A 106799-nucleotide genomic window follows, 5' to 3' on the forward strand; every position below is an offset into this window, starting at 1 on the left:
GTGCGGCCTGTCCACAGGCTTGAATCAGGAACCTTCACTCGGCCCATCCGCCGGGCGCTGCCGCACGTCTTCGACGGGCGGGGTCGCCTCCAGCGCGCGACGCGGAGCGAGTGCAACGCGAAAGAGGCAATCATGACCATCTATGCGACGCAGAACCAATGGGGCGGCAACAGCGCGCCCTGGCATGACGGCGGCCTGCTCAGCATCGGCAACCGCGCCGATCAGAACCCGATCGCCCTGCAGATCCAATCGGGCGACGGCGGCAAGAGCTTCACCGGCACGATGACCTATGAGGGCGAAGGCCCGATCGGCGTGCGCGCCACGCTGGTCACCACCAATTGCTACCAGGTGGAAAACCAGTGGGGCGGCAGCTCGGCGCCCTGGCACGATGCCGGGCTGTTCCTGCTCGGCGCGCGCAACGGGCAGAACGCGGTCGCCTTCGACCTCAAGTCGAGCGACGGCGGCAAGACGCTGACCGGCAGCATGACCTATGCCGGCGAAGGCCCGATCGGGGTCAAGGGATCGGTCTCCGGCGGCACGGGCTTCGATGCGACCAACCAGTGGGGCGGCAGCTCCGCACCTTGGCACCAGGGCGGCCTCTGGGTGCTCGGCTGCCGGCCCGAGCAGCCGGTCGCCGCGCTCGACATCACCAGCGCCGACAATGGCCGCACGCTCACCGGCTCGATGACCTATTCGGGCGAAGGCCCGATCGGCTTCAAGGCCACCCAGACCATGGCCGACACCTATAGCGTGCTCAACCAATGGGGCGGCGACCAGGCGCCCTGGCACGATGGCGGCATCTGGGTGATCGGCTGCCGCGGCACGCAGGGCGTCGTCGCGGTCAAGGCAACCGGCAGCGGCAACGGGCTCTCGGGCACGATGACCTATGCCGGCGAAGGCCCGATCGGCCTGAACCTGGTCCCCGCGGTCACCGAGGCGCTCGCCCCCGCCTGACCGTGCGGCAGCCCGGCCGGGCCCCGAACCCGGCCGGGCACTCAGGCGCCGTGCGGCGCGCCGACCAGATCCTCGTAATTGTCGCCCACCGCCGGCAGCAGCAGCCGTGCGGCAAACTCGCTCGCGCCGACCAGCAGCACCAGCGTCAGCGCGATCCGCGCGGCGCGGCGCGGCAGCGGGCGGGTGAGCAGCAGGATCGCGGCGAGCCAGGCCGCGAGCATCGACCAGAGATGATAACGCCAGTCGCTCGAGATGCTGACCAGCAGGAAGCTCGTCTCCAGCGCCGCGGCGGAAAGCGCGAGCGGCACCGCCAACGCATGCGCCGCGCTGCTCGCCGGCCGGGCCAGCGCGAGCACCGCCAGCGCCGCCGCCAGCGCGAGGATCGGCGCGCCGAGCGGCCCGTTGGCGAGCCAGCCGGCGAATTTGTCGAACGGCTCCGCTGCCTTGGCGGGCGAGCCGAGCCCGAGGTCGTTCGGCTCCGACCCCGCCTCGGGGATCGAGAGCGGGAAATGCCAGGGCACGAACCAGCGCATCGTCGCGTTCCAGTGCGCGATGCGGTGCGCGGCATAGGCGCCCGGATGCGCGCGGATCGCCCCGGTCCAGCCCGCGAAGATCGCGTGCGGCGATGTGCCGTCGAGCGCGTCCTGCACGAAGCCGCAGCGCTCGCCGCTGGAATAGGGGTCCCACAGGACCGAGGAGGAGCAGTGCAGCGCCTCGGCCTGCGCCCAGACCGCGCGCGGCAGCAGCGGGGCGGCATCGGGCCCGGCGCGGTGGGCGATGCCGGCCATGTCGAAGATCGGCTGGGTCGCCTCCACGCCGCTGGCATCGGCGCGCAGCAGGTGGTGGTTGATCGAAGGCGACACCGCCAGCACCGCCAGCGTCCCCGCCGCGATCAGCCCCAGGCGCACCGGCCAGCGGCGCCAGGTCCAGGGCACGAACAGCCCGGCGGCCAGCGGTGCCGCCGCGAACACCGCATTGGCGCGCACCAAAGTCGCGTAGACGAGCAGCAGCACCGCCGCGACCAGGTCGATCGGCCGCGGCTTCTGGCCGGTCAGCCTGCGCCAGCCGATGATGCCGGTGGCGGCGAGCAAGGCCGCGGCCATCTGCGCGTCCTTGAGCACCGCCGCCTGCCAGCCGAGGAACGGCGGCCACAGCCCCAGCGCCAGCACCGCGATCGCCGCGATACGCTTGCCTTCCCGGGCGAGCGCCGCCGCGATCAGCCCGAGCCCGAGCCAGTAGAGCCCGATCTGCAGCACGAACATCGGCGCCTGGCCGGTCCAGCCGATGCCGTGGAACAGCGACCAGAGCCGCGCCATCGCCGGCGGGTGCCAGTCATAATAGCTGCCCGAGACGACCTGCTGATATTGCGCGACGCTGTCGTACATCGCGACGCCGGGCCAGAAGAACAGCAGCACCAGCGCGCAGAGCAGCGCCGCCGCCAGCGCTACCCGCGCGTGCAGCGATACGCGGGTCATGCGCCCGCACCGGTGCGCAGGCGCTCGGCGGTCTCGGCGAAGGCGAAGCCCGCGCCATTGTCGGTCTCGACGCCGACGATGCGGTGCACGGTACGCGGGATCGGATTGAACAGGCCGGGCTGCGCCCGCTTGAGCGCGATCTCGATGCCCGCCGGCTTGCCCGGCGAGAAGCGGACGTGCTCCACGTCGTGCCACGGCACGAAGCCGCCGAACATGCCGCGCATCCGCAGCCCGTTCGGCCCGGCGGTCACCGCAACGCGTTCGGCGAAGCGCCACACGAACTGCACCGCGAACCAGGCCATCACCAGCCCGATCGCCAGATAGCCCCAGCCGATCCCGTGCCAATCGGCGGAGGCGGCGATGCGGACGAAGATGCCGCCGCGCATCTCCATGTCGCGTTCGGTCACGGCGCCGGGATTGCGCGCCCAATAGAAGAACAGGCAGGCGCCGAGCAGGAACAGCGGCGTCAGGCAGCCGGCCGAGCCGGTCCGCCACTCCAGCCGCACGGGCTCGCCGGGCGAGCCCTCAGCGACAGGTCACCCGATCTTGCGGCCGAACACCGGGCGCGGCGCGTCCTCGGCTTCCGGGATCTCGGCGCTGCCCAGCCCCGCGGCCTTGCGCGCCAGATAGCGATCGAGCGCGGCATCGGCGTCGAAGCCCGGTTCGGTCGGCACCACCTCGCCCTTGCGCACCACCACCCCGCGCGGCGCAAGGATCGTGCGCAGCAGCCGGGCGATCAGCCCGACCGAGAAGAGCATCGCCAGCGCCCCCAGCCCGATCACGGTCGGCCCCAGCCCGGAGGCGAGCGGGCCGTCGCTCCAGCCCTGGAAGCCGGTGAAATGGAACAGCAGCCAGCCGAGATAGGCCAGCGGCAGCAATGCCAGGATCAGCTTGAGCGCACGCACGCCAAATCTCCCACCAGTTCGGGCGAACTTGGCGAGAGATATGGCAAAAAATCATGAACTAAATGTGCAGCGCGCGGCCGTATGCGCCGAGGACCGCCTCGTGCATCGTCTCGCTGATCGTCGGGTGCGGGAACACCGTTTCCATCAGCTCGGCCTCGGTGGTCTCCAGCGTCTTGCCGATCGTGTAGCCCTGGATCATCTCGGTCACTTCCGCGCCGATCATGTGCGCGCCGAGCAGTTCGCCGGTCTTCGCGTCGAACACCGTCTTCACGAAGCCCTCGGCCTCGCCCAGCGCGATCGCCTTGCCGTTGCCGATGAAGGGGAAGTTGCCGACCTTCACCTCGTAACCGGCTTCCTTGGCCTTGGCTTCGGTGAGGCCGACGCTCGCAATCTGCGGGTGGCAATAGGTGCAGCCCGGGATGTTGCGGACGTCCATCGCGTGCGGATGCCCGCCGGCGATCGCCTCGGCGGCGATCACGCCCTCATGGCTCGCCTTGTGCGCGAGGAAGGGCGGCGCGGTGACGTCGCCGATCGCATAGAGGCCGGCGATGTTGGTCTTGCACGCCGCATCGGTGACGATGTGGCCACGCTCGGTCTTCACGCCCAGCGTCTCCAGCCCGATATTCTCGGTGTTCGGCACGATGCCGACCGCGACGATGACATGGCTGTACTCGGCGGTGGTGACCTTGCCGTCCTTGTCCTTGATCGACGCCTTCACGCCCGATGCCGTCACGTCAAGCTTGTCGACGCCGGTCGAGGTCAGGATCGTCATGCCCTGCTTCTTGAACTGCTTCTCCAGATGCGCGGAGACGTCCTTGTCCTCCACCGGCACGATCCGGTCGAGCATCTCGACGATGGTCACCTCGGCGCCCATGTCGTTGTAGAAGCTGGCGAACTCGACGCCGATCGCGCCCGAGCCGATGACCAGCAGCTTGGTCGGCATCTCGGGCGGGGTCATCGCCGTCCGATAGGTCCAGATCCGCTTGCCGTCGGTCTTGGCGAAGGGCAGGTCGCGGGCGCGGGCGCCGGTGGCGACGATGATGTTCTTCGCCTCGAGCTCGGTCTTCTTGCCGTCCTCGCCGGTGACGGTGAGCTTGCCCGGCGCGGTGAGCACGCCGGTGCCCATGTGCACCGTGATCTTGTTCTTCTTCATCAGGTGCGTGACGCCCTGGTTAAGCTGCTTGGCGACGCCGCGCGAGCGCTTCACCACCGCTTCCAGGTCGGCGCTGATCTTGTCGGCGACCAGCCCGTAATCCTTGGCGTGCTGCATATAGTGGAAGATCTCGGCCGAGCGGAGCAGCGCCTTGGTGGGGATGCAGCCCCAGTTGAGGCAGATGCCGCCCAGCAGCTCGCGCTCGACGATCGCCGTCTTGAGGCCCAGCTGCGCGGCGCGGATCGCCGCCACATAGCCGCCGGGGCCCGAACCGAGCACGATCACGTCATAGGAGTCAGCCAAGGGAGGAATCCTTCAATTGGAATGATGCGAATATGGGCGGTCAGCCCGGAATTTCATCGATCGGCCGGGGCCGCTTGTTGGCATCCACCGCGACGAAGACGAACTGCGCCTGGGTGACCAGGCAGCTCTCCTCGCTATGCCGGGCGCGGCGCCAGGACTGGACCTCGATCGTCATCGAGGTGCGACCGACCTTGACGATGTCGGCGAAGACCGAGACTTCGTCGCCCACCAGCACCGGCGCATGGAATTTCATGCCCTCGACCGCGACCGTCACTGCCCGCCCGCGCGAACGGCGCGCGGCGACCAGGCCCGCGGCCAGGTCCATCTGGCCCATCAGCCAGCCGCCGAAGATGTCGCCATAGGCGTTTGCATCGGCCGGCATCGTGCTGACGCGGATCGCCGGCTGCTGCTGGGGCGGCTGACCGCCTTCCTCAACCATCTGCGCGCGGCTCCGTGCCGCTGGCGGGCGTGGTCCCGTCGAGCTTGGCCCTGTCGTCGGCGATCGCCTTGCGCACCGGGCCGACGCCCATCAGCGCCACTGCGATCATGCAGCCGAAGGCGACGATCCAGATATCCTCGGTAGCCCGCGGATAGGACCAGGCCGCCGCCGTGGCGATCAACGCCGCGACGATCAGCCCGATCACGATATGCATCACTTCGATCAGCACGCGCATCGGCGCAGCCCTCCGGTTCAGGCGATCATCCCGAACGGATTCTCGACCAGTTCCTTGAAGATCTTCATCATCTCGGCGCCGTCGGCCCCGTCGATCGCGCGGTGATCGAAGCTGCCGGTCGCCGACATGATCGTCGCCACCTGCAGCGCGTCGTCGATCACATAGGGGCGCTTCTCGCCCGCGCCGATCGCCATGATCATGCCCTGGGGCGGATTGATCACCGCTTCGAACTGCTTGATGCCGTACATGCCCATGTTCGACAGCGACGCGGTGCCGCCCTGATATTCCTCGGGCTTCAGCTTGCCCTCGCGGGCGCGGCCGGCGAGGTCCTTCATCTCCTGCGAGATCGCCGAGACCGCCTTGTTGGCGGCGTCGCGGATGATCGGCGTGATCAGGCCGGTCGGCGTCGAGACCGCGACCGACACGTCCGCGCGGCTGTACTTGATCAGCTGGTCGCCGGTGTAGGTGACGTTGCACTTGGGCGCCTGGGCCAGCGCCACGCCGAGCGCCTTGATCAGCAGGTCGTTGACCGAGAGCTTCACGCCGCGCGCCTCGAGCGCCTTGTTGAGATCGCCGCGCAGCTTGAGCAGCGCGTCGAGGCGGATGTCGAGCGTCAGGTAGATGTGCGGGATCGTCTGCTTCGACTCGGTGAGGCGGCGCGCGATCGTCTTGCGGATGTTCGAGAGCTTCTCCGCCTCGTGCGGGATCGATTCGTCCCACCAGACCGGCTTGTGCTCGGCCGGCGCGGCGGCAGCGGCGGGTGCCGAGGCTGCGGGAGCGGCGGACGCGGCCGGCGCAGCAGCAGCGGCGGCCGGCGCGGCACCGGGCTTGGCGCCGTCGATGTCCGCCTTGACGATGCGGCCGTTCGGGCCCGAGCCGCTCACGCCGGCCAGGTCGACGCCCTTCTCCGCTGCGATGCGCTTGGCGAGCGGGCTCGCCTTGACGCGGCCGCCCGAGGCGGCCTGGGCCTGGGCGGGTGCCGCGGCCGGTGCAGGCGCGGGAGTCGGCGCCGGAGCGGCCTCTTCCTTCTTCTCTTCAGCCTTGGGCGCAGCGGCGGGCGCGGCCGCCGGAGTCGGGGCCGGCGCAGCAGCGGTCGAGGCGTTCTCGCCCTCGCCCGCCAGCACTGCGATCACGGTGCCGACCTTCACATTGTCGGTGCCCTCGGCAACGAGGATCTTGGCGATCACGCCCTCGTCCACCGCTTCGAATTCCATCGTCGCCTTGTCGGTCTCGATCTCGGCCATGAGGTCGCCGGACTTCACCGTATCGCCTTCCTTGACGAGCCACTTGGCGAGGGTGCCCTCTTCCATGGTGGGGGAAAGCGCAGGCATCTTGATTTCGATCGACATGAAGGTTCCCGTCGTTGGAGCCCTGAACAGGTTCGGGCCCTCTTTGCGCCGCCCCCGCCCCGGGTCAAGAGACGCGCTTGCAGGAAATGACGCTACGGGGCACGTAACGCATCAGGAAGAGGATCAATCCATGCGCACCTATCTGGTGGTGATCGACGAAAGCCCCGAGGCCGAGATCGCGCTGCGCTTCGCCGCGCGGCGCGCCGCCAAGACCGGCGGCAATGTCGAAATCCTGGCGCTGATCCCCAAGCCGGACTTCGTGCAATGGGGCGGCGTGATGGCGACGATCGAGGAGGAAGCCCGCGAACGGGCCGAGGCGCTGGTCGCCCGCGCCGCCGGCACGCTCTTCACCGAATCGGGCCTCCAGCCCTCGATCACGGTTCGGGAGGGCGATGGGCCGAAGATCGTCCACGAGATGATCGCCGCCAATCGCGACATCGCCGCTCTGGTGCTCGGGGCCGCGGCGGGCGGCCCGCCGGGCCCGATGGTGTCGCACTTCGCCGGCGCGGATGCCGGCAACCTGCCGGTGCCGCTGATGATCATCCCCGGCGCGCTCGACATGGCGGCGATCGACCGGCTGAGCTGAAATTCCAAAATCCTTCCCGAGCTTGTCTCGGGGAGGGGGACCGCCGCCGAAGGCGGTGGTGGAGGGGCCGGCGCAACGCGCCGGTGCCCGGCGCACCCCTCCACCATTCGCTGCGCGAATGGTCCCCCTCCCCCAGCAAGCTGGGGGAGGAATTAGGCCGATTGACCCATCCCCTCTCCCCCGCCACTCTCCCCCCATGCGCATCCTCCCCCTGCTCCCGCTCGCCCTGCTCCTTCCCGCCGCCGCCCAGGCGCAGGAGAAGCCCGATCCCGCCCGTCTCAAGGCCAGCGTCGAGAAGCTGGTGCGCTTCGGCACCCGCCACACGCTCTCCGATCCCGACAATCCCACCCGCGGCATCGGCGCCGCGCGGCGCTGGTTCGCCGGCGAGCTCGCCAAAATCGGCGACCAGTGCAACTGCATCGAGGTCGCCAACATCGCGCGCAGCTTCACCGGCCCGCGCGCGCCGAACGGCGTGCAGATCGTCGACGTGCTCGGCTTCCAGGCCGGCACCGACCCCAAGCGCGTCGTCATCGTCATGGGCCATATCGACAGCCGCGTGACCGATGTGATGAACGCCACCAGCGACGCGCCCGGCGCGAACGACGATGGCTCGGGCACCGCGCTCGTCCTCGAGGCCGCGCGCATCCTCTCCAGGGAGAAGTTCAAGGCGACGATCGTCTACGCCGCGCTCTCCGGCGAGGAGCAGGGGCTCTATGGCGGGCAGTTGCTGGCCGAGACCGCCAAGGAGCGCGGCTGGACGGTCACCGCGGTGCTCAACAACGATATCGTCGGCAACACGGTCGGCACCGACGGCCGCAAGGTCGCGGACCGGGTGCGCGTCTTCTCCGAGACGTGGAGCGAAAGCGACGACGACAGGGCGCTCAAGGGCCTGCGCAACGATGGCGCCGAGGATGACGGCCCGTCGCGCGCGCTCGCCAAGGCGATCGACCAGGTCGCCGGCAAGATCCCCGGCGGGCTCGACGCCTTCCTCGTCCGCCGGCCGGACCGGTTCGGCCGCGGCGGCGATCATTCGCCATTCCTCAAGCTCGGCTATCCGGCGGTGCGCTTTTCGGTCGGCGTCGAGAATTACGACGCGCAGCACCAGGACCTCGTCCCCGGCAAGGGCGACACGGTCGACAAGATGGACTTCACCTATCTGGCCAAGGTCACTGCGATCAACGTCGCGACGATCCGCCGCCTCGCCTCGGCTCCGGCGGCGCCCGACAAGGTGACGATCGGCGGCGCGCTCTCCGCCGACACCTCGGTGAAATGGGCGGCGGTGCCCGGCGCGGTGAAGTATCGCATCCACTGGCGCCGCGCCGACGCGCAGGACTGGACCGACCATCTCGACGTCACCGGCACCGAGGCGAGCCTGAAGAATGTGGTGGTGGACGACAGCTTTGTCGGCGTGTCGGCGCTGGGCGCGGACGGCGCGGAGAGCCTGGTGACGTTCGGCGGGCGGGGGTGAAGCTTGAGCCCCTTCGCCTCGACGCGGGGGACAAAGCAGGTTGCAATGTAGGATTTCGCCTGCTTGGCTCACCCGGTCCTCGGACCGCTCTTGCCTTGTAGGAAATATAGGATCGCCCCCGATCCGCTCCCGCGCAACCAAGTTGCGAAGGTCCCACCCGGCGCAAGACCATTGGGTGTCAGCGCTTTCGTGACCTTCCGCGGCGGCGCGGCCGATTCGCTACGCGCCGCTGTAGGAAATCAGCGGCAGCCGCAGACGCAGCACTTGGCCGGCGTGCGGTAGCGCCGCACCGGCGCCTTGCGTATCACGCGGCGCGCGGTCGAGCGGACATAGGCCGTGCTCTCGACCACTTCCTCGGTAACCGTCGTGGTGGTCGTGGTCGCCCCGGGAATGACGATCACGGTCGTGCCCGGCGCGCCGTAATAGGTGGCGGCACCGGCCTGGTAGCTGCCCTGAGCGCCATAATAGGCCTGGCCCGAGCCGTAATAACCCTGGACCTGTGCCGCCGGCGGTGCACCGATCGCACCGGCCGGCGGCAGACTCCCCCCGGAGTAACCGTCATAATAGTCGTTCGGATCGACCGGCTGGATCGGCTGGCGATAGCCTGCCCCCACGGTCGCGTTCGAATAGCTGTACGAGTTCGAATAGCTCGCGCCCGAATCGGCATAGGCGTCGGCATCGGCCCAGTTGATGCCGTCCACCGAATCCCACACGTCGCCGCGGTCGTCGACCAGCACGGCGTCGTCATAATAGCGGACCCAGAAATAGCCGTAGGGCGGCGCGGCCAGGCCCCAGTTCAGATAGTCCGGGATGCGGAAGCCGCTGCCCATCCAGTAATTGGGCAGATGGCCGCCACGGCCCATCCGGCGATAATTGTTCCAGCCGCCCGGCGCCTGCGCGCCGGCGTACCAGCGGCCGTTGACCTGGCCGCCCCAACGATTGCCGCCATTGTTGCCGTGACGCTGGCTGTTCTGGACCGGGCCACGCGGCGGCAGCGCCATCCAGCGGCCATTCTGCCAGACGCGGGCGCCGGCGGTGGGCACGCCGGGGCCGGTGTGCACCGGAGTCGGCGCAGGCATGTGCGGCGGATTGGGCGAGACGCGCGGCGGCATCGGCATCGGCACGTTGCGCGGGCCCATCCCGCCGGGTGCCGGGATCGGGTCGCCACGGCCGCCCCAGCCCGGGCCAGGCGAGGTCACCTGCGCCGCGGCGGGCAGTGCCGCCAGCAGCGCCGAGGCCATCACGGCCTGCTTCATCAGGTGACGCATCATAAACTCCTCAACCCATGTCGGAGCCGCCCCGCTCTCATGGTTGCCAAGGAATTAATCCCCGCGCGTGGGGGATGCCAGAATTGCCTATGCTTAACGGAGTCCCGATCCGGGTCAGCCGACCAGTCTGGGACCGAGGATGCGCATCAACGCCTCGCAGCCCGCCGCGTCGCCGGCGTCGAAGCGCGCCGGATTGGGGCTGTCGAGGTCGAGCACGCCAAGCAGCTCGCCCTGGACAACGATCGGCACGACCAGCTCGGACCGGCTGTCGGCGTCGCAGGCGATATGGCCGGGAAAGGCGTGGACGTCCTCGACCAGCTGGGTCTCGCGGCTCGTCGCCGCGGCGCCGCACACGCCCTTGCCGAACGGGATGCGGATGCAGGCGGCCTTGCCCTGGAAGGGGCCCAGGACGAGCTCGTCGTTCACATTGCGGTAGAAGCCGGCCCAGTTGAGATCGGGCAGATATTGCCAGATCAGCGCCGAGACATTCGCCATGTTGGCGATCGCATCGGGCTCGTCGGCAGTGAGCGAATCGAGCGCGGCGGCGAGGTCGCGATAGAGCTCGGTCTTGTCGGTGGTGGTGACGTCGAAGGTGTACATGGGGGTGATGTAGGCGATCGGAGGCCCCAGCGGGAGGGGCGAAAGGGACAGATTGCGGCGGTTAGTCCAGCCGCACCTTGCCCCGCCCGGCCTTGACCTGGCTGCGGCCCTTCTTCTCGTCGACCCGGCGCGCCTTGGCCGCCTTGCTGGGCTTGGTCTTGATCCGCCGGGCGTCACGCTCATGCGCCTTCTCGATCAGCTCGACCACCCGCTCGCGGGCATCGGCGCGATTGGCATCCTGGGTGCGGAACTTGCGCGCGGTGATCACCAGCTCGCCGCCGCTGGTCAGCTTGGTTCCGGCGAGCGTCTTGAGCTTCTGATAGGCGTAAGGAGCGAGGCCGAGCTTGAACACGTCGATGCGCAGCTGGACCGCGGTCGCCACCTTGTTGACATTCTGCCCGCCCGGCCCGGTGGAAGCCAGGAACTTCTCCTCGACGATCGCCTCGTCGGGGATCTCAGCCACGGCCGAACCCGGCATTGTGGAAGCGCACCGGCAGCGGCGCGGTAGCGTGGATGTCGTCCTTGCCCTCGCGCGGCACGGTCAGTTCGATGGCGTGGAGCATCATCGCCGGCCCGCCCCGGCCATAGACCGGATCGCCCAGCACCGGCACGCCCAGCCCCTCGGCGGCGTGGACGCGGATCTGGTGGGTGCGGCCGGTCTCGGGATAGAAGGCAACCAGGCTCTTGCCGTCGCGCTGCTCCATCACCTTGTAGCGGGTGATCGAGGGCTTGCCCTTGGGATCGCCAGTCATCCGCCAGCCTTCCTCGCGGGTCGAGACCTTGGACAGCGCGAGGTCGATCGTGCCGCTCTCCTCGGCAGGCACGCCGTCGAGGATGGCGAGATAGCGCTTGGTCACCGCGCCGGCCTCGAAGGCCTGGGCGAAGCGCTTCATCGCCTTGGGATTGCGGGCGAGCAGCAGGCAGCCGCTGGTGTCGCGGTCGAGCCGGTGGACGGGCAGCGGCAGGCGCTGGAAACCGAAGGTCAGCTGGTCGAGCAGGTTCTCGAGGCTTTCGGAGCGGTCCCGCGGACGATCGACCGGCAGGCCCGCAGGCTTGTCGATCACCAGAGCCTCGCCATCGATGAAGAGCACGCGATCCTTGAACATCGCCTGCCCATGCCACCGCCGGCGCCGGAGCGCCAGCGGTGGTGGGTTTTCAGTCTTAGCGCTGGAAGCGGATCGAGCAGACCGACTGGCGGCCCGGGATCGTGGTGTGCCACTGGCCGGTCCACTCGCCGCGCATGTTGCGGGCGGTGTCACGGCACTTGCGATCGGCGTCGCCCTGGTTCCACAGCGGGCCGACTTCGATGTCGCGGATCACGCCGCCGCTGCCCCAGCCGCCGCCGGGGCCACCCGGACCGCCCGGGCCACCGGGACCGCCATTGCCCGGGCCGCCCCAGTTGCCGCCACCGCCGCCGCCGGGACGACCGCCCGGACGACCCCAGCCGCCTTCACCCCAGCCGCCATTGTCGCCCCAGCCGTTGGTGCGGCGCGGATCGGTATCGGTGATGCGGAACAGGAAGCGCGGCGGGCCATTGCGCGGCACGCCCGAAATGTCGCCGCGGCGCAGGTCGAGGCGAACGCGGACGCCGCGCGACGGATCGTAGAGATTGACGGCGTCGCGGTTGCGGTTGGTCTCGTCGAAACGGTGCGTGAGCATGCCGTCCTCGTTGAACTCGACCCAGCGGCCCGGACGCGTCTCGACAAAGGCGCCGCCGCCGCTGTGGCGGACGCGGCCGACATTGTTGCCGTCCACCCGCTGATATGCAGCGGCCGGAGCCCCGTGCGGGTTGGCAGGTACCGCCGAGGCGGTGCCGGCCAGCAATGCGGCGGACAAGGCAAGACAGGAAATTCGTGCAAGCATGGTATATTCTCCCCTCGCGGCAACCCGGGCTATCTATCTGACCCGGTCGACACATATGCGCAACGATTCAGCAATGCGCAGGGTTGCGTGACCTTTTTTGCTTGAACGGCGTTTGAACGGTTGATGCCCGTCCCGGCAGCGTGTTGGGCCGGCAGCATGTTGGGGTTGCGTATGCGTATCTCCGCCCTCGCCTTGTTGCTGCTCGCGCCGATGGCTGCCCATGCCGCGGAGGACTCGCCGCCGCCCGCCGCGGCTTCCGCGCGCCTGTTCAATCACATCGCCTATGCCGAGGCGGATCCGGCGACGCTGATGCCAGTGCCCAGCCTCACCGGCTGCACGATGGCGCGCGAAACCGTGTTCGACCTGGAGCAGTTGCTCGCCGCCGCCCGCGCCGAGGGGATCGACCTGGGCGCCGTTTCCTGCTTCCGCTCGGTTACCTACCAGCGCCGAGTGTTCTGCGCCGGCGCGCGCGACTGCGATTCGGTCGCGGCGCTGCGGGCGCGCTTCGTGGCACCGCCGGGCTATAGCGAGCATGCGACCGGTTATGCGATCGACTTCGTCCAGCGCGGCGGCGATTGCCGGGCGGTGAAGCAGTGCTTCGCGCTGACCGCGGGCGGCCAATGGCTGATGCGCCGCGCGCCGGAGTTCGGCTTCGAGCTCTCCTTCCCCGCCGGCAACAAGCAAGGCGTGGGCTGGGAGCCCTGGCACTGGCGCTGGGTTGGCCGCCGCGCGGTGCCGTGGACGCAGGCTGCCCGCGCCCGCTTCGCCCCGGCCCAGGCAAGCTACCCCGCGCTCCCCGCCGTCACCCGCGCAGATACCAAAACGGCGGCCGGACCCGAAGGTCGGCCGCCGTCCCTGGAGACCGCGCCAGGAGGGGGAGTTTACGCGGTCTCGACTTCGCGGTGGGGGGCCGCGATCTTGTTGGCCAATTCGGCGACCTTGCGGCCCTGATAGCGGGCGCCGTCCAGCTCGGCCTGGCTCGGCAGGCGGCTGCCGTCCGAGTCCGAGATGGTGGTCGCGCCGTAGGGCGAGCCGCCCTTCACTTCGTCGACGCCGCCCTGGCCCTGATAGCCATAGTCGAGGCCGACGATCGTCAGCCCGAAGTGCAGCAGGTTGGTGATGATCGAGAAGAGCGTCGTCTCCTGGCCGCCATGCTGGGTCGCGGTCGAGGTGAAGGCGCCGCCGATCTTGCCATTCAGCTGGCCCTGGAACCAGACGCCGCCGGCGCGATCCCAGAACGATGCCATCTGGCTCGCCATCCGGCCGAAGCGGGTCGGCGCACCGACGATGATGCCGTCATAATTGGCGAGCTCGTTGACGTCCTCGAGCACCGGGTGGCTGTGATCGGCGACAAAGCCGGCGGCCTGCGCCACTTCGAACGGCGCGGTCTCGGGCACGCGGCGGACATCCACCGTGGCGCCGGCGCTGCGGGCGCCCTCGGCGACGGCGTCGGCCATCTTCGCGAGGTGACCATAGGACGAGTAATAGAGAACGAGGATCTTGGACATGTTTGCTTCCCTTCCTGATTATTCGCTGTCGACCAGGACGATTTCGGCGTCCTCGATCGCGGTGATGGTGTAGGTCTGGCCACTGGTCAGCGCGGCCCCGTCTCGGGCATTCACGCGCTCGCCGTCGATCTCGATCGTGCCGACCGCGGGGACCAGATAGGCGTGACGATTGGCACCCACTTGGTGGGTGACGCTCTCGCCGGCCTTGAGCGTGGCGCCGAGCACCCGGGCATCGGCCCGGATCGGCAGCGCGTCCTCATCCTCGGCAAAGCCGCTGGCGAGCGTCACGAACTTGCCCGAGCGATCGCCCTTTGGAAACGGCTTGGCGCCCCAGCTCGGCTGGCCGCCCCGCTCGCGCGGCATGATCCAGATCTGGAAGAGCGTCGTCTGCTCCGGCTCGAGGTTGTACTCGGCATGGCGCACGCCGGTGCCCGCACTCATCACCTGGACATCGCCGGCGCCGGTGCGGCCCTTGTTGCCCATCGAGTCCTGGTGCGTGATCGCGCCCTTACGGACATAGGTGATGATCTCCATGTCCTCGTGCGGGTGCGGCGGGAAGCCAGCGCCGGCGGCAATCTCATCGTCGTTCCAGACGCGCAGCGCACCCCAGCTCATGCGGCTCGGATCATAATAGTCGGCGAAGCTGAAATGGTGGCGGGCATTGAGCCAGCCATGGTTGGCATGGCCGAGACTCTCGAAAGGTCGTTTGTCGATCATGGGGTTTGAACCTCCTGTGTTGAGCAGGAAGATAAGGCGGCCGATCGCACCGTAAATGGAAACGTTGGAAACCGATCGTTTCCGTGTTACGCCAGCGTCATGAAGCTACCGGACTTCGAGGCCTGGGCCGTTTTCGCCGCGGTGGTCGAGCATCGCTCCTTCTCGGGTGCCGCCGATGCGCTGGCGGTGTCCAAGGCGACCGTCTCCAAGGCGATCACCCGGCTCGAAGCGCGCCTGGGCACGATGCTGTTCCACCGCACCTCGCGCCGGCTGACGCTGACCGACAGCGGCCGCAGCCTGGCCGAGCATGCCCAGCGCATCCTCAACGAAGGCACCGCAGCGGAGGAAGCCGCGTTCGAATCCGCCAGCGCGCCGGCGGGGCTGGTGCGCGTGGCCGCGCCGCTCACCTTCGGCATCCAGGCGGTGGCGCCGGCGCTGGCCGACTTCATGACGCTCTATCCGGGCATCAAGGTCGAGCTGCGCCTGTCCGATGCGTTCGTCGACATCGTCGGCGAGGGGATCGACATCGCGCTGCGCATCGCCGAACTGCCCGACAGCTCGCTGCGCGCGCGGCGGCTGGGGCCGATGGTGATGCACATCGTCGGCGCCCCCGGCTATTTCGACAAGGCCGGGCGCCCGCGTCATCCCGCCGACCTCGCCCATCATGCCTGCTTCGCCTACACGAACACCTCCAATCCGGACATGTGGCGCTTCCGCAAGGCGGGGGGCGAGGAAGCCGCGGTGCGCATCGACGGGCCGATCCGCACCGACAGCGGCGACGCGATGATCCCCGCGCTTCGCGCCGGCCTGGGCATCGCCCGCCTGCCCGACTTCCTGATCGGCGAGGAGCTGGCGACCGGCCGGCTGGAGGCAGTGCTGGAGGATTGGTCGGCGAGCGCGGCGGCGCTGCATCTGCTGACGCCCCCCGGCACGCTGCGCCCGGCGCGGGTGGAAGCGCTGATCGAATTCCTCTCCGATCGCCTGCGCAAGACCTGTGGTGAATTCCACCGAAATGACTCGACTCCGTAACGGTTCTGAGTCCGCCACTAGGTAGATTCCCTACGACTCGTGGAGTCAGGCCGGTTAGGGAGAAATTAACCTTTTGCCTTCAGACACGCTTAGGTTAATGAATCGCTCCGAGGCATGCCTTTCATGGGGCAAGGCAGCCTGCGGGCAGAGGGAACTTTGACGATGCGCGTGCTGCTGATCGAAGACGAGCCGAGCACTGCCAAGGCAATCGAGCTGATGCTCACCACCGAGGGTTTCAACGTCTATACGACGGACCTCGGTGAGGAGGGCTTGGACCTGGCCAAGCTCTATGACTACGACATCATCCTGCTCGACCTGAACCTGCCCGACATGCACGGGTATGACGTTCTGAAGAAGGTCCGGGTCGCCCGCGTGCAGACGCCGGTCCTGATCCTGTCGGGCATCAACGAGATGGACAGCAAGGTGCGCTCGTTCGGCTTCGGTGCCGACGATTACGTGACCAAGCCCTTCCACCGCGAAGAGCTGGTCGCCCGCATCCATGCCGTCGTCCGCCGCTCGAAGGGCCACAGCCAGTCGGTCATCCGCACCGGCAAGCTGGCGGTCAATCTCGACGCCAAGACGGTCGAGGTCGATGGCGCCCGCGTGCATCTGACCGGCAAGGAATATGCGATGTTGGAGCTGCTCTCGCTCCGCAAGGGTACGACGCTCACCAAGGAAATGTTCCTGAACCACCTCTATGGCGGCATGGACGAGCCCGAGCTCAAGATCATCGACGTGTTCATCTGCAAGCTGCGCAAGAAGCTCAGCATGGCATGTGAAGGCGACAACTATATCGAGACCGTCTGGGGCCGCGGCTATGTGCTGCGCGAGCCGGACGGCGCCGAGGAGCAGGAGCCGGTTTCGGCCGTCGCCTGACGCACTACCAAACGGGGTCGGCAAAGGCCGCGGTTCGCAAGGACCGCGGCCTTTCTATTTGCCCTTGCGGCGGGCGATCGCGTGGCGCTCGGCCGCCTCGAGCAGCGCCGCGAGATCCTCGCGGTTGACGTCGAAGCTCTCCTGCGCTTCCGCCAGCGCCGCATCGATGTCCTCGGGCAGGACGCGCGGATCGCCCGGGGCCGGCACCGGGCGGTGCGGATAGCTGTGGCCCGAGAAGCGGTGATAGGCGATGCCGGCCAGCACCAGCAGCACTGCGTTCAGCGCGCCCGGCACCAGCGCAAACCCGTAACCTCGAGCCAGCACCTCGGGGCTGCCGATCACCGCGATCAGTGCCGCACCGCCGCCCGGCGGATGCAGGCAGCGCGTCGCCGACATGAGCAGGATCGCAAGCCCCACCGCCAGCCCCGCCGCCAGGGCGCCATGACCCAATAGCTGCACCGCCAGGATGCCGCAGGCGAGCGAGATCACCGTGCCGCCGATGATCGGCCAGGGCTGGCCGAGCGGGCTCGACGGCACCGCGAACAGCAACACCGCCGAGGCGCCGACCGAGCCGGCCATCAGCAGCGCGACATGATGCCCCGCCAGCCAGGTGGTCAGCGCCCCCGAAAAGGCGATCGCCGCCGCCGCGGCCAGGCACGCCATGCCGCGGTCGCGCCAGGTAGCGCCGGCGAGCTTCAGCCGGGGCAGCGCCATCTTACTTCTTCACATAGACGCGTGCGCCGCCGACCCAGGTCTCGAGCACCTGGGTGGCGCGCAGGTCGGCCGGCGCGGCGAGCATCGGGTCGCGGTCGACGACGATGAAGTCGGCGCGCATGCCGGGCGCCAGGCGGCCGATCAGCTTCTCGGCAAAGCCGGCCCAGGCGGCGCCGGTGGTGAAGCCCGCCCAGCCCTGCTCGCGGGTCACCGCTTCCTCGACCCGCCAGCCGCCGAACGGCTGGCCGTTGGCGTCGGTGCGGGTGAAAGACACGGCCCAGCCCGCCCAGGGATCGGGGCTCTCGACCGGATAGTCCGAGCCGAAGGCGATGTGGGTGCCGTTGGCGAGCATCGTCTTCCAGGCATAGGCGCCGGCGAGCCGGTCCTTGCCCAGCCGCGCCTCGGCCATGTTCATGTCGCTGGTCTGGTGCACCGGCTGCATCGAGGCGATGACGCCGAGCTTGGCGAAGCGCGGCAGATCCTTGGGATCGACGATCTGGGCATGCTCGATCCGCCAGCGGCGATCGTCCTTGTACGTGTCCGACAGCACCTCGACCGCGTCGAGGACCTGCTGGTTGGCACGGTCGCCGATCGCATGGACGGCGATCTGGAAGCCGTCCATCGCGCCGCGCGCCATCATGTTGAGCAGCTGGTCGTCGCTGAGGAAGCCGAGTCCCTTGTTCCCCGGCGCGTCGCTATACTCGGCCTTGAGCCAGGCGCCGCGGCTGCCCAGCGCGCCATCGGCATAGAGCTTGATCCCGCCCATGCGCAGCTTGTCGGCGTAGAGCCAGGGCGTCGGCCCCTGCCCCGCCACCGCCAGTGCGGTCTCGACGCCGCTGGCATAGCTCATGATGCGGACGCGCAGCTGGCCGAGATCGGCCATGCGGCGGAAGGTGAGCCAATCATCGACGCTGCTGCCCATGTCGGTGGTCGCGGTGATGCCGAGCGCGAGCAGCCGGTCCTGCGCCGCCAGGAACGCGGCGTTGCGCTCGCGCGGCGTCGGCTTGGGGATGAACTTCTCGACCAGCGCCCGGGCACCGTCGACGAACACGCCGGAGGGTGCGCCCTTGGCGTCGCGCTCGATGCGGCCGCCGGCGGGATCCTTGGTCGCGGCGGTGATGCTGGCGATCTGGAGCGCGCGGCTGTTGCCCCAGGCGGCATGGCCGTCGACGCGCTCGAGCCAGACCGGGCGATCCGCGACGACCTTGTCGAGCTCCGCCGCGGTCGGGAAGCGGCCGAGCTTCCAGATCTCCTGGTTCCAGCCGCCGCCGAGGATCCACTTGGTCGGGTTGGCATCGGCATAGGCCTTGATCTTCGCCAGTGCCTCATCGAGCGTCTTGGTGGCCGAGAGATCGAGCAGCAGGAGCTGCTGGCCGAGGCCCATGACATGGCCATGCGCGTCGATCATGCCGGGCAGCAGCGTCTTGCCGCCCATGTCGATCCGCCACTCGACCTTTTTCGGCCGCTTGTCCTCGCGCTTCAGGATCTGGGTGATCACGCCGTCATGGTTGAACAGGATGCCGTTGAAGCGGACGACATCGCCCTTCTCGTCCAGCGTCATGCCGTTGATATTGTCGATCAGCCCGTCCGCCATGGCGGTGGCAGGAGCGAGGAGGAGGGCGAGCGCGGCGAACAGCCGCAGGAGGCGCTTCAGCATGGCGCCGGGCATAGGGCCTGTTCCCGCCCCGCGCCAGATGCGCCGCCGTCATGCCCCCAGCACATGGGGCCCAAAGGAGAAGCGTGGTTTCCCCTCGCGGCCAGATGGTCTAGGCGAGGCGGGATATGGCCACCAAGACCCTTTCGGCGCATGCGCCGCTGCCCGTTTCGATCGACGACGTCCGCGCCGCACAGGCGCGCATTGCCGGTCAGATCGTGCGGACGCCGACGCTGGTGAGCAAGACGCTGTCGGAACTGACCGGCGCGACGGTCTATCTCAAGTTCGAGAACCTCCAGTTCACCGCGGCGTACAAGGAGCGCGGGGCGCTCAACACGCTGCTCCAGCTCGACGAGGAAGCGCGCTCCAAGGGCGTGATCGCGGCATCGGCCGGCAACCATGCCCAGGGCCTGGCCTATCACGCCACCCGGCTAGGCATCCCCAGCACGATCGTGATGCCCAAGAACACCCCGATCGTGAAGGTGATGCAGACCGAGGGGCACGGCGCCAACGTGATCCTGGAAGGCGAGACGTTCGACGCCGCCTATGCCCATTCCCGCAAGCTCGAGGCCGAGCACGGCTTCACCTTCGTCCACCCGTTCGACGATCCGCGCGTCATCGCCGGCCAGGGCACGGTGGCGCTCGAGATGCTGGCCGACGTGCCGGGGATCGACACGCTGGTGATCCCGATCGGCGGCGGCGGCCTGATCTCGGGCTGCGCCACGGTGGCGAAGTCCGAGGGGCGCGACATCGAGGTGATCGGCGTGCAGGCCGAGCTCTACCCCTCGATGTACAACCGCATACACCACACCGACATGCCCTGCGCCGGCGACACGCTGGCCGAGGGCATCGCCGTGAAGGAGCCGGGCGGCATCACCTCCAAGCTGGTCGAGGCGCTGGTCGACGACATCGTGCTGGTGAGCGAGCGCCGGCTGGAAGAGTCGGTGAGCCTGCTGCTCCAGATCGAGAAGACCGTGGTCGAGGGTGCCGGCGCCGCCGGGCTGGCCGCGCTGCTCGCCGAGCCGCAGCGCTTCAAGGGCAAGACCGTCGGCATCATCCTGTGCGGCGGCAATATCGATCCGCGGCTGCTCGCCTATGTGCTGCTGCGCGACCTCGCCCGCTCGGGCCGGATGGCGCGGCTGCGCATCCGCCTGCAGGATCGGCCGGGCGCGCTCTACAAGGTGGCGCAGATCTTCGAGCAGCTCTCGGTCAACATCCTCGAGCTTTCACACCAGCGCATCTTCACCAACCTGCCGGCCAAGGGCCTGAGCCTGGACGTGGAGTGCGAGACGCGCGATCGCGACCATCTCGACCGGCTGATGACCGCGCTGCGGCGCGCGCAATATGAAGTGCAACTGGTCGAGCTGGCCTGATTTCCTACAGCGGCGCGCGGCGACTCAGCCGCGCGGCCGTGGAAAGTCACGAAAGCGCTGACACTCAATGGTCTTGCGCCGGGTGGGACCTTCGCAACTTGGTTGCGGGCGCGCGGATCGCGGGCGATCCTATATTTCCTACAAGGCAAAGAGCGGTCCGAGGACCGAGTGAGCCAAGCAGGCGAAATCCTACATTGCAACATGCTTTTCCCCGGCGAAGGCCGAGGCCCAGACTAAGCGTGCGCGGCGAAGACGCGCCAAGCGCGTGACTTTCAAGGCTGGGCCCCGGCCTTCGCCGGGGAAAGAAGAAAACAGCGACCGGATCTGCTTTCCAAAATCCCCCGCGACTCCGCAGGACTCCTTCTGTTCTGCGCCAACCCGACGAAGCGAATCGCACGCGCGACGAACTGAGTCGTCGCTGGATTCACACGATTCGCCGCACGCGATATGATGGCGGCACAGAGCAAATTCCGCTTTTCCGGCAGCGTGTTACGCGGCCCAATGGTTAATGCGCGCCCTCTCCGAGAGCGTGGTGAATCGTTAACCCTCTTTCATGGTAAAGCCGCTTTTCATCCTTCAAAATCCGCAGCATAGTCCGCGCATCAGGCCGAACGTAGCGGCCGGAGCAAAGGGGCATCAGGGGTGACTGCACTTTCCCGTTTTCCGCGGTTCTTCGTCACCAGCCCCTCGCCCTGCCCGTATCTGCCGGGCCGGCAGGAGCGGAAGATCTTCACCGAGCTTTCGGGCCAGCATGCCGGCGAGCTGAACGACGCGCTGGGCCGCATCGGCTTTCGCCGCAGCCAGTCGGTCGCGTACCGGCCGAGCTGCGCGGGCTGCACCGCCTGCGTCTCGGTTCGCGTCGTCGCCGACCAGTTCAAGCCCAATGCCAGCCAGCGCAAGCTGCTCAAGCGCCACTCGGACCTTGAGATCACCGCCTGCAAGCCCTGGGCGACCGACGAGCAGTTCGCGCTGCTCCACCGCTATCTGAGCGCGCGCCACCCCGGCGGCGGCATGGCGGCGATGGACGAGGGCGACTATGCCGACATGGTCGAGCAATCGCCGGTCAGCTCCTATGTGATCGAATATCGCGAGCCTTCGGTCGACGGCCAGCCCGGCCGCCTGGTCGGCGCCTGCATCACCGACCAGCAGGCCGACGGCCTGTCGATGATCTACAGCTTCTTCCTGGCCGATGAAGAGAGCCGCCCGGGCCTGGGCAACTTCATCATCATGGAGCACATCCTGCGCAGCCAGGCCGCCGGCCTGCCCTATGTCTATCTGGGCTATTGGGTGAAGGGCAGCGAGCGGATGGCGTACAAGACGCGCTATCGCCCGATCGAAGTGCTCGGCCCCAATGGCTGGACGGTGCTGGAAGACGAGGACATGCAGGTCTCGATGCCGGTGCCGCAGCCGGTTTCGGCGTTCGCTTAGGTCTTCACCGAACTTGGGCCGTTCCCCGGCTTTCGCGGTAGCTTCGCGTCAGCCTATTCCTCGCGCCCCAGCTGGTCGACGTGCAGGTCGATCGCGAGCTGCTCCTGCCCCTGCCCGATCCGCATGCCGCCGGTGGCCGCGGCGCTGCTCGCATCGAGCCCGATCGCGGCGCGGACATAGCTTTCGTCGGGGCTGAGCCCGGTCGAGGGATCGAAGCCGACCCAGCCCAGCCCGGCGATATGCGCCTCTGCCCAGGCATGCGGCGCCGAGCGCGCGGCATCCTCGGCACGGTAGCCCGAGACATAGCGCGCCGGCACCATCAGCCCGCGCGCGGCGGCGATGAACATCTGCGCAACGTCGCGCGAGCTTGCCTTGCCCGCCTCGAACGCCTGGGCCGCGGTGCAGCCGGCATCGGGCAGGTCGGGCACGCAGGGGAAGCGCTGGTGGAGCGCGGCGTTGAGGCTGTGGAGCTGATCGAGCTGGTCGCCGCTGGTGCCGACCCCGTCCGCGGCGAAGACGAACAGCGCGTCGCTCGCCCGGGTCCGCGGGGTGCTGCGCAGGTAATAGAGCGGCGGCAGCGGCTCGGCGCTGCCGCGGACGACGCCGTTGCTCTCGCTGGTCAGCACCTCGCCGGTCACGGTGATGTCGAGCGCCTCGATGGGGCCCTCGGCATAGAGCATCGTCACGGCGTTGCCGTAGCCATCGGTGCTGTCGCGCAGCCGGGCATCGCAATCGACGCCGACCAGCCAGCTGACCACGGTCTGGTCCTGCGTGTCGCACGGCGTCAGGCGCAGCATCTGGACGATGCGGGCCTGGGGCTCGCTGAACCGGTAGTGCGTCTTGTGGTCGATCGCGATGCGCATGCCGGCTCCTAGATGAACCTGAACTGGCGGGCGATCGCGGCGTCGAGCATGGCATTCTCCGCGACGAACGCCTCGAGATGCTCGTGCAGTCCGGAGACGATCACGTCATGCGTCCTGGTCTTCTGCATCCGGGCCATGCGGGCGCGCGCCATGCGGTCCGCCTCGCCCTGCAGCCCGGTGCGCTTGGCGAGCGCGTTGAGCAGCGCGACGACTTCCTCGACACAGGCCGCCAGGCTGCGCGGCAGCTCGGCGCGGCTGATCAGCAGGTCGATGACGTTCGCGGGCTGGAGACCGTCATTGTAGAGCCAGCGATAGGCGTTCACCGCCGATACGGTCTGCAGGATCGTGTTCCACTGATCGCGATCGACGACGCCGCCGACCTGCTCGTCCTCGGGCAGGAGCAGGTGATATTTGATCTCGACGAGCCGCGCGGTGTTGTCCGCCCGCTCGATCGCGGCGCCGAGCTGGATCAGCAGGGTCGCCTCGTTGCGCATCATCCGGTGGATCGCGCCCTCGAAGCCGCGGGTCTCGCCCTTGACCTGCTCGAGCAGGTTGAGCGTGGGGATGGCGCCGCCGGTCGAGGAGCGCTGCTGCGTCATCAGCCAGGCGCGGTTGATCGCGGTCCAGGCCTCGCGGGTGAGCGCGGTGCGCACGGCGCGGGCATTGTTGCGCGCCATCTCGAGGCAGCGGACGATCGAGCCGGGATGGCTCATGTCGAGCGTGAGGAAGCGGGCGACCTGCGCCTGGGTGAGGGCTTCGCCGGTCGCGGCAAAGGCCTCGTCGGTATAGGTGACGGCGAGCGCGCTCTCCCAGGCCGCCTCGCCCGCCGGGCGGGTGGAGAGCGCATCGAGGCGGATCGTCGCCTCGACCAGCCGGGCGATGAAGTCCGCGCGCTCGAGATAGCGGCCCAGCCAGTAGAGCGCGGCGGCGGTGCGGGAGAGCATCAGCATGCCGTCACGCCCCGTCATCGAGCAGCACGAAGCTGTCCTTGGTGCCGCCGCCCTGGCTGGAGTTCACCACCAGCGAGCCTTCGCGCAAGGCAACGCGGGTGAGCCCGCCGGGGGCGACGCGGACGCCGTCGCTGCCGGTGAGCACGAACGGGCGGAAATCGACGTGGCGCGGGGCGAGGCCCTGCTCGACCAGGGTCGGCACGGTGGAGAGCGCCAGCGTCGGCTGGGCGATGTAGCGGTGCGGCTCGGCGACCAGCGCGGCGCGGAAATCGGCGATCTCCTGGCGGGTCGCGGTGGGGCCGACGAGCATGCCATAGCCGCCCGACCCGTCGACCAGCTTGACCACCAGTTCGGGCAGATGCTCGAGGACGTATTTCAGCGCCTGCGGCTCGCGGCAGCGATAGGTCTCGACATTGGGCAGCTTGGCCTCGCCGCCGGAATAGAAGCGGACGATCTCGGGCATGTAGCTGTAGATCGCCTTGTCGTCGGCGATGCCGTTGCCCGGCGCGTTGAGGATCGCGACATTGCCCGAGCGATAGGCGGCCATGAGGCCGGGCACGCCGAGCATCGAATCGGGGCGGAAGACCAGCGGATCGAGGAAATCGTCGTCGATGCGGCGATAGATGACGTCGACCTTCACGCGCCCCGCAATGGTCTGCATCCAGACGACATCGTCATCGACCACCAGGTCCGCTGCCTCGACCAGCTCGACGCCCATCGAGTCGGCGAGGAACGAATGCTCGTAATAGGCCGAGTTGAAATGGCCGGGGGTGAGCACGACGCAGACCGGCTTGGGATTGTTGCCCGGCGCGACCGACTGCATCGTCTTGAGCAGCATGTCCGGATAGCTGTCGACCGGCGCCACGCGGAAATCGCGGAACAGCTCGGGGCACAGCCGGATCATCGCCTCGCGATTCTCGAGCATGTACGACACGCCCGAGGGGGTGCGGGCATTGTCCTCGAGGACGTAGAACTGGTCCGGCCCGGTGCGCACCAGGTCGATGCCGCAGATATGCGCCCAGACGCCGTGGGGCGGGCGGACGCCGTCCACTTCGGCGCGGAACTGCTCGTTGAGATAGATCAGCTCGGGCGGGATGATGCCTTCCTTGAGGATCCGCCGCTCGCCATAGATGTCCTCGAGAAAGGCGTTGATCGCGTTGACGCGCTGCTCGAGCCCCTCGGAGAGCCGCGCCCATTCGCCGGCAAGGAAAACGCGGGGCACGATGTCGAACGGGATGATCCGCTCGGCCGCGTCGCTGTCGCCATAGACCGCGAAGGTGATGCCGAGCTGGCGGAAGGCGGCCTCGGCGGACTGCTGGCGGCGCTGCAGCTCCGCGGCATCGGTATCGGCCAGCCATTCGGACAGCGCGGCGAATTCGGCGCGCGGGTTTTCAGGCCCGCCATGCCCCCAGATTTCGTCGAACGCCCCGCTTGCCGCCATGCGCCTCCCAAGTGCCGGAAAGACCGACAAGTTCCATGCTGCAACGCTTTGTTGCGCTGCACAAGGGGGGGCATGCTTGCACCGTAACGATCGACCCGACACATTCCGGGCGAGTCGCCGGCCAGGGGGCACGGCGCAAAAGGGGGGAATGCAAGATGTGGTGGCTCTTTCGCCTGCCGGGATTCGTGTACCTGGCGCTCGCGCCGTTCGTGCTCGCCTTCGCGATCTATTTCTTCATCGACGACCAGCACAAGGAAGCCGCCAAGGCAGCGGAGCGCGCCGCCAAGCCGCCGGCGGAAGTGACGATCGAGAAGTTCGACGCCGCGCGCAACACCAACAGCGCGCAGGAAGCGGTGATCACCGGCCAGGTCGATCTCGGCAGCAGCTATGAGCTGAGCATCACCAAGCGCGGCGCCGAGACCAGCCATTATGTGCTCGCGCCGATCTATGCGACCACCGCCAAGGACACCAATGCGCCGGCGATCGGCGTGCTGATGCAGGAAGGCCGGCTCGACGACGAGCAGATCAAGGCGATGGCCGTCGACACCGGCCCGGCGGGCTTGCTGATGCGGATCGACGGCAAGGTGCTGTCGAGCTCCGACGTGAGCGGCCATGACCGCGAATTCCGCGACCATGTCCAGGTCGCGCCGAACGCGGTCTATATCGATCCGTTCGAGAATGGCCGCGGCGAAGGCCTGGCCCCGAGCGACACCGGCCGGTACGCGGCGATCGTCATCGGCGTGATCGCGCTGGCAATGGCGGCGTTCGGCCTGTTCAAGCACCGCCGCACCCGGGCGGAGCGCCTGGAAGCCGCCGAAGCCTATTGAGCGGGCCGGAGCCGGGCCGCAGCTATTGCCGCGCGAGGTCCTCCAGCATCGCCTGGGTCAGGATCTGCGGCAGCACCTGCGGCTCGGCCTGGCCGGGCTTGTACCAGAGATAGAGCGGCACGCCGGCGCGGTTGTGCTTCTCGATGAAGCGACCGAGCACGGGATCGCCGTCGGTCCAGTCGCCGATCAGCACGGTGACCTTGCCGTCGGCCAGCGCCTTTTGCACCGCCCCGGTCTCGATCACCGCCTTCTCGTTGACCTTGCAGGTAAGGCACCAATCGGCGGTGAAATAGGCGAAGACGGGCTTGCCCTGCGCGGTCAGCTCGGCGAGCCGGGCCTCGCTGAACTTCTCGGCGCCGGAAAGGGCCTTGCTCTCCACGGGCGCGAACTGAACGAAGGCCACCGCGCTGATAGCGATTAGCAATAGCGGCGCGGCGGGCAGCCAGGCGAGCGACTTGCCGCGGCGCTGGCGCAGCCCCGCCCACCACAGGCCGAACGTGGCGAGCAGCGCGGCGGCCAGGCCGATCGACATGCCGGAAACGCCCGCCTGCCGCCCCAGCACCCAGGCGAGCGCCAGCGCGGTGAGGAACATCGGCACGGCGAGGATGCGGCGCAGCGTCTCCATCCAGGCGCCGGGCCGCGGCAGCAGCCGGCGGAAGGCAGGGACGAAGCCGAGCAGCAGGAAGGGCAGCGCGATGCCGAGGCCGAGCCCGCCGAACACCGCGAGCGCAGCGGGCCAGGGCAGGACCAGAGCCGCCCCCAGCGCCGCGCCCATGAACGGGCCGGTGCAGGGCGTGGCGACAAAGGCGGCGAGCGCGCCGGTGAGGAAGGCGCCGCCGGTGCCCTTCGATGCCGCGCGATTGACGAAGCCGGGGGCGGAGAGCTCGAACAGCCCGGCGAGGTTGAAGGCGATCCCGGTGACGAGCAGGAGCAGCACCAGGATCACGCGCGGATCCTGGAGCTGGAACGCCCAGCCGAGCGTCGCGCCCCCTGCCCGCAACGCGAGCAGCGCGCCGCCGAGCGCGAGGCAGACCAGCACCACGCCCGCGGTATAGGCCAGCGCCTCGCCGCGCGGATTGCCGCCTTCCGCATTGGACTTGGCGAGGCTCAGCGCCTTGAGGCTGAGGATCGGGAAGACGCAGGGCATGATGTTGAGGATCAGCCCCCCGAGCACCGCGCCGAGAAAGGCAAGCAGCGCGGCGCTGCCGCCCAGGCTGGCGGCGGCCGGCGTGGCGGCGGGCACCGTGCCCGGCACGACGCGGAACCAGAAGCCCTGCTTCCCGAACGCCAGCAGGCCCTCGATGCGGCCCGCCGGCTTGCCGCTGGTCTCGACCACCACCCAGTCGCCGTCGCGCGTCACCTTCTGGGGCGCAGCATAGTCGATCGCGCCTTGGGTGGCGGGGAAGAAATAACCGTCGCCGTCGAGCCGCGCCCCGGCGGGCATCGGAAGCGCCAGCCGCACGGCCGTGCCGCCGACCTGGTACTTTCCCTCGATGCCAAGCGACCGAGGCAGCGCGGCGCGCCAGCCGTCGAACTGCGCGCGGCGCTCGGGCGAGATCGCGCCGTCGCCGATCTGCAGCGTCGTCGAAAGGTCTGCCTTGCCGGGCACGCAGATCGAATCGGAGCAAACGAGATAATTGAGCTTCACCCGCACCGGGAAGGCGCCCTGCGCGCCCGCAGGCACGGCGAGGCGGACCAGCGGCGCGAAGGGCGCTTCATAGACATAGTTCATCAACCCGGAGATCGTCAGCCGCTGCGGCACCGGCCAGGCGATCCCGTCGGTGCTTGCGCCCTTGGGCAGAATCCATTCGGCACGCGCGGGCAGGCCCGCATCCCCCGGATTAAGCCAATAGGCGTGCCAGCCGCGCTCGGGCACCGAGGCGAGCGCGAGCGTGACTTCGCTGCCCGGCGCCGGACGGTCGGTCTCGGCGACCAAATGGATGTCGACATGCTGCTGGCCCGGCGCCTGGGCGAAGGCCACGCCGGCGAACAACCACATCAGAAACGCCATCAATCCGAAACGAACCGCCGTCATGGAGCGTCCTTGCCGTGGAAGTGCTGTTGGCCCAATAGCAGCCCGGCTGGATTTGCACACGCCGGAGGTCGCCCCCGCAGATGAAACTGTTCCGCCCGCTCGCTGCCGCCACGGCGCTGCTCGCCGCTGCACCGCTTTTCGCGCAGGAGGCGACCCCGCCGGCGCAAGTCCTTCCCTCCGAAGCGCCGCGCGCCGCACCTTCGCTGGTGGTGGTGGTCTCGGTCGACCAGTTCTCGGCCGACCTGTTCGCCGAATATCGCGCGCAGTTCAGCGGCGGCTTCGTGCGGCTGATGACCGGCGCGGTGTTCCCCTCGGGCTATCAGAGCCATGCCGCGACCGAGACCTGCCCCGGCCACTCGACGATCCTCACCGGCGACCACCCCGCCAAGACCGGGATCATCGCCAATGACTGGACCGACTTCAACGCGCCGCGCGAGGACAAGACGGTCTATTGCGCCGAGGACGAGAGCGTGCCCGGCAGCAACTCGAACAGCTACACCGTCTCGGACAAGCATCTGAAGGTGCCGACGCTGGGCGAGTGGATGAAGCTCGCCGACCCGCAGAGCCGCGTCGTCGCCGTCTCCGGCAAGGACCGTTCGGCAGTGATGATGGCCGGGCACAAGACCGATGAGATCTGGTGGTGGAACGGCAAGGCGTTCGTCTCCTATGCCGGCCGCGCCGAGCCCGCGATGGTCACCCGGATGAACGCCAATGTCGCCAAGCGGATCGGCGAGGAGCAGGAACCGCTGGCGCTGCCGCCCTTCTGCCAGGCGCGCAGCCGCGCCATTCCGCTGTGGAACGGCCGCACCGTGGGCGACGGGCGCTTCGCCCGCGCCGCCGGCGACACCAGCGCCTTCCGCGCCTCGCCCGAATTCGACGAGGCGATCCTGGCGACCGCCGCGGGCCTGGCGACCGACATGAAGCTTGGCCAGAGTGGCCATACCGACCTGCTGATCGTCGGCGCCTCGGCCACCGACTATGTCGGCCATTCGAAGGGCACCGAGGGCAGCGAGATGTGCCTGCAGCTGCTCTCGCTCGACCAGACGCTGGGCAAGCTGTTCGCCGTGCTCGACAAGACCGGGGTCGACTATGCCGTGGTGCTGACCGCCGATCATGGCGGCCACGACCTGCCCGAGCGCAACGACGATCACGCCGCGCCGATGGCGCAGCGCATCGAGAAGGACGTGACCAGCGGCACGATCGGCAAGGCGATCGCCGCCAAGCTCGGCATCGCCGGGACGGTGCTGACCGGCGGCCCGGGCGGCGACGTCTGGTTCGATCCCAAGCTCACCAAGGTACAGCGCGCGGCCGCGCAGGCCGAGGCGCTGAAGCAATATGCCGCCAACCCGCAGGTGCAGGCGGTGTTCACCCGCGCCCAGATCGAAGCGACGCCGATCGTCCATACCCCGCCCGAGACCTGGAGCCTGATCGAGCGCGCCCGCGCTTCCTATGATCCGCAGCGCTCGGGCGACCTGGTGGTGGCCTTGAAGCCGCGAGTGACGCCGATCCTGGCGGGCGGGCCGGGCAATGTCGCGACGCATGGCAGCTTCTGGGACTATGACCGCCGCGTGCCGATCCTGTTCTGGCGCAAGGGCATGACCGGGTTCGAGCAGCCGCTCTCGGTGGAGACGGTGGACATCGCCCCGACGCTGGCCGCGCTGATCCATGTGCCGGTGCCGGTGGCGATCGACGGACGCTGCCTCGACCTGGATGCAGGTGCGGGGGATAGCTGCAAGTGAGGTAACTAAGCCCCTCCCCTTCAGGGGAGGGGCTAGAAGGGCCTTACCGCCGCCGCTCGAAGATGCGGATGCCGGGGCCGAGATTGTTCTCGCCGAGCGGGCCGACCTGGCCGGTGAAGTCGGCAACGAAGGCCGGGTTGCCGGTGGCGCCGGGCGCCATCGTCGCGGTGTTGCCCTCGATGCGCAGGCCCGTGCTCGGATAGGTGCGGCCTTCCGCCGCGACCACGATCAGGCCCGAGCTGTTCTCCTTGGCACGCCCCTGGACGAAGGTGTTGCCCGAGATCAGCCCGGTGCCGCCCTCGGACAGGTCGATCATGTAGTTCGTCTTGCTGCCGCGGCTGTCGTCGAAGCTGTTGCTGGTGATCGTCACCCGCCGGGCACGCAGCTTGACGTAGTGGCCACCGGTGCCGCGCTCGAAGCGCGAATTGGTGACGACCACGTCGCCGTCCACCGCGAGATAGATCGCATGGCTGCAATTCTCGGTCTCGCACTGGCCGAGGCCGGCGAAGGTGGTGTGATCGATCGTGATCCGGCGCACCGTCTCGTGGCCGCCGCCGAGAATGCCTTCCTGGCTGTCGAGGAACATCGAGTTGGTGACGGTGAGGTCGCCCATCTCGATGCGGATGCCGGCGCCGTTGCCGTCGGAGACCGCAAAGCCGCGAAAGACGATGCCGTCCACCGCCGAGCCGCGACCGCGCAGCACGAAGGCGGCTTTTTCCTCGCACACGGTCTTCTCGAAGATCGCCGTGCCGGGCTGGACTGCCTTGAAGGTGATCTTGCCGCCGGTCTGCACGGTGCAGTCATGATAGGTGCCCGGCGCGATCAGGATCGTCGCGGTCCCGTCGCGCACCGCGTTCACCGCGTCGTCGAGATGGGCGAAGCCCTGGCCGGTCTCGGCGATGGTGAAGGGGGCACGCTGCTGCTGCGCCGTGGCGGGCGCGGCGATCAGGGCGAGGGCGACGAGGACGGGCATGCGCATGATCCCTTCGATACGATCGCAGCGTTAAAATTCCTCCCCGAGCTCGTCTCGGGGAGGGGGACCAGCCGCAGGCTGGTGGAGGGGCTGCCAGCGACATCGGCGGTGTTCCACCGCCGCCCCTCCACCACTCGCTTCGCGAGCGGTCCCCCTCCCCCAGCGAGCTGGGGGAGGAATTGATCTACCTGAGCGTCTTGATGATCCCCGAAAAGTCGAGCCCGGCGCCTTCGCCGTCGACGAACGCCTGGTAGAGTTCCTCCGCGCGCGTCCCCATCGGCACGGTCGCGCCGACGCTTGCCGCGGCTTCCAGGGCGAGCTTCAAGTCCTTGAGCATCAGCGGCGCGGCGAACCCGCCCTGATAGTCGCGGTCGGCAGGGCTTTCGGGGCCGACGCCGGGAACCGGGCAATAGCTCGTCATCGACCAGCTCTGCCCCGAGCTGACCGAGGCGATGTCGTAGAAGCGCTGCGCATCCAGACCGAGCTTCTCGGCGAGCGCGAAGGCCTCGCAGGTGGCGATCATCGTCGCGCCGAGGATCATGTTGTTGCAGATCTTGGCGCCCTGCCCGGCGCCGCTGGCGCCGGCATGGATCACGGCCTTGCCCATCTCCGCCAGGAACGGCTCGGCGCGGGCAAAGGCCTGCTCGGTGCCGCCGACCATGAAGGTGAGGCTGCCGGCATTGGCCGCAGCGATGCCGCCCGAGACCGGGGCATCGACTGCCATCAGGCCGCGTGCCGTCGCCGCTTCCGCCACCCGGCGCGCCGTATCGACGTCGATCGTCGAGCAATCGATCAGGATCGCGCCGGGCGCGGCATTGTCGAGCAGGACATCGGTGTAGGTCGCCTCGACATGCCTGCCCGCCGGCAGCATCGTCACCACCGCCTCGGCACCGGCGACGGCTTCCGCAGCGCTGGCGGCGGGCAGGCAGGCGGCGGCTTTCGCCTTGTCGAGTGCGTCCTGGCTCAAGTCGAAGGCGCGGACGTCATGCCCCGCCTTGGCGAGGTTCGCAGCCATGCCGCCGCCCATATTGCCCAAGCCGATAAATGCTACGCGTGCCACTTGCGGGTATCCTCTCGTTTTCGTTTTACTTGCCGGTCCAGTTGCCCGGGCGCTTCTCGACGAACGCGGTCATGCCTTCCTTCTGGTCGGCGGTGCCGAACAGCGCGTGGAACAGCCGGCGCTCGAAGGCGACGCCCTGAGCCAGGCCGGTCTCGAAGGCGGTGTTGACCATCTCCTTGTTCGCCAGCACCGCGAGCGGCGCCATGCCGGCGATCGCTTGCGCGGTCTTCACCGCTTCCTCGACCAGCTCGGCCGCCGGAAGTATGCGGCTGACCAGCCCGGCGCGCTCGGCCTCGGCGGCGTCCATCATCCGGCCGGTGAGGCACATCTCCATCGCCTTGGCCTTGCCGACCGCGCGGGTGAGCCGCTGCGAGCCGCCCATGCCGGGCGAGACCGCGAGCTTGATCTCGGGCTGGCCGAACCTGGCATTATCGCCCGCCAGGATGAAGTCGCACATCATCGCCAGCTCGCATCCGCCGCCGAGCGCATAGCCGGAGACCGCGGCGATGATCGGCTTGCGCGTGCGGGTGAACACGTCCCAGCCGGCGAAGAAGTCATGGCCGTACATGTCGGCAAAGCCCTGGGCCTGCATCTCCTTGATGTCGGCACCGGCGGCAAAGGCCTTCTCGCTGCCGGTGATCACCGCGCAACCCTGCGACGGGTCGGCGTCGAACGCCTTCATGGCATCGAGCAGCTCGGAGAGGATCTGGCTGTTGAGCGCGTTGAGCGCCTGGGGGCGGTTCAGCGTGACGAGCGTCGCGGCGCCGCGCTGCTCGACGAGGATGGTTTCGTAGCTCATTCAGGCTTCCTGATGCTGGCGCTCGACATTGGCGATAAGCGCGGCGAGCTGTGCGGGAGTTGCATGCTCATGGGCTTCCTCGGTCGAGCTGGGGCTGTTGTCATAGGGGATCGGCTCGTCGAACTGATCGGTCGCCAGGTCCCAATAGCGTCCGTCGATGCAATTGTAGAAATGGGTGCCGCCCTTGGTGGCGGTCTTGAATATGTCGCCACCGAAGAAATGCTGGGTAGCGAGCGCAGTCACCGCGCACTGGTTCAGGCACGGATTGGCCGGATCAAAGGCGTCCGGGATGGTCTCCGCACTCCAGGCATGCTTGACGGCATGATAGAAGTCGGCGGGCGTGGCGTAGCGCATCAGGGCTCCCATTGCTGATCGGCGGGCAAAGGCGCGAAGATCGCATCGATCATCTCGTCGCTGACGCCCTCGAGCGTAGCGGGTTTCCACCCAGGCGCATTGTCCTTGTCGACGATCAGCGCGCGGACGCCCTCGATGAAGTCATGGCTCTGCGCGACGCGGCCGCCGATGGCGAATTCCTGGCGCATCTCGTCGGCGAAGCTGGCCCTGGCGCGGCCTTCCCGGACGAGGCGGAGCGAGACCTTCATCGACTGGGGTGACTTGGTGCGCAGGGTGGCGAGCTGGGCGGCTGCCCATTCGCCCGGATCGGCGGCGAGCGCGGCGACTACGCCTTCCACCGTGTCGGCGGCGAAGAGACGATCGATCTCGGCGCGGTGCGCGGCGATGCGCGGCTCGGGCGCGGGCACCGACAGTTCGGCAAGGATCGCCTCGGCCGCCGCGGGATCCGCGGCGATGCGCGCCTTGGCGCCTGCGAGCGCCTCAGCCGGCAGATAGTGGCTGGCGAGGCCAAGCGCGCGGCACTCCGCACCATCGAGCCGGTGGCCGGTCAGCGCCAGATACTCGCCGACCTTGCCGGGCAGGCGCGACAGATACCAGCCGCCGCCCACGTCCGGGAACAGGCCGATGCCGGTCTCGGGCATGGCGAACTTGGTGTTCTCGGTCGCGATCCGGAACTTGGCCGGCTGCGAGATGCCGACGCCGCCGCCCATCGTGATGCCGTCCATGAACGCCACCACCGGCTTGGCATAGGTGAACAGCGCGTGGTTGAGTTGGTACTCGACGCGGAAGAAATCGCGCGCCTGGCTGCCGTCACCGGCGCCGCTCTCGGCGATCATGCGGATGTCGCCGCCGGCGCAGAAGCCCCTGCCCTCGGCATGATCGATCAGCACGACCCCGACGGCGGGATCGTCACGCCACGCCGTCAGGGCTTCGAGCATCGCGGCGCACATGCCAGTGTTGAGCGCGTGGATCGCCTTTGGGCGGTTGAGGCGGATGCGGCCGGCGCGGCCTTCGGTGAAGAGGAGAACGTCGTCGGTCACTGGCGGGTCAGCTCCCGGCCGACGATCATCCGCATGACCTGGTTGGTGCCCTCGAGGATAGAGTGAACGCGCAGATCGCGCCAGAAACGCTCGATCGGATAGTCCATCAGATAGCCATAGCCGCCATGGAGCTGGAGCGCGCGGTCGACCACGGAGGAGCCCGTGTCGGTAGCGAAGCGCTTGGCCATCGCGGCGAACTTGGTCTTGTCGGGCGCGCCAGCCGTGACCTTGGCGGCAGCGAGATAGAGCAGCGCGCGAGCAGCCTCGAGCTCGGTCGCCATGTCGGCGAGGACGAACTGGGTGTTCTGGAAGTCCGCGATCGGACGCCCGAACTGCTGGCGGTCCTTGGTGTATTTCACGGCCTCGTCGAGGCAGCGCTGGGCGCCGCCGAGCGAGCAGGCGCCGATATTGAGCCGGCCGCCGTCCAGACCCATCATCGCGAAGCGGAAGCCCGCGCCCTCATCGCCGACGCGGTTCGCGACCGGTACGCGGACATCCTCGAAGGTCACCTGGCGCGTCGGCTGCGAATGCCAGCCAAGCTTGCGCTCGTTAGCGCCGAAGCTCACGCCGGGCATGTCCTTCTCGATCACCAGGCACGAGATGCCCTTGGGGCCGTCCTCGCCGGTGCGAACCATGGTGACGTAGATCTCGTTCTCGCCGGCACCCGAGATGAACTGCTTCGAGCCGTTGACGACATAGTGATCGCCGTCCAGCACCGCCCGCGTCTTGAGCGCTGCGGCGTCCGAGCCCGACGACGGCTCGGTAAGGCAATAGCTGGCGATCCGCTCCATCGTGATCAGCGAGGGTAGATACTTGTCCTTGAGCGGCTGGCTGCCGAAGCTGTCGATCATCCAGCTCGCCATGTTGTGGATCGAGATGAACGCGCTGGTCGACGGGCAGCCATAGGCCATCGCCTCCATGATCAGCGCCGCCTCGAGCCGGCCGAGGCCGATGCCGCCGCTCTCCTCCGAGACATAGATCGAGGCGAAGCCGAGCTCGGCGGCGGCGCGGATCGTGTCACGCGGGAAGATGTGCTTCTCGTCCCATTCGGCCGCATGCGGCGTGATCGCATCGGCGGTGAACTTCTGCGCCATCTCCTGGATGGCACGCTGGTCGTCGGTGAGTTCGAACTGGGTCATGGCTTCTTTTCTTCGTGGAGGACGCGCTCGGCGAAGAGCGCGTCGGCGATCTTGACATCGTTGCGCTCGTACCAGCGCGGCTTGGGCAGCTTCTTCTCCCAGGCGATCTGCTCGATCAGCGTGCCCGCGGTCCAGGCGACGTCGGGCTTTTCGAGATGGATGGGATCGGCATAGGCTGCATCGGCGCCGATGATTTCCCAGCCATCCTTGCGCAGCGCATCGATCAGGTCGCCGAGGAACAGCGCCGCCATGTCGGTCTCGTGGAGCAGCAGGACATGCGCGGGCGAGCGGCCGAGCGCGCGTTTCGCCAGGTCGTCGCCGAAATCGGCGGAGACGACATGGGTCTCGACATAGAGGTCGCGCAGCGCGTCCATGTCGATCGGCTTGCCCGCCTTCTTCGCGGCGATCGCCTGGCCTTCCATATTCCAGTCCGACCCGTCGATTGTCGCATAGCCGTTCATCAGCCCGCGCGCGGCGAGCCCGGCGCGGACGGCGGCGACCTTGGCCTTGTCCGGCCCGCCCTCGTCCAGGAACGGGAAGCGCAGCCAGGGGCGGCGCGCCGTGCCCTGCGTCTTCAGATAGGCCTCGGCCTTGTCGATATCGGCGAGGAAATATTCGGCGCTGACCTTGGTCAGCTTCGGGTGGCTGTTGGTATGATCGGCGAGCACCGCGCCGGCGGCGACATAGGCGGCGATCCGCTTCGGCGCGTCGATCCCGCTGCCGAAATGGACGATGCGGTTGGGGTTGAGGAAGAACACCGGCTGCGGCACCTGGCGCGAGCGGAAGATCTCGACCAGGCGGGCGGTGCGCTCGTCGGGCGTGAGGAAGGCGCCGGCGCCGCGCGGCACGTCGTCGAAGCTCAGCGCGATGCGCTTGGTCGCCTGCGACGGCGTGGAGGCATTGACACTGATCGTGCGCTTGCCGGGCACCACCAGCGTCAGCGCGATGCACGCGATCATCGCCTTGAGGATGAAGCGCAGTCCGGTCATTCGGGCCCCCAGGTTTCCGCCGCAATCAATAGACGCTGGCGGGGGGCGGCGCCATAAGGCAGCGCATGGAGCGGCTGTTGCTTATCGATACAGCGATGCGGCTGATGGGGGTCGGCCAGCTGGTGCTGATGGCACTGGTCGTCGGCCGCAGCGGCGCGCCGGCGCGGATCCGCTGGGCGAGCGTACTGCTGCTGACCAGCGTTGCGGCCTATCTCTCGGTCGTGTCGCCGACGCTGCACCTGTGGCGCTCGGCGATCTGGCCGGCGGTCCTGATCCTGTCGCTCAACGCGCCGCTTGCGCTGTGGGTGTTCGCGCACCTGATCTTCGAGCGGCCGATCGACCGCCGCCTGTTCGCGCTGGCCCTCGGCGTGACGCTGGTCGACTGGGGCTTCGCGCTCCACGCCCGCTACGTGACGCACGCGATGCCGCTTGCCGCAAGCGCGGTGCAGCATGCGGTCGCCTTCCTGCTCGCTGCCCACGCCATCGCCATCGCCATCGCCAATCGCGGCGACGACCTGCTTGAGAAGCGCCGCGCGTTCCGGCTGGGCTTCGTGATCGTGGTGGGTGTCGAGACGCTGGGCGTGGTGGTCGCGGAGAGCGTCTATGGGCTGATGCGCAGCGACATCTGGCTGATGCTGCTCCAGTCGGGCACCTCGCTGCTCGCGATCCTGGCGTTCGGCGCGGCGATGCTCTCGGCCAATGCCGAGCTGCTGTTCGACGCCGCCGCGTTCCAGCCCGTGCGCGCGCCGCTGTCGCCGGCCGAGCATGTCCTCAAGCAGAAGCTCGATGCGGCGATGGCGGACCATGTCTACCGCGAGAGCGGGCTCAGCATCGGTGTGCTGGCGCAGAAGCTGGGCGTGCCCGAGCATCGCCTGCGCGCGCTGATCAACCAGCGGCTGGGCTATCGCAACTTCTCGGACTTCCTCAATTCGCACCGCATCACCGACGCCAGGGCCTGGCTGGGCGATCCGGCCAAGGTCGACCTGCCGGTGCTGACGCTGGCGATGGACCTGGGCTATGGCAGCCTCGCGCCATTCAACCGCGCGTTCCGCGATGCGACCGGCACCAGCCCGAGCGACTATCGCCGCAGCGCCATCCTCGAAAAAAGCTGATCGATTCCGAAAATGCGCGGCATTTTCGGGGCGTGGCGGGACCGTGGCCACGGCACCGGCTAGCGACCCGGCATGGCACATTGGATCATACCGCTCGCCGCCCACGGCGCGCATAGCTTCGCAATCGAGCTCGGCCGCTACCTTGTCGCGGCAGGATTGATGACGCTCATCCTCTGGGCCGGCGCCCGATGGACCGCGGCGCGCCGCATCCAGAAGCGCAGCCCCGCAAAGGGCGACCGCACCCGCGAGTTCGGCCATTCGATGCTGTCGGTCTTCATCTTCGCGCTGTGGAGCATCGCGACGCTGGCGATGAACCAGGCGGGGATCATCCATGTCGCCTTCACCGCGCCGCGCTGGTGGCAGGCAGCGCTCGAGTTCGTCGCGATCGTCCTCGCGCACGACGGCTATTTCTACTGGATGCACCGCGGGCTCCACACGCGCGCCATGTTCCGCCGTGCGCATCTGACCCACCACAAGTCGCGAACCCCCACCCCCTGGGCCGCCTACAGCTTCGCGCCGATCGAAGGGGTGTTCGAGGGGCTGTTCCTGCCGCTCTTCCTGCTCTTCGTGCCGATGCACGGGATCGTGATCCTCGCCTTCCTGCTCCACCAGATCGCCCGCAACGTGCTCGGCCATTCGGGGCACGAGCTGATGCCGCCGGGGTTCACGCGCTTCCCCCTCACCGCCTGGCTGACCACGGCGACGCATCATGACCTGCACCATAGCGGCGGCGGACATAATTTCGGGCTCTACTTCACCTGGTGGGATCGCTGGATGGGCACCGAGCACCCGCGCTACCACGAAAGCTTCGAGGCGGCGGCGGTGCCGTGGTTCGGTTCCCGCTCCAGGCTCAGCCCATCGTCGGAATGACGAACGCGCTGTCGCCCGTGCCGCCGCCATCGGGCCAGCGCTGGGTGATCGTCTTGACCTTGGTCCAGAACTTCACGCCCTCCATGCCGTGCTGGTTGGTGTCGCCAAACGCCGAGCGCTTCCAGCCGCCGAAGGTGTGGTAGGCGACCGGCACCGGGATCGGCACATTGATGCCGACCATGCCGACATTGACGCGCGCGGCGAACTCGCGCGCCGCGTGGCCGTTGCGCGTGAAGATGGCGACGCCGTTGCCATACTGGTGGTCGCTCGGCAGCTTGAGCGCAGTCTCGAAATCGGGCGCGCGGACGATCTGGAGGACGGGCCCGAAAATCTCTTCCTTGTACGCCTGCATGTCCGGCGTGACGCGGTCGAACAGCGACGGACCGATGAAGAAGCCCTGCTCATGGCCCTGGAGCTGGAAGCCGCGGCCGTCGACCACCAGCTCTGCGCCTTCGTCCACGCCTGTCTGGATCCAGTTCTCGACGCGCTGCTTGTGCGCGGCGTTGACCACCGGACCGTAATGCGCCTCGGCATCGGTGGAGACACCGACCCGCAGCGCCTCGATCGCCGGGATCAGCTTTTCGCGCAGGGCATCGGCGGTCTTGTCGCCGACGGGGACGACCACCGGCAGCGCCATGCAGCGCTCGCCGGCGCTACCAAAGGCCGCGCCCGAGAGATCGGCGACGACCTGGTCGAGATCGGCATCGGGCATGACGATGCCGTGGTTCTTGGCGCCGCCCATCGCCTGGACGCGCTTCCCGGCCTCGACGCCGCGGCGATAGACATAATGCGCGATGTCCGACGAGCCGACGAAGCTCACCGCCGAGATCGCCGGGTGATCGAGGATCGCGTCGACCATTTCCTTGTCGCCGTGGACGACCTGGAGAATGCCTTCGGGCGCGCCGGCTTCGAGCATCAGCTCGGCGAGGCGGACGGGGACCGAAGGATCACGCTCGGAGGGCTTGAGGATGAAGGCATTGCCGCAGGCGATGGCGACGCCGAACATCCACATCGGGATCATCGCCGGGAAGTTGAACGGGGTGATGCCCGCGCCGATGCCGAGCGGCTGGCGCATCGAATAGACGTCGATGCCGGGGCCGGCACCCTGGGTATATTCGCCCTTCAGCACATGCGGGATGCCGCAGGCGAACTCGATCACCTCGAGGCCGCGCTGGATGTCGCCCTTGGCGTCGGCGATCACCTTGCCATGCTCGGAGCTGAGCAGGTGCGCCAGTTCGTCCATGTTCTTCTCGACCAGCGCCTTGAAGGCGAACATCACGCGGGCGCGGCGCTGCGGGTTGGTCGCGGCCCAGCCGGGCTGGGCGGCCTGGGCGGCGGCGATCGCTTTGTCGAGCTCCGCCTGGCTGCCAAGTTGGACGCGGGCCTGGACCTGGCCGGTATTCGGATCGAACACCTCGCCTTCGCGGGCGCCCGCGCCGCCTGCATGGCCGACGATGACATGGTCGATGATACGCATCTGGCTCTCCTGCCGCGGGCACGTTGACCCGACTCGATTGTGTAATTTAATTACGCAGTGGCATAATAAACGGGCAGTGTCACGCGGTGGGCGACGGGGCGCCTCAGCCGTCCGCGCGGCCGATCGGCACGGGCAGCAGGCGACCGCCCTCGTCGCCGATCACCATCACTTCGATGCCGAACGCTTCACGCAGGTTCTGGTGCGCAAGCGCCGCGCGCGCCGGGCCGAAGGCAAGCATGCGTCCCCGGCCGAGCAGCAGCACATCGTCGGCGGCGCGGGCGGCGAGGACCGGGTCGGCAAGCGTGAGGACCATGCCGGTCCCCTGCCCCGCAGCGGCACGGAACTGGGCAATCCGGTCGAGCTGGGCGGCGGGGTCGAGCGCGGAGAGCGGATCCTCGACAAGCAGCCAGTTCGGGCGGGCGGCGACGGCGGAGGCAAGATCGGGCGCCCTCGCGAACAGGCCCGGGCGCGCCCCGACCAGCAGGATCGCCTTCGCCCGCTCGGCGCGGGCATAGCGGCCGATCAGCTTGCCGCCGAGCCGGACCTGCCCGGCATCGATATCGTGACGCCCGGCGAGCGCGCGGAGCAGCGCTCCCTTGCCTGAACCGGCGGGTCCGAGAATCGCGACGATCCGTCCCGGCTCGAGCATCGCATCGACGCCGGCGAGCAGGCGGCGATCGCCGATGCTGAGCGCCAGATTGTGGATGCCGAGCTTCATGCCCGGGCATAGCCATTGTCACATGACAGGCCGGTGACAGCTGCACCTGCATTTTTCGCGAGGAATTGTCCGCAAACCCGCGAAAAAATGTGGTTTGTCTCGGTACTGTAACGCTCGGCTAAGCGCGCATTTACCAACCGGCCCCTAATCGTCGGGCGATGTCTCTCGCCGACCCCTTGCCCGCCTCAGGCGCCACCTGGCTCACCGAGCGCGAACTCGATCCGCCGCTATTGACGCTGACCGACACGATGTGGCGCGCCGCCGAGCTTTTCGGCAGCGATCCCGAGCTGCGCCTGGTCGCGGTGGTCGATGCGCATAGCCGCCCGCTCGGCGCGATCTTCGAGAAGGACGTGCGGCGGCTGCTGCTCAATCCGTTCGGCCATGCGCTGATGCGCAACCCCTCCTATGGCGCGGCGGTGGCGCGCTATGTCCGTCCCTGCCCGGTCGGCGAGATCGGCGACGATGTCGCGCGGCTGATCGAGACCTATCGCGATGCCGGCGGCTCCGAGGGCATGATCCTGACGCGCAGCGGCGTCGTGCGCGCGACGCTGAACAATCGCCGGCTCGTCCATCTCGCCGCCGAGCGAGAGATCGCCTCGGCGCGCAGTCAGGTCGAGCGCGCCGCCCGGATCGAGGCGGCGAGCAAGCGCTTCGAATCGCAAGTGGCGGCACTGGCGGACGCAATGAGCCAGCTCTCGACCGAGCTCGAGCAGGGCGCGGGGGCGACCGCGGACCGCGCGAGCGGCGTCGGTGAGCGCGCCGTGGCGGTGGCGACCGCCGCCGCGCAGACCAGCGACAACATGGCCGAGATCGCCGCGCGCGGGCGCGAGCTCGCCGAATCGCTCTCCAGCATCGCGCACAATACCGGCGACGCGCGCCAGGCCGCCGCGGCGGTGTCCGACCTGGTCAAGAGCGGCAGCGCGCGCACCCGTGAGCTGCTCCATTCGGCGCAGTCGATCGATTCGGTGATCGGCCTGATCAGCGACATCGCCGGGCAGGTGAACCTGCTCGCGCTCAACGCAACGATCGAGGCGGCCCGCGCTGGCGAGGCGGGGCGCGGCTTCACCGTGGTGGCGAACGAAGTGAAGCAGCTCTCGACCCAGACCGCGATCGCCGCGAACCGGATCACCGCGCATGTTCGCGAGATCCGCGGCGGGATCGACGAGGTCGCCGCCGGGCACGGCCGCGTCGAGCAGGCGATCGGCGCGATGGCGACGCTGGCGGATGCGGTGGAAAGCGCCGTCGCGGCACAGGAATATGCCACGCGCACGATCGCCCGCAATGTCGGCGAGGCAGTGCAGGCGAGCAACTTCATCCAGCGAGATATCGAGACGATCGGTGGCACCTCGCGCGACGCATCGGACCAGGCGCGGGCGATGCGCGAAGTGGCGGGGCGGCTGCACGACGGCGCCGACGCGCTGTCGGGCCAGGTCCATGCCTTCCTCGCGGAGCTGCGCGTCGCCTAGCCTGTCGCGGTGACGATCTCGACACGGGCCGGCATCAGCACCCGGCCGTCCTCGACATGGCTGGCGCAGACTTCGGTCAGGCGCGCAAAGGCTTTGTCCCGAAGCTCGGCGGGAGCGTCGGCCAGCGGCGCGGCCATCGAGGAGGAGGCGAGCAGGAAGGCAGCTGCAGCCGCGGGCGTTTCGCCCGGCACCGGCAAGGCGCAGTGGACGGTGCGGCTGGCGGCATCGGCGAATCCGGCCGCGCCCAGCAGCGCGATCAGCCTGGCCGGATCGGCATAGCGGCACGGCCCCGGCGCATCGGGATCGGCAGGCGCGACTTCCATCACCGAGGCGACCGTCGCGCGGATCTGCGCCATGAAGCCGACTTCCGCGGCCGGTCCCCACACAGCGAAGGCAAGACGGCCCCCGGGCACCAGCCAATGCCGTAGATTGGCGAAGGCGGCGGCGGGATCCTCGAAGAACATCACGCCGAAGCGCGAGGCCAGCCGGTCGAAGGGGCGCTCGGGCCGATAGCTCGAGACATCGGCCACGACGAAACGCGCTACGTCCCCGGCGCGTGCGGTGGCGGCGGCGACTAGGTCGGCCGAGATGTCGAAGCCGGTGATCTCGCTGCCGGCCGGCGCGGCGGCGGCAATGGCGCGGGTGGTGCCGCCGCCGCCACAGGCGATCTCGCCGATGCGACAGGGCGCATCCAGCGCCAGCGCTTCGACGAACGGCGCATCGATCGGCGCGAGCAGCGCCTCCATCCCGTCGAGCTTGTCGCGCCACAGGGCACCGCGGCGGTTCGCCCAGTCACTGCCGGACTCGGAAAAGCTTTTCTGCATGGCGCGTGTCATGCGCCAATGCCCGGCGCGATTCCAGTGCGGCGCGCGATCGGCTATCGCCGCAGCCATGGCCCGCAAGAAACGCATCCTCACCGCCACGCTGCCCGACGGCTATGTGAAGACGATCGGCCCCACCTCCGCGCCCTTCACCCATTACTGGCGGATCGTTGCCGAGCTCGGCGACGGCCGCACCGAGGTGTTCTGGGGCCATGCCAAGTCGCTCAAGGAAGCCACTGGCAAGAACGCCGCGCTCGCCGACGCCGCGAAGCAGCGCGGCTGGGCGGACTATCGCTTCGAGATCGTCGAGCTGACCGAGGGGCCGGGCTGAGGCAGGGCATAAAAAAGCCCGCCAAGTCATTGACCTGGCGGGCTTTCTATATGGTGGGCGCGGCAAGGATTGAACTTGCGACCCCTGCGATGTCAACACAGTGCTCTACCACTGAGCTACGCGCCCGTAGGCCTGTCGGCCGAAACGGGAAGCGGGCCTTTAGCGGGGCTTTTCGCCCCACGCAAGCGCCCAATCTCAATTAAATCCGGCGTTCTCCGCCTCGAACAGCCGATCGACCTCCAGCACCAGGTCGCGCAGGTGGAACGGCTTGGAGAGCACGCGCGCCTGCGGCATCTGCTTGCCCGCCTTGAGCGTGACCGCGGCGAAGCCGGTGATGAACATCACCCGCATGTCCGGCGCCATCTCGCTGGCCTTCTGCGCCAGCTCGATGCCGTCCATCTCGGGCATCACGATATCGGTGAGCAGCAGGTCGAACTGCTCGGTCTCGAGCAGCGGGATCGCCGCGGTGCCGCGATCGACCGCGCTGACCGCATAGCCCGAGCGTTCGAGCGCCCTGGTGAGATATTCCCGCATCACGCGGTCATCCTCGGCCAGCAGAATACGGATCATGTTTCCCCACTCGAATGTCGACAGGGCCTGATCCTATACCGGAAGCCCTTAAGATTTTCCGCCCCATCCTATCCCACGGCATTGCGGCGCCGCAATGGCGGGCATAGGCTCGCGGGCGTGAGCGAGGCCTCCTTCGTCCGTCATGGTCCTGCAGAGCCGCTGAGCCCGGTGGTCCTTTCGGTGCCCCATGCCGGGCGCGACTATCTCCCGGCACTGGTTGCCGCGCTTCGGGTGCCGGTGACGGCGCTGAAGGGGCTGGAAGACCGCCATGCCGACGCGATCGCCATCGCCGCCCGCCGCGAAGAGACGCTGTTCGTCGCCACCCGCCCGCGCGCCTGGATCGACCTCAACCGCGCCGAGCATGAGCGCGACCCGCGGCTCGACGACGGCGCCTGGACGCATGGCGCGCCGCTCTCGGCCAAGATCCGCTCCGGGCTCGGGCTGGTGCCGCGCCGCGTGGCGAATGCCGGGGACATCTGGCAGCGGCGGCTGCGCGCGGACGAGGTGCAGCAGCGCATCCATGCCGATCACCGCCCCTGGCACGCTGCGGTCGGCGCGGCGCTGGCCTCCGCCCGCGCGCGGTTCGGCGTGGCGATCCTGCTCGATATACACTCGATGCCGCCGCTCGGCCCGCCGCTGACCGCAGCGCGACTCGTGCCGGGCGACCGGTTCGGCAAATCGGCGGCGGCACGCTTCCTGGGACGGATCGAGGGCGTGGCGCGGGCGCACGGCGTGCGGACCGCGGCGAACGCGCCTTATGCGGGCGGGTTCATCCTGGAGCGGCACGGCGAGCCCCGCCGAGGGGTTCACGCGGTCCAGCTCGAATTCGATCGGTCGCTCTATCTCGATTCGGCGCTCGACCAGCCCGGGCCGGGACTGGCTGCGGCGGTGCGGCTGCTGCGCGACCTGATCGATGCGGTGGCGGACGAGGCACTGCCGGGGGCGATCGCGGCGGAGTGAGCTACTTCAGGTAGGGCATAGCTATCCAATGTGATCGGTGACGAAGTCGCCAACCTTGGCGATCATATCCTTCACATCCTCGTCATTGAATTTGTCTGCGTATCCATGAGCCGCACTGTTCCTAATATCGGCGAGGGCAGTAATGCGCTTTTGCGTCAACAAGGAATAGGTTTGAGCTTTAGCCAGGTCGGCATTCATCTTGTTGAGATTGCCAGGCGCAATTCCCGCAGTATCGCATAACTGCCGAAGCGTGGTTTCGAGCACAACGCCCGCAATTACGGCAGCTGCTATCTTATACCCTCCCTTGAGCAATTCAGCTGATTGGTCGAGTTCGCTATCAAACAATTCGGCCTGAACAAGGCCGCGGACGGAGCTAAGATAGCCGCCCTCATAGTCCTCTCTAGCCGCGTCAAAAACCGCCTTCAAAGTTAGCGAAGTGGAATAGTTTGAGCTCCAGCCAGTACTATTTTCCCGCTCAACAAAATCCGCATAGTGCGCCGAACCAGTTCCACACGCCGCGGACAGCAGGTGCCTAACTTTAAGCTTCCACCCTGTGAATATATGATCGTCGATGCGATCGCCTGCAAAACTGCCACTTTCATAGTATTTCGTGGCTATGAGCGCCGTGAATTGCTCATCGAGATCTTGAAAGCGCTGGCTGAATTTCGCGACCCGGCTCATTCGCAAGCTCCGTAGATACATCGCAGCAAAGAACCGCGCGATTTCGCATCCTGCAAGCCCGAGTCTTGCGCGGCACATAAAAAACCACCTCGCGGTTTCCCACGAGGTGGCCAAGGTTCAGGGAGGAGACACGCCCGAGGGCGTGCCGTACAGCCTCACGAAAGGGGGGACATGAAGCCGTACAAGACCAAATATAATTGGGGGACCGATTAGTTCAAGGGGCTGCGGGAAGCCGTTCCCGCAGAAAGATCAACCGTTTCGGCGCAGCCCCGGCGCCATGCGCGCGAGCACGTTGTCGCGCAGCAGGAAATGGTGGCGCAGCGCGGCCACGACATGGATCACCACCAGCGCAGCCATCAGATAGCCGAGCAGCTCATGCGCCTCGTGCGCATTGTGCGCGATATCCGGCGTGGCGGGCAGTACCGGGATCCGGAACAGGCCGAACCAGTCGATCGGGCGCGGTTTTTCGGGATTGGAAGACAGCAGCCAGCCGGTGAGCGGCAGGATCAGCAGCAGCGCGTAGAGGAGGAAGTGCACCGCGTTCGCCGCGGTCTTCTCCCAGGCCGACATAACGGCCGGCAGGCGGGGCGGCGTATGCGCCAGGCGCCAGCCGATGCGGCCGAGGGTGAGCAGCAGCACGGCCATGCCCACCGACTTGTGGATCGGCATCACGCCCCACGCCCGCGGCATCGCGTCGTGGAACAGGCCGACGGTCAGGTTGAAGAGAACAAGCGCGGCGATCACCCAGTGGAAGACGATCGCCCCCCGGCTGTAGCGCTCGCCGCGCTCGATCATGGTCAGGCGGTCGGCTGGACCAGCTGCGGCTCGGGCATCTTGCCCTGGCGCACCTGGCGGCCGAAGATGTCGCGCATCAGGCCCAGCGAGAAGAGATGCGCATAGATGAGCGGCAGCATGCCGTTCTGCACGATCTTGCGCAGCTGGTCGCCGCGCATCTCGTTGAGCTTGGCTTCGTCGATCATCATGAAGCCGCGATAGACGAAGGGCTGCGCCGCGCCGTCCGGCTGGATGGTGACTTCACCGTCGATCAGCAGGCCCAGCTCCTTGAGCTCGGCCATGAACTGCGCGGTGCGGGCGCCGGCCTGCTCGAACTGCTCGTTGAACTGCAGGATGCCCTTGGTCACTTCGCTCGGCTCGCCGTTCTCGAACAGCGGCTGGCCGTCCTCGAACGCGCCGATCGTCTCCGACGACGGGTCGAAGCAGAGCGACAGCTCGTCGCTGTCCGGGCGCAGGCGCGCCAGCAGGTACGGATAGCGGCGGATATAGGCCGGAACGTAGAAGTTCTGCTCGTTGAGCGTGCCGTCCTCGTCGAAGAAGGTGTTGATGCCCTCGTTGAGGCCCATCAGCGCGAGCGGCACCGGCTCTTCGCCCTGCGAGAAGACGATCGGCATGAAGCGCTGCACGAGCGGGAATTCCTCGACGGTGACCGGAACGGCATGCGTCTTGGCAAGGAACGGCGCCTTGTCGGCCGCGCGAATCTTGAAGTCCGCGTGCTGCTGGCTCGAGAGCGGAAGAATGTCATTGTAGAACAGAGGCAGCGACTGCTGCGGCGCGGAAGCCATCCTAAATCTCCTGGGAACTAAATAATGCTGATGTCTGGAATCCCGGGGCGTGGGTCTATGGGGTGTGAGGCTCGGGCGCAAGCGCTACCAGTTTGCCCGGATTCAGGATTCCGCGGGGATCCAGTGCCATTTTGATCGCTTTCAGCGCCGCGATGCGCGACGGCGGGCTCAGCCGTTCCAGTTCGGCACGCTTCATCTGGCCGATTCCGTGCTCGGCGGAGATCGACCCGCCCTCGGCCACCACCATGTCATAGACCAGGCTGCTGATCGCCGGGCCGTCGCCGGCATACCAGCTGTCGCGATCGGCGCCCTTGGGCGCGCGGACGTGGAAATGGACATTGCCGTCGCCCAGGTGCCCGAAGGCAGTGGCGGTGGTGCCGGGGAAGCGGCGCTCGGCCTCGGCCGCGGCATCGACCATGAAGCTCGGCATCTTGTCGACCGGCACCGATATGTCGTGCTGCATCGCCGGCCCGAGCGCGCGCTCGGCCTCGGAGATCGAATCGCGGATATGCCAGAACGCCTCGACCTGCGCCTCGCTCGACGAGATCACCGCATCCTCCGCCAGCCCGGCCTCGAACACCGGGCCGAGCAGCCGCTCGAGCAGCGCTGCCGGCGGCTCGGCGCCCGCCTCGGTCGCGACCGATTCGATCAGCACGTGCCAGGCATGCGTGCCGGCGAGCGGCGCGCGGGTGCCGGGGATATGATCGATCACATGCGCCAGGATCTCGCCCGGGATGATCTCGAAGCTCTCGATCGTGGTGGTGCGCGCTTCCATCATGCGCAGGATCTCGAGCGCGCGGTGCGGGCTCTCGACTCCCACCCAGGCGGCGGCGCGCTCGGTGATCGCGGGATAGAGGCGCAGCGTCGCGGCAGTGACGATGCCGATCGTTCCCTCGGCGCCGATCAGCAGCTGAGTGAGGTCATAGCCGCGATTGTCCTTCTTGAGCGGCACGAGCCCGTCATGGATCGAGCCATCGGGCAGCACGGCCTCCACCCCGGCGACGAGGTGGCGCATGTTGCCGAAGCGCAGCACCTGGGTGCCGCCGGCATTGGTGGAAACCAGCCCGCCGATCGTCGCGCTGCCCTTGGCGCCGAGCGTCAGCGGGAAGCGGCGGCCCTGCTCGGCCACGGCATTGTGAAAGGTCGTCAGGATCACCCCGGCCTCGGCCACGGCGAGATTGGCCACCGGGTCGATCGCGCGGATGCGGTTCATCCGCCGCGTGGAAAGCAGCAGCGCCGAGCCGTCCGCCGGCGGCGTCGCCCCGCCGACCATCCCGGTATTGCCGCCCTGGGGGACGATCTTGACGCCGAGCTCACCGGCGAGCCGGATGATTTCCGCCACCTCCGCCGTCGATCCGGGCGAGAGGAGCGCGGGCGCGCTGCCGTGATAGCGGCCGCGCCAATCGGACTCCCAGGGCTCGATCGCGTGGGGATCGGTGGTGACCGCCTTGGCGCCGAAGCGCTCCAAAACGGCGTCGACAAGCTGCTGTTGTGCTGGTGTCATGGCATTTTTGGGCTAGCACGTGCCGGCCCAGTTCATCCACTGTTCAAACCTCGGTCGTACATAACCAACGTGACATGCCGAATCCGTTTGCCGTCTCCTCCAGCCTGTTGCTCCTCGCCGCCGCGCCTGCCGCGGCGCCGGACGGCGTGCCCGACTGGAACGCCGTCACCGCGAGCATCCAGCAACAGGCGCAGCAGCAGGAGCGCGTGACGATCCAGGTGCCGCGCGTCACCATCACCAGCAGCGCCACGATCATCATCCGCCGCGCGCCGCGCATCGTCGAGAAAAAGGCCAAGGACTGCCTGAAGATCCAGGACATCGCAGGCTTTGCCGGGGTGAACACGGAGGACAGCGTCGACCTGGTGCTGCGCGACGGCACGCTGCTGCGCGCGAAGCTGGGCCGCGATTGCGCGGCGCTGGGCGCCTATAACGGCTTCTATATCAAGGCGAACAAGGACCAGAAGATCTGCGCCGGGCGCGACGCGTTTCGCACCCGATCGGGCCGATCCTGCGACGTCGATGGCTTCCGGACGCTCGAACTGGCGCGTTAAGGCGCGCGGACACACCTCCACGCTTGACTTTCCCGAGCAAATCCGCAAGCGCGTGAAGGCTTTGCGGCGAGGACCATCCACGCCCGATTTCCGGAAAATTGCATGAACTTTGCCGATCTCGGCCTTTCTGACGAACTTCTGCGTGCGGTGACCGACGCGGGCTATACCGAGCCCACGCCTATCCAGCAGCAGTCGATCCCCCCGGTCCTCATGGGTAAGGACCTCATCGGCATCGCCCAGACGGGCACGGGCAAGACCGCTGCCTTCGTGCTGCCGATGATCGACATCCTTGGCGAAGGGCGCACCCGCGCGCTGATGCCGCGCTCGCTCATCCTCGAGCCGACGCGCGAGCTCGCCGCCCAGGTCGCGGAGAATTTCGAGAAGTACGGCACCCACCACAAGCTCTCGATGGCGCTGCTGATCGGCGGCGTGCAGATGGGCGACCAGGTCAAGGCGCTCGAAAAGGGCGTCGATGTGCTGATCGCCACGCCGGGCCGGCTGATGGACCTGTTCGGCCGCGGCAAGATCCTGCTCAACGGCTGCAGCCTGCTCGTCATCGACGAGGCGGACCGGATGCTCGACATGGGGTTCATCCCCGATATCGAGGAAATCTGCACCAAGCTGCCCAAGGAGCGGCAGACGCTGCTCTTCTCGGCGACGATGCCGCCGGTGATCAAGAAGCTGGCGGACAAGTTCCTCAACGATCCCAAGCGGGTCGAGGTCGCCCGGCCGGCAACGACCAACACCAACATCACCCAGTTCCTGATCGAGACCAGCGCGACCAGGAAGCGCGACACGCTGCGCGCGCTGCTCGAGGCCGAGAACGTCCAGACCGGCATCATCTTCTGCAACCGCAAGACCACGGTGCGCGAGCTCAACAAGAGCCTGCAGCGCTATGGCTTCCGTTCGGCGGAGATCCATGGCGACATGGACCAGCCGGCGCGCATCGCCGAGCTGGACCGCTTCAAGCGGGGCGACGTGAACATCCTCGTCGCCTCCGACGTCGCCGCGCGCGGGCTCGACATCAAGGGCGTGAGCCACGTCTACAATTTCGACGCTCCCTGGCATCCGGATGATTATGTCCACCGCATCGGCCGCACCGGCCGCGCGGGCGCCAAGGGCACCGCCTATACGCTGGTGACCAAGGAAGACGACGAGAACATTTCCAACATCGAGAAGCTCACCGGGCAGAAGATCAGCCGGGTGAAGCTGCGCGCGGCACCTGCCGCCGAGGAGGACGAGCCGCGCGAGGAAGCGCCGCGCGGGCGAGGCCGCGGCCGTGGCAAGGCCGAAGAGGAAAAGCCCAAGTCGCGCGCGCGCGGCAAGAAGGACGAGCCGGCGGCCGAGGAAGCGGCGCGCGAGACGCCAAAGCGCGAGCCGCGCGCCCGCGAGGAAGCGCCGCGTCGCGAGCGCGAATCGCGCCTGCGCGATGAGCCGCCGCGTCGCGATCGGGGCGGTCGCCGCGGTGACCGCGACGACGGTCCGGATGATGGCTGGAACGGCCCGGTCCCCGATTTCCTGAACTACACGCTCGCCGAATGATCCGCGTCGCCGGGCTGTCGCTCGCGCTGGCGGCGCTGGCGCTGCCCGGTGCCGTGCATGCCCAGGCGGCGGCGCCGCGGCTCAAGGTTCGCAGCCTCGAGCAGCTGCCCTATCCCCTGCCCGCGCCCTATGACGCGCGGCGCAACGGACCGGCCGATGTCGATGCGGCGCTCGCCCGGGCGAAGCAGGCGCACAAGCTGCTGCTCGTCGACTTCGGCGCCAATTGGTGCGTCGATTGCCGGGTGCTGGCCGGCGTGCTCGCACTGCCCGACCTGCATGGCTGGATGCTGCGCCACTATGAGCTGGTGCAGGTCGATATCGGCCAGTTCGACCGCAATCTCGACCTGCCCCGCCGCTTCGGCGGGCAGCATCTCGACGCGGTGCCGGCGATGCTGGTGATCGACCCGCAGACGGGCAAGCTGCGCAACGGCAACGACCTGCTCGGACTCAGCGACGCCCGGCTGATGCAGCCGCAGGAGATGGCCGACTGGCTGGCGCGCTGGGTGCGCCGATGATCGAATATGTGCCCGTCATCGAGAGCCCGTGCATGAGCCTTTGCGTGATGGACGAAGCCAGCGGCTGGTGTCTGGGCTGCGGACGCACGCTCGACGAGATCGCCCGCTGGGGGCAGACCGACCAGGCCGACCGCGATGCGGTGATGGCGGCGCTGCCAGCGCGCATGGAGCGGCTGGAGGGAAAGGCCCTTTAGGGGCGATCGACCCTCGCGGCATCCCGCGACACTTGCGATTCAGTCGCCCTTGCGGCTCCCCGGCGGAGACCGGGGCCAGTTGCAACGCCGACCGAGAGCTGTTCGCGCCTGACCGGCTATGCCGTGCTGGACCCGGTCTCCGCCGGGGATCGGCTTGCGGCCGGGGGCGGTATAGTCGCCCCTCGATATGCCTTAGGTCTGCACGCCACGCAGCGCCGCTTGTGCCCGACCGGGGTTGGCGCACTGGCCGGCGAGGAGCAGCAGCACCAGTCCAAAGGCTATGAGCAACGGCCATCGGACGAAGCGCGTGTCGCGCTTTCGCGCGAGCCGGTTGCCGACGAACACGCCCAAGGCGATGATGCCGCCATAGATCAGCACGTACCCGATTATCGCCCCGGCCGCATGGCCAGCATCATAGGCTGCCGAGTGATCCACTCCGCCCTCCAGTTTCTCCAGTTGATTACGCTAACGCAACAACTTGACCGGGACGAGCCAGGACTCAGGCGGGCGTCTTGGCCGCCTCGAGTTCCGCTGCCAGCGCGTCGTCCTTCTCGCTCGCCCGCCGATAGGCCTCGCGGCTGCTCAGCCGGCCGAAATAGTCGAGAAAGGCCTGGCGCTTGGGCAAGGTGCCGAACATCGTGCCCCAGCCGACCGCCGAGCCGACATAGATGTCCGCCGCGGTGAAGCGGTCGCCGGCGATATAGGGATGCGCCGAGACGGCCTTTTCGAGCACGTCAACGGTCAGGTCGAAATTGCCATAGCCGAACATGCGGCCCTGCTCGGGCGAGGGCGTGAACTGTGCGTGATTGTTGGTCACCGCCTGTTCGACCGGGCCGGCGGCGAAGAACAGCCAGCGATAATAATCGGCGCGCTCGTCCGCGTTCGGCGCGAGGCCGGCCTCGGGGAATGCCTCGGCCAGATAAGCGCAGATCGCGGCGCATTCGGTGACGACATGGCCGTTATGGACGATCGCCGGCACCTTCCCCATCGGGTTCACCGACAGATAGTCCTCGCCCTTCATCGTCGTGCCGTAGCTGACCGGCTGCGTCTCATAGGCGGCGCCGGCTTCCTCCAGCGCCCAGCGGGCGATGCGCCCGCGCGACTGGGGGTGCGTGTAGAAGATCAGATCGCCCATGAGACTCCCTTCCGAATCATGAGAACATAAGGTGAACTCTATTCCTGTGCCGGTCAAGCGCTCGATAATCCGTCATCCCGGCCTTCGCCGGGATCACGACCAATTACAGCGGCTTGAACGTCTCCAGCAGCCGATCCCAGGCCTTGTTCGCCTGGTCGGCATTGTAGACCTGGCTGTCCGGCGGGCACCAGCCGTGCATCGTGCCCTTGTAGACCTCGATCTCCGCCGGCTGGTTGCTGGCGGCGAAGGCGGCCTTGAGCTTGTCCTTGTCGGTCGGCGAGCGCGTGTCGTCATTCTCGGCGATCGCGATCAGCCAGCGCGCCTTCATGTTCGGCACTAGCGCGATCAGCCCATCGGCCGCGATCCCGCCGCCATGGAAGGTCGCGCCGCCACGAACGCGGGCGGGCGCCGCCGCGGCGGTGTACATGGCCATCGGCCCGCCCATGCAATAGCCGGTGCTGCCCACGCCGCGCTTCGTGTCGACTTCCTTCTGGCCGTCGACCCAGGCGACAAAGGCCTTGGCGTCGCGCATGGTCGCGTCTGCGGTGAGCAGCGTGCGCCATGGGCCGACCTTGGCCTTGAGCGCATCGTCAAAACCCTGCCCCTGCGTGACGAAGGGCGTCTTGGTCGAGCGGTAGAACTGGTTGACGGTGAGCACCGCATAGCCCGACTGGGCGAGCCGGTCCGCCATCTGGCGAAAGGCAGGGCGCAAGCCGAAGATGTCGGGCCACACGATCACGGCGGGATGCCTGCCGGCGGCGGGCGCGACGAAATAGGCGTCGCAGCTGCCGTCGGGCGTGACGATGGTGACGTCGCGGCCCGTGATCTCGGCGGCGTTGGCCGGGACCGGCAGCAGCGCCATCGCCCCCGCGGCCGCCGCGCCCGCACCGAACTCGCGGCGGGTCAGCAGGAAGCGGGCATTGTCCTCGGCGGTATGGTCGTCACACATTCGGCTTCCTCCACGCTGTCCGTCGCGACGCGAGTCGCGCCCGGGAGGCTACACGCGCTGCCCGCGCCCGTCATGCCGCAAGGCGCGCGTGCCGGGCAAAGGGGCTGAGGCCGAGCCATTGCTGCATGTGCCGCGCGATCTCGGGCGCGCCGGTGAGCAGCAGCGCCTCGCGGTCGAGCGCCGCACGGACCGTGTCATAGCCCATCCAGATCGCCGTCATCGTGCGCAGGTCCGATGCGGCATAGAGATCGACATCGAAGCCCGGATCGATCGCGCACAGATCCACTTCGCCACCGGGCTCGACCACGAGCCAGTAGCGCCGCTTGGCCTCAGGCTCTTCGGGGAAGCGGAACTGGATCACGCTGCGCCGGGGCGGCAACGGCGTGGGATCGAGATGGCGGCGCATGTCCCACATCAGCAGCTGCGCATCGAGATGCTCGAGCGACAGCTCATAGGAGACCCAGCGCTGCCCCCAGATGCCGAACGCCTCGACCAGGGGGCCGAGCTCGCGCCCCGCCTCGGTAAGGCGGTATTCGCTGCCGCCTTCCCCGCCGCGCTCGACGATGCCCGCGCATTCCAGCTCCTTCAGCCGCTGCGAGAGCAGAGCCGGCGACATGCGCGGCACGCCGCGGCGCAAGTCGTTGAACCGCGTCGATCCGGCGACCAGCTCGCGCAGCAACACCACCGTCCAGCGCGTGCACAAGATCTCCGCCGCCATCGCGACCGGGCAGAATTGCTTGTAGCTCCCTTGCGTCATTCCCAATCCTTCACGAACGTGCAGTCAGACTAGTTCAGACTCTGTACCGGGCAAGTTCAGTTTCTGAACTGGAGCATGCCCGGAAGGATAGGCGATTGGGGTCACGACCGATCGACTGGAAGAGGGAATGCGAATGGAAAACAAGGCTGCAACGCGCGACTGGATCGCCGAAGCGAAAGTGATCGCGGCGGAGATCGAAGCATATGCAGACCGCCACGACGCCGAGGGGAGCTTCGTTTCCGAAGGCTATGCGCGGCTGAAGGAAGCGGGATTCTTCAAGGCGCTGGTACCCGACGAACTGGGCGGCGGCGGCGCGGACTTCGCCGAGATCTTCGGCGCGATCCGCATCCTGGGCGCGGCGTGCGGATCGACCGCGCTCGCCTTTTCGATGCACACGCATCTGGTCGCCGCAGCGGTGTGGCGCCGCGAGCACCAGGCGGCGCCGACCGAAGGGCTGCTGCGCCGCGTGGCGGCCGAGGACCTGATCCTCGTCTCGAGTGGCGGTTCCGACTGGTTGGAGAGCGCCGGCACCGCCGAGAAGGTCGAGGGCGGCTTCCGCATCACCGCGCGCAAGCCCTTCTCGAGCGGCTGCGAGATGGGCGACCTGCTAATGACCAGCGCGGTGTATGACGATCCCGAGGCCGGGCCGAGCGTGCTCCATTTCGGCGTGCCGCTGAAGGCCGAGGGCGTGACGATCGCCGACAGCTGGCACGTGCTCGGCATGCGCGGCACCGGATCGCACGACCTGGTGCTCGATCGGGTGTTCGTCGCCGACGCGGCGATCGGCGGGCGGCGGCCGCAGGGCAAGTGGCACATGCTGTTTCATGTGATCGGCATGATCGCGTTCGGATCGATCTATTCGGCCTATATGGGCGTGGCGGACGGCGCCCGGCGCCGCGCGCTGGAGATCGCGCGCACCCGCACGCCCGACGCGCACCTGCTCCACCGCGTCGGCGCGATGGAGAATGCCCACGCGGCCGCCGAGCTGGCGCTGCGCGAGATGGTCGACCTCGCCTGCGCCGGCCAGCCCAGCCAGGACACGACCAACCGCATCATGATCTGCCGCACGCTGCTGGGCGACGCGGCGATCGAGACGGTGACGCGGGCGATGGACGTCGCCGGCGGCGCGGCCTTCTATCGCAAGGCCGGGCTCGAGCGCGCCTTTCGCGACGTGCAGGGCGCCCGCTTCCATCCGCTGCAGAAGGAACCCCAGCTCGCCTTCGCCGGCCGGGTAGCGCTGGGGCTCGACATCGACGGGTGAGCCCTGCCATGCGTCGCGCTGAGGGGAGCGCGGCGCATGGATCTCGAGGCCTATTTCGCGCGGACCGGCTATGACGGTCCGCGCACGCCCGACGGCACGACCCTGGCCGCGCTGGTGCAGGCGCACCTCGCGGCGATCCCCTTCGAGAATCTCGACGTGCAGCTGGGCCGCCCGGTCTCGCTCGCGCCCGATGCGATCTTCGACAAGCTGGTGACGCGCCGGCGCGGCGGCTGGTGCTACGAGCAGAACGGGCTGTTCGGGCGCGTGCTGGAAGCGCTGGGCTACACCGTGCGGCGCACCTCGGCGGGCGTGATGCGCCAAGTGCGCGGCACCGCGGCGCTGGGCAACCACCTGATGCTGGTGGTGACGCTGGAGGGGCGGCACTGGCTGGTCGATGTCGGTTTTGGGGGCACCCAGGCCGCGCCGCTGCCATTGGCGCCGGGCGAGACGCGCCAGCCGCCCTACACGGTCGCCGTGCGCCAGGTCGACGGCTGGTGGCGCTTCGAGGAGCGCTACGCCGCGCACGATCCCTTCAGCTACGACTTCCGCGACGCGCCCGCGGACGAGGCGCTGTTCGCGCGGCAATGCGCCGAGATGCAGGTCGATCCCGAATCGCCCTTCGTCCAGAATCTCGTCGTCCAGCGCCGGCAGGGCGACCGCCATGCGACACTGCGCGGGCGGGTATTGGTCGAGCGCGGGCCCGAGGGCGAGACGCGCAGCCTGCTCCAGAACGCAGAAGCGCTGGTCGAGCGGCTCGACCAGCGCTTCGGATTGCAGGTGCCGGAGGCGGCGGGCCTGTGGAACGCGATCTGCGCCCGGCACGCCGCCCTGTTTCCCGACGCTTAGCCGTTGTTGCTGCGGAACAGCGTCTCGGCGGTGTGCTCGATCGGCGCGGCGGGGGCGTCCTCGCCGGCGCCTTCGGCCTCGCGGGCCGCGGCGGTACGCTCGGCGCGAAGCTGCTCGATCAGCGCCTCGCGGTCGCCTTCCAGGCGGGTGTCAGTCGGCGCCTCGATGCCGGCGGCCTTGGCGGCCTTGGCGACGAGCGCGTCGAGCTCGCGCTGGCTGGTCAGGCCCAGCGTCACCGGGTCCTTCGGCGTGATGTTCGCGATGTTCCAGTGGCTGCGATCACGGATCGCGGCGATCGTCGTGCGGGTGGTGCCGATCAGCTTGCCGATCGCGCCGTCCGAGATTTCCGGATGATTGCGCAGGATCCAGGCGATGCCGTCCGGCTTGTCCTGGCGCTTCGAGACCGGCGTGTAGCGCGGGCCCTTGGTGCGGCGGACCTGCTCGGGGCCCTTGAGCATCTTGAGGACGTAGTTCGGATTGGCCTGGCCCTTCTCGATCTCGTCCATCGTCAGCTCGTGCGCGCGCACCGGATCGCGGCCGGTGAGCTTGGTCGCGGCGGTATCGTCGGCGATCGCCTGGACCTCGAGGATGTGCAGCCCGCAGAACTCGGCGATCTGGTCGAACGAGAGCGAAGTGTTGTCGACCAGCCAGGAAGCGGTCGCGTGGGGCATAAGCGGCTGGGCCACTTTCAGTCTCCAGAAATAGAAAGGGCCGCCCATCACGGGCGGCCTGTAACGGGCCTGACTTACTGCGGGAAAGCCGCCGGGGCAAGAAGGAAGCGTGCGTTACGCCGCCGCCCGATCTCCGTACAGCGGATAGAGCGCGTTGAGGAACTGGCGGGCGCTGGCTTCCCAGGTGAAGGTGCGGCCATAGGCGGCGCAGGCGGCGCGGTCCTTGGTCAGCGCCTGGCCGATCGCGGTGGTGAGGTCGGCATCGGTCGCACCGGTCTCGGGCGTGAGCACGTCGATCGGGCCCGTGACCGGATAGCCGGCCACCGGCACGCCGCAGGCCAGCGCCTCGATCATCACCAGCCCGAACGTATCGGTCTTGCTGGGGAAGACGAACACGTCGGCGGCGGCATAGGCCGAAGCGAGCTCCGCGCCGAACATCGGCCCGAGGAACTTCGCTTCCGGGAAGCGGGCCTGAAGCGCGGCGCGCGCGGGCCCGTCACCCACCACCACCTTCGTGCCCGGATGGGTGGACTTCAGGAACGCCTCGATATTCTTCTCGATCGCAACGCGGCCGACATAGAGTTGCACCGGGCCGGGCAGGTCCTTCATCGCCGGATGCGGGGCCAGGCCAGGATGGAAGTTCGTCAGGTCCACGCCGCGACCCCAATGCTTCACATGGGCAAGCCCGTGATCGGTCAGCGACTGACGAATCGAAGGCGTAGAAGCAAGGATCGCCTGGCTCGGCGCGTGAAACCACTTGATGTAACGCCAGATCCACTCGGCTGGCACGCCCGAGCGCGCCGAGACATAGTCGGGAAACTGAGTGTGATAGGCCGTGGTGAAAGGCATATCGTGCCGGATGCACCAGCGCCGCGCGGCGACGCAGAGCGGTCCCTCCGTCGCGAGATGGATCGCAGTGGGGTTGAACGCCTCGAGCATCGCGCCGACACTGGCGACCCGGGCCAGCGCCAGGCGGATCTCCGGATAGGTCGGGCATGGCAGCGAATAGAAGAGGTCGGGCGAGATCACGACCACCTTGTGGCCCTGCTTCTCGAGCACCGCACGCACCGACTGAAGGGTGCGCACGACTCCATTCACCTGGGGCTCCCAGGCGTCCGTAACGATAGCTATCCGCACCGGTCCGACCTCCGTCGCTGTCACGCAGCCGCCAGTCTGACCCCGGATGCTGCTTCGCTTTCGCGTTTCGTCATCTCTTCGGCCCAATGGAGAATTTCCATCGTACCGTCGTAGTGCTCAACGAGCGCCGTGCAACCCTCCACCCAATCGCCGTCATTGTAATAGGCGATGCCGTTGATCTCCCGGATCTCGGCGGTGTGGATGTGGCCGGCGATCACGCCGTCGACGCCGCGCGCACCGGCTTCGTGCGCAACGATCTCTTCGAACTTCGAGATGAATTCGACTGCGTTCTTCACCTTGGCCTTGGCGTATTTGCTCAGCGACCAATAGGGCATGTCGAGCCAGCGGCGAACGCGGTTCACCATCCGGTTGAGCCCCATCATCATCTCGTAGGCGGCGTCGCCCAGATGCGCGAGCCAGCGGTGCGACATCGTGATCGCGTCGAACTCGTCGCCGTGCAGCACGAGCAGGCGGCGGCCATCGGCGGTGGTGTGGATCGCCTGGCGGCGGATATGGACGCCGCCGAAGTTCAGCCCGGAGAACTGGCGGAACATCTCGTCGTGATTGCCCGGGATGTAGATGATCTCGGTGCCACGCTTGGCGCGCTTGAGGAAGCGCCAGACGATGTCGTTGTGCGAATCGGGCCAGTAGAAGCGCTTCTTGAGCGCCCAGCCGTCGAGGATGTCGCCGACCAGGTACATCAGGTCGCAATCGACGTGGTCGAGGAAGTCGATCAGCATCTCGGCATTGCAGCCGCGCGTGCCGAGATGCACGTCAGAGATCCAGACCGTCCGGTAGCGCTTGCGCTCGGTGACCGCCTTTTCGGGGATCGACGGCGTGGACGCGTGGAAGTCCGCGATATGCTGCGTGTCGAATGGAAGCCTGGTGATCGTGGCCATGTGCCCAGCCCTGCAAATGCCCTTGCCTGGCTCGGCTAAATGGCTGGGAAATATGACATTTAGAATCGTTCGCGGGTCACGCGGATGTCACAGAGATGTGGATAATGGGCAGCTTCCGCCCGGCGCAGGCAATCTGGCCGCCACGGCGACGCTTTAAGCCGTTATTGGAATATGTCGCGGCTGTGCCGCCACGCGATCGAGCCAGGCCCGCACTGCCGGATAGGGCTGGAGGTTGAACCCGCCTTCTTCGGCGACATGGGTGTAGGCGTAGAGTGCGATATCGGCGAGCGTCAGCCGGTCGATCACGAACCAGTCGCGCCTCTCGAGATGTTCGTCCATCAGCGCCAGCGCCGCTTCGCCGGCCGCCTGCTTGCCGGGCAGCAGCGCCTGCTGGAGCTCGCTGAGCTTGTCGAAGCCCACCCAGCCCTTCCAGAAGCGCACGGTCGCGATGTTGGGCTCGTGGTTATATTGCTCCCAGAACAGCCAGCGCAGCATGTCGGCGCGCTCGAAGCGGTCGTGCGGGATCAGGTCGCTGCCGTCGGCCAGATAGAAGCAGGCGGCATTGCTCTCGGGCAGGAAATCGTCGTTCCCCACCTGGAGGACCGGGATGCGGCCATTGGCGTTGACCTGGCCGAGGAACGCCGCGGAGCGCGTCTCGCCCTGCATGATGTCATATTCGCGCCGCTCGAGCGGGAGACCCAGATGCGCGGCGGTGAGCCGGATCTTGTAGCAATTGCCCGAAGCTGCATATTCGTGAAGTATCAGCGAGGCCATCGAACCCTCCCTTGATCGGCGCGCCTATTCGGGCCGCGCGGCAGCGGGCGTCAAACAAATTGCGCCCGCCGACGCATAAGCACGCCTGATCGGTTCGAAACCTTATATTGGGAATTGGGCGGGCAAAACGGCAGCGGGAGGGTGTTGCGAGCACGGGGGCGTGATTCGCCAGGAGAGTGCAATGCCGCTTACCGCCGTACGCGAAACCTATCGGGACGTTGTCGACAGCGCTTACGCGCTTGCGGCCGAAGCTGCCAAGGATCCTGCCGGCCCCGGGCTGGCCCATGCCAGGCGCATGGTGGCGCAGGCCGTCGCTCGGGCGCTTCCGGTGCGCGAACGCTGTCTGATCGCGCCGCTGCGCGCCAGCCGGGTCCCCGAGCATCGCGAATGCGCGCGCCAGCTCATCGCCCGCACGCTGCAATCGCGGCTGAATACGATCGAAACCAATGCGCGCTGGACCACCCAGACGATCGCGGCCGATCCGGCAGGCTATCGCGCCGCAGTGGCCGATTTCATCCGCGATATCGAGGCACGCATTGCCGAGGAGATCCGCACCATCCATCCGCTGGTGCTCGCGGCGCACGCCACGCCGGCGAGCGACCAAGCGGACCGGGCGACCGCCGCCTAGGCGGCGTCTCTTTCCGGAGCGCAAACCCCGGCGATGCGCTCCCCGCGCGGATCGCCGGCGCAAGATTGCCGTTCCTTAACGATCGCTCCACACCACGGTTGGGCGCCGCGTACTATAAGAGTCTTGCAGATACGAAGATTTTGAACGGAGCGGCACGTGCAAGGCCTGGACCTCATTCATCACGAGCATCGCGAGCTGATTCGGCTGACCGATGCAGTGATCGAGACCGCGGACGACAGCGCGGCGAGCATCGAGCAGATCGCCGGGGCACGCCATGCGCTGGGCCAGCTCATCATCCGGCACGTTTCCAACAAGCAGGCCGTCATCACCGCGACGCTGCTCGCCAGCACCGATCCGGCGCATCACCAGCTCGCCTGGCGCTTCACAGAAGACCTGATGAAGCTGCGCGGCAGCACCAGCGAACATTATGGCGTGTGGACGATTGCGGGCATCGAGGCCGACCGGAAGGGCTTTGCCGCGGCGGTGCGCTACCAGCGCCGGCTGCTGCGCGCGCGCATCGCCTGGGAAGAGCATGCCGCCTTCCCGATCGTCGCCGATCTGCTCGCCGCCCCGGCGGCGATGCCGCGGCGCGCCGCCGGGATCAGATAAACCCGTTCTCCGCGCGCCAGCGCAGCGTGCGGCGATGCCACAGCCAGATCGCCAGGCCGACGCCGGCGAGGAACAGCCAGCCCCACAGATGCTCCCACCACGGGATCATGCTGGTTGCGCGCAGGTCGCGGCCATTGGCCTTGTCGAGCTGTGCCTGGCCGACCTCGGTGAGCGGCGCCGCGACGACGCCCCAGTCCGAGCTGAAGAACAGGACATGGCCGTATTCGCGCGCGTACCAGAAAGGCATGCCCAAAAAGGTCGTCTCGCGAACGGAATAGCCGAATTTCGGCGTGCTCATATTGGCGTAGGACGGAACCGGGCGCTCGATGCCGATAAGCGCCTTCTGCATCGTCACGTACCGCTCGAACTTGGTCGGCTCGCGCTCGAGATGCACGCCGTACGCGTCGATCGCCGAGACCATGTCGCCAAGCTCGGGCGGGACCTTCACATCGACCAGGTCGTCGACCCTGGGCTGGCTCGCCAGCACCCAATAGCGATTCGAGAATGTCGCCGAGCCGATCAGCACGACCAGGAGCGCGCCGACAAGCAGCTTAAGCGGTAGATCCTTCATGAGTCCCCTCCCCCAAGGTGAGGACGATCTTACCGATATGTTCGCCGGATTCCATACGGCGATGCGCATCCGCGGCATCGGCGAGCGGGAAGACGGCGTCGATCACCGGCTTCAGCCTGCCCTCCGCGACGAACGGCCACACCGTGCGGTGCAGCTCGTCGGCCAGCAGCGTCTTGAATTCGAGCGAGCGCGGGCGGAGCGTCGAGCCGGTGAGCACCAGCCGCTTGCGCATGATCTCGAAGATCGGGATCGTCGCCATCATCCCGCCCTGCACCGCGATCGAGACGTGCCGCCCCTCCTCGCCCAGGCACTGGAGGTTGCGCGGCACATAGTCGCCGCCGACCATGTCGAGCACGATGTTCACGCCCTTGCCCGCAGTGATCTCCATCACCCGCGCGACGAAGTCCTGCGTCTTGTAGTTGATCGCGTGATCGGCGCCGATCGCCTTCGCCGCCGCGCATTTCTCGTCCGATCCCGCGGTGACGATCACGGTCAGCCCGAACAGGTTGGCGAGGTGGATCGCCATCGTGCCGATGCCCGAGGTGCCGCCATGGACGAGGATCCACTCCCCTTCCATCGCATAGGCGCGCTCGAACACGTTGCTCCATACGGTGAACAGCGTCTCGGGGATCGCGGCCGCCTCGATCATCGAGATCGCCGGCGGCACCGGCAGGCACTGGCCGTAGGGCGCGACGGCATATTCGGCATAGGCGCCGCCCGCGATCAGCGCGCAGACCGGCTGGCCGAGCACCTCGCGCGGGACATCCTCGCCGACGGCGACGATCCTGCCCGAAATTTCCATGCCGAGGATCGAAGGGGCGCCGGGCGGCGGCGGATACTGGCCTTTGCGCTGCATCACCTCGGGCCGGTTCACGCCCGCCGCGGCGACCTTGACCAGCACCTCGCCCGCGCCGGGGCTGGGCACCGGGCGCTCCACCGGCACCAGCACCTCCGGCCCGCCGGGCGCCTCGGGGTCTATCGCCAGCATCGTTTCCGGAAGACCCATCGGTTCATCGCTTTCGCACACAGGAGAAAACCCCGGGTCTTATTGACATCGCACCCGCCCCGGTCAACGCTGCCCCCATGGACGCCGACGAAAATCTTCCGCGTCGCAAGGACGACCTGGTCGCCCAGCTCGCGAAGCAGGATCTCGATCCCTTGTCGGTCGAGGAACTGGAGGAGCGCATCGCGCTGCTCGAAGCCGAGATCGCACGAAGCCGAACCAAAATTTCACGCGCGATTAATCACCGCGCAAGCGCAGACGCTCTATTTAGGAAATGAGCGTGACGGCACCGGAGATGGGGCGCAACGCCATTCTACTCCGGTGCGGGGCCGCAGCGCTTGATGCGGGGCCCAACCCTCCCGACATAGTGGGGGACGGGCTGTGTATCCTTTTCGGCCCACTGGAGTTGTACCCGAATGCCTAGTTTCGCCTCCGCTCTGGAATCCACGCTCCACAAGGCGCTCGAAGCCGCAAGCTCGCGACGCCATGAATATGCCACGCTCGAGCATCTGCTGCTCGCGCTCGTCGACGACGAGCATGCGAGCAAGGTGATGAGCGCGTGCGGCGTGGACCTGGGCGAACTCAAGAATACCGTCGCGCATTATCTCGACACCGAGCTCGAGGCGCTGAAGGTCGACCAGGCGACCGATCCCTCGCCGACCAGCGGCTTCCAGCGCGTCGTCCAGCGCGCCATCCTCCACGTCCAGTCCTCGGGCCGCGACGAAGTGACCGGCGCGAACGTGCTCGTCGCGCTGTTCAGCGAGCGCGAGAGCTATGCCGTCTATTTCCTGCAGCAGCAGGACATGAGCCGCCTCGACGCAGTGAGCTTCATCTCGCACGGCGTCGGCAAGGGCGGCAGCGGCAGCAGCGAGGCGACCACGCCCAAGGGCGCCGCCGACGAGGACAAGGCCGCCAAGCAGGAGACCAAGTCCGGCAAGGGCGAAAGCGCGCTCAAGCAGTTCACCGTCGATCTCAACGAGAAGGCGAAGAACGGCAAGGTCGATCCGCTGATCGGGCGCGCGGCGGAAGTCGACCGCACCATCCAGATCCTCTGCCGCCGCTCGAAGAACAACCCGCTCTATGTGGGCGATCCGGGCGTGGGCAAGACCGCGATCGCGGAAGGCCTGGCGCGCAAGATCGTCGAGGGCGAAGTGCCCGACGTCCTCAAGGAAGCGGTGATCTACTCGCTCGACATGGGCGCGCTGCTCGCCGGCACCCGCTATCGCGGCGACTTCGAGGAGCGGCTGAAGCAGGTCGTGACCGAGCTGGAGAAGCTGCCCCACGCGGTCCTCTTCATCGACGAGATCCACACCGTGATCGGCGCCGGCGCCACCTCCGGCGGCGCGATGGATGCGTCGAACCTGCTCAAGCCGGCGCTGTCGGGCGGCGCGATCCGCTGCATCGGCTCGACCACCTACAAGGAGTTCCGCAACCACTTCGAGAAGGACCGGGCGCTGCTCCGGCGCTTCCAGAAGATCGACGTCAACGAGCCGACGGTGGAGGACACGATCAAGATCCTCGCCGGCCTGCGCACCGCGTTCGAGGAGCACCACCACGTCAAGTACACCCCCGACGCGATCAAGTCGGCGGTGGAGCTGAGCGCGCGCTACATCAACGACCGCAAGCTGCCCGACAAGGCGATCGACGTGATCGACGAGGTCGGCGCGATGCAGATGCTGGTGCCGCCGTCGAAGCGCAAGAAGACGATCACGCCCAAGGAGATCGAGCAGGTCATCGCGACCATGGCGCGCATCCCCGCCAAGAGCGTGTCGACCGACGACACCAAGACGCTGGCCAATCTCGAGCTCGACCTCAAGCGCGTCGTGTTCGGGCAGGACAAGGCGATCGAGGTGCTGTCCTCGGCGATCAAGCTCAGCCGTGCGGGCCTGCGCGATCCGGACAAGCCGATCGGCAACTATCTGTTCTCGGGTCCGACCGGCGTCGGCAAGACCGAGGTGGCGAAGCAGCTCGCCGAGCTGCTCGGCATCCCGCTCCAGCGCTTCGACATGTCCGAATATATGGAACGCCACTCGGTGAGCCGCCTGATCGGCGCCCCTCCGGGCTATGTCGGCTACGACCAGGGTGGCCTGCTCACCGACGCGGTCGACCAGCAGCCGCACTCGGTGCTCCTGCTCGACGAGATCGAGAAGGCGCATCCGGACCTGTTCAACATCCTGTTGCAGGTGATGGACAACGGCAAGCTGACCGACCACCACGGCAAGACCGTCGATTTCAGGAACGTGATCCTGATCATGACGACCAATGCCGGCGCGTCGGACATGACCAAGGAGTCGATCGGCTTCGGCGAGATCAGCCGCGACGACGTGCAGGAAGAAGCGGTGAAGAAGCTCTTCACCCCCGAATTCCGCAACCGTCTCGATGCGATCGTGCCGTTCGATTACCTGCCGACCGAGGTGGTCAGCCGCGTCGTCGACAAGTTCATCCTCCAGCTCGAGCTGCAGCTCGCCGATCGCGGCGTGCACATCCAGCTCGACGACGAGGCCAAGGCCTGGCTGACCCAGCGCGGCTATGACAAGCTCTATGGCGCGCGTCCGATGGGCCGCCTGATCCAGGAGAAGATCAAGCAGCCGCTGGCCGAGGAGCTGCTGTTCGGCAAGCTCGTCCATGGCGGCGAGGTCGATGTGAAGCTCAAGGACAATGCCCTGAACTTCCAGGTCACGCCGGCGGCCCCCAAGCCCAAGAAGGGCAAGAAGGCCGAGGCGGCGAAGGCATCCAAGTAAGGCGCCTTGGCACCGGAAACGATGCGGGCCGGGAGGTGACTCCCGGCCCGCTTTGTTTTGCCGTTCCGCGGCGGCCCCGTTCTTGTCTCGCAGGCCGTTCGCTCGGGCCTGCCACGCGCGGAACGCCTGGCTTAGCGCGCGCTCGCCACATCCGCGCCGCGATTGGCGAGCGCAATGGCACGCTCGACCTGCGGACGAGCGGCCATCGCCGCGTTCTTGTAGCAGGCGCGGACCTGGCTGCTGGGAAGGGCCGAGCCGGGCACGCGGTCCGTGCCGCACGCGCGGACGGCCGCCAGCTTGACCTGACGCTGGAGTGCCGCACGACCGGCGGCGGTGGTGAGCTTGGCGGTGTTGTAATGGATCGTCACGCTGTTCTGCGCGAAAGCGGGCGCAGTCGGAAACGCGAGAAGCGCGGCGGCGATGAGAAGGGTCTTCATGGGTTGGGCTCCTGCGAGATGATTTTGTTCTAGCCCTCTCCGCAGCCGGTCTGGTGCCGGCCCGGGGGCGCCCTATCCGCAGGATGAGTCGGTGCCGTGATCGATCGGTTACGCCGCGCAGTCGTTGATATGACGATTGGAATTATCGGGAAGTGCTGCGGGCCGGGAGATGCCTGCCGGCCCGCAGCGCTCGGTCAGGCCTCGGCCGCCTTGGCCGCCATCGTCGCCTTGGCCCACCAGACCAGTTCGTCGAGCGCGGTCTTGGCCGATGGCAGCAGGCTCGCCTCGACCTCCTCGATCGGCTTGTTGCCGAATGCCGGGTGAACGGCCATGAAATCGCCGCCGCCGAGATGGACCGCGGCGTGCGTCGACACCATCTGCAGCTCGACGCCGATCATGCGCAGATGCTCGATCGCGCGCACCGCGCCGGTGCCGCCATAGCCGATCGCAGTGAACGGCTTGCGGGCCCATTCCTTGTACGCCTGGTCGAGCGCGTTCTTGAGCACGCCGGTGATCGAATGGTTATATTCGGCGACGACGAAGATGAAGCCGTCGAACCGGGCGATCGTCTCCTGCCAGCGCACTGCCTCGGGATTCTGGCTGGGCATCCACAAGTTTGAGGCGATCTCGTCGAAGAACGGCAGCGGGTGATCGCGCAGGTCGACCACCTCCACATCCAGGTCGTCGCGCGCCTGCGCCTGCTTGAGGATCCACTGGGTCGGTGCGTCGGCATAGCGGGTGGGCCGGGTCGATCCGACGATGATGGCGATGCGGGGCTTAGCAGTCATGGTAACCTCGTGTATGCTGGTTTCTGCGAGGAACCTGATTTCGGAAAGTTTCCACTCGTCAACAAGGAGGCACTTTGGCGACACCAGATAACCATGCGGATACCGCCCGCTGCGAGCATATCAGCCGGCTGCTCGCCCGGATCAGCGACAAATGGTCGATGCTGGTGGTGCGCGTGCTCGGCCGCGGGCCGCTGCGGTTCAATGCACTGCGCCGCGAAGTGGGCGAGATCAGCCAGAAGGTGCTGGCATCGACGCTGCGCGATCTCGAGGAGAATGGCTTCGTCTCGCGCACGGTCACACCGGTCACGCCGCCCCAGGTCGAATATGCGCTGACCGACCTCGGCCGCGATTTCCTGCAGCCTGTGCAGACGCTGGCCGAATGGGTGCTCGCCAATTCCCCGCGCATGGACAGGGCGCGGATCGAATATGCGGAACGCCGGGCGCGGGATTAGCCGCCCGGCATGGGCTGGGGCGCGGATTTCATTGCCGCGAATCGTTCGCTTCGCGTAAGGGTTCGGCCAACGATGTGGGTCGCGCATGCCAATAATGCAGCGCGGAGCATAGAGATGACCAACCCCAAGCAGCGGCTCCTGGTGGCCGCCGGAACCACGGCGGCACTGCTCGCCGCGACCACCGTGATCGCGCAGAGCGCGGATACCGCGCCCGAGGCGCGCTACGAAATGGATATCGGCACTACCGCCGGGATGATGGGCCAGGGCGACAGCCGCGAGATGGTGCTCCGCCTCGGCTCGCGCCTGCCCGCCACCGGCGGCGCGCCCAGGGCAGATCACTTCCTGCCCGACGGGATGCGGATGGGGCCCTCGGTCCCGCTCGCCTCGCCCGAACCGGGCAAGCCGGTGCCCGAAAGCTATGACAAGGAGCAGCAGGAGAAGTTCCAGCGCCCCAAGGGCCGTCTGCTGATCTTCTGGGGCTGTGGCGCGCATGCCGGGCCGGGCCAGCCGGTGGTGATCGACTTCGCCAAAATGGCCAAGGGCCAGGTGCCGCCCGATCTGTTCAGCGCCAGCATTCCCGCCGAGGTCGGCCCACGCCCGGGCAACAGCCGCACTTATGGCGACTGGCCGAACGGCAAGTCGAACGCCAAGGTCGGCCGCAACGCGTCGGTGATCGGCCAGCACCGGATCGCGGGCAACTACAGCCCCGAGATCGCCTTCGCGTTGACCCAGGACTTCATGGCGCCCCCGCACGTGAAGTCCGGCGAGGCGCCCGATGGCTCGACTCCGCTCAACTGGTCTCCCGTGCCCGCCGCGACCGGCTATTATGCCTGGGCGATGAGCGCCCGGGGCGATGGCAAGGACAATAACGACATCGTCTGGTGGGCCTCCTCGGCCAGCCGCCAGTTCGGCGGCGACCTGTGGAACTGGCTGTCGCCGGCCACGGTCAACCGGCTGATCGGGCAGAAGGTGGTGATGCCGCCCAGCCAGACGAGCTGCACCATCCCGGCCGAAGTGAAGGCCGCGGGGGGCGGGATGATCATGGGTTTCATGAACGCCTATGGCCCCGAGACGAACTTCGCCTTTCCCGAGCGGCCGCGCGATCCCAAGGTCGCCTGGCACCCCAAATGGACCGCGAAGGTTCGCTACCGCGCGACGGGCAACTTCATGCCCGGCATGCCCGATATGGGCGACATGCTGCGCGGCCGGACGAGCGACAACCAGGAGGAGAAGCCCAAGCCCTGCAAGCCCAAGCTGGGCGGGCTGCTCAAGAAGGCGATCGGCGCGGGCGGCAGCGGTTGCTGAGACTGGAGGGGGAGCGGACGGCCGGCGCCGCTCCCCTGCCACTAAGTGCTTGGCGCGCATCAACAAGACGATGCGGTTCCTATGGATATTTACGGGTTATTCGTCATGTCCGGGCTAGTGCCGGGGCATGGTGGTATCGCGTTTCCTGCGGCTTCTCGCACTGATCGGTGCGTGCATCGCGCTGTCCGGCACGATCGGGCCCGCGCAGGCACAGGATGGTCGCGGCCGCGCGCTCCCCACCTGCGTGCTGCGTGACAGTGGCGCGATGGACCCGGCGGAGCTGATCCGTCACCCCGAACGCTTCGATTGCACGACGCCGCAATACAAGCTCGGGGCCGGCGATTTCTGGGCGATCACCGGCCCGGTCGATGTCGTATCGACGGTCGAGAAGCCGCTGCGGATCAACTTCGCCAGCCTGTGGCAGCGCCAGCTTTCCGCCCGGCTGCTCTATGCGGACGGCAGCATCCACACCTACCGCACCGACGCGCGCGGCATCACCCCCCTGATCCAGCTCGGCGCCCTCGCGGCCTTGCCGGTGCCGCCTTCCAAAGCGAAGGTCGTGCGCATCCTCTGGCATGTCGAGGGCGCTGCCAATGTCCGCGGCATCCTGCTCGGCGCCGAACTGAGCGACGCACAGCGCAACGCCGCGACCAACCTTGCCATGGCAGTGCTCTATGCCTGTTTCGGCGGCATGTGCCTGGCGCTGATCGTCTATAATTTCTCGCTGTGGTGCGCGATGCGCTACCGCTTCCAGTTGCATTATTGCGTGCTGCTCGCGGTGCTCATGGGCTATGCGCTTTCCTCTTCGGGAGCGATGGCCTGGCTCTATCCGAATATCGTCAACAACGACCGGCTGCGTTTCAACTATCTGTTCCTCGGCCTGGCCGGCGGCGCAACCGCGCTGTTCACGCTCAGCTTCTTCGAGATGAAGATCCGCTCGCGCCGGCTCGACCAATATACCCGGATGATCGCCGCGGCGGTGCCGATATCCGGCCTGATCGTCTTCCTGTTCGGCGCGATCAACCTGCGCCTGGCCGACATGGTCTACACGCTGGCGATCCTGGGCCTGATCTCGATCGTGGTGCCGACCTTGTGGCAGGCCTGGCGGCAGGGCTCGCACTTCCTGTGGCTGTTCAGCATCGCGTGGAGCGCGCCGATCGTGCTCGCGCTGATGCGCATCCTGGCGAACCTGCACCTGCTGCCGTGGAGCTTCTGGCTCGACAATTCCACCGTCGTGTCGATGATGTTCGAGGCGCTCGTCTCCGCCCTCGCGGTGGCCTACCGGATCAAGTCCCTGCGCGAAGAGCGCGACGAGGCGATCACGCGCGAAGTGCTTGCCCGCCGCCTTGCCGATACCGATCCGCTCACCGGGCTGCTCAACCGCCGCGCCTTTCTCGCCCAGGCGCTCGGCCGGCCGGGGGAACAGCAGCTGCTCATCGTCGATATCGACCATTTCAAGCGCGTCAACGAAACGCTCGGGCATGATGGCGGCGACGAAGTGCTGCGCCTGTTCGCCCGCACGCTGCGCACCGCCACGCCGGCAGACGCACTGGTGGCGAGGATCGGCGGCGAGGAGTTCGCGCTGCTCACCAACACCGCCGCGCCGATCGACCTCGACCCGCTTCTCAGCAAGCTCCGGCAGACGCGCATGCCGTTCGACCTCAAGGTAACCGCGAGCATCGGCGCCTGCACCGGCCTGCTTGCCGACGACCGCGACTGGAAGGCGCTGTACCGCGCTGCCGACATCGCGCTGTTCGAGGCCAAGTCGGCCGGCCGCGACCGGGCCAGGGCGCGCCGCGAAGCCGCCTGATCCGCTTGCCCGACCGCGCGGCGAGGCGTATGGCCGGTAACCATGTCGGGACGAGCCAGGAAGATCGCCTTGGGGGCGCTTGCGATGCTGGCGCTGATCCCCCTCGCCTCCCCCGACCGCCGCGCCAATTTCGAGATCCACATGCAGCGCGCGGACGATGTCTCGCCCCAGCGCGTCGAGGCCGCGTTCGAGATCGGCCTGGTCGCAGTCTCGGTGCTCGTCACCTGGAGCAAGCGGCTAACGACTTGACCCCCACAAAGGCTTGCTTACACCAGTGTCAATGACTGACCCCGAACAGATCTGGCGTACCGCGTACAACCACCCCGGCGCCTGGGACACCGAGTTCCCCCCCGAATCCATGGTCGAATTGTTCGAGGCGAGCGCTCGTGCGCACCCTCAGGCGCCGCTGCTCGATTTCATGGGCCGGCATTACAGCTATGGTGAGACGCTGGACGGCGCCAATCGCGTCGCCTGCGGCCTGAAGGCGCTGGGCTATGGCCCGGGCGACCGGATCGGGCTCTTCCTGCCCAACGTGCCGCACTATGTCGCGGCCTATTACGGCATCCTCAAGCTCGGCGCGACGGTGGTCAATTTCTCGCCGCTCTACACGGCCGAGGAGCTGAGCCACCAGGTCGAGGATTCGGGCACGAAGCTGCTCTTCACCATCTCCGCCGCGGCGCTGCTGCCGACCGCGCTCAAGGTGCTCGACCAGAGCGGGCTGGAGCGGCTGGTGGTCGGCTCGGTCGCCGGCGCGCTGCCGGCTGCGAAATCGCTCTTCTACCGGCTGTTCCGCGGCGCCGAAGTCGCCCAGCGCCCGCATGACGCCCGCATCCTCGCCTTCTCGCAGCTGATTGCCAACGAAGGCACCTGCGATTCGCCCAGGATCGATCCCGAGAACGACCTGGCGCTGATCCAGTATACCGGCGGCACCACCGGCACGCCCAAGGGCGCGATGCTGACGCACCAGAACCTGTCGGCCAATGCCCGCCAGGTCGCCCGGCTCGATCCGGAAGTGGCGACGGCGAAGGACCGGGTGCTCGGCGTGCTCCCCTTCTTCCACGTCTTCGCCAATACCTGCGTGCTGAACCGGACCGTGGTGACCGGCGGCGAGATCGTGATGCTGCCCCGCTTCAACGCCAAGCAGGCGCTGGCCGAACTGCGCCGCACCCAGCCGCGCGCCCTGCCCGGCGTGCCGACCATGTACCAGGCGCTGCTCGACGCGCCGGGGATGAAGCCCGACGACTTCAAGTCGCTGCGCTTCTGCATCTCGGGCGGCGCGCCGCTTGCCGCCCAGCTCAAGGAAGAGTGGGAAAAGATCACCGGCGCGCATGTGATCGAAGGCTATGGCCTGTCCGAAAGCTCGGGCGTGGTCTCGACCAACCCCTATGTCGGGCTCAACAAGCCGGGCACGATCGGCCAGCCGCTCGCCGGCACCCGCGTCCGCCTGGTCGACAAGGAAGACCCGACGCGCCCGCCGCCCGCGGGCGAGCCCGGCGAGATCGTCGTTTCCGGCCCGCAGATCATGAAGGGTTATTGGAACCGCCCCGATGCCGATGACGAGGTATTCGTCACGGTCGATGGCGAGCCGCACTGGCTGCGCACCGGCGATGTCGGGCTGATCGACGAGGACGGCTATATCAAGATCGTCGACCGGCTGAAGGACATGATCGCGGTCGGCGGCTTCAAGGTGTTCCCCAGCCAGATCGAGGCGGTGCTCTACCAGCATCCCGCGGTGAAGGAGGCGCTCGTGATCGGCCTGCCCGACGCCTATCATGGCGAGCTGCCCCACGCCTATGTAACGCTCGACGACGGCGCCGAGGCCAGCGGGCCGGAGATCTGCGCCTGGCTCAACGGCAAGCTCGGCAAGCATGAGCGGGTAAGCGAAGTGGTGGTGCGCGAAAGCCTGCCCAAGACGATGATCGGCAAGCTCAGCCGCAAGGACCTGATCAGCGAAGTGATGGCGGAGAAGGCGGCATGAAGACCCTGCTGGCACTGACGCTTCTGGCCGCGGCGCCGGCGCCCGAACAGCGCATCGACGTGGCGCTGTCGAACTTCAGGTTCACCCCGTCCACGATCGCGCTGGTCCACGGCCAGAGCTATGTGCTGCACCTGACCAGCAGCGGCGGGCACAGCTTCGCCGCCAAGGAATTCTTCGCCGCCGCCGCGATGCCGGCAGCGGACCGTGCCAAAGTGAAGGACGGCAAGGTCGAGCTCGACAGCGACACCGCGGTCGACCTCCACTTCACTGCGCCCAAGGCGGGCCATTATGCGATCAAATGCACCCACCTGCTCCATGCGAGCTTCGGGATGACGGGGACGTTCGTGGTCTCCTAAATTCCTCCCCGAGCTTGTCTCGGGGAGGAACTAACTCAATCTCCCGCCTTCACGCCCTTGCCGTACATCACGGCCTTCAGGTTCATGAATTCGTGCATGCCCCAGGGACCGAGCTCACGGCCATGGCCGGAGAGCTTCACCCCGCCGAACGGCGCCTCGGGGGTGGAGGCGAGCAGCGAGTTGACCGCGGTCATGCCCGACTGGATGTCGCGGGCGAAGCGCTCGATCTCGGCATCGTCCTGCGTCCACACCGAGGAGCCGAGGCCATAGGGCACGTCGTTGGCGATGGTGATCGCCTCGTCGATGTCCTTCACCTTGTACACCGCCGCGACCGGCCCGAAGATCTCCTCCTTGGCGACGTCGCTCTCGGGATCCATGTCGGTCAGCACGCCCGGCGTCATCCAGGCGCCGTCCTGCTCGATCTTCTCCGCGCCGAAGCGCAGTGTCGCGCCCTCGCGCACCGCGCGCTCGACCTGCGTCAGTACCGTATCGCGCTGCGCCACGCTGGAGAGCGGGCCCATGCCAGTCTCCTTCGCCATAGGATCGCCGATCTTAAGCGCCTTCATGCCCGCCTCGAACTTGTCGAGGAACGCGTCATGGACGTCGGCATGAACAATCATTCGCTTGGCGCAGATGCAGCTCTGCCCTGCATTCTGCACGCGCGCGGTCACTGCAGTCTTCGCCGCCAGCTCGAGGTCGGCCGAGGGCATCACGATCAGCGGATCGGAACCGCCCAGCTCGAGCACCACCTTCTTGAGCGCGCGGCCCGCCGCCTGCGCCACCTGCGCGCCGGCACCTTCGCTGCCGGTGAGCGTCACCGCCACCACCCGCTTGTCGGCGATGATCGCGGCGACCTGGTCGGACTTGATGGGGAGGTTCTGGAACAGCCCGTCGGGCGCGCCCGCGGCACTCATCATCTGCTGGATCAGCGCCGCGCAGCCCTGCACGTTCGAGGCGTGCTTCAGCAGGCCGACATTGCCCGCCATGATCGTCGGCGCGAGGAAGCGGACAACCTGCCAATAGGGGAAGTTCCACGGCATCACCGCCAGCACCGGCCCCATCGGCAGCCAGCGCGCAACGGCGTGGCCACCGCCGGTTGTCTGCACGGTCGTCGGCTCGAGATAGGAGGGGCCGCGTTCGGCATAGTGGCGGAAGCCGCTGATGCACTTCTCCACCTCGGCCACCGCGCTGGCGAGCGTCTTGCCCATCTCGCGGGTCGCGGTCTCGGCAAGGTGCTGCTTGTTCGCCTCCCAGGCATCGGCGACCTTGGTCAGCAGTTCGGTGCGCTTCTCCAGCGGCGTCTCGCGCCAGGAGCGGAAGGCAGCATCCGCCCGGGACAGCGCCGTCTCGATCCCGTCGGCGTCGAGTTCGTGATAGGTCTCGACGGTCTCTCCGGTGGCGGGATTGATGCTGGTGAACATGGACGCGTCTCCTGGGGGTCTGGTCGGCGATAACGCGGAGTTGGGGTGTGCGGTGCCCGGTTGCAATCGCGCCCCGCCCCGGCGCATAGCGAAACCATGGCAGAACAAGCGGACGTCACCGCGCTCTCGTTCGAGGAAGCGCTGAAGGAACTGGAGCGAATCGTCGCTCGACTGGAGAGCGGCGAGGCCCAGCTCCAGGAAGCGATCGACCTGTACGAGCGCGGCGACCAGCTGCGCCGGCAATGCGCCGCGCGGCTCGACGCCGCCCAGGCGCGCATCGAGGCGATCCGGACGGATGCCGAGGGCCGCGCCGCCGGCACCGCCCCCTTCGCCGCCGGCTGATCCCCGCATGGCGCACGCCTCCCTCGCGCTGCAGGCGGCGCTCAAGCAGGTTTCGGCGGAGATGGACCGCCAGTTCGACCTGTTGCTGGCCGTCCCTTCCGATCCGCGCGAGGGGCTCTACCGCGCGATGCGCCACGCCGCGATCGGCGGCGGCAAACGGCTGCGGCCGCTGCTCGTCTCGGCCACCGCCCAGCTGTTCGGCGTCGACAAGACCTGCATTGCCCGCACCGCGCTCGCGCTCGAATGCATTCATGTCTATTCGCTGATCCACGACGACCTGCCGGCGATGGACGATGACGATCTGCGCCGCGGCAAGCCGACGGTGCACAAGGCATTCGACGAGGCGACGGCGATCCTGGCGGGCGACTGCCTCCACGCGCTCGCCTTCGAAGTGATCGCCGACGAGCGGACGCATCCCGATCCCTTCGTGCGGATCGAGCTTTCGGGCACGCTCGCCCTCGCCGCCGGCCCCGCCGGCATGGCGGGCGGCCAAATGATGGACCTGGAAGCCGAGAAATCGAGCTTCGACCTTGCCACCGTCACCCGGCTCCAGGCGATGAAGACCGGCGCGCTGATCAGCTGCGCGGTGGAGAGCGGCGCGATCCTGGGCCGCGTGCAGCAAGAGGGCCGCACGGGCCTGCGCGGCTATGCCCGCGATCTCGGCCTCGCCTTCCAGATCGCCGACGACATCCTCGATGCCGAAGGCGACGAGGCTCTGGTCGGCAAGAAGCTCGGCAAGGACGGGGCGGCAGGCAAGGAGACCTTCCTCTCGCTGCTCGGGCTCGAGCGCGCCAGGGAGCAGGCCCGCATGCTCGTCGACCAGGCGATCGAGCACCTCAAGCCCTATGGCGCCGAGGCCGATCTGCTGCGCGACATCGCCCGCTACACGCTGGAGCGGGATCGCTAGAATCACAGCCCTTCTGAATTCCCCTCCCTGCAAGGGAGGGGCTAGGGGTGGGTTGGAAAAAGGTCGGGCTCGATGCCCGGCCTTTTCCGTTTCGGCAGCCGCACAGCTGGGCTCGCTGCGCTCGCAACCCACCCCCTGCCCCTCCCTTGCAGGGAGGGGAGCCGCCTTCTCCGCCCGCAACTTGCAATGTAGGATTTCGCCTGCTTGGCTCCCGCGGCCGGTCCCGGATCGGCCGCTCTTTGACTGCGTAGGAACGATAGGATCACGCACACGCACGGATGTTGCGAGATGCGGCGCGTTTGCGGGAACCGTGTCAACCCAAGCCGCCCCGAAAACCGGCTTTGGGCACGTACTTCGTGTACTTCCGCGAGTCGCGGCCCCGCGCGCGGTAGGAACGCCCGGCCTTGACTCGCTTCCGCACCCGCAGCACGCCCCGCGCCGACCGCTGACTTAATCTTGCCGTCATCCCGGGAGAGGAAGGCATCATGACTGTTCGCACCGGCGTCTATCCCGGCACCTTCGATCCGATCACGCTCGGCCATATGGACATCATCCGCCGCGGCGCGAAGCTGTGCGACCGGCTGGTGATCGGCGTGACCACCAATCCTTCGAAGAACCCGATGTTCACCGTCGCGGAGCGCATGGAGATGGTGAAGCGCGAAGTCGCAGACATCGCCGGCGAGATCCACGTCGTCAGCTTCGATTCGCTGCTGATGGACTTTGCCGAGCGCGAGGGCGCGAACATGATCGTCCGCGGCCTGCGCGCCGTCGCCGACTTCGAATATGAGTATCAGATGGCGGGCATGAACCAGCAGCTGAACAGCCGGATCGAGACCGTGTTCCTGATGGCCGACGTCTCGCTCCAGCCGATTGCCAGCCGGCTGGTCAAGGAAATCGCGCTCTATGGCGGCGATATCCGCAAGTTCGTGCCCGCCGCGGTCAACGACGAAGTCGCGGCGCGCGTCGCCGCGATCGGTCGCAAAGGGAGTGGTTGAGCCCGCGCGATTGGGCTAGAGCCGCTGGTTGAGGGTGTATTCCGAGTGGGGAAATTGATGCGTTTGTTTGCCGCGATGGCCGCTTCGGCCGTGATGATGTTCGCCACGCCCGCCCTCGCCCAGGGCAAGGCGCCCAAGGCCGAAGCCGAGCCGCTGAAGGGCGTCGGCGCCGAGGACGTGAACTCGGTGCTCCCCGCGGTCGTGCCCGCCGATCCGGCCGAGACCTGGGTGCTCGACCTGTCGACCGGCGGCCGCGTGCTGATCCGCCTGCGCCCCGACGCCGCGCCCAAGATGGTCGAGCGCGTCAAGACGCTCACCCGCAGCCATTTCTACGACGGCCTGACCTTCCACCGCGTGGTCGACGATCCCTACAACATGGCGCAGGGCGGCGATCCCAAGGGGGACGGCACCGGCGATTCGACCATGCCCAACGTGCCGGCCGAGTTCAGCAACCTGCCGCATGTGCGCGGCACCGTCGCCGCCGCCCGCCGCGGCGCGCCGGACAACGCCACGCCCGCGCAGATCACCGAGGCCCAGAACAGCGCGAACAGCCAGTTCTACATCATGATGGCGCCGAAGCTGGCCTTCGACCACGACTATACCGTGTTCGGCCGCGTCGTCTCGGGCATGCAGTGGGTCGACAAGATCGAGCGCGGCGAGCCGCCGGCGAACCCGACCAAGATCGTCCACGCCTATATCCTCTCCGACAACCCGCCGCCTTATTCGAACCTGCCTGCCGATGCCCCCAAGGCGCTGCCGGCGGGTGAGGTGAAGGCGACGCTGCCGCAATAAGCGTGAACGTCGACCTTTTCGATTTCGAGCTTCCGAACGACCGAATCGCGCTGCGCCCCGCGGCCCCGCGCGATTCGGCGCGCTTGCTGGTGCTCGACGGGCCCGAGACGCGGGACCTCCACGTCACCGACCTGCCCAGCCAGCTGCGCGCCGGCGATTGCCTGGTGTTCAACGACACCCGCGTGATTCCCGCCCAGCTCGAAGGCACCAGGGGCGAGGCGAAGATCGGCGCGACGCTCCACAAGCGCGAGGGGCCGCGGCGCTGGCGCGCCTTCATCCGCAACGCCAAGCGGCTGCGCGACGGCGAGGTGGTGGATTTCGGCCAGGGCGTCCTCGCCACTGCCGGCGACCGCGCCGAAGACGGCAGCTTCGCGCTCGACTTCCATGGCGACGAGCCGGTCGAGCTGCTGCTCGAGCGCTGCGGCCGCATGCCGCTGCCGCCCTATATCGCCTCGAAGCGCCCCACCGACGCGCGCGACGCCGACGATTACCAGACGATGTTCGCCAGCGAGCCGGGCGCCGTCGCCGCCCCCACCGCGGCGCTGCACTTTACCCCCGAGCTGCTCGCCGCGCTCGACGCGGCCGGCATCGGCCACACCACGCTGACGCTGCACGTCGGCGCGGGCACCTTTCTGCCGGTCAAGGCCGAGGACACCGCCGATCACAAGATGCACGCCGAATGGGGCCGCATCGACCAGGCCACCGCAGACCGGCTGAACGCCGTCCGCGCCGCCGGCGGCCGCGTGATCGCCGTCGGCACCACCAGCCTGCGCCTGATCGAGAGCGCCGCCGGCGAGGACAAGGTGATCCGCCCGTTCGAAGGCGACACGGCGATCTTCATCACCCCCGGCACCCGCTTCAAGGGCGTGGACGGCCTGGTGACCAACTTCCACCTGCCGCGCTCGACGCTGTTCATGCTGGTTTCTGCCCTGATGGGGCTCGACCGGATGCAAGCGGCGTATGCGCATGCGATCGCGGAGCACTACCGCTTCTATTCCTATGGCGATGCCTCGCTGCTGCTTCCCTGAGCGCCGCCCCACCTTCGCCACAGATTGCGGCTTGGGTCGCCGCGCGGTAGCGGTCTCTCGCCGTCCGTGAGTCGAGAAGGATCCCCATGCGCCTGCTGTTCGCCCTCGCGGCCCTGATCGCGACGCCTGCCTTCGCGCAAGACCGCCCCGCTGCGGCGCCGCAAGGCGCGATCACGCCGGTGCCAGCCCGCCCGGGCGATCCCGCCTTCACCGTGATCGCCGAACCGGTGGCGATGATGATCGCCGCCTTCGATGCGGACGGCGACGGCAAGGTCACCCGTGCCGAGTTCGATGCGGGGCTGAAGCACAGCTTCGACGTCATCGACACCCGGCATCAGGGCTGGCTCGGCTATATCGCCTATTCGGACTGGCAGGAGCGCTGGATGGGCGATCGCAACACCGTGCCCAGCCCGTTCGAAGTGGACCGGGACGGCGACAACAAGGTGACCTTCGCAGAGATCGCCGATCGCTTCGCGCTGCTCTTCGCGCGCTTCGATGCCGACAAGGACGGCGTGCTCGAGCGCAAGGAGCTGGTGACGATCCGCCCGCAGATGCAAGGGCCGAGCGGCGGCAAGGGAAAGAAGGGCCGCGGCCCGAACTGATTTCCCCGCACTGATGTCCTAGCATCTCATGCCGCACCGCGGCTAAGACCGGAACGATGGCCGCGCATCCCGACCATAATCACAGCCACCACGGCCACGGCCATCACGGGCACAGCCATGCGCCCGCGGATTTCGGCCGCGCCTTTGCGATCGGCACCGCGCTCAACCTGGGCTTCGTCCTGGTCGAGGGCGCGGCGGGGTTCGCCACGCATTCGATGGCGCTGCTGGCGGACGCCGGACACAATCTTTCCGACGTGCTCGGCCTGCTGATCGCCTGGGGCGGCGCCGAGCTCGCCAAGCGCCCCGCCTCGCGCCGCTTCACCTATGGCCTGCGCGGCTCCTCGATCCTGGCGGCGCTCACCAATGCGGTGCTGCTGTTCGTCGCGGTGGGCGCGATCCTGCTCGAGGCGATCCAGCGCCTCTCCGCTCCGCGCGACGTGCCCGGGGTGACGGTGATGCTGGTCGCCGGCGCCGGCATCGTGATCAACCTGTCGACCGCCCTGCTCTTCGCCCGGGGGCGCGACGGCGACGTCAACATCCGCGGCGCCTATCTCCACATGGCGGCGGACGCGGCGGTATCCGCCGGCGTCGTTATCGGCGGCGGCCTGATCCTGTTCACCGGTGCGACCTGGATCGACCCGGTGATCAGCCTGCTCATCGTCGGCGTGATCCTGTGGAGCAGCTGGGGCCTGTTCACCGAATCGCTCACCATGGCGCTGCAGGCCGTGCCCAAGGGGATCGACGCCGAAGCCGTGGAGGCCGCGCTGGCCGGGTTGCCCGGCGTCGCGCGCGTCCACGACCTCCATATCTGGCCGATGAGCACCACCGAGGCAGCGCTCACCGCGCATCTCGTCATGCCCGGCGGCCACCCTGGCGACGCGTTCCTTGCGCAACTGCAACATCGGCTGGCGCACGACTTCCGGATCGATCATACGACGCTCCAGATCGAACTCGGGGATGGGGCGGAATGTCGCATGCATGGGAATGGACACGCGCATGACTGATGCGGCGCCCATTCGGCTGGTGATCTTCGATTTCGACGGGACGCTCTCCGACAGCGGCGACTGGTTCCTCTCGGTCGTCGACGAGCTGGCACGCAAGTTCCGCTTCCGCACGGTGCAGCCGGGCGAAGTCGAGATGCTGCGCCACAAGAGTTCGCGCGAAGTGATCGAGTTCCTCGGCATCTCGACGTGGAAGCTGCCGCTGATCGCGCGCCACCTGCGCGGGCTGGTCGGCCGCAACGCCCACCAGATCGAGCTGTTTCCGGGCACGCCCGACCTGCTCGAGCGGCTGGCCGCGACGGGCGTGAAGATCGCCCTGGTCACCTCCAATGCAGAGGCCAATGCCCGCAAGATCCTGGGGCCCGCGCATGCCGCGCGGATCGACCTATATGCCTGCGGCTCGTCGCTGTTCGGCAAGGCGCCCAAGTTCCGCCGCGTGCTCAAGAAGATGGGGCTGAAGCCGCACGAGGTGCTGGCGATCGGCGACGAGACGCGCGACATCGACGCGGCGCGCGAAGTGGGGATGCGCGCCGGATCGGTGCTGTGGGGCTATGCCGCCGAGGAGCTGCTCGCCGCGATGCAGCCCGACGCGATGTTCCGCACGCCGCAGGACATCCTCGATTATGTCGCGGCGCATCGTTGAACTCGAAGGGCTGACCTGTAGAGTGGCGGGATGCACCGCCTTCGCCACAGCCTGATCTGGTTTCCGCCGCTTGCCGGTGCCGCGAGCCTGTTCCTGGGCGCGGGGGCGATCCCGCCGCTGCTGCTCGGGATCGTGCTGATCGTCACCGTGCTGGCCGCGGTCCACCATGCCGAGCTGATCGCGCACAAGCTCGGCGAGCCCTTCGGCACCTTCCTGCTCGCGCTCGCGGTGACCGTGATCGAGGTCGGGCTGATCCTCACGCTGATGCTGCAGGGCAAGGCCGGCGCCGAGACGCTGGCGCGCGACACGGTGTTCTCGGCGGTGATGATCATCCTGAACGGGCTGCTCGGCGCGTTCATCCTGCTGGGGGCGCTGCGCCACCACGAGCAGAGCTTCCAGCAGGTCGGCGTCAGCGCCTCGCTGGCGACGCTGTGCACGCTGACCGTGCTGACGCTGGTGCTGCCCAATTTCTCGTCCTCGGCCGGGCCCTTCTACGCCCCCTCGCAGCTCGCCTTTGTCGCGATCGTCTCGCTGCTGCTCTACCTCACCTTCGTGACGGTGCAGACGGTGCGGCACCGCGACTATTTCCTGCCGCCCGAGGAGGCGGCGGCCGACCCGGAGGCGCATGCCCCGGCGCCGACCGGGGGCCAGGCGCTGCTCTCCGGCGGCATCCTCATCGCCTGCCTGGTCGAGGTGGTGCTGCTCGCCAAGGCGCTGGCACCCGCTATCGAGGAGGGCGTCGCCGGGGCGGGCCTGCCGCATGCGGTGGTCGGCGTGGTGATCGCGGCGCTGGTGCTGCTGCCCGAGAGCGTGGCGGCGGTGCGCGCGGCGATGGCCGACCGGCTGCAGACCAGCCTCAACCTCGCATTGGGATCGGCGCTGGCGACGATCGGGCTGACCATCCCGGCGGTGGCGATGCTCTCGCTGGTCCAGGGCCTGCCGCTGGCGCTGGGGCTCGATTCGCGCGGGATCGTGCTGCTCTCGCTGACCCTGCTGGTGACGACCCAGTCGCTCGCCACGGCGCGGACCACGGTGCTGCAGGGCGTGGTGCACCTCGTCATCTTCGGGGTCTTCGTCTTCACCACTCTGGTCCCCTAGGCTCGCCAGGTTCGCGCCAACGTCGCGTCATAATAGTTGACTCAATCAACTGTTTCGCGGCAACCTTGCCCCATGGAACATGCCGTCGACCAATTCCGCGCCTTCAACCGGGCGCACACGCGCTTCGCCGCAGTGCTCGCTCCGCACTATATGGACACCGACATGGGCGTCGCCGAAGCGCGGCTGCTCTACGAGATCGCCAAACGCCAGCCGGTGCTGGCGAGCGAGCTTCAGGATCTGCTGGGACTGGACGCCGGCTATGTCAGCCGCGCGGTCAAGCGGTTCGAGGAGCGCGGCTGGGTCTCGCGCGGCCGCGACCCAAGCGACGCGCGCCAGCGGCCGATCGCGCTGCGGCCCGCCGGCCAGGCGGCGTTCGACGCGCTCGACGACGCGACCCGCGCGCACAATTTGCGCCAGCTCGACTCGCTCGGCCCAGGCGGCGGCGCGCTGCTCGGGCACCATCTCGATGCCGCGCGCGCGCTGATCGAGGGCGGCAGGGGCGACTGGCACATCCGCACCCTGGCGCCGGGAGACATGGGCGCGATCGCCAGCCGCCAGGCGCGCTTCTATGCCGAGCATTATGGCTGGGAGCGGCCGATGGAGCTGCTGCTCAACGACGTCACCACCGGCTTCCTGCGCGATTTCCAGCCCGGGCGCGAGCAATGCTGGGTGGCCGAGCGCGGCGGCGAGATGCTCGGATCGGTGATGCTCGCCGATGGCGGCGACGGCATCGCCAAGCTGCGCCTGCTGTTCGTGGAGGGCCATGCCCGCGGTCTCGGCATCGGCGACGCGCTGGTCCGCCGCTGCGTCGCATTCGCGCGCGACGCGGGCTATCGCCGGCTCGAGCTGTGGACGCACACGATCCTGACAAGCGCACGGCGCATCTATGCCGCGCAGGGCTTCGAACTAATCGACAGCGCCCTGCATAAGATGTTCGGCGAACCGGTAATGGGCGAGACCTGGTCGCTCGACCTCAGCCGAGATGCACCGCCAGCCACACCGTAGCACGGTCCTTTGCGGTCCAGGTTACCCAATGCCTCTGGCCCTTCGCGATCAGCAGGTGATCGCCGGGGGCGAGCACGACCTCCGCCGAATCCTCGATCCGGAGGCCCGCCGCGCCCTCGAGCACCACCACCCACTCGTCCCAGTTCTGCAGCATCGGCGTGTCCGCGGGCGTCGCCTGGCCGCGCGAGACGATGCGTTCGATGCGGATGCCGGGGCGCTCGAGGATTTCGGTGAAGGCCTCGGCGCGTTTCGCGGCGGGAAGCTTGTTCAGCAGGTTGGCGACCTGGGGCTTGAAGCGTGGCTTGGGTTTGGGTTTCGGGGCGGGCTTCGCTTTGGCCTTGGGGAGCGCCTTTGCCGAGCCGGCGGACTTGCTCCAGGCATTGCTCGTCGCGCCGCGCAGATAGTCCTCGATCTCCGCTGCGCTGGCGGTGAGGCCCGCCTTGCCGACGCCGAACACCGCGGCGCCGTCCGCATCGTGCAGCCCGTATCTGCCATAGTCCCCGCCCGGCTTGCGGCGGCGCGAGGCGACGAGCTTGAGGCCGCGGTTGGCGGCCATTTCGCGGAGGGAGGCGGTGGTGTCGTTGGGCATGGTCGATCCTAGAATCCCTCTCCCTCTGGGAGAGGGAGAGAGCCGCGGAGCGGCGGAAGGGTGAGGGTCGATAACCACCCTTCACCCTTCCCACCGCCTTCGGCGGCGGGCCCCTTCCCTCTCCCAAAGGGAGAGGGAGAGTAGACTCGACGCCTGTCTCGCGCCAATGGCAACTCCCATGCCCCGTTTCGAGTTCACCATCCACGCCACCGACGGCAAGGCACGCCTTGGCACGATCGCGATGCAGCGTGGCGAGATCCGCACGCCTGCCTTCATGCCGGTGGGCACCGCCGCCACCGTGAAGGCGATGAAGCCGGAGGACGTGCGCGCCGCCGGCGCCGACATCCTCCTCGGCAACACCTATCACCTGATGCTGCGCCCGGGCGCCGAGCGCGTCGCGCGGCTGGGCGGGCTGCACAAGTTCATGCAGTGGGACCGCCCGATCCTGACCGATTCGGGCGGCTATCAGGTGATGAGCCTGGCCGACCTGACGACGCGCAGCGAAGAAGGCGTGGCCTTCAAGTCGCATCTCGACGGCTCGCGCCACATGCTGAGCCCCGAGCGCTCGATCGAGATCCAGCGGCTGCTCGGCAGCTCGATCACCATGGCGTTCGACGAGCTGGTGCCGACGACCTCGACCCGCGAAGTGCAGGCCGCCGCGATGGAGCGATCGATGCGCTGGGCGCAGCGCAGCCGCGACGCCTTCTTCGCCGCCGAAGAGCATGCCGAGCACAATGCGATCTTCGGCATCCAGCAGGGCGCGCTCGACGAGGGGCTGCGCAAGGCCTCGGCCGATGCGCTGCTGGGCGTCGGCTTCGACGGCTATGCCGTGGGCGGGCTCGCGGTGGGCGAAGGCCAGGAAGCGATGTTCGGCGTGCTCGACTTCGCGCCAGGCCAGCTCGACCCCGCCAAGCCGCGCTACCTGATGGGCGTCGGCAAGCCCGACGACATTGTCGGCGCGGTCGAGCGCGGCATCGACATGTTCGATTGCGTGCTGCCCACCCGCTCGGGGCGCACCGGCCAGGCCTTCACCCGCACCGGCCCGATCAACATCCGCAACGCCAAGTTCGCCGAGGACCAGGGCCCGCTCGATCCCGCCTGCCCCTGCCCGGTCTGCGCCAGGTACAGCCGCGCCTATCTCCACCACCTCGTCCGCGCCGGCGAGATACTCGGTGCGATGCTGATGACCGAGCATAATATCTGGTTCTACCAGGTGCTGATGCAGGACCTGCGCGATGCGATCGGCGAAGGGCGGCTGCCGGCATTCGCGAACGGGTTCCGGGCCGCCTATCACGGCGGGCAGGCCTAGGCGTTTCAACATCCAGATCCTCCCCCGGAGGGGGAGGGGGACCGCGAAGCGGTGGAGGGGGTTTGCCGCGAGCGATACCGCCTGCGGCGTTCCCTCTCCACCACCGGCTTCGCCGGCGGTCCCCCTCTCCCTCCGGGAGAGGATAGCGGATGGTGCGCTCTCGCCGACGTCCGCAGGGTTAAAATTACCTTTACCATCAAGTGTTTCGCCGTGGGACGGGTCGGAATCCAGGGGCGAAGACGCTGCTGAAATCGGCTATGCCGCACGCGGGCAACAGGTCCGGGTGGGGTTTGCGCGCATTGTTCTGGCGGCGTTTCTCGAAGATGCAGGCGCGGGGTCTGGCGGCGGCAGTGCTCGTCTCGCTGGTCGGTGCCGGTTTCTCGGCGCAGGCGCTGGGGCCTTCGGTCGCCACGCCCGAGCCCAGGCCGCTCGCGATCGGCTATGAGGCCGAGGACCATTTTCCCGGCGCCGCCTTCTATTATGCCGTGGACGACGACGCCGCGGTGAGCGCAGGCACGACCGGCACCACCGCGCTGCCCGACCTGCCGATCCCGGCCGATGCGGTGAGCACCCCGGTCGACGGCTCGATCCAGCCTGCCCAGCCCTTCCACCTCACCGGCAGCGGCACCGACAAGGCACGCGCGCTCCAGTGCCTGACCACCGCGATCTATTACGAGGCGGCGAACGAGCCGACCGACGGCCAGCGCGCGGTGGCGCAGGTGATCCTCAACCGCGTGCGCCATCCCGCCTTCCCCGCCACGGTGTGCGGGGTCGTGTTCCAGGGATCGGAGAAGCGCGGCTGCCAGTTCAGCTTCGCCTGTGACGGGGCGATGGCGCGCACGCCGATGCGATCGGCCTGGGACCGTGCCGGGCGCGTCGCCGCCGCGGCGCTTTCGGGCCAGGTGTTCGGCGCGGTGGGCGAGGCGACGCACTACCACACCTATGCCGTCACCCCGGCCTGGAACCGCAGCCTGGTGATGACCGGCGTGTTCGGCGCGCATTTCTTCCACCGCTGGAAGGGCTGGTGGGGCACCGCCGCCGCCTTCCGCCAGGCCTATCGCGGCGGCGAGCCGCTGCCCGAGCCGCATGCGCGGATCGACCTGGCGGCGGTGACTGCGGCAACCGCGCTGCCCGAGCCTGCGCTGCCGGGCGCGAAGCCGGTGGCGCCTGCGCCGCGCAAGGACGTGCAGCCGGCCTATGTGCAGAGCGGCACGCCGATCGGCGCCTATGCCGCGCCGGTGCCCGTGGCCGCCGCTTCTGCCGCGCCTGTGGAGAATGGGCAGATGCTCGACAAGTGGAAGGACAGCGGCAAGCCGCTGCGCTGAGGGGGTTGTACTTGTTCCCCGGCGAAGGCCGGGGAACAAGCGAGGAAACACGGCTCCCAACGCCAACGGGCCCCGCCTTGCGGCGGAGCCCGTCCTTTTGGGGTTCCCCTCCAGGGGGTAAAAGGGGATCCCCTGGCCTTTACCAGCGATGCTCGCGATCGTGCTTCTGGTAGTTGATCCGCGCCGACAGCGCATCGAAGCGGCGATCGAGGTCGCGGCGCTCGGCGAGGGTCAGGCCCGGGCGCGAGCGGCGATACTGGGCCTCGAGCCGGTTCAGGTTGGCGAACTCGCCGCGCAGCCGGGCGGCCTCGCTGCGGCTCAGCTGGCCCGAGCGGATGCCCTGGTTGATGCGCATCTCGAGGTTCGCCTGGCGGGCGTTGATCGACTGCCAGCTCTGATAGGCGGGCGCCGGGTGCGGCGCGGCCATCGCGGCGGTCATCGGAACGGCCGAAGCGGCGATGCCGAGACCGGCGAGCATCAGGGTGAACTTCTTCATCATGTCTCTCCTCTTACGAAACACGGCCACCGGAGCGGCCTGAACCCCGTTATGGGGAGCCGCTGTCGCAGCCTTGTCCCCATCGCCGGGCTTTTGTGTCGCAAGCTGTCGTCGGGCCAAAAGGTTCGTTCATCTTCGGGGAACCGAGTCCGGCGCGCGGCGACCCGATGGTCCGCGTTGACGCCGGGCGAACTTGCGATAGGCTGCAGGTCTTCCGGGGGGAATCGCCACATGCCGTATCGCCACGCCCATTGGGTCCTGCTTGCCCTGTTCCCGCTCGCCGCGCTCGCCTTCTGGCCGGGCTATCTGGCGACGATTTCGACCGCGCCGGTGCAGCTGCACATGCACGGCATCACCGCGACCCTGTGGCTGATGCTGCTCGTCGCCCAGAGCTGGAGCATCCATGCCGGGCGCAACGCGCTGCACCGGACGCTGGGCGCGGCGAGCCTGATATTGTTCCCGCTGTTCCTCGCCGGCGGTGCCGGCGTGTTCCTCAGCATGGCGCGGGGCTTTGCCCAGGCCACCTCGCCCTTCAATGTCGTCTATGCGCCGCGGCTTGCGCTGATCGACCTGGTCTCGGTCGTCAGCTTCGCGCTGTTCTATTACGAGGCGCTGCGCCAGCGGCGGAAGGTACAGCTGCATGCGCGCTACATGCTGGCGACGGTGATCTTCCTGCTGCCGCCGATCCTCGGCCGGATCGCGCCGCTGGTGCCGGGGCTGGGCGTGCACGGGCCGGCGGAGTTCGGCAAGCTCGCGCTCGACTTCCAGCTCGCCGACGCGCTGACCGCGCTGATCGCGCTCGGCCTGGCGTTCACCAGCGGACGGCATGGCCGGCCCTTCTTCCTCGCCGGCGCCGCGGTGCTGCTCGCCTCGCTGCTGTTCGAGTTCCTGGGGCCGCTGGCGGCGTGGAAGGCGCTGTTCGCCCAGTTCGCCGCGGTGCCGCCGCTTCCCTTCGCGCTGGCGGCGGGGGTGGCCGGCGCGGGGATCGCCTATGCCGGCTGGATCGCCGGGCGGCGGCCGGGGATGCGCGAGGCGGTGGCCGCCTAGGCGGCGATCAGCCGCGCGGCCTGGGCGCGGGCCTCGTCGGTGATCTCGGCGCCCGAGAGCATGCGGGCGATCTCCTCGCGGCGCTGGGCGGGGTCGAGCGGGGTGACGCCGGTGCGGGTGACGGTCCCGTCATGGCTCTTGGCGATCAGCAAATGGCGGGCGCCGCGCGCCGCGACCTGCGGACTGTGCGTCACCACCAGCACCTGCGCGCTGTCCGCCAGCCGGGCGAGGCGCTCGCCGATGGCACTGGCGACGGCGCCGCCGACGCCGCGGTCGATCTCGTCGAAGATCAGGGTGCGGGCGCCGCCTTCCTCGGCCAGCGCCACCTTCATCGCCAGGATGAAGCGCGACAGCTCGCCGCCCGAGGCGATCTTGACCAGGGGCGCGAACGGCGCGCCGGGGTTGGTCGACACTTCGAACTCGACCCGGTCCATGCCGAAGCTCGACCAGTTGGCCTGGTCCTGCGGATCGACGACGGTGCGGAAGCGCGCGGCGTCGAGCTTGAGCGGCTTCAATTCGGTGGCGACCGCGGCATCGAGCCGGGCGGCGGCCATGGCGCGACTGGCGGAGAGCGTCTTCGCCGCCTCGGCATAGGCGCGGTGGGTCTCGCCGACGGCCTTTTCGAGCCGGGCGATCCCTGCCCCGCCGCTATGGACGCGCTCGAGCTTGGCGGACAATTCTTCGAGCAGGCCCGGCAGATCGTCGGGCTGGACGCGGTGCTTGCGGGCGAGGCCGCGCAGCTCGAACAGCCGGGCCTCGTCGGCCTCCAGCGCATTGGGATCGAAGGCGAGCGCCTCGGCGGCCTGGTCGACCCGGTCCTGCGCTTCGGCCGCCTCGGTGATCGCGCGGTCGATTGCCGCCAGCGCCTCGGCCAGCGCTTCGTGATCCTCGGCAACGCGTTCGAGCACCCGCGCCGCCTGGCGCAGTTGGCTCAGCCCGCCATCGGAGCCGTCGAGCAGCTCGGCGATGCCCTGCAGCTCGCCGGCGATCTTCTCGCCCCGCTGCATCGAGGCGCGGCGCTCGGCGAGGGTTTCCTCCTCGCCTGCCTCAGGCGCCAGCGCGCGCAGCTCGGCGACGGCGTGCTCGAGCCATTCGCGGTCGCGCTCGGCGACGTCCTGCTCGGCGCGCGCCACCGCCAGCGCCGCCTCGGCATCGCGCCACGCCTTGTGCGCGATCGCCACCGGACCGGCATCGCAGCGGCCGAACGCGTCGAGCAAGGCCCGGTGCCCGCGGGGATTGAGCATGCCGCGATCGTCATGCTGGCCGTGGATCTCGACGAGGTGCGGCGCCAGCTCGCGCAGCAGCCCCGCCGAGGCGGGCTGGTCATTGAGGAAGGCGCGGCTGCCGCCATCGGCCTTGACGATGCGGCGGACGATCAGCGGCTCGCCCGGCTCGAGCTCGAGCCCGTTCTGGGCGAAGAGATTGGCGATCTCGCCGTCCCGCGCCGGCGTCTCGAAGCTGGCGGTGACCACCGCCTGCGCCGCACCCTGGCGGACCAGCCCGGTCTCGCCGCGCGCGCCGAGCGCCAGGCCCAGCGCATCGAGCAGGATCGACTTGCCCGCCCCGGTCTCGCCGGTGAGCACGCCGAGGCCGGCGCCGAACTCGAGGTCCAGCGCTTCGATCAGCACCACGTCGCGAATGGCCAGCGCGGTCAACATGCGCAGCCCCTATCGCAGGAACTTAACGGGAACGAAAGCCCCGAGCATCAGCTCGCGGGCTTGGTCGCCGCTGCCTCGGCCTGCTTCACCTTGCCCTGGTTCGCCTGCATCAGCTTGTAGGCATGCGCATACCAGTCGGTGCCCGGATAGTTGGCGCCGAGCACTGCGGCGGCCTTGTTCGCTTCCTCGGGCATGCCGAGCGCGAGATAGCTCTCGGTCAGGCGCATCAGCGCCTCGGGCACGTGCGTGGTCATCTGATACTGATCGACCACGGTGCGGAAGCGCATCGTCGCCGCCAGCCACATGCCGCGCGTCTCGTAGAAGCGGCCGATCTCCATTTCCTTGCCGCCCAGATGGTCGCGGACAAGGTCGATCTTGAGGCGCGCATCGGCGGCGTATTTGGTGTTCGGATAGCGGCGGGTGAGCTCGCCCAGCGAATCGAGCGCCTGCTGCGTGATCTTCTGGTCGCGCTGCACGTCGCTGATCTGCTCGTAATAGCACAGGCCGATCAGATAATAGGCATAGGCCGCGTCGCGGTTGCCCGGGTGCACGGCGAGGAAGCGCTGCGCCGAGGAAATGGACTCGGTGTAGTCCTTGTTCAGATAATAGCTGAACGCGCCCATCAGCTGCGCGCGGCGGGCCCAGACCGAATAGGGGTGCTGGCGCTCGACTTCGTCGAACAGCGCGGCGGCCAGCTTGTACTGATGCTGGTCGAGCTTCAGCTTGGCAGTGGAATAGAGCGTGCCGACGTCGCGCGCGACATAGGGAAGATCCTTGCCGCCGCCCTTCTTGGCGCAGCCGGCCATCGAAAGTGCCAGAACCGGGAGAAGGGCGAGCGCTAGGGCGCGGGTCGTGGGTGTACGCATGGACGGGGGTCTTAGACCGGTCCGGTGGCGTCAAACAATCCTTTTCGCGGCCTCTTTGTGTCAGAGCCGCACGCGCCATAAAAGCCGCGCTATGGCGGGAGCCGAGACAGGCTCCGGGCGTTGCGCTAACGAACCTGCAAACCGGAGGGAAATCGAGTGACCGCAACGCTGTTGGCAACCCATCGTGTCGAAAAGCCCTGGGGCCGCCACAAGCTGTGGCCCGGCTTCCCCGATCCCGCCGCGGACGGCGAGCCGGTGGGCGAAGTGTGGTTCCAGACGCCGGGCAACGCCGCGCCCGACCTGCTGATCAAATATCTGTTCACCAGCGAGAAGCTGTCGGTGCAGGTCCACCCCAATGACGAGCAGGCGCATGCCGCCGGGCTGCCGCGCGGCAAGGACGAATGCTGGGTGATCCTCGACGCCGAGCCCGATTCGACGATCGCGCTCGGCACCAAGGCGCCGGTCGACCGCGAGACGCTGAAGCAGGCCGCGCTCGACGGCTCGATCGAGGACCTGCTCGACTGGAAGCCGGTGAAGGCCGGCGACTTCTTCTATTCGGGATCGGGCACGATCCACGCGATCGGCGCGGGGATCACGCTGGTCGAGGTGCAGCAGAACAGCGAGACCACCTATCGGCTCTATGACTATGGCCGGCCGCGCGAGCTGCACCTCGATGCCGGCATCGCGGTTGCCGAGCCGGTGCCGTACGCGCCCAACCCGATGCCCGGCCGCGTCGCCGACGACCGTGTGATCCTGGTCGAAGGCCCCAAGTTCGTGCTCGAGCGCTGGGCGGGCGGGCGCCGCACGCTCAGCCTCCCCGCCGGCGTCACCGGCTGGCTGATCCCGCTGCGCGGCGAAGGCGTGGTCGACGGCACCGCGTTCCGCGCCGGCGAATGCGTGACGATCGAGGGCAGCGCGGACCTGCATGCCGAGGCGGGCAGCGACCTGCTCTTCGCCTATCCGGGCACTACGCGGATCTGACGTATGGCTCGGATATGAACCGGAGGTAGTTTTCCGTTCACGCAACTTCGCGCCGCTTCGGCACGTTGACCGGGTGGGGAAAACAAGAAACGGAGAGACTCCATGCGTATTCTTTTTGCCGCCGCGATTGCGGCTGCCGCCATTGCGACGCCTGCCGCCGCCCAGGGCCATAACGAGCGCGAGGCTCGCCAGGATTGCCGTCACGACCTGCGCAATTCGGACAGCCGCGGCGAATATCGCCGCGAGGCTCGCGATTGCCGCAACGACATCGCCCAGGCCCAGCGCCAGGACCGCCGCGAGTGGCAGCGCGATTGGCGCGGCTATCGCAACTACGACTATAACCGCCTTCCGCGCGGTGAGACCTATTACAACCCGGCCGACTATTATCGTGACGGCCGCTACTATCAGGAGCGTCGCCTGAGCCGGAATGACCGCGTCTATCGCGGCAATGACGGCCGCTATTATTGCCGCCGCTCGGACGGCACGACCGGCCTGATCGTCGGCGGCGTTGCCGGTGGCCTGTTCGGCAATGCGATCTCGAACGGCCGCAACGCGACGCTGGGCACGCTGCTCGGCGCGGCTGCGGGTGCGGCGATCGGCTCGTCGGTCGACCGCGGCAACGTGCGCTGCCGCTAAGGCCCGCGCGCAAACGTCAAGCTTGCCACGCAGGCAGAGAGGGGCCCGGCGGAAACGCCGGGCCCTTTTTGTTGCAGGCCTCCCCTACGCCGTCACCCCGGCCTTGTGCCGGGGTCCACCAGGAGGCGCGGACCGAACAAGAGGCTCCATCCGCATCGCGTGCGGCATGGTGGGCCCCGGCACAAGGCTGGGGTGACAATGAGGATAGTCCCTCGCGCTACGCGAAGATCAGAAGATCAGAGGATGAAGCCGCCCAGCCACAGGCGGGTGAGGCCGACGAGCGCGACGACAATGTTGAGGTTGCGCCCGGTGTTCGATTCGGAGAGCGCGCCGAGCGCGAGGCCGACCACGGCGACCGGGATCACCAGATAGTTCACCCAGCCAAGCAGCGGGATCAGCGCGATCAGCATCAGCGGCAGTGCGATGATGCCAATAAGGATCGAGAGCAGGTTCAGCATGGTTACCGCTATACCGCAGCCCGAGTGTGTTAGCAATATACTACAGCTATGCCGCGAGCGGGATCAATATCTCGGTGCGGCGCAGGCGAGCGGGCGTGAAGGGCGAATTGTAGAAGGCATGCTCGACCGGCCCTGCCGGGCTGAGGCCATGGGCGCCGATCCAGGCGCGCAGCTCGGCCTCGTGCGCGTCGAGCTGGCCGTCGCTGTCCGGGCCGGCGAAGCGCAGCGCGGCGATCCGCCGGGCGGGGAGCGCGCGCAGGCGGACGCCCGCCACGGGATCGGGCAGCGTCTCGATGCTCGCATGCGCCGGCATCAGGAAGCGGGTGCGCCAGCCGCGCCCATCCTCATCGCCGTCGGAGAGCACCGGCACGGTCATCGGCAGCCGCCCGCCGGCGCGCTCCTTGCCGAAGACATAGTCGGCGAGCCGGGTGAAGCCGACCGAGAGCGCCGCCTGGCGCAGCCCGGGCACCACCACTTCGGCGACGAGCAGCCGCGGATAATCGCGCACGCTGAACGCGCCTTCGCGCGTCACCGTGTCGAAATCGGCCTCGTCCTCGAGCTTGTGGAGCAGGGCGTATCCAACCCCGGCGGCAATGGCGGCGGCGACGCCGGCACCAATCATCTTCGCGTTCAGCTGCATGCAGCCCCCTTCGATCGTTCGGCCAAAAACGCACGCGATCCGTCCGGGGTTCCGCTTATGGTTAACGCAGCTGTGGACAAGAATCCAGCGTGCCCAAGGCTTCCTTAACCTTCCTCAGGCAGAAAACGGGCCCAAAAGGAGCGTTTTCCATGGCCCGCAGCCACCTCTTCCTGATGCTTGCCCTGCCCCTCGCCCTGGCGGGGTGCGGCAGCCGTGGGAGCCTGGGCGATGCCGCGGACAGCGAGAGCGGCAACGCCGCCGATCCGGCGCTGGCAAGCGCGCTGCAGGACCAGATCATGGTCGACCCGCAGCTGGGCCGCCAGGCCAATGGCGACGCGGTGCGCCCGCCGGCACAGCCCTATTCGGGCGGCGTGCCGAGCGACAATGTCGCGGCATACAGCGGCAAGATCGACAATGGCCAGCTGCTCAAGACTCCCGCACCGACCCAGGCCGACAAGAGCTGCACCCAGTGCGCCGCGGCGCGCGATTCGGTGACGCTGGGCGGCCTTGCCGCGCGCCAGAAGGACGGCAAGACCAGCCAGTGCGCCTCGTCGCTGCAATATGCCGCGGGCTGGGCGCAGCGCCTGCCCAAGGACCTGCCGCTCTATCCGCAGGCGCGGGTCAGCGAGGCGGCGGGCAGCACCGCCGGCCAGTGCCAGCTGCGCGTGGTGAGCTTTTCCTCGCCCCAGTCGATGCAGGTGATGCTCGACTGGTATTACACGCACGCGATCCGCGGCGGCTATACCAGCGAGCACCAGATCGACGGCAAGGAGCATATCCTGGGCGGCACCCGCGACAAGGATGGCGGCGCCTATGTGCTGTTCCTGACCAACCGCCCGGACGGCGGGACGGATATCGACCTGGTGGCGAACAACGGGATCTAACCTTACTAGTTCCTCCCCCAGCTTGCTGGGGGAGGGGGACCGCGCCCGAAGGGCGTGGTGGAGGGGTGCGGCGTTTACCGCCGCGTTCCGCGACGACCCCTCCACCATTCGCTACGCGAATGGTCCCCCTCCCCGAGACAAGCTCGGGGAGGATTTGAAGAGAAGGTTCCCCTCTCCACGATTCCGCGCTAACCGCTCGGGATGCCACCCCTTCTCCTCGTCATGCTCGGCGGCTCCGTCGGCTCGGGCGCGCGCTATCTCACCGGCAAGCTCGCGCTTGGCTGGCTCGGGCCCAATTATCCCTGGGGAACGCTTGCCGTGAACGTGATCGGCGGCTTCCTGATGGGCGCGCTGGTCGGCGCGCTCGCGCGTATCGGCGAGGGCGGCGAGCAATGGCGGCTGCTGATCGGCGTCGGCGCGCTCGGCGGCTACACCACCTTCTCCGCCTTCACCCTCGACCTGATGAACATGCTCCAGCGCGGCGACTGGGGCATGGGTCTGGGCTATATCCTCGCCTCGGTGCTCGGTTCGGCGCTCGCGCTGTTCGCGGGCCTTAGCATCATGAGGGTCGCAGCATGACCGACGCCGTTCGCCAGTTCACCGTCAAGCTCGACGACGACGGCATCCGCCTGGACCGCTGGTTCAAGCGGCACCTGCCGGACACGAGCTTCAACCTCGTCTCGCGCTGGGCGCGCACCGGCCAGCTGCGCATCGACGGCGCGCGCGCCAAGCCGGGCGACCATGTCGCGATGGGCCAGGTCATCCGCGTGCCCCCGGCCGAGGCGCCCAAGCCCGACAAGCCCGCCCGGCCGAAGCGCAAGCGCGAAGTCAACCTGAGCGAGGAGCAGATCGAGTTCGCCCGCTCGCTGGTGATCCACCAGGACGACGCCGCCTTCGTGCTCAACAAGCCGCCCGGGCTGGCGACGCAGGGCGGCACCAAGACCAACGAGCATGTCGACGAGCTCCTCGACGCGCTCCAGTACGACCTGGAGGGGCGGCCCAAGCTGGTCCACCGGCTCGACAAGGATACGAGCGGCGCGCTGCTCGTCGCCCGCACCGCGCGCGCGGCGGCGGCGTTCTCCAAGAGCTTCTCCAGCCGCACCGCGCGCAAGGTCTATTGGGCGCTGGTCGTCGGCGTGCCGAGCATCCAGGACGGGATGATCGAGCTGCCGATCGGCAAGCAGCCGGGCACCGGCGGCGAGAAGATGCAGGTCGACGAGAAGGAGGGCCAGCCCGCCCGCTCGCGCTACCGGGTGATCGGCCGCGCCGGCAACCGTGCCGCCTGGGTCGAGCTCCAGCCCTTTACCGGGCGCACCCACCAGCTGCGCGTCCACATGGCGGCAATCGGCTTCCCGATCGTCGGCGACGGCAAATATGGCGGGCCCGAGGCGTTCCTGACGGGCGGAATCAGCCGCAAGATGCACCTGCATGCGAGGCGCATCCGAGTGGATCATCCCGACAACGACAAGATCGACGTGACCGCCGCGCTGCCGCATCACTTCGCCGAATCGCTGCACACGCTGGGCTTCGAGGAAGCCGAGGGCGACGCGTTGCTGCTCGACGACGGGCCGCAGCCGATGACCAAGGAGCAGCTCAAGGCCAATGCCAAGGCGCATGCCAAGAGTGTGCGCAAGGAGCGCCGCGGCGAGCGGCGCGGGCGCGGCGAAGGCGCGGTCGGCGACAAGCCGGCGCCGCGCAGCGGCGGCAAGCCGAGCACGCGCAAGCCTGCAGCACCCAAGCTGGGTCCCAAGACCGGCGCGCGCAAGCCTGCCGGCGCCAGTGCCAAGCCGGGTCCCCGCAGCGGTCCGCGTACCGGCTCCGCGACCGGTACCAAGCCCGGCCCGAGCCGCGGCGGCGCCAAGCCCGGCGGCAGCCGGGGGCGCTGATGCATCCGCATCCGGCCTTCCGCTGGGAAGACCGCCCGGCAATCCGCGACCTGGTCCGCGAAATCGGCTTCGGCGCGCTGTTCGCTGCGACGCCCGACGGGCTGCGCGTCGCGCACGTGCCGGTGGTGTGGCTGGACGACGACACGCTCGGCTTCCATCTGGCGCGCGGCAACGGCCTGGTCCGGCATCTGGACGGCGCCACCGCGCTGTTCAACCTGCAGGGGCCGGACGCCTATGTCAGCCCCGACTGGTATGGCGCAGGGCCGAACCTGGTGCCGACCTGGAACTATGTCGCGGTCGAGCTCGAAGGCCGGGTGACCCGCACCGACGATGATGGCCTGCTCGCGATCCTCGATGCCGTCAGCCATGAGCAGGAACGCCGCCTCGCTCCCAAGCCCGAATGGACGCGCGCCAAGATGGACCCGGCGATTGCCGCGAAGATGGCGGGCGTGATCCTCGGCTATCGGCTGGAGGTGCAGGCCTGGCGCGGCACGCTGAAGCTCGGGCAGCAGAAGCCCGACGCCGCCCGGCTCGCCGCCGCCGACGCGCTCGACGCGCAGGGCCGCCGCGCGATGGCTGCGCTGATGCGGGGGGCGAAGTGAACCGCCTCGCCGTGTTCGATTGCGACGGCACGCTCGTCGATTCGCAGGCCAATATCTGCCGCGCGATGGAAGCGACGTTCGAAGCGCACCGGCTCGACCCGCCGGGCCGCAACGACATTCGCCGCATCGTCGGGCTCAGCCTGGTCCCCGCCATCGCGCAGCTGCTGCCCGAGGCGGACGCCGCGCTGCACGATGCGATGGCCGAGGAATACAAGCGCGCCTTCCACGCGATGCGCGCCTCCGCAGCCCTGGATCCGGAGCCGCTGTACGACGGAATCCTCGAGACGATCGACATGCTCGACGCCGCGGGCTGGCTGCTCGGCGTCGCCACCGGCAAGTCCGATCGCGGGCTGCACCTGATCCTCGAGCATCACGGGATCCGCAACCGGTTCGTCACGCTGCAGACCGCCGACCGCCACCCCTCCAAGCCGCACCCCGCGATGCTCGAGCTCGCCATCGCCGAGGCCGGTGCCGCGCCCGAGACCACCGCGATGATCGGCGACACCAGCTTCGACATGGCGATGGCGCGCGCCGCTGGCACGCATGCGCTTGGTGTGCTATGGGGCTACCACACATCCGAGGAGCTGCTCGGCGCCGGCGCGCACCGCCTCGCCGACCATGCCAGCCAGCTTCCCGCACATCTGGAGGGTCTATGACCGACGCCGAGCGCCTGGCGATGAAGCGCTACTACATGATCGTCGGGGTCAACATGATCGGCACTGCCGGCGCGGTGCTCGGCCTGCTGATCGCCGGCCGCGCGCACGAATATCAGATGACGCTGTTCGGCGGCACGATCATCATGTCGTCGCTCTACATCATGGCAGTGGTGCCCAGGAGCCTGGCGCGCCGCTGGAAGACTCCCGCAGAGGCGCCGCCCGAGGCATGAGGCGCTTCTGGAAGGACGTCAGCGTCGAGCATGGCCAGGTGGCGCTCGACGGCAAGCCGGTGCGCACCCCGGGCCGGGTGCCGCTCGCCCTGCCCACCCCCGCACTGGCCGAGGCCGTGGCGGACGAGTGGCGCGGCGTCGGCGAGACCCTGGACCCGCGCGCGATGCCGCTGACCGGGCTCGCCAATGCCGCGATCGACCGGATCGCCACCGATCCCGCCCCCTTCGCGGCAAGCCTTGCCGCCTATGGCGAGAGCGACCTGCTCTATTACCGCGCCGAGGGGCCCGAGCCGCTGGTCGAGCGCCAGGCCGATGCCTGGGATCCGCTGCTCGACTGGGCGCGCGGCCGCTACGACGTTCATTTCGAGACGACGGCGGGCGTGATGCACAAGGCCCAGCCCGAAGCGACGATCGCGCGGCTGGCCGAGGCCGTCCATGCACTCGACCCGTTCCGGCTCGCGGCGCTGTCGCCGGTGGTGACGATCGGCGGCTCGCTGGTCGGGGCGCTGGCGCTGCTCGAGGGCGCGGTCTCGCCGGAGACGCTGTGGCAGGCCGCCCATGTCGACGAACTCTGGCAGGCGGAGCTGTGGGGCGAGGATTCGCTCGCGGTGCAGGCGCGCAACGCCCACCGGGTAGATTTCGACGCGGGGGTTCGGTTTCTAGGGCTGCTCTGATTCCCAACGTTCAACCGTCATCCCCGCGAAGGGGAGGATCCAGAGTCACGAAGGACGTCGCTTTGCCACCCTGGATCCCCGCCTCCGCGGGATGACGATTAAGTGGTAGGGCCTCGCCTACAGTTCCCGGAAGCACCCCAGGATCAGCCGCTTGGCGTCGAAGGGCACCTCGCCTTCGAACTCCAGGCTGCCGTCGGTGTGCATCACTTCCTCGGCGGCATCTAGCGTCGCCTTGTCGGGCCAGACTTGCCAGGAGATAACGATCTTCTCGCCGGGCTTCGCGGCAACTGCCTTGCGGAAATCGGTGACCGAACCATTGGGGACGAAATCCTCCCAGGCTTCGGTGATCTCGAGGCAGCCATTGCGCTTGAACACCGCCGCGGTGTTCGCGGCCCAGGCGCGATAGGCGTCCTGCTTATCCTCGTGAACGGGGATGACGAGCGCGGTGATGTACATCAGCCCTGCACCACCACCGGCCTGGGCAGCGCCCAGGCGAGCACCGCGCCGGCCGCGACCCAGCTCGCCACGTCGCTGATCCACAGATAGAGGAAATAGCCGAGTGGCGCGTGGTTGAAGACCGGCTGGCCGAGATCGGAATAGGCGGTTACCGCCACCGCGGCGAGGACCACCAGCTTGAGCCGGTCGCGAAAGCCCAGTCCCGTCGCAATCATCCGCATCGCGAAGCCTGCCAGCAGCACGCAGAGCATCGCCAGCATCAGGCCGCCGATCAGCGAGGCGCTGTCCGGATTGGCGAAGCCGCTGCTGTTGAAGAACACCATCGCCGTCGGCCCCTGGCCGTAGAGCTGGGTGCCGAGCGGCGTGCCCGGCCAAGGCACCGGATAGGCGCCGGTGCCGAGCGGGCCGAGATGCTGCGCGAGGGCGGCATGCAGCGCCGCGCTGGTCGCATCGTCGGTGCGGGACAAGGCGAGCAGGCTCAGCGGCGTGCCCCAGAAGAGGAAACCCACCAGCCACATGGCGAGCCCACCGAGCGCGCCGCCAAGAACAAGTCTAGTCATGAGAACCTCCCCTGTTGGGAAGATTACTTCATCGACCCGCAGATGAATCGGATCAAGCCCGTCCAGTGGTAAGGCACGGCGGCGCACATGGCAGCGCGCGCCGCTGCCACGCTCACTTCGGCGTTTCCACCTTCACATCCGCATCGATCTTCTTGGTGCCGCCGTTCATCAGTGCCTGGCCGAAGAGGAAATATGCCACGACCAGTAGCACGATGATGCCGGCGACCACCGCAATCACGGTTCCGGCGCCACCGCCGCCGGTCTCCACTATCGTCGTCTTTTCGTCCGCCATCCTGTCCTCCTCTGATCGTTCCGAGGAGGTAACCGGCAGCAACTGTCCGCAGTTCCTCTGCCGATATTGGCGTCGTTACTTCATCAGACCGCGGATGAAGCCGATCAGGCCGGTCTGGCGCGAGCGCTTGAGCCGCTCGGCGTTGAGAATCGTGTGGACCGAGCGATAGCATTGGTCGACATCGTCATTGACCAGCACATAGTCATAGCCGTCCCAATGGCTGACCTCGGCGGCCGCGCGCGCCATGCGGGCGTCGATCACTTCGATCGAATCGGTCGCGCGGTTGACCAGGCGCTGGCGCAGCTCGACGAACGAGGGCGGCAGGATGAACACCCGGACCACGTCGCCGCCGGCGAGCTGGAACAGCTGCTGCGCGCCCTGCCAGTCGATGTCGAACAGCACGTCGCGGCCCGTATCGAGGATCTCCTCCACTGTCGTGCGCAGCGTGCCGTAGCGGTGGTTGAACACGTGCGCCCATTCGAGGAACTCGTGGTTATTCGCGATTTCGCGGAAGCGCTCGAGATCGACGAAATGATAGTCGACGCCGTCCACCTCGCCCGGGCGCATCGGCCGGGTGGTGACGGATACGGACATCTGGAGATGCTCGTCGGCGGCGAGCAGCTTGCGCGCGATCGTCGACTTGCCGGCACCCGAGGGCGAGGAAAGCACGAACAGCACGCCGCGTCGCTTGAATCCGTGCGGGTCGGTCTCGGTAGAATGGGGCATGGGTGCCTTTGGCGTGGGACTCACGTCCCCGTCAAGCTAGGACCGGACGATGCGCACGCGCCGTTTCGGGAAAATCAGCCGCCAGACGAAGCGCAGCACCAGGAACAGTGCCGCCAGCACCCAGCCGATCGGGCCCATCCGCGCCAGCATCCGCTCGACGCCGAGCCCGATCAGCGCGCCCTTCACGCCGCCCTTGCCGTCCTCGCGGTCGATGCGGTTGCCGATAAAGGCAGCGAGGAGCTTGCCGATCATGCCACTTCCTGGCGGCTTTTCGTGAAGTGGCGATACGCATAGGCTGCGCCGCCGATCACCAGCGCGGCGGGGACGATCTTCTTGGCGGCCTTCCAGCTCAGCACGCCGGCGATCGTGCCGAGCGTACCGCCCTCACCGTCGCGACGGTCGATGCGGTTGCCGATCCAGCCTGCGATTGCGTCCCCGATCATGGTTGCTCCCTGCGTAAATGGTTCAGGAACGGAAGCGATTGAAACGGCATCAGGTTCCCCTCCCTGCAAGGGAGGGGTTAGGGGTGGGTTGCGAGCGCAGCGAGCTCTCGCCAGCGCCAGAAAAGAAAAGGCCGGGCATCGAGCCCGGCCTTTTCTAACCCACCCCCTTGATCCCCTCCCTTGCAGGGAGGGGAGAAGTTGTTTCACCGCCCGATCATCGTCTCGGGGCGAACATATTGGTCGAAGGTCGCTTCATCGACGAGGCCGAGCGCCAGCCCGCTCTCCTTGAGCGTCAGGCCCTTCTCGTGCGCGTTCTTGGCGATCTTCGCCGCGGCGTCATAGCCGATCGCCGGCGCGAGCGCGGTCACCAGCATCAGCGAGCGGTCGACCAGCGCCTTGATCTGGCTCTCGTTCGCCTCGATCCCGTCGACGCAGCGCTCGGCGAAGCTGGTCATGCCGGTGGAGAGCAAAGCGATCGAGCGCAGCACGTTCGCGCCGATCAGCGGCATGAACACGTTGAGCTCGAAATGGCCCTGCATGCCGCCGACAGTCACCGCCTGGTTGTTGCCGATCACCTGCGCCGCGACCATCGTCAGCGATTCGCACTGGGTCGGGTTGACCTTGCCCGGCATGATCGAGCTGCCCGGCTCGTTGGCCGGCAGCGACAGCTCGCCCAAGCCCGAGCGCGGGCCCGAGCCAAGGAAGCGGATGTCGTTGGCGATCTTGTTGAGCGCCACCGCCAGCGTGTTGAGCGCGCCCGAGAAGAAGACGAGGCCGTCCTTGGCCGCGAGCTGCTCGAACTTGTTCGGGGCCGGCTCGAACTGGGTGCCGGCGATATCCGTGATCGCCGCCGACATGTCCTCGGCCCAGCCTTCCGGCGCATTGAGCCCGGTGCCTACCGCGGTGCCGCCGATCGCCAGCTTGCGCAGATTGCCGTTGAGCGAACCCTCGATCCGCGCCTTGCAGCTGATCAGCTGGGCGGCATAGCCCGAGAATTCCTGGCCGAGCGTCAGCGGCGTCGCGTCCTGGGTGTGGGTGCGGCCGATCTTGATGATGTGGTCCCAGGCCTCGGCCTTGGCGGTCAGCGAGGCGGTGAGCTGGTCGAGCGCGGGAATCAGCTGGTCGCGCGTCGCCAGCACAGCGGCGACGTGCAGCGCGGTCGGGAAGCTGTCGTTCGACGACTGGCTCATGTTGACGTGATCATTGGGGTGCACCGGCGACTTGCCGCCCTTGGTGCCGGCGAGCACGAAGTTCGCGCGGCCGGCGATGACTTCGTTGACGTTCATGTTGGTCTGGGTGCCCGAGCCGGTCTGCCAGATCACCAGCGGGAACTGGTCGTCGAGGTCCCCCGCGACAATCTCCTGCGCCGCCGCCTCGATCGCGTCGGCGATCTTGGTGTCCATGCCGTGCTTGCGATTCACCCGCGCCGCGGCCTGCTTCACGATCGCCTGGGCGTGGACGATGCCGAGCGGCATGCGCTCCATCGCGCCGAACGGGAAATTCTCGATCGAGCGCTGGGTCTGGGCGCCCCAATAGCAATCGGCGGGGACTTCGATCGCGCCGATCGAATCGGTTTCGGTACGGGTGGTCACGCTTGGCTTCCTCTATCCTGTCGCCTGCCGGCGGAGTCCCGCGCGCTCTAGCCGCTCCCCCGCGGCGTTTCCAGAGCACGGAATTTCCTGCGCCGTTAACCAACCATCCGCTTCTGGCCGACTATGAGTAAATCGATGCACGCGAATGCACCCATTTTCGGCCGGGGGATGACGGAACGCCCGCCGCGCAAGAACTTGCTGCTCTCCGCCACGATCGAGGCGGACGGGCTGAAGGTCGCCGTGCGGATCCGCAACCTCTCCGAAGGCGGCGCGATGCTCGACGGTTCGGTGCTGCCGCGCCCGTGCACCAAGCTGGTGCTGCGCCGCGCGGAGATCGAGATGGGCGCCCGAGTCGTTTGGCAGGGCGCCGGGCGCTGCGGCGTCGCCTTCGACACCAGCGCCGTCACCGTCGAGGAATGGGTGTCGGGCAATCGCTCGGCGAGCTTCAACGGCTTCCACGGCCAAGCACGCGTCGACGCCATCCAGGACGCGGTGCGCAGCGGCGCGGCGCTGCCGGCAGAGCCCGAGGCGCCGGCCGGGCCGTCGCTCGCCGATCTCGGCACGCGGCTGGTCGAGGAGATCCACCATGTCCGCGAACTGCTGGATTCTCTCGGCGAGCAGCTGATCGACGATCCGCATGTGATCGCCACGCACATGGCATCGCTGCAGAATCTCGACCGCGCCAGCCAGATCCTCGATCATCTGGGCAACATCCTCGGCGCCGACGATCCCGCCGCCGCAGTCGACGCGGTGGCGATGCAGGAATTGCGCGCACGCCTGATGCGCTGAAATCGCCGATACCGGCCTTGCGGCCGGGGCCAGCTTACTTCTTCCGCTTGAAATCCACCGAGACGACGTTCGAGCCGTCGTCCGTCGGCTTGACCGCCGGACCGTCATTCTCCGCCTCTTCGTGCTGCGGATCGGGCTCGTCGCCGCTGTCGGCCGCCTGGAAGCGCAGCTCGAAGTTCACCGCCGGGTCGTGGAAGCCGGTGATCGCCGAGAAGGGAATGTTGAGCATCGCCGGCACCTGGTTGAAGCTCAGGCCGACCGAGAACTTGTTGTCGTCGACCTTCAGGTCCCAGAAGCGGTGCTGCATGACGATGGTCATCTCGTCCGGGAAGCGCTCGATCAGGCGCTGCGGGATGTCAACCCCGGGCGCATGCGTCTTGAAGGTGATGTAGAAATGATGGCCGCCGGGCAGGTTGCCCGTCTCGGCGACGGTGCCGAGCACGCGGCCGACCACGGCGCGCAGGGCTTCCTGCACGATCTCATCATAGGGAATCAAGCTATCGGGCACGTTGCCAGTCATGCCCCTTGGGTAGCGCACGGAGCCGCACGGTCAAGATTGCATGCGCGGCAACCATCGTTATGTGGGTGCCGATGCGCACCGCCACCGTAAGCCGCAAGACGAGCGAGACCGCCGTCGACGTCACCGTCAACCTGGACGGGACGGGAGCCTATTCCGTTTCGACGGGGATTGGCTTCTTCGATCATATGCTCGAGCAGCTCAGCCGCCATTCGTTGATCGATCTCGACGTGAAGACGGTGGGCGACCTCCATATCGACCAACACCATACGGTGGAGGATACCGGGCTGGCGATCGGCGAGGCCGTGGCCAAGGCACTCGGCGACAAGAAGGGCATCCGCCGCTATGCCGACGCGCTCTCGCCGATGGACGAGACGCTGACCCGCGTCGCGATCGACATTTCCGGGCGCCCCTTCCTCGTGTGGAAGACCGAATTCTCGCAGAAGCGCCTCGGCGAGATGGACACCGAGATGTTCGAGCACTGGTTCCACTCGTTCGCGCAGACCGCGGGCGTGACGCTGCACGTCGAGACGCTTTACGGCACCAACAACCACCATATCGCCGAAGCCGCGTTCAAGGGCCTGGCCCGCGCGCTGCGCGAAGCGGTCGAGATCGATCCGCGCAAGGCCGATGTGATACCCTCGACCAAGGGCGTGCTGTGAGCGCCATAGCGCTGATCGATTACGGCGCGGGCAATCTCTACTCGGTGCACAACGCGCTGAAGGCGGCGGGCGCGGCGAACATCGCGGTTACCGCCGATCCCGAGGCAGTGCTCAAGGCCGACCGGATCGTGCTGCCGGGCGTCGGCGCGTACGGCGCCTGCGCGGCGGGGCTGCGCGTCATCCCCGGCATGGTCGAGGCGCTGAACACCCGCGTCCGCCAGCAGGGCGCGCCGTTCCTCGGCGTCTGCGTCGGCATGCAGCTGATGGCCGATGCCGGTGAGGAGATGGGCACGCACCCCGGTCTCGGCTGGATCCCCGGCACCGTCCGCGCGATCGCGCCCGCCCCCGGCGTGCACGTGCCGCATATGGGCTGGAACGATGTCGTCCCCGCTGCCCCGCACCCGCTGATCGAGGCAGGCGAGGCCTATTTCCTGCACAGCTTCGCCTTCGAAGGCGAGGACGTGCTCGCCACCACCGACCATGGCGGCCCGGTCACCGCGGCGATCGGCCGCGACAACATGATCGGCGTCCAGTTCCACCCCGAAAAGAGCCAGCGCTACGGCATTGCGCTGGTCGAGAGATTCCTAGCATGGCGCCCCTAGCTTCAGATGGCCTGATCATCTTTCCCGCGATCGACCTCAAGGGCGGGCAGGTCGTCCGCCTCGCCGAGGGCGACATGGACCGCGCCACCGTCTATGGCGACAACCCCGCTGCCCAGGCCGAGAGCTTCGCACAGGCCGGCGCCGAATGGCTGCACGTGGTCGATCTCGACGGCGCGTTCGCGGGCGAATCGATCAACGACGCGGCGGTTGCCGCGATCCTTGAGAGCGGCTTTGGCGGTCACATCCAGCTCGGCGGCGGCATCCGCAACCGCGACTCGATCGACCGCTGGCTTGATCTCGGCGTCGAGCGCGTGGTGATCGGCACCGCGGCGCTGGAGAATCCCGACCTCGTCCGCGAAGCCGCGCGCGACAATCCCGGCCGCATCGTCGTCGCGGTCGATGCGCGCGACGGGCTGGTCGCAACGCGCGGCTGGGCCGATGTGTCGGACGTGTCGGTGGTCGATCTCGCCCGCCGCTTCGAGGATGCCGGCGTCGCAGCGCTCCTCTTCACCGATGTCGGCCGCGACGGGCTGCTCAAGGGCTGTAACGTCGAGGCGACCGTGGCGCTGGCCCGCGCGGTGTCGATCCCGGTGATCGCCAGCGGCGGCGTCACCGATATCGCCGACATTCATGCACTGCGCCCGCACGTCGCCGACGGCGTGGAAGGCGTGATCACCGGCCGCGCGCTGTACGACGGCCGGCTCGACCTCAAATGGGCGATCGAAGTGGGCAAGGCATGACCGTCCGCGCCCGCGTCATCCCCTGCCTCGACGTGGCGAACGGCCGCGTGGTGAAGGGCGTCAACTTCGTCGACTTGAAGGACGCCGGCGACCCCGTCGAGCAGGCCCGCGCCTATGACGCCGCCGGGGCGGACGAGCTCTGCTTCCTCGACATCACCGCCAGCCACGAGGCGCGCGGCACGATCCTCGACGTCGTCCGCCGCACCGCCGAGGTGTGCTTCATGCCGCTCACCGTCGGCGGCGGGGTACGCAGCGTCGAGGATGCGCGCGCGCTGCTGCTCGCCGGCGCGGACAAGGTCGCGGTCAACTCCGCCGCGGTCTCGCGTCCCGAAGTCGTGGCGGAGATCGCCGAGAAGATGGGCAGCCAGTGCGTCGTCGCCTCGGTCGATGCGCGCAAGGTTGCGGGGGGGCGCTGGGAAGTCTTCACGCACGGCGGCCGCAAGCCGACCGGCATCGACGCCGTGACGCATGCGCTCGCGCTCGCCCATCTCGGCGCCGGCGAGCTGCTGATCACCTCGATGGACCGCGACGGCACCCGCGACGGCTATGACCTCGAGCTGATCCGCACGATCGCCAACCAGGTGACCGTGCCGGTGGTCGCCTCAGGCGGAGTCGGCAATCTCCAGCATTTGGTCGACGGCATCGCGCAGGGCCATGCCAGCGCCGTGCTCGCCGCCTCGATCTTCCATTTCGGCGAGGCGAGCATCGCCGACGCGCATGCCGCGCTGGCGGCGGCGGGGATTCCGGTTCGGTCCTGACTCCCTCTACCGCTTTGCGGGAGAGGGACGGCTCGCATCGCGAGCCAGGGTGAGGGTCAATAAGGGGCCACAAGCGCTGCGCCTGCCGCCCTCACACACCCTCACCCCGGCCTCGCTTCGCTCGACCACCCCTCTCCCGCCATAGCGGTAGAGGGAAAAGCGGCTTAACCCTTCCCCAACCCCACCACGCTACACCACCCTCATGCTCCGCATCGCCCTCCCCCTGCTGCTCCTCGCCGCGCCGGCCATCGCCGCCGACGAGCCGCCGCATACCGGGCGTGCCGGTACGCGCTCGATGCCCGAGCTTTCGGACCTGGCGCTTGCCGCGGTCGCGGCCGGCGGCATCTGGTTCGTCCGCCGCCAGCTGCGCGCGCGCTTCCGCAAGACCGCACCCAAGGATTGACAGGGACGCCCGCCTCCCGCAGCCGGGAGCCATGGCCGATACGCTCGACACGCTTGAACAGACCATCCGCGCCCGCCGCACAGCGAGCCCGGACAGCTCCTATGTCGCCAGGCTCACCGCCCGAGGCCGCGCCAAGATCGCGCAGAAGCTGGGCGAGGAAGCGACCGAGACCGTCATCGCCGCGATCCAGGACGACCGCGAGGAACTGACCAAGGAAGCGGCGGACCTCGTCTTCCACCTGATCGTGCTGCTCGCCGATGCCGGGCTGAGCCTCGATAACGTCCGCGCCGAGCTGGCGCGGCGCGAGGGCGTGTCGGGGATCGAGGAAAAGGCGAGCCGGCCGGCCTAGCCGTCATCCCGCCGAAAGCCGGGATCGCAGGCCGTATCGCGCCACCACACGAGATCCCGGCTTTCGCCGGGATGACGGTTTGCTATTGGATTGGGAAAGGAGCCGCGCATGCCCATCGACGCTACCCAGCCCTATGACGAGCAGAACATCTTCGCGAAGATCTTGCGCGGCGAGATTCCGTCGAAAAAGGTGTTCGAGGACGATTTCGCCCTCGCCTTCCACGACATCAACCCGCAGGCGCCGCACCACATCCTGGTGATCCCCAAGGGCGCCTATGTCTCGTGGGACGATTTCTCGGCCAAGGCGAGCGAGGCGGAGATCGCCGGCTTCGTCCGTGCCGTGGGACAGGTCGCGCGCGAGGCGGGGTTCGTGGAACCCGGCTACCGGCTGCTCGCCAATACCGGCGTCGACGCGCACCAGGAAGTGCCGCACCTCCATGTCCATGTCTTCGCCGGCAAGCCGCTGGGGCCGATGCTGGCGCGCTGATTCCCGACTTTACCCTGGTTTTCCCCGGCGCAGGCCGGGGCCCAGACTAAGCGAGCGCGGCAAAGGCGCGCGACTCTAAAGACTGGGGCCCCGACCTTCGCCGGGGAAAGAAGAGTGTCCGCCCGCTTCTCCACCCCCGTGCGACGCCATCCTCTCCGGAATACCGCCCTCGCCACCCTCTCGGCAACTTCCGCCAAGCCCTGCCCCCACGACTCGCCGCTTTCGTAGCGCTAAAGCGGCACTTGGGGGCACTAAAGCATTGCCTCCCCCGGTTTTGCGGCTAGGCTCGCGCCTTTCATCAAGACGGGGGCGGCGGACGAACCGCCGCTAAGGGGACCATTTCATGATATTCGGGCGAGTAAAGTCTCTCGATGCCATTCTCGCGACAGCCGAGAAGAAATCGCTGCATCGATCGCTGGGCGCATTCCAGCTCACCATGCTGGGCATCGGCGCCGTCATCGGCACCGGTATCTTCGTGCTGACCGCCGAGGCGGCGCAGAAGGCCGGCCCGGGCATGATGCTGTCGTTCGTGATCGCCGGCTTCGTCT

General features: G+C 68.1%; 124 protein-coding genes and 1 tRNA gene (1 of these 125 cut by a window edge). 62 read left to right on the plus strand and 63 right to left on the minus strand.

Annotated features, from left to right (window positions below; genetic code table 11):
* Window positions 1-132 precede the first annotated feature (132 nt).
* Window positions 133-954, plus strand: a complete 822-nt coding sequence (locus ABLE38_RS03620) for a lectin ESA-2 (protein WP_348972792.1) — start codon at window positions 133-135, stop codon at window positions 952-954.
* A gap of 41 nt (window positions 955-995) precedes the next feature.
* Here the strand turns inward: ABLE38_RS03620 and ABLE38_RS03625 are convergent, their stop codons facing one another.
* From ABLE38_RS03625 to ABLE38_RS03655, 7 genes are read right to left on the minus strand one after another with little or no spacing between them, the layout of a single operon-like run.
* A complete protein-coding gene (locus ABLE38_RS03625) occupies window positions 996-2429 on the minus strand; it encodes a hypothetical protein (RefSeq protein WP_348972793.1) in 1434 nt (477 codons plus the stop codon).
* Entirely contained in the window at window positions 2426-2935 is a 510-nt protein-coding gene (locus ABLE38_RS03630) for a PH domain-containing protein (protein WP_348972794.1), read from the minus strand. The genes ABLE38_RS03625 and ABLE38_RS03630 overlap by 4 nt, the downstream gene beginning before the upstream one ends.
* A 30-nt stretch (window positions 2936-2965) precedes the next feature.
* Complete coding sequence (locus tag ABLE38_RS03635) at window positions 2966-3334, minus strand: hypothetical protein (RefSeq protein WP_348972795.1); 369 nt, start codon at window positions 3332-3334, stop codon at window positions 2966-2968.
* Between the two features lie 58 nt (window positions 3335-3392).
* Window positions 3393-4790 (minus strand): dihydrolipoyl dehydrogenase, encoded by a 1398-nt coding sequence (gene lpdA / locus ABLE38_RS03640; protein WP_348972796.1) that lies wholly within the window; start codon window positions 4788-4790, stop codon window positions 3393-3395.
* A 40-nt stretch (window positions 4791-4830) separates the two neighbouring features.
* Window positions 4831-5229 carry an acyl-CoA thioesterase gene (locus ABLE38_RS03645; RefSeq protein ID WP_348972797.1) on the minus strand — a complete coding sequence of 133 codons (399 nt, stop codon included), beginning with the start codon at window positions 5227-5229 and terminating at the stop codon, window positions 4831-4833.
* Entirely contained in the window at window positions 5222-5464 is a 243-nt protein-coding gene (locus ABLE38_RS03650) for a hypothetical protein (RefSeq protein WP_348972798.1), read from the minus strand. Before ABLE38_RS03650 ends, ABLE38_RS03645 begins: the two co-directional genes overlap by 8 nt.
* 17 nt (window positions 5465-5481) lie before the next feature.
* On the minus strand, window positions 5482-6813 hold the full coding sequence (locus ABLE38_RS03655; protein ID WP_348972799.1) for a pyruvate dehydrogenase complex dihydrolipoamide acetyltransferase: 1332 nt from the start codon (window positions 6811-6813) through the stop codon (window positions 5482-5484).
* A gap of 130 nt (window positions 6814-6943) precedes the next feature.
* Here ABLE38_RS03655 and ABLE38_RS03660 point away from each other — a divergent pair, with 130 nt between their 5' ends.
* Together ABLE38_RS03660 and ABLE38_RS03665 are read left to right on the plus strand one after the other, a co-directional pair.
* Window positions 6944-7399: a universal stress protein gene (locus ABLE38_RS03660; RefSeq protein ID WP_348972800.1), complete on the plus strand. Its 456-nt coding sequence runs from the start codon at window positions 6944-6946 to the stop codon at window positions 7397-7399.
* Between the two features lie 196 nt (window positions 7400-7595).
* Window positions 7596-8867 carry a M20/M25/M40 family metallo-hydrolase gene (locus ABLE38_RS03665; RefSeq protein WP_348972801.1) on the plus strand — a complete coding sequence of 424 codons (1272 nt, stop codon included), beginning with the start codon at window positions 7596-7598 and terminating at the stop codon, window positions 8865-8867.
* Between the two features lie 239 nt (window positions 8868-9106).
* Here the strand turns inward: ABLE38_RS03665 and ABLE38_RS03670 are convergent, their stop codons facing one another.
* The 5 genes from ABLE38_RS03670 to ABLE38_RS03690 all read right to left on the minus strand — a co-directional run bounded on the left by ABLE38_RS03670 (window position 9107) and on the right by ABLE38_RS03690 (window position 12598).
* The gene (locus tag ABLE38_RS03670) at window positions 9107-10135 is read right to left on the minus strand and encodes an RcnB family protein (RefSeq protein WP_348972802.1); all 1029 of its coding nucleotides are present in this window, start codon (window positions 10133-10135) and stop codon (window positions 9107-9109) included.
* 114 nt (window positions 10136-10249) lie between these two features.
* Window positions 10250-10735 carry a GAF domain-containing protein gene (locus tag ABLE38_RS03675; protein WP_348972803.1) on the minus strand — a complete coding sequence of 162 codons (486 nt, stop codon included), beginning with the start codon at window positions 10733-10735 and terminating at the stop codon, window positions 10250-10252.
* A gap of 61 nt (window positions 10736-10796) precedes the next feature.
* Window positions 10797-11198 carry an alternative ribosome rescue aminoacyl-tRNA hydrolase ArfB gene (gene arfB / locus ABLE38_RS03680; protein WP_348972804.1) on the minus strand — a complete coding sequence of 134 codons (402 nt, stop codon included), beginning with the start codon at window positions 11196-11198 and terminating at the stop codon, window positions 10797-10799.
* A complete protein-coding gene (locus ABLE38_RS03685; protein WP_348972805.1) occupies window positions 11191-11841 on the minus strand; it encodes an RNA pseudouridine synthase in 651 nt (216 codons plus the stop codon). The genes arfB and ABLE38_RS03685 overlap by 8 nt, the downstream gene beginning before the upstream one ends.
* A 55-nt stretch (window positions 11842-11896) precedes the next feature.
* On the minus strand, window positions 11897-12598 hold the full coding sequence (locus ABLE38_RS03690; protein ID WP_348972806.1) for a mannan-binding lectin: 702 nt from the start codon (window positions 12596-12598) through the stop codon (window positions 11897-11899).
* Window positions 12599-12769: 171 nt separating this feature from the next.
* Between ABLE38_RS03690 and ABLE38_RS03695 the strand changes: the two genes are divergently transcribed.
* Window positions 12770-13549, plus strand: a complete 780-nt coding sequence (locus tag ABLE38_RS03695) for a M15 family metallopeptidase (protein ID WP_348972807.1) — start codon at window positions 12770-12772, stop codon at window positions 13547-13549.
* On the opposite strand, the gene wrbA is transcribed toward ABLE38_RS03695, so the two are convergent.
* Complete coding sequence (wrbA, locus tag ABLE38_RS03700) at window positions 13480-14106, minus strand: NAD(P)H:quinone oxidoreductase (RefSeq protein WP_348972808.1); 627 nt, start codon at window positions 14104-14106, stop codon at window positions 13480-13482. The genes ABLE38_RS03695 and wrbA overlap by 70 nt on opposite strands.
* Before the next feature lie 18 nt (window positions 14107-14124).
* Entirely contained in the window at window positions 14125-14823 is a 699-nt protein-coding gene (locus ABLE38_RS03705) for a pirin family protein (RefSeq protein WP_348972809.1), read from the minus strand.
* 99 nt (window positions 14824-14922) lie between these two features.
* On the opposite strand from ABLE38_RS03705, the gene ABLE38_RS03710 reads away from it, so the two are divergent.
* Window positions 14923-15852 (plus strand): LysR family transcriptional regulator, encoded by a 930-nt coding sequence (locus tag ABLE38_RS03710; protein WP_348972810.1) that lies wholly within the window; start codon window positions 14923-14925, stop codon window positions 15850-15852.
* Between the two features lie 162 nt (window positions 15853-16014).
* The gene (locus ABLE38_RS03715) at window positions 16015-16728 is read left to right on the plus strand and encodes a response regulator transcription factor (RefSeq protein ID WP_348972811.1); all 714 of its coding nucleotides are present in this window, start codon (window positions 16015-16017) and stop codon (window positions 16726-16728) included.
* A gap of 54 nt (window positions 16729-16782) precedes the next feature.
* On the opposite strand, the gene ABLE38_RS03720 is transcribed toward ABLE38_RS03715, so the two are convergent.
* Both ABLE38_RS03720 and ABLE38_RS03725 read right to left on the minus strand, forming a co-directional pair.
* Entirely contained in the window at window positions 16783-17442 is a 660-nt protein-coding gene (locus ABLE38_RS03720) for an HPP family protein (RefSeq protein ID WP_348972812.1), read from the minus strand.
* A gap of 1 nt (window position 17443) precedes the next feature.
* On the minus strand, window positions 17444-19099 hold the full coding sequence (locus ABLE38_RS03725; RefSeq protein ID WP_348972813.1) for an amidohydrolase family protein: 1656 nt from the start codon (window positions 19097-19099) through the stop codon (window positions 17444-17446).
* A 125-nt stretch (window positions 19100-19224) separates the two neighbouring features.
* Between ABLE38_RS03725 and ABLE38_RS03730 the strand changes: the two genes are divergently transcribed.
* The gene (locus ABLE38_RS03730; protein ID WP_348972814.1) at window positions 19225-20469 is read left to right on the plus strand and encodes a threonine ammonia-lyase; all 1245 of its coding nucleotides are present in this window, start codon (window positions 19225-19227) and stop codon (window positions 20467-20469) included.
* A 642-nt stretch (window positions 20470-21111) separates the two neighbouring features.
* Window positions 21112-21897: an arginyltransferase gene (locus tag ABLE38_RS03735; protein ID WP_348972815.1), complete on the plus strand. Its 786-nt coding sequence runs from the start codon at window positions 21112-21114 to the stop codon at window positions 21895-21897.
* A gap of 53 nt (window positions 21898-21950) precedes the next feature.
* Here ABLE38_RS03735 and ABLE38_RS03740 read toward each other — a convergent pair whose 3' ends face one another.
* Genes ABLE38_RS03740 through ABLE38_RS03750 form a run of 3 tightly spaced genes read right to left on the minus strand, consistent with a single transcriptional unit; the run spans window position 21951 to window position 25151 of the window.
* Complete coding sequence (locus ABLE38_RS03740; protein WP_348972816.1) at window positions 21951-22760, minus strand: transglutaminase family protein; 810 nt, start codon at window positions 22758-22760, stop codon at window positions 21951-21953.
* 8 nt (window positions 22761-22768) lie between these two features.
* Entirely contained in the window at window positions 22769-23704 is a 936-nt protein-coding gene (locus ABLE38_RS03745) for an alpha-E domain-containing protein (RefSeq protein WP_348974442.1), read from the minus strand.
* Window positions 23705-23714: 10 nt separating this feature from the next.
* Complete coding sequence (locus ABLE38_RS03750) at window positions 23715-25151, minus strand: circularly permuted type 2 ATP-grasp protein (protein WP_348972817.1); 1437 nt, start codon at window positions 25149-25151, stop codon at window positions 23715-23717.
* A gap of 155 nt (window positions 25152-25306) precedes the next feature.
* On the opposite strand from ABLE38_RS03750, the gene ABLE38_RS03755 reads away from it, so the two are divergent.
* On the plus strand, window positions 25307-25978 hold the full coding sequence (locus tag ABLE38_RS03755) for a hypothetical protein (protein WP_348972818.1): 672 nt from the start codon (window positions 25307-25309) through the stop codon (window positions 25976-25978).
* A 22-nt stretch (window positions 25979-26000) separates the two neighbouring features.
* Here the strand turns inward: ABLE38_RS03755 and ABLE38_RS03760 are convergent, their stop codons facing one another.
* Window positions 26001-28013, minus strand: coding sequence for a thioredoxin family protein (locus ABLE38_RS03760; protein ID WP_348972819.1), 2013 nt, complete (start codon window positions 28011-28013; stop codon window positions 26001-26003).
* Between the two features lie 80 nt (window positions 28014-28093).
* On the opposite strand from ABLE38_RS03760, the gene ABLE38_RS03765 reads away from it, so the two are divergent.
* The gene (locus tag ABLE38_RS03765) at window positions 28094-29752 is read left to right on the plus strand and encodes an alkaline phosphatase family protein (RefSeq protein WP_348972820.1); all 1659 of its coding nucleotides are present in this window, start codon (window positions 28094-28096) and stop codon (window positions 29750-29752) included.
* 43 nt (window positions 29753-29795) lie between these two features.
* Here the strand turns inward: ABLE38_RS03765 and ABLE38_RS03770 are convergent, their stop codons facing one another.
* The 7 genes from ABLE38_RS03770 to ABLE38_RS03800 all read right to left on the minus strand — a co-directional run bounded on the left by ABLE38_RS03770 (window position 29796) and on the right by ABLE38_RS03800 (window position 36106).
* Window positions 29796-30734, minus strand: coding sequence for a right-handed parallel beta-helix repeat-containing protein (locus ABLE38_RS03770; protein ID WP_348974443.1), 939 nt, complete (start codon window positions 30732-30734; stop codon window positions 29796-29798).
* A 175-nt stretch (window positions 30735-30909) separates the two neighbouring features.
* On the minus strand, window positions 30910-31785 hold the full coding sequence (mmsB, locus tag ABLE38_RS03775; protein WP_348972821.1) for a 3-hydroxyisobutyrate dehydrogenase: 876 nt from the start codon (window positions 31783-31785) through the stop codon (window positions 30910-30912).
* Window positions 31786-31810: 25 nt separating this feature from the next.
* On the minus strand, window positions 31811-32584 hold the full coding sequence (locus ABLE38_RS03780) for an enoyl-CoA hydratase (RefSeq protein ID WP_348972822.1): 774 nt from the start codon (window positions 32582-32584) through the stop codon (window positions 31811-31813).
* Complete coding sequence (locus ABLE38_RS03785) at window positions 32585-32938, minus strand: hypothetical protein (RefSeq protein ID WP_348972823.1); 354 nt, start codon at window positions 32936-32938, stop codon at window positions 32585-32587.
* Window positions 32938-33978 (minus strand): enoyl-CoA hydratase/isomerase family protein, encoded by a 1041-nt coding sequence (locus ABLE38_RS03790; RefSeq protein ID WP_348972824.1) that lies wholly within the window; start codon window positions 33976-33978, stop codon window positions 32938-32940. Before ABLE38_RS03790 ends, ABLE38_RS03785 begins: the two co-directional genes overlap by 1 nt.
* On the minus strand, window positions 33975-35117 hold the full coding sequence (locus ABLE38_RS03795; RefSeq protein ID WP_348972825.1) for an acyl-CoA dehydrogenase family protein: 1143 nt from the start codon (window positions 35115-35117) through the stop codon (window positions 33975-33977). Before ABLE38_RS03795 ends, ABLE38_RS03790 begins: the two co-directional genes overlap by 4 nt.
* Window positions 35114-36106: a polysaccharide deacetylase family protein gene (locus ABLE38_RS03800; protein ID WP_348972826.1), complete on the minus strand. Its 993-nt coding sequence runs from the start codon at window positions 36104-36106 to the stop codon at window positions 35114-35116. Before ABLE38_RS03800 ends, ABLE38_RS03795 begins: the two co-directional genes overlap by 4 nt.
* A 77-nt stretch (window positions 36107-36183) precedes the next feature.
* Here ABLE38_RS03800 and ABLE38_RS03805 point away from each other — a divergent pair, with 77 nt between their 5' ends.
* Entirely contained in the window at window positions 36184-37218 is a 1035-nt protein-coding gene (locus ABLE38_RS03805) for a helix-turn-helix domain-containing protein (protein ID WP_348972827.1), read from the plus strand.
* A 72-nt stretch (window positions 37219-37290) separates the two neighbouring features.
* On the plus strand, window positions 37291-38088 hold the full coding sequence (locus tag ABLE38_RS03810) for a sterol desaturase family protein (RefSeq protein ID WP_348972828.1): 798 nt from the start codon (window positions 37291-37293) through the stop codon (window positions 38086-38088).
* Here ABLE38_RS03810 and ABLE38_RS03815 read toward each other — a convergent pair.
* On the minus strand, window positions 38069-39565 hold the full coding sequence (locus ABLE38_RS03815) for a CoA-acylating methylmalonate-semialdehyde dehydrogenase (RefSeq protein WP_348972829.1): 1497 nt from the start codon (window positions 39563-39565) through the stop codon (window positions 38069-38071). The two genes, ABLE38_RS03810 and ABLE38_RS03815, sit on opposite strands and share 20 nt — an antisense overlap.
* 103 nt (window positions 39566-39668) lie before the next feature.
* Window positions 39669-40283, minus strand: coding sequence for an ABC transporter ATP-binding protein (locus ABLE38_RS03820; protein WP_348972830.1), 615 nt, complete (start codon window positions 40281-40283; stop codon window positions 39669-39671).
* Window positions 40284-40441: 158 nt separating this feature from the next.
* Here ABLE38_RS03820 and ABLE38_RS03825 point away from each other — a divergent pair, with 158 nt between their 5' ends.
* The gene (locus ABLE38_RS03825; RefSeq protein WP_348972831.1) at window positions 40442-41749 is read left to right on the plus strand and encodes a methyl-accepting chemotaxis protein; all 1308 of its coding nucleotides are present in this window, start codon (window positions 40442-40444) and stop codon (window positions 41747-41749) included.
* Here the strand turns inward: ABLE38_RS03825 and ABLE38_RS03830 are convergent.
* Entirely contained in the window at window positions 41746-42642 is an 897-nt protein-coding gene (locus ABLE38_RS03830) for a class I SAM-dependent methyltransferase (protein WP_348972832.1), read from the minus strand. The two genes, ABLE38_RS03825 and ABLE38_RS03830, sit on opposite strands and share 4 nt — an antisense overlap.
* On the opposite strand from ABLE38_RS03830, the gene ABLE38_RS03835 reads away from it, so the two are divergent.
* Window positions 42641-42901 (plus strand): hypothetical protein, encoded by a 261-nt coding sequence (locus ABLE38_RS03835; protein ID WP_348972833.1) that lies wholly within the window; start codon window positions 42641-42643, stop codon window positions 42899-42901. The genes ABLE38_RS03830 and ABLE38_RS03835 overlap by 2 nt on opposite strands.
* Before the next feature lie 51 nt (window positions 42902-42952).
* On the opposite strand, the gene ABLE38_RS03840 is transcribed toward ABLE38_RS03835, so the two are convergent.
* Together ABLE38_RS03840 and ABLE38_RS03845 are read right to left on the minus strand one after the other, a co-directional pair.
* Window positions 42953-43027: transfer RNA gene (locus tag ABLE38_RS03840), tRNA-Val, on the minus strand.
* A gap of 69 nt (window positions 43028-43096) precedes the next feature.
* Window positions 43097-43471: a response regulator gene (locus ABLE38_RS03845; protein ID WP_348972834.1), complete on the minus strand. Its 375-nt coding sequence runs from the start codon at window positions 43469-43471 to the stop codon at window positions 43097-43099.
* A gap of 117 nt (window positions 43472-43588) precedes the next feature.
* Between ABLE38_RS03845 and ABLE38_RS03850 the strand changes: the two genes are divergently transcribed.
* Complete coding sequence (locus ABLE38_RS03850) at window positions 43589-44431, plus strand: N-formylglutamate amidohydrolase (protein WP_348972835.1); 843 nt, start codon at window positions 43589-43591, stop codon at window positions 44429-44431.
* A gap of 21 nt (window positions 44432-44452) precedes the next feature.
* Here the strand turns inward: ABLE38_RS03850 and ABLE38_RS03855 are convergent, their stop codons facing one another.
* From ABLE38_RS03855 to ABLE38_RS03870, 4 genes are all read right to left on the minus strand, one after another.
* On the minus strand, window positions 44453-45112 hold the full coding sequence (locus ABLE38_RS03855) for a hypothetical protein (protein WP_348972836.1): 660 nt from the start codon (window positions 45110-45112) through the stop codon (window positions 44453-44455).
* Window positions 45113-45361: 249 nt separating this feature from the next.
* On the minus strand, window positions 45362-45907 hold the full coding sequence (locus tag ABLE38_RS03860; RefSeq protein WP_348972837.1) for a cytochrome b: 546 nt from the start codon (window positions 45905-45907) through the stop codon (window positions 45362-45364).
* Window positions 45908-45909: 2 nt separating this feature from the next.
* Entirely contained in the window at window positions 45910-46692 is a 783-nt protein-coding gene (locus tag ABLE38_RS03865) for a SapC family protein (protein ID WP_348972838.1), read from the minus strand.
* 55 nt (window positions 46693-46747) lie between these two features.
* Window positions 46748-48196, minus strand: a complete 1449-nt coding sequence (locus ABLE38_RS03870; protein WP_348972839.1) for an FAD-binding oxidoreductase — start codon at window positions 48194-48196, stop codon at window positions 46748-46750.
* Window positions 48197-48270: 74 nt separating this feature from the next.
* On the opposite strand from ABLE38_RS03870, the gene ABLE38_RS03875 reads away from it, so the two are divergent.
* The 4 genes from ABLE38_RS03875 (at window position 48271) to ABLE38_RS03890 (ending at window position 50998) form a co-directional block, all read left to right on the plus strand.
* Complete coding sequence (locus ABLE38_RS03875; RefSeq protein WP_348972840.1) at window positions 48271-48747, plus strand: hypothetical protein; 477 nt, start codon at window positions 48271-48273, stop codon at window positions 48745-48747.
* Window positions 48748-48849: 102 nt separating this feature from the next.
* Window positions 48850-50289 (plus strand): DEAD/DEAH box helicase, encoded by a 1440-nt coding sequence (locus ABLE38_RS03880; protein WP_348972841.1) that lies wholly within the window; start codon window positions 48850-48852, stop codon window positions 50287-50289.
* Entirely contained in the window at window positions 50286-50804 is a 519-nt protein-coding gene (locus ABLE38_RS03885) for a thioredoxin family protein (protein WP_348972842.1), read from the plus strand. The genes ABLE38_RS03880 and ABLE38_RS03885 overlap by 4 nt, the downstream gene beginning before the upstream one ends.
* Window positions 50801-50998, plus strand: a complete 198-nt coding sequence (locus ABLE38_RS03890; protein ID WP_348972843.1) for a DUF1289 domain-containing protein — start codon at window positions 50801-50803, stop codon at window positions 50996-50998. Before ABLE38_RS03885 ends, ABLE38_RS03890 begins: the two co-directional genes overlap by 4 nt.
* A gap of 192 nt (window positions 50999-51190) precedes the next feature.
* Here the strand turns inward: ABLE38_RS03890 and ABLE38_RS03895 are convergent, their stop codons facing one another.
* From ABLE38_RS03895 to ABLE38_RS03910, 4 genes are all read right to left on the minus strand, one after another.
* Window positions 51191-51433, minus strand: coding sequence for a hypothetical protein (locus tag ABLE38_RS03895; protein ID WP_348972844.1), 243 nt, complete (start codon window positions 51431-51433; stop codon window positions 51191-51193).
* Between the two features lie 64 nt (window positions 51434-51497).
* Window positions 51498-52133 carry a glutathione S-transferase family protein gene (locus ABLE38_RS03900; protein ID WP_348972845.1) on the minus strand — a complete coding sequence of 212 codons (636 nt, stop codon included), beginning with the start codon at window positions 52131-52133 and terminating at the stop codon, window positions 51498-51500.
* Between the two features lie 103 nt (window positions 52134-52236).
* A complete protein-coding gene (locus ABLE38_RS03905; protein ID WP_348972846.1) occupies window positions 52237-53082 on the minus strand; it encodes a dienelactone hydrolase family protein in 846 nt (281 codons plus the stop codon).
* 70 nt (window positions 53083-53152) lie between these two features.
* Entirely contained in the window at window positions 53153-53839 is a 687-nt protein-coding gene (locus ABLE38_RS03910; RefSeq protein ID WP_348972847.1) for a helix-turn-helix domain-containing protein, read from the minus strand.
* Between the two features lie 133 nt (window positions 53840-53972).
* On the opposite strand from ABLE38_RS03910, the gene ABLE38_RS03915 reads away from it, so the two are divergent.
* Both ABLE38_RS03915 and ABLE38_RS03920 read left to right on the plus strand, forming a co-directional pair.
* Window positions 53973-55100 (plus strand): acyl-CoA dehydrogenase family protein, encoded by a 1128-nt coding sequence (locus ABLE38_RS03915; RefSeq protein ID WP_348972848.1) that lies wholly within the window; start codon window positions 53973-53975, stop codon window positions 55098-55100.
* A 36-nt stretch (window positions 55101-55136) separates the two neighbouring features.
* Window positions 55137-55946 (plus strand): arylamine N-acetyltransferase, encoded by an 810-nt coding sequence (locus ABLE38_RS03920; protein ID WP_348972849.1) that lies wholly within the window; start codon window positions 55137-55139, stop codon window positions 55944-55946.
* Here the strand turns inward: ABLE38_RS03920 and ABLE38_RS03925 are convergent.
* From ABLE38_RS03925 to ABLE38_RS03940, 4 genes are all read right to left on the minus strand, one after another.
* The gene (locus ABLE38_RS03925) at window positions 55943-56617 is read right to left on the minus strand and encodes a DUF1013 domain-containing protein (protein WP_348974444.1); all 675 of its coding nucleotides are present in this window, start codon (window positions 56615-56617) and stop codon (window positions 55943-55945) included. The genes ABLE38_RS03920 and ABLE38_RS03925 overlap by 4 nt on opposite strands.
* 114 nt (window positions 56618-56731) lie before the next feature.
* Entirely contained in the window at window positions 56732-57754 is a 1023-nt protein-coding gene (locus tag ABLE38_RS03930) for a glycosyltransferase family 1 protein (protein WP_348972850.1), read from the minus strand.
* Window positions 57755-57774: 20 nt separating this feature from the next.
* Complete coding sequence (locus tag ABLE38_RS03935; RefSeq protein WP_348972851.1) at window positions 57775-58653, minus strand: UDP-2,3-diacylglucosamine diphosphatase; 879 nt, start codon at window positions 58651-58653, stop codon at window positions 57775-57777.
* A gap of 153 nt (window positions 58654-58806) precedes the next feature.
* Window positions 58807-59427 carry a glutathione S-transferase family protein gene (locus tag ABLE38_RS03940; RefSeq protein ID WP_348972852.1) on the minus strand — a complete coding sequence of 207 codons (621 nt, stop codon included), beginning with the start codon at window positions 59425-59427 and terminating at the stop codon, window positions 58807-58809.
* Between the two features lie 181 nt (window positions 59428-59608).
* Between ABLE38_RS03940 and ABLE38_RS03945 the strand changes: the two genes are divergently transcribed.
* The gene (locus ABLE38_RS03945) at window positions 59609-60055 is read left to right on the plus strand and encodes a hypothetical protein (protein ID WP_348972853.1); all 447 of its coding nucleotides are present in this window, start codon (window positions 59609-59611) and stop codon (window positions 60053-60055) included.
* Between the two features lie 156 nt (window positions 60056-60211).
* The gene (locus ABLE38_RS03950; protein ID WP_348972854.1) at window positions 60212-60664 is read left to right on the plus strand and encodes a hypothetical protein; all 453 of its coding nucleotides are present in this window, start codon (window positions 60212-60214) and stop codon (window positions 60662-60664) included.
* Here the strand turns inward: ABLE38_RS03950 and ABLE38_RS03955 are convergent.
* Window positions 60657-61235 (minus strand): hypothetical protein, encoded by a 579-nt coding sequence (locus ABLE38_RS03955; protein WP_348972855.1) that lies wholly within the window; start codon window positions 61233-61235, stop codon window positions 60657-60659. The genes ABLE38_RS03950 and ABLE38_RS03955 overlap by 8 nt on opposite strands.
* On the minus strand, window positions 61216-62241 hold the full coding sequence (locus tag ABLE38_RS03960; RefSeq protein ID WP_348972856.1) for an NAD(P)H-quinone oxidoreductase: 1026 nt from the start codon (window positions 62239-62241) through the stop codon (window positions 61216-61218). Before ABLE38_RS03960 ends, ABLE38_RS03955 begins: the two co-directional genes overlap by 20 nt.
* Before the next feature lie 77 nt (window positions 62242-62318).
* On the opposite strand from ABLE38_RS03960, the gene ABLE38_RS03965 reads away from it, so the two are divergent.
* Both ABLE38_RS03965 and clpA read left to right on the plus strand, forming a co-directional pair.
* A complete protein-coding gene (locus ABLE38_RS03965; protein WP_348972857.1) occupies window positions 62319-62516 on the plus strand; it encodes a DUF1192 domain-containing protein in 198 nt (65 codons plus the stop codon).
* Window positions 62517-62654: 138 nt separating this feature from the next.
* Window positions 62655-64979, plus strand: coding sequence for an ATP-dependent Clp protease ATP-binding subunit ClpA (clpA, locus tag ABLE38_RS03970; RefSeq protein ID WP_348972858.1), 2325 nt, complete (start codon window positions 62655-62657; stop codon window positions 64977-64979).
* A gap of 131 nt (window positions 64980-65110) precedes the next feature.
* Here clpA and ABLE38_RS03975 read toward each other — a convergent pair whose 3' ends face one another.
* Entirely contained in the window at window positions 65111-65416 is a 306-nt protein-coding gene (locus ABLE38_RS03975; protein WP_348972859.1) for a UrcA family protein, read from the minus strand.
* Window positions 65417-65610: 194 nt separating this feature from the next.
* On the minus strand, window positions 65611-66204 hold the full coding sequence (locus tag ABLE38_RS03980; protein ID WP_348972860.1) for an NAD(P)H-dependent oxidoreductase: 594 nt from the start codon (window positions 66202-66204) through the stop codon (window positions 65611-65613).
* 74 nt (window positions 66205-66278) lie between these two features.
* On the opposite strand from ABLE38_RS03980, the gene ABLE38_RS03985 reads away from it, so the two are divergent.
* The 6 genes from ABLE38_RS03985 to ABLE38_RS04010 all read left to right on the plus strand — a co-directional run bounded on the left by ABLE38_RS03985 (window position 66279) and on the right by ABLE38_RS04010 (window position 72105).
* Complete coding sequence (locus tag ABLE38_RS03985; protein WP_348972861.1) at window positions 66279-66656, plus strand: helix-turn-helix domain-containing protein; 378 nt, start codon at window positions 66279-66281, stop codon at window positions 66654-66656.
* A gap of 114 nt (window positions 66657-66770) precedes the next feature.
* Window positions 66771-67961: a hypothetical protein gene (locus ABLE38_RS03990; RefSeq protein ID WP_348972862.1), complete on the plus strand. Its 1191-nt coding sequence runs from the start codon at window positions 66771-66773 to the stop codon at window positions 67959-67961.
* 127 nt (window positions 67962-68088) lie between these two features.
* Window positions 68089-69771, plus strand: a complete 1683-nt coding sequence (locus ABLE38_RS03995; protein ID WP_348972863.1) for a diguanylate cyclase — start codon at window positions 68089-68091, stop codon at window positions 69769-69771.
* 69 nt (window positions 69772-69840) lie between these two features.
* On the plus strand, window positions 69841-70020 hold the full coding sequence (locus ABLE38_RS04000) for a hypothetical protein (protein ID WP_348972864.1): 180 nt from the start codon (window positions 69841-69843) through the stop codon (window positions 70018-70020).
* Window positions 70021-70051: 31 nt separating this feature from the next.
* On the plus strand, window positions 70052-71749 hold the full coding sequence (locus ABLE38_RS04005; RefSeq protein ID WP_348972865.1) for a long-chain fatty acid--CoA ligase: 1698 nt from the start codon (window positions 70052-70054) through the stop codon (window positions 71747-71749).
* A complete protein-coding gene (locus ABLE38_RS04010; protein WP_348972866.1) occupies window positions 71746-72105 on the plus strand; it encodes a plastocyanin/azurin family copper-binding protein in 360 nt (119 codons plus the stop codon). Before ABLE38_RS04005 ends, ABLE38_RS04010 begins: the two co-directional genes overlap by 4 nt.
* A gap of 35 nt (window positions 72106-72140) precedes the next feature.
* Here the strand turns inward: ABLE38_RS04010 and ABLE38_RS04015 are convergent, their stop codons facing one another.
* Entirely contained in the window at window positions 72141-73526 is a 1386-nt protein-coding gene (locus tag ABLE38_RS04015; protein WP_348972867.1) for an NAD-dependent succinate-semialdehyde dehydrogenase, read from the minus strand.
* A gap of 96 nt (window positions 73527-73622) precedes the next feature.
* Between ABLE38_RS04015 and ABLE38_RS04020 the strand changes: the two genes are divergently transcribed.
* The 10 genes from ABLE38_RS04020 to ABLE38_RS04065 all read left to right on the plus strand — a co-directional run bounded on the left by ABLE38_RS04020 (window position 73623) and on the right by ABLE38_RS04065 (window position 81939).
* Window positions 73623-73868: an exodeoxyribonuclease VII small subunit gene (locus tag ABLE38_RS04020; RefSeq protein WP_348972868.1), complete on the plus strand. Its 246-nt coding sequence runs from the start codon at window positions 73623-73625 to the stop codon at window positions 73866-73868.
* A gap of 7 nt (window positions 73869-73875) precedes the next feature.
* Entirely contained in the window at window positions 73876-74775 is a 900-nt protein-coding gene (locus ABLE38_RS04025) for a polyprenyl synthetase family protein (protein WP_348972869.1), read from the plus strand.
* 485 nt (window positions 74776-75260) lie between these two features.
* Window positions 75261-75770, plus strand: coding sequence for a pantetheine-phosphate adenylyltransferase (gene coaD, locus ABLE38_RS04030; RefSeq protein WP_348972870.1), 510 nt, complete (start codon window positions 75261-75263; stop codon window positions 75768-75770).
* 57 nt (window positions 75771-75827) lie between these two features.
* Entirely contained in the window at window positions 75828-76562 is a 735-nt protein-coding gene (locus tag ABLE38_RS04035) for a peptidylprolyl isomerase (RefSeq protein WP_348972871.1), read from the plus strand.
* A 2-nt stretch (window positions 76563-76564) separates the two neighbouring features.
* The gene (gene queA, locus ABLE38_RS04040) at window positions 76565-77590 is read left to right on the plus strand and encodes a tRNA preQ1(34) S-adenosylmethionine ribosyltransferase-isomerase QueA (RefSeq protein WP_348972872.1); all 1026 of its coding nucleotides are present in this window, start codon (window positions 76565-76567) and stop codon (window positions 77588-77590) included.
* Between the two features lie 86 nt (window positions 77591-77676).
* Window positions 77677-78192, plus strand: a complete 516-nt coding sequence (locus ABLE38_RS04045; protein WP_348972873.1) for an EF-hand domain-containing protein — start codon at window positions 77677-77679, stop codon at window positions 78190-78192.
* 56 nt (window positions 78193-78248) lie between these two features.
* Window positions 78249-79196 (plus strand): cation diffusion facilitator family transporter, encoded by a 948-nt coding sequence (locus tag ABLE38_RS04050; RefSeq protein WP_348972874.1) that lies wholly within the window; start codon window positions 78249-78251, stop codon window positions 79194-79196.
* On the plus strand, window positions 79189-79836 hold the full coding sequence (locus tag ABLE38_RS04055; protein ID WP_348972875.1) for an HAD hydrolase-like protein: 648 nt from the start codon (window positions 79189-79191) through the stop codon (window positions 79834-79836). Before ABLE38_RS04050 ends, ABLE38_RS04055 begins: the two co-directional genes overlap by 8 nt.
* A gap of 30 nt (window positions 79837-79866) precedes the next feature.
* Complete coding sequence (locus tag ABLE38_RS04060) at window positions 79867-80934, plus strand: ionic transporter y4hA (RefSeq protein WP_348972876.1); 1068 nt, start codon at window positions 79867-79869, stop codon at window positions 80932-80934.
* 72 nt (window positions 80935-81006) lie between these two features.
* Window positions 81007-81939, plus strand: a complete 933-nt coding sequence (locus ABLE38_RS04065) for a helix-turn-helix domain-containing GNAT family N-acetyltransferase (RefSeq protein ID WP_348972877.1) — start codon at window positions 81007-81009, stop codon at window positions 81937-81939.
* Here ABLE38_RS04065 and ABLE38_RS04070 read toward each other — a convergent pair.
* Window positions 81908-82528, minus strand: a complete 621-nt coding sequence (locus tag ABLE38_RS04070) for a cupin domain-containing protein (RefSeq protein WP_348972878.1) — start codon at window positions 82526-82528, stop codon at window positions 81908-81910. The two genes, ABLE38_RS04065 and ABLE38_RS04070, sit on opposite strands and share 32 nt — an antisense overlap.
* Before the next feature lie 178 nt (window positions 82529-82706).
* Here ABLE38_RS04070 and tgt point away from each other — a divergent pair, with 178 nt between their 5' ends.
* Together tgt and ABLE38_RS04080 are read left to right on the plus strand one after the other, a co-directional pair.
* On the plus strand, window positions 82707-83837 hold the full coding sequence (gene tgt / locus ABLE38_RS04075) for a tRNA guanosine(34) transglycosylase Tgt (RefSeq protein WP_348974445.1): 1131 nt from the start codon (window positions 82707-82709) through the stop codon (window positions 83835-83837).
* Window positions 83838-84160: 323 nt separating this feature from the next.
* Window positions 84161-85162, plus strand: a complete 1002-nt coding sequence (locus ABLE38_RS04080; protein WP_348972879.1) for a cell wall hydrolase — start codon at window positions 84161-84163, stop codon at window positions 85160-85162.
* Between the two features lie 139 nt (window positions 85163-85301).
* Here the strand turns inward: ABLE38_RS04080 and ABLE38_RS04085 are convergent, their stop codons facing one another.
* The gene (locus ABLE38_RS04085; RefSeq protein ID WP_348972880.1) at window positions 85302-85658 is read right to left on the minus strand and encodes a hypothetical protein; all 357 of its coding nucleotides are present in this window, start codon (window positions 85656-85658) and stop codon (window positions 85302-85304) included.
* Window positions 85659-85889: 231 nt separating this feature from the next.
* On the opposite strand from ABLE38_RS04085, the gene ABLE38_RS04090 reads away from it, so the two are divergent.
* Entirely contained in the window at window positions 85890-86705 is an 816-nt protein-coding gene (locus ABLE38_RS04090) for a hypothetical protein (RefSeq protein ID WP_348972881.1), read from the plus strand.
* On the opposite strand, the gene recN is transcribed toward ABLE38_RS04090, so the two are convergent.
* Entirely contained in the window at window positions 86702-88363 is a 1662-nt protein-coding gene (gene recN, locus ABLE38_RS04095) for a DNA repair protein RecN (protein ID WP_348972882.1), read from the minus strand. The genes ABLE38_RS04090 and recN overlap by 4 nt on opposite strands.
* Before the next feature lie 47 nt (window positions 88364-88410).
* The gene (locus tag ABLE38_RS04100; RefSeq protein ID WP_348972883.1) at window positions 88411-89229 is read right to left on the minus strand and encodes an outer membrane protein assembly factor BamD; all 819 of its coding nucleotides are present in this window, start codon (window positions 89227-89229) and stop codon (window positions 88411-88413) included.
* 156 nt (window positions 89230-89385) lie between these two features.
* Here ABLE38_RS04100 and ABLE38_RS04105 point away from each other — a divergent pair, with 156 nt between their 5' ends.
* A complete protein-coding gene (locus ABLE38_RS04105; protein WP_348972884.1) occupies window positions 89386-90210 on the plus strand; it encodes a phosphoheptose isomerase in 825 nt (274 codons plus the stop codon).
* 102 nt (window positions 90211-90312) lie between these two features.
* Window positions 90313-90846 (plus strand): glycine zipper 2TM domain-containing protein, encoded by a 534-nt coding sequence (locus tag ABLE38_RS04110; protein WP_348972885.1) that lies wholly within the window; start codon window positions 90313-90315, stop codon window positions 90844-90846.
* Window positions 90847-91082: 236 nt separating this feature from the next.
* Here ABLE38_RS04110 and ABLE38_RS04115 read toward each other — a convergent pair whose 3' ends face one another.
* Together ABLE38_RS04115 and ABLE38_RS04120 are read right to left on the minus strand one after the other, a co-directional pair.
* Complete coding sequence (locus ABLE38_RS04115) at window positions 91083-91304, minus strand: hypothetical protein (RefSeq protein WP_348972886.1); 222 nt, start codon at window positions 91302-91304, stop codon at window positions 91083-91085.
* A gap of 46 nt (window positions 91305-91350) precedes the next feature.
* On the minus strand, window positions 91351-91944 hold the full coding sequence (locus ABLE38_RS04120; RefSeq protein WP_348972887.1) for a heme-binding protein: 594 nt from the start codon (window positions 91942-91944) through the stop codon (window positions 91351-91353).
* A 149-nt stretch (window positions 91945-92093) separates the two neighbouring features.
* On the opposite strand from ABLE38_RS04120, the gene ABLE38_RS04125 reads away from it, so the two are divergent.
* From ABLE38_RS04125 to ABLE38_RS04155, 7 genes are all read left to right on the plus strand, one after another.
* The gene (locus ABLE38_RS04125; RefSeq protein ID WP_348972888.1) at window positions 92094-92828 is read left to right on the plus strand and encodes a hypothetical protein; all 735 of its coding nucleotides are present in this window, start codon (window positions 92094-92096) and stop codon (window positions 92826-92828) included.
* 201 nt (window positions 92829-93029) lie between these two features.
* The gene (gene crcB, locus ABLE38_RS04130; RefSeq protein ID WP_348972889.1) at window positions 93030-93407 is read left to right on the plus strand and encodes a fluoride efflux transporter CrcB; all 378 of its coding nucleotides are present in this window, start codon (window positions 93030-93032) and stop codon (window positions 93405-93407) included.
* Window positions 93404-94714 carry an RluA family pseudouridine synthase gene (locus ABLE38_RS04135; protein WP_348972890.1) on the plus strand — a complete coding sequence of 437 codons (1311 nt, stop codon included), beginning with the start codon at window positions 93404-93406 and terminating at the stop codon, window positions 94712-94714. The genes crcB and ABLE38_RS04135 overlap by 4 nt, the downstream gene beginning before the upstream one ends.
* A complete protein-coding gene (locus ABLE38_RS04140) occupies window positions 94714-95316 on the plus strand; it encodes an FMN-binding negative transcriptional regulator (RefSeq protein WP_348972891.1) in 603 nt (200 codons plus the stop codon). Before ABLE38_RS04135 ends, ABLE38_RS04140 begins: the two co-directional genes overlap by 1 nt.
* On the plus strand, window positions 95313-95972 hold the full coding sequence (locus tag ABLE38_RS04145; RefSeq protein ID WP_348972892.1) for an HAD-IA family hydrolase: 660 nt from the start codon (window positions 95313-95315) through the stop codon (window positions 95970-95972). The genes ABLE38_RS04140 and ABLE38_RS04145 overlap by 4 nt, the downstream gene beginning before the upstream one ends.
* Window positions 95969-96202 (plus strand): hypothetical protein, encoded by a 234-nt coding sequence (locus tag ABLE38_RS04150; RefSeq protein ID WP_348972893.1) that lies wholly within the window; start codon window positions 95969-95971, stop codon window positions 96200-96202. The genes ABLE38_RS04145 and ABLE38_RS04150 overlap by 4 nt, the downstream gene beginning before the upstream one ends.
* The gene (locus ABLE38_RS04155) at window positions 96199-96876 is read left to right on the plus strand and encodes an ATP12 family protein (protein WP_348972894.1); all 678 of its coding nucleotides are present in this window, start codon (window positions 96199-96201) and stop codon (window positions 96874-96876) included. Before ABLE38_RS04150 ends, ABLE38_RS04155 begins: the two co-directional genes overlap by 4 nt.
* 117 nt (window positions 96877-96993) lie before the next feature.
* On the opposite strand, the gene ABLE38_RS04160 is transcribed toward ABLE38_RS04155, so the two are convergent.
* The 7 genes from ABLE38_RS04160 to fumC form a co-directional block, all read right to left on the minus strand.
* Complete coding sequence (locus ABLE38_RS04160; RefSeq protein ID WP_348972895.1) at window positions 96994-97332, minus strand: DUF1428 domain-containing protein; 339 nt, start codon at window positions 97330-97332, stop codon at window positions 96994-96996.
* A complete protein-coding gene (locus ABLE38_RS04165; RefSeq protein ID WP_348972896.1) occupies window positions 97332-97892 on the minus strand; it encodes a hypothetical protein in 561 nt (186 codons plus the stop codon). The genes ABLE38_RS04160 and ABLE38_RS04165 overlap by 1 nt, the downstream gene beginning before the upstream one ends.
* Before the next feature lie 112 nt (window positions 97893-98004).
* Window positions 98005-98184 carry a hypothetical protein gene (locus ABLE38_RS04170; protein WP_348972897.1) on the minus strand — a complete coding sequence of 60 codons (180 nt, stop codon included), beginning with the start codon at window positions 98182-98184 and terminating at the stop codon, window positions 98005-98007.
* Window positions 98185-98259: 75 nt separating this feature from the next.
* Window positions 98260-98910 carry a guanylate kinase gene (gmk, locus tag ABLE38_RS04175; protein WP_348972898.1) on the minus strand — a complete coding sequence of 217 codons (651 nt, stop codon included), beginning with the start codon at window positions 98908-98910 and terminating at the stop codon, window positions 98260-98262.
* Window positions 98911-98946: 36 nt separating this feature from the next.
* The gene (locus ABLE38_RS04180; RefSeq protein ID WP_348972899.1) at window positions 98947-99162 is read right to left on the minus strand and encodes a hypothetical protein; all 216 of its coding nucleotides are present in this window, start codon (window positions 99160-99162) and stop codon (window positions 98947-98949) included.
* Entirely contained in the window at window positions 99159-99353 is a 195-nt protein-coding gene (locus ABLE38_RS04185; protein ID WP_348972900.1) for a hypothetical protein, read from the minus strand. Before ABLE38_RS04185 ends, ABLE38_RS04180 begins: the two co-directional genes overlap by 4 nt.
* A 203-nt stretch (window positions 99354-99556) precedes the next feature.
* Window positions 99557-100945, minus strand: a complete 1389-nt coding sequence (gene fumC / locus ABLE38_RS04190) for a class II fumarate hydratase (RefSeq protein WP_348972901.1) — start codon at window positions 100943-100945, stop codon at window positions 99557-99559.
* A gap of 168 nt (window positions 100946-101113) precedes the next feature.
* Between fumC and ABLE38_RS04195 the strand changes: the two genes are divergently transcribed.
* Window positions 101114-101734, plus strand: a complete 621-nt coding sequence (locus tag ABLE38_RS04195; protein WP_348972902.1) for a PilZ domain-containing protein — start codon at window positions 101114-101116, stop codon at window positions 101732-101734.
* A gap of 34 nt (window positions 101735-101768) precedes the next feature.
* Here the strand turns inward: ABLE38_RS04195 and ABLE38_RS04200 are convergent, their stop codons facing one another.
* A complete protein-coding gene (locus ABLE38_RS04200; RefSeq protein WP_348972903.1) occupies window positions 101769-102254 on the minus strand; it encodes a ClpXP protease specificity-enhancing factor SspB in 486 nt (161 codons plus the stop codon).
* Between the two features lie 71 nt (window positions 102255-102325).
* On the opposite strand from ABLE38_RS04200, the gene hisB reads away from it, so the two are divergent.
* The 8 genes from hisB to ABLE38_RS04240 all read left to right on the plus strand — a co-directional run.
* On the plus strand, window positions 102326-102913 hold the full coding sequence (gene hisB, locus ABLE38_RS04205) for an imidazoleglycerol-phosphate dehydratase HisB (protein WP_348972904.1): 588 nt from the start codon (window positions 102326-102328) through the stop codon (window positions 102911-102913).
* Window positions 102910-103515, plus strand: coding sequence for an imidazole glycerol phosphate synthase subunit HisH (hisH, locus tag ABLE38_RS04210; RefSeq protein ID WP_348972905.1), 606 nt, complete (start codon window positions 102910-102912; stop codon window positions 103513-103515). The genes hisB and hisH overlap by 4 nt, the downstream gene beginning before the upstream one ends.
* Entirely contained in the window at window positions 103503-104255 is a 753-nt protein-coding gene (gene hisA / locus ABLE38_RS04215; RefSeq protein ID WP_348972906.1) for a 1-(5-phosphoribosyl)-5-[(5-phosphoribosylamino)methylideneamino]imidazole-4-carboxamide isomerase, read from the plus strand. The genes hisH and hisA overlap by 13 nt, the downstream gene beginning before the upstream one ends.
* On the plus strand, window positions 104252-105013 hold the full coding sequence (hisF, locus tag ABLE38_RS04220; protein WP_348972907.1) for an imidazole glycerol phosphate synthase subunit HisF: 762 nt from the start codon (window positions 104252-104254) through the stop codon (window positions 105011-105013). Before hisA ends, hisF begins: the two co-directional genes overlap by 4 nt.
* Window positions 105014-105215: 202 nt before the next feature.
* Window positions 105216-105416 (plus strand): hypothetical protein, encoded by a 201-nt coding sequence (locus ABLE38_RS04225; protein WP_348972908.1) that lies wholly within the window; start codon window positions 105216-105218, stop codon window positions 105414-105416.
* Between the two features lie 31 nt (window positions 105417-105447).
* A complete protein-coding gene (locus tag ABLE38_RS04230) occupies window positions 105448-105765 on the plus strand; it encodes a phosphoribosyl-ATP diphosphatase (protein WP_348972909.1) in 318 nt (105 codons plus the stop codon).
* Window positions 105766-105873: 108 nt separating this feature from the next.
* Entirely contained in the window at window positions 105874-106251 is a 378-nt protein-coding gene (locus ABLE38_RS04235) for a histidine triad nucleotide-binding protein (RefSeq protein WP_348972910.1), read from the plus strand.
* A 343-nt stretch (window positions 106252-106594) separates the two neighbouring features.
* Window positions 106595-106799 carry the 5' end (the start) of an amino acid permease gene (locus tag ABLE38_RS04240; RefSeq protein WP_348972911.1) on the plus strand. 1322 nt of this gene lie beyond the right edge of the window, so only the first 205 of its 1527 coding nucleotides appear in the window; the start codon lies at window positions 106595-106597; the stop codon falls past the right edge of the window.

Source organism: Sphingomonas sp. KR3-1, assembly GCF_040049295.1.
In the GTDB taxonomy this organism is placed as follows: domain Bacteria; phylum Pseudomonadota; class Alphaproteobacteria; order Sphingomonadales; family Sphingomonadaceae; genus Sphingomonas.

What these genes read in the sequence shown, in the direction of transcription:
- ABLE38_RS03920 (WP_348972849.1), top strand. Translation starts at nt 55,137, where the DNA reads ATGGATCTCGAGGCCTATTTCGCGCGGACCGGCTATGACGGTCCGCGC.
- ABLE38_RS03815 (WP_348972829.1), bottom strand. Translation starts at nt 39,565, where the DNA reads ATGCGTATCATCGACCATGTCATCGTCGGCCATGCAGGCGGCGCGGGC.
- ABLE38_RS03875 (WP_348972840.1), top strand. Translation starts at nt 48,271, where the DNA reads ATGCCGAATCCGTTTGCCGTCTCCTCCAGCCTGTTGCTCCTCGCCGCC.
- ABLE38_RS04065 (WP_348972877.1), top strand. Translation starts at nt 81,007, where the DNA reads ATGGAACATGCCGTCGACCAATTCCGCGCCTTCAACCGGGCGCACACG.
- ABLE38_RS03825 (WP_348972831.1), top strand. Translation starts at nt 40,442, where the DNA reads ATGTCTCTCGCCGACCCCTTGCCCGCCTCAGGCGCCACCTGGCTCACC.
- ABLE38_RS03945 (WP_348972853.1), top strand. Translation starts at nt 59,609, where the DNA reads ATGCCGCTTACCGCCGTACGCGAAACCTATCGGGACGTTGTCGACAGC.
- ABLE38_RS04140 (WP_348972891.1), top strand. Translation starts at nt 94,714, where the DNA reads ATGCATCCGCATCCGGCCTTCCGCTGGGAAGACCGCCCGGCAATCCGC.
- ABLE38_RS04045 (WP_348972873.1), top strand. Translation starts at nt 77,677, where the DNA reads ATGCGCCTGCTGTTCGCCCTCGCGGCCCTGATCGCGACGCCTGCCTTC.
- ABLE38_RS04120 (WP_348972887.1), bottom strand. Translation starts at nt 91,944, where the DNA reads ATGCAGCTGAACGCGAAGATGATTGGTGCCGGCGTCGCCGCCGCCATT.
- ABLE38_RS03690 (WP_348972806.1), bottom strand. Translation starts at nt 12,598, where the DNA reads ATGCTTGCACGAATTTCCTGTCTTGCCTTGTCCGCCGCATTGCTGGCC.
- ABLE38_RS03695 (WP_348972807.1), top strand. Translation starts at nt 12,770, where the DNA reads ATGCGTATCTCCGCCCTCGCCTTGTTGCTGCTCGCGCCGATGGCTGCC.
- ABLE38_RS04155 (WP_348972894.1), top strand. Translation starts at nt 96,199, where the DNA reads ATGAGGCGCTTCTGGAAGGACGTCAGCGTCGAGCATGGCCAGGTGGCG.
- ABLE38_RS03745 (WP_348974442.1), bottom strand. Translation starts at nt 23,704, where the DNA reads ATGCTCTCCCGCACCGCCGCCGCGCTCTACTGGCTGGGCCGCTATCTC.
- ABLE38_RS04115 (WP_348972886.1), bottom strand. Translation starts at nt 91,304, where the DNA reads ATGCTGAACCTGCTCTCGATCCTTATTGGCATCATCGCACTGCCGCTG.
- ABLE38_RS04185 (WP_348972900.1), bottom strand. Translation starts at nt 99,353, where the DNA reads ATGATCGGGGACGCAATCGCAGGCTGGATCGGCAACCGCATCGACCGT.
- ABLE38_RS03780 (WP_348972822.1), bottom strand. Translation starts at nt 32,584, where the DNA reads ATGAGCTACGAAACCATCCTCGTCGAGCAGCGCGGCGCCGCGACGCTC.
- ABLE38_RS04015 (WP_348972867.1), bottom strand. Translation starts at nt 73,526, where the DNA reads ATGTTCACCAGCATCAATCCCGCCACCGGAGAGACCGTCGAGACCTAT.
- ABLE38_RS03995 (WP_348972863.1), top strand. Translation starts at nt 68,089, where the DNA reads ATGGTGGTATCGCGTTTCCTGCGGCTTCTCGCACTGATCGGTGCGTGC.
- ABLE38_RS04200 (WP_348972903.1), bottom strand. Translation starts at nt 102,254, where the DNA reads ATGACTGGCAACGTGCCCGATAGCTTGATTCCCTATGATGAGATCGTG.
- ABLE38_RS04060 (WP_348972876.1), top strand. Translation starts at nt 79,867, where the DNA reads ATGCACCGCCTTCGCCACAGCCTGATCTGGTTTCCGCCGCTTGCCGGT.
- ABLE38_RS03990 (WP_348972862.1), top strand. Translation starts at nt 66,771, where the DNA reads ATGACCAACCCCAAGCAGCGGCTCCTGGTGGCCGCCGGAACCACGGCG.
- wrbA (WP_348972808.1), bottom strand. Translation starts at nt 14,106, where the DNA reads ATGTCCAAGATCCTCGTTCTCTATTACTCGTCCTATGGTCACCTCGCG.
- ABLE38_RS04050 (WP_348972874.1), top strand. Translation starts at nt 78,249, where the DNA reads ATGGCCGCGCATCCCGACCATAATCACAGCCACCACGGCCACGGCCAT.
- ABLE38_RS03755 (WP_348972818.1), top strand. Translation starts at nt 25,307, where the DNA reads ATGTGGTGGCTCTTTCGCCTGCCGGGATTCGTGTACCTGGCGCTCGCG.
- tgt (WP_348974445.1), top strand. Translation starts at nt 82,707, where the DNA reads ATGCCCCGTTTCGAGTTCACCATCCACGCCACCGACGGCAAGGCACGC.
- ABLE38_RS03845 (WP_348972834.1), bottom strand. Translation starts at nt 43,471, where the DNA reads ATGATCCGTATTCTGCTGGCCGAGGATGACCGCGTGATGCGGGAATAT.
- ABLE38_RS04150 (WP_348972893.1), top strand. Translation starts at nt 95,969, where the DNA reads ATGACCGACGCCGAGCGCCTGGCGATGAAGCGCTACTACATGATCGTC.
- ABLE38_RS03955 (WP_348972855.1), bottom strand. Translation starts at nt 61,235, where the DNA reads ATGAAGGATCTACCGCTTAAGCTGCTTGTCGGCGCGCTCCTGGTCGTG.
- ABLE38_RS03890 (WP_348972843.1), top strand. Translation starts at nt 50,801, where the DNA reads ATGATCGAATATGTGCCCGTCATCGAGAGCCCGTGCATGAGCCTTTGC.
- ABLE38_RS03905 (WP_348972846.1), bottom strand. Translation starts at nt 53,082, where the DNA reads ATGTGTGACGACCATACCGCCGAGGACAATGCCCGCTTCCTGCTGACC.
- ABLE38_RS04135 (WP_348972890.1), top strand. Translation starts at nt 93,404, where the DNA reads ATGACCGACGCCGTTCGCCAGTTCACCGTCAAGCTCGACGACGACGGC.
- ABLE38_RS03750 (WP_348972817.1), bottom strand. Translation starts at nt 25,151, where the DNA reads ATGGCGGCAAGCGGGGCGTTCGACGAAATCTGGGGGCATGGCGGGCCT.
- ABLE38_RS03675 (WP_348972803.1), bottom strand. Translation starts at nt 10,735, where the DNA reads ATGTACACCTTCGACGTCACCACCACCGACAAGACCGAGCTCTATCGC.
- ABLE38_RS03705 (WP_348972809.1), bottom strand. Translation starts at nt 14,823, where the DNA reads ATGATCGACAAACGACCTTTCGAGAGTCTCGGCCATGCCAACCATGGC.
- ABLE38_RS04195 (WP_348972902.1), top strand. Translation starts at nt 101,114, where the DNA reads ATGACGGAACGCCCGCCGCGCAAGAACTTGCTGCTCTCCGCCACGATC.
- ABLE38_RS03725 (WP_348972813.1), bottom strand. Translation starts at nt 19,099, where the DNA reads ATGCTGAAGCGCCTCCTGCGGCTGTTCGCCGCGCTCGCCCTCCTCCTC.
- hisB (WP_348972904.1), top strand. Translation starts at nt 102,326, where the DNA reads ATGCGCACCGCCACCGTAAGCCGCAAGACGAGCGAGACCGCCGTCGAC.
- ABLE38_RS04085 (WP_348972880.1), bottom strand. Translation starts at nt 85,658, where the DNA reads ATGAAGAAGTTCACCCTGATGCTCGCCGGTCTCGGCATCGCCGCTTCG.
- clpA (WP_348972858.1), top strand. Translation starts at nt 62,655, where the DNA reads ATGCCTAGTTTCGCCTCCGCTCTGGAATCCACGCTCCACAAGGCGCTC.
- crcB (WP_348972889.1), top strand. Translation starts at nt 93,030, where the DNA reads ATGCCACCCCTTCTCCTCGTCATGCTCGGCGGCTCCGTCGGCTCGGGC.
- ABLE38_RS04005 (WP_348972865.1), top strand. Translation starts at nt 70,052, where the DNA reads ATGACTGACCCCGAACAGATCTGGCGTACCGCGTACAACCACCCCGGC.
- ABLE38_RS03670 (WP_348972802.1), bottom strand. Translation starts at nt 10,135, where the DNA reads ATGCGTCACCTGATGAAGCAGGCCGTGATGGCCTCGGCGCTGCTGGCG.
- ABLE38_RS03925 (WP_348974444.1), bottom strand. Translation starts at nt 56,617, where the DNA reads ATGCCCCACGCGACCGCTTCCTGGCTGGTCGACAACACTTCGCTCTCG.
- ABLE38_RS03900 (WP_348972845.1), bottom strand. Translation starts at nt 52,133, where the DNA reads ATGGGCGATCTGATCTTCTACACGCACCCCCAGTCGCGCGGGCGCATC.
- ABLE38_RS04165 (WP_348972896.1), bottom strand. Translation starts at nt 97,892, where the DNA reads ATGACTAGACTTGTTCTTGGCGGCGCGCTCGGTGGGCTCGCCATGTGG.
- ABLE38_RS03940 (WP_348972852.1), bottom strand. Translation starts at nt 59,427, where the DNA reads ATGGCCTCGCTGATACTTCACGAATATGCAGCTTCGGGCAATTGCTAC.
- ABLE38_RS03885 (WP_348972842.1), top strand. Translation starts at nt 50,286, where the DNA reads ATGATCCGCGTCGCCGGGCTGTCGCTCGCGCTGGCGGCGCTGGCGCTG.
- ABLE38_RS04020 (WP_348972868.1), top strand. Translation starts at nt 73,623, where the DNA reads ATGGCAGAACAAGCGGACGTCACCGCGCTCTCGTTCGAGGAAGCGCTG.
- ABLE38_RS04225 (WP_348972908.1), top strand. Translation starts at nt 105,216, where the DNA reads ATGCTCCGCATCGCCCTCCCCCTGCTGCTCCTCGCCGCGCCGGCCATC.
- ABLE38_RS04070 (WP_348972878.1), bottom strand. Translation starts at nt 82,528, where the DNA reads ATGCCCAACGACACCACCGCCTCCCTCCGCGAAATGGCCGCCAACCGC.
- ABLE38_RS03800 (WP_348972826.1), bottom strand. Translation starts at nt 36,106, where the DNA reads ATGACCGGACTGCGCTTCATCCTCAAGGCGATGATCGCGTGCATCGCG.
- ABLE38_RS03730 (WP_348972814.1), top strand. Translation starts at nt 19,225, where the DNA reads ATGGCCACCAAGACCCTTTCGGCGCATGCGCCGCTGCCCGTTTCGATC.
- ABLE38_RS03980 (WP_348972860.1), bottom strand. Translation starts at nt 66,204, where the DNA reads ATGACTGCTAAGCCCCGCATCGCCATCATCGTCGGATCGACCCGGCCC.
- ABLE38_RS03860 (WP_348972837.1), bottom strand. Translation starts at nt 45,907, where the DNA reads ATGATCGAGCGCGGCGAGCGCTACAGCCGGGGGGCGATCGTCTTCCAC.
- ABLE38_RS03960 (WP_348972856.1), bottom strand. Translation starts at nt 62,241, where the DNA reads ATGGGTCTTCCGGAAACGATGCTGGCGATAGACCCCGAGGCGCCCGGC.
- coaD (WP_348972870.1), top strand. Translation starts at nt 75,261, where the DNA reads ATGACTGTTCGCACCGGCGTCTATCCCGGCACCTTCGATCCGATCACG.
- ABLE38_RS04100 (WP_348972883.1), bottom strand. Translation starts at nt 89,229, where the DNA reads ATGCGTACACCCACGACCCGCGCCCTAGCGCTCGCCCTTCTCCCGGTT.
- ABLE38_RS03785 (WP_348972823.1), bottom strand. Translation starts at nt 32,938, where the DNA reads ATGCGCTACGCCACGCCCGCCGACTTCTATCATGCCGTCAAGCATGCC.
- ABLE38_RS04230 (WP_348972909.1), top strand. Translation starts at nt 105,448, where the DNA reads ATGGCCGATACGCTCGACACGCTTGAACAGACCATCCGCGCCCGCCGC.
- ABLE38_RS03910 (WP_348972847.1), bottom strand. Translation starts at nt 53,839, where the DNA reads ATGACGCAAGGGAGCTACAAGCAATTCTGCCCGGTCGCGATGGCGGCG.
- ABLE38_RS03720 (WP_348972812.1), bottom strand. Translation starts at nt 17,442, where the DNA reads ATGGCGCTGCCCCGGCTGAAGCTCGCCGGCGCTACCTGGCGCGACCGC.
- ABLE38_RS03810 (WP_348972828.1), top strand. Translation starts at nt 37,291, where the DNA reads ATGGCACATTGGATCATACCGCTCGCCGCCCACGGCGCGCATAGCTTC.
- ABLE38_RS03665 (WP_348972801.1), top strand. Translation starts at nt 7,596, where the DNA reads ATGCGCATCCTCCCCCTGCTCCCGCTCGCCCTGCTCCTTCCCGCCGCC.
- ABLE38_RS03835 (WP_348972833.1), top strand. Translation starts at nt 42,641, where the DNA reads ATGGCCCGCAAGAAACGCATCCTCACCGCCACGCTGCCCGACGGCTAT.
- ABLE38_RS03645 (WP_348972797.1), bottom strand. Translation starts at nt 5,229, where the DNA reads ATGGTTGAGGAAGGCGGTCAGCCGCCCCAGCAGCAGCCGGCGATCCGC.
- recN (WP_348972882.1), bottom strand. Translation starts at nt 88,363, where the DNA reads ATGTTGACCGCGCTGGCCATTCGCGACGTGGTGCTGATCGAAGCGCTG.
- ABLE38_RS04025 (WP_348972869.1), top strand. Translation starts at nt 73,876, where the DNA reads ATGGCGCACGCCTCCCTCGCGCTGCAGGCGGCGCTCAAGCAGGTTTCG.
- ABLE38_RS03760 (WP_348972819.1), bottom strand. Translation starts at nt 28,013, where the DNA reads ATGACGGCGGTTCGTTTCGGATTGATGGCGTTTCTGATGTGGTTGTTC.
- ABLE38_RS03715 (WP_348972811.1), top strand. Translation starts at nt 16,015, where the DNA reads ATGCGCGTGCTGCTGATCGAAGACGAGCCGAGCACTGCCAAGGCAATC.
- ABLE38_RS03620 (WP_348972792.1), top strand. Translation starts at nt 133, where the DNA reads ATGACCATCTATGCGACGCAGAACCAATGGGGCGGCAACAGCGCGCCC.
- ABLE38_RS04080 (WP_348972879.1), top strand. Translation starts at nt 84,161, where the DNA reads ATGCAGGCGCGGGGTCTGGCGGCGGCAGTGCTCGTCTCGCTGGTCGGT.
- ABLE38_RS03795 (WP_348972825.1), bottom strand. Translation starts at nt 35,117, where the DNA reads ATGACCCAGTTCGAACTCACCGACGACCAGCGTGCCATCCAGGAGATG.
- ABLE38_RS04180 (WP_348972899.1), bottom strand. Translation starts at nt 99,162, where the DNA reads ATGATCGGCAAGCTCCTCGCTGCCTTTATCGGCAACCGCATCGACCGC.
- ABLE38_RS03765 (WP_348972820.1), top strand. Translation starts at nt 28,094, where the DNA reads ATGAAACTGTTCCGCCCGCTCGCTGCCGCCACGGCGCTGCTCGCCGCT.
- ABLE38_RS04125 (WP_348972888.1), top strand. Translation starts at nt 92,094, where the DNA reads ATGGCCCGCAGCCACCTCTTCCTGATGCTTGCCCTGCCCCTCGCCCTG.
- ABLE38_RS04055 (WP_348972875.1), top strand. Translation starts at nt 79,189, where the DNA reads ATGACTGATGCGGCGCCCATTCGGCTGGTGATCTTCGATTTCGACGGG.
- ABLE38_RS03855 (WP_348972836.1), bottom strand. Translation starts at nt 45,112, where the DNA reads ATGAGCCGGGTCGCGAAATTCAGCCAGCGCTTTCAAGATCTCGATGAG.
- ABLE38_RS03710 (WP_348972810.1), top strand. Translation starts at nt 14,923, where the DNA reads ATGAAGCTACCGGACTTCGAGGCCTGGGCCGTTTTCGCCGCGGTGGTC.
- ABLE38_RS03870 (WP_348972839.1), bottom strand. Translation starts at nt 48,196, where the DNA reads ATGACACCAGCACAACAGCAGCTTGTCGACGCCGTTTTGGAGCGCTTC.
- ABLE38_RS04235 (WP_348972910.1), top strand. Translation starts at nt 105,874, where the DNA reads ATGCCCATCGACGCTACCCAGCCCTATGACGAGCAGAACATCTTCGCG.
- ABLE38_RS04035 (WP_348972871.1), top strand. Translation starts at nt 75,828, where the DNA reads ATGCGTTTGTTTGCCGCGATGGCCGCTTCGGCCGTGATGATGTTCGCC.
- ABLE38_RS04160 (WP_348972895.1), bottom strand. Translation starts at nt 97,332, where the DNA reads ATGTACATCACCGCGCTCGTCATCCCCGTTCACGAGGATAAGCAGGAC.
- ABLE38_RS03830 (WP_348972832.1), bottom strand. Translation starts at nt 42,642, where the DNA reads ATGGCTGCGGCGATAGCCGATCGCGCGCCGCACTGGAATCGCGCCGGG.
- ABLE38_RS03965 (WP_348972857.1), top strand. Translation starts at nt 62,319, where the DNA reads ATGGACGCCGACGAAAATCTTCCGCGTCGCAAGGACGACCTGGTCGCC.
- ABLE38_RS03975 (WP_348972859.1), bottom strand. Translation starts at nt 65,416, where the DNA reads ATGAAGACCCTTCTCATCGCCGCCGCGCTTCTCGCGTTTCCGACTGCG.
- ABLE38_RS03880 (WP_348972841.1), top strand. Translation starts at nt 48,850, where the DNA reads ATGAACTTTGCCGATCTCGGCCTTTCTGACGAACTTCTGCGTGCGGTG.
- ABLE38_RS03685 (WP_348972805.1), bottom strand. Translation starts at nt 11,841, where the DNA reads ATGTTCAAGGATCGCGTGCTCTTCATCGATGGCGAGGCTCTGGTGATC.
- ABLE38_RS04010 (WP_348972866.1), top strand. Translation starts at nt 71,746, where the DNA reads ATGAAGACCCTGCTGGCACTGACGCTTCTGGCCGCGGCGCCGGCGCCC.
- ABLE38_RS03740 (WP_348972816.1), bottom strand. Translation starts at nt 22,760, where the DNA reads ATGCGCATCGCGATCGACCACAAGACGCACTACCGGTTCAGCGAGCCC.
- ABLE38_RS03660 (WP_348972800.1), top strand. Translation starts at nt 6,944, where the DNA reads ATGCGCACCTATCTGGTGGTGATCGACGAAAGCCCCGAGGCCGAGATC.
- ABLE38_RS03820 (WP_348972830.1), bottom strand. Translation starts at nt 40,283, where the DNA reads ATGAAGCTCGGCATCCACAATCTGGCGCTCAGCATCGGCGATCGCCGC.
- ABLE38_RS03655 (WP_348972799.1), bottom strand. Translation starts at nt 6,813, where the DNA reads ATGTCGATCGAAATCAAGATGCCTGCGCTTTCCCCCACCATGGAAGAG.
- ABLE38_RS04090 (WP_348972881.1), top strand. Translation starts at nt 85,890, where the DNA reads ATGCCGTATCGCCACGCCCATTGGGTCCTGCTTGCCCTGTTCCCGCTC.
- ABLE38_RS03935 (WP_348972851.1), bottom strand. Translation starts at nt 58,653, where the DNA reads ATGGCCACGATCACCAGGCTTCCATTCGACACGCAGCATATCGCGGAC.
- ABLE38_RS03625 (WP_348972793.1), bottom strand. Translation starts at nt 2,429, where the DNA reads ATGACCCGCGTATCGCTGCACGCGCGGGTAGCGCTGGCGGCGGCGCTG.
- gmk (WP_348972898.1), bottom strand. Translation starts at nt 98,910, where the DNA reads ATGCCCCATTCTACCGAGACCGACCCGCACGGATTCAAGCGACGCGGC.
- ABLE38_RS04110 (WP_348972885.1), top strand. Translation starts at nt 90,313, where the DNA reads ATGCGTATTCTTTTTGCCGCCGCGATTGCGGCTGCCGCCATTGCGACG.
- hisA (WP_348972906.1), top strand. Translation starts at nt 103,503, where the DNA reads ATGGCGCCCCTAGCTTCAGATGGCCTGATCATCTTTCCCGCGATCGAC.
- ABLE38_RS04170 (WP_348972897.1), bottom strand. Translation starts at nt 98,184, where the DNA reads ATGGCGGACGAAAAGACGACGATAGTGGAGACCGGCGGCGGTGGCGCC.
- hisF (WP_348972907.1), top strand. Translation starts at nt 104,252, where the DNA reads ATGACCGTCCGCGCCCGCGTCATCCCCTGCCTCGACGTGGCGAACGGC.
- ABLE38_RS03915 (WP_348972848.1), top strand. Translation starts at nt 53,973, where the DNA reads ATGGAAAACAAGGCTGCAACGCGCGACTGGATCGCCGAAGCGAAAGTG.
- ABLE38_RS03865 (WP_348972838.1), bottom strand. Translation starts at nt 46,692, where the DNA reads ATGGCTTCCGCGCCGCAGCAGTCGCTGCCTCTGTTCTACAATGACATT.
- ABLE38_RS03650 (WP_348972798.1), bottom strand. Translation starts at nt 5,464, where the DNA reads ATGCGCGTGCTGATCGAAGTGATGCATATCGTGATCGGGCTGATCGTC.